Annotated in this window: 105 protein-coding genes and 1 tRNA gene (1 of these 106 only partly in view); 42 read left to right on the forward strand and 64 right to left on the reverse strand. The window is 61.2% G+C overall.

All coding sequences use genetic code 11. The annotated features are described in order from the left end of the window. The 4 genes from BJ928_RS11025 to rpsU form a co-directional block, all read right to left on the reverse strand. On the reverse strand, positions 1 to 819 hold the 5' portion of the coding sequence (locus BJ928_RS11025; protein WP_047628986.1) for a sensor histidine kinase. 837 nt of this gene lie to the left of the window's left edge; the window shows 819 of its 1,656 coding nt (coding positions 1–819); it begins with the start codon at positions 817 to 819; its stop codon lies beyond the left edge, outside the window. A 198-nt stretch (positions 820 to 1,017) separates the two neighbouring features. After that, positions 1,018 to 2,139 carry an FAD-binding oxidoreductase gene (locus tag BJ928_RS11030; RefSeq protein WP_052227503.1) on the reverse strand — a complete coding sequence of 374 codons (1,122 nt, stop codon included), beginning with the start codon at positions 2,137 to 2,139 and terminating at the stop codon, positions 1,018 to 1,020. 112 nt (positions 2,140 to 2,251) lie between these two features. After that, positions 2,252 to 3,127: a tetratricopeptide repeat protein gene (locus BJ928_RS11035; protein ID WP_047628987.1), complete on the reverse strand. Its 876-nt coding sequence runs from the start codon at positions 3,125 to 3,127 to the stop codon at positions 2,252 to 2,254. A gap of 138 nt (positions 3,128 to 3,265) precedes the next feature. Further along, complete coding sequence (gene rpsU / locus BJ928_RS11040) at positions 3,266 to 3,478, reverse strand: 30S ribosomal protein S21 (RefSeq protein WP_004117638.1); 213 nt, start codon at positions 3,476 to 3,478, stop codon at positions 3,266 to 3,268. Between the two features lie 336 nt (positions 3,479 to 3,814). Between rpsU and BJ928_RS11050 the strand changes: the two genes are divergently transcribed. From BJ928_RS11050 to BJ928_RS11080, 7 genes are all read left to right on the forward strand, one after another. Beyond that, a complete protein-coding gene (locus tag BJ928_RS11050; protein WP_047628990.1) occupies positions 3,815 to 4,093 on the forward strand; it encodes a hypothetical protein in 279 nt (92 codons plus the stop codon). Positions 4,094 to 4,104: 11 nt separating this feature from the next. Next, entirely contained in the window at positions 4,105 to 4,584 is a 480-nt protein-coding gene (locus tag BJ928_RS11055; protein WP_047628991.1) for a hypothetical protein, read from the forward strand. Positions 4,585 to 4,697: 113 nt separating this feature from the next. Next, the gene (locus BJ928_RS11060; protein ID WP_047628992.1) at positions 4,698 to 5,951 is read left to right on the forward strand and encodes a sarcosine oxidase subunit beta family protein; all 1,254 of its coding nucleotides are present in this window, start codon (positions 4,698 to 4,700) and stop codon (positions 5,949 to 5,951) included. Next, complete coding sequence (locus tag BJ928_RS11065; RefSeq protein ID WP_047628993.1) at positions 5,951 to 6,370, forward strand: hypothetical protein; 420 nt, start codon at positions 5,951 to 5,953, stop codon at positions 6,368 to 6,370. Before BJ928_RS11060 ends, BJ928_RS11065 begins: the two co-directional genes overlap by 1 nt. Positions 6,371 to 6,385: 15 nt before the next feature. Next, positions 6,386 to 6,751 carry a sarcosine oxidase subunit delta gene (locus tag BJ928_RS11070; RefSeq protein ID WP_047628994.1) on the forward strand — a complete coding sequence of 122 codons (366 nt, stop codon included), beginning with the start codon at positions 6,386 to 6,388 and terminating at the stop codon, positions 6,749 to 6,751. Further along, positions 6,748 to 9,744 carry a sarcosine oxidase subunit alpha gene (locus tag BJ928_RS11075; protein WP_047628995.1) on the forward strand — a complete coding sequence of 999 codons (2,997 nt, stop codon included), beginning with the start codon at positions 6,748 to 6,750 and terminating at the stop codon, positions 9,742 to 9,744. Before BJ928_RS11070 ends, BJ928_RS11075 begins: the two co-directional genes overlap by 4 nt. Beyond that, positions 9,737 to 10,285: a sarcosine oxidase subunit gamma gene (locus BJ928_RS11080; RefSeq protein WP_047628996.1), complete on the forward strand. Its 549-nt coding sequence runs from the start codon at positions 9,737 to 9,739 to the stop codon at positions 10,283 to 10,285. Before BJ928_RS11075 ends, BJ928_RS11080 begins: the two co-directional genes overlap by 8 nt. On the opposite strand, the gene BJ928_RS11085 is transcribed toward BJ928_RS11080, so the two are convergent. From BJ928_RS11085 to BJ928_RS11145, 13 genes are all read right to left on the reverse strand, one after another. Continuing rightward, a complete protein-coding gene (locus tag BJ928_RS11085) occupies positions 10,282 to 10,770 on the reverse strand; it encodes a MaoC family dehydratase (protein ID WP_047628997.1) in 489 nt (162 codons plus the stop codon). The two genes, BJ928_RS11080 and BJ928_RS11085, sit on opposite strands and share 4 nt — an antisense overlap. A gap of 67 nt (positions 10,771 to 10,837) precedes the next feature. Beyond that, entirely contained in the window at positions 10,838 to 12,805 is a 1,968-nt protein-coding gene (gene glgX, locus BJ928_RS11090) for a glycogen debranching protein GlgX (RefSeq protein ID WP_047628998.1), read from the reverse strand. A gap of 217 nt (positions 12,806 to 13,022) precedes the next feature. Then, entirely contained in the window at positions 13,023 to 14,651 is a 1,629-nt protein-coding gene (locus BJ928_RS11095) for an alpha-D-glucose phosphate-specific phosphoglucomutase (protein ID WP_047628999.1), read from the reverse strand. 4 nt (positions 14,652 to 14,655) lie between these two features. Continuing rightward, positions 14,656 to 16,098, reverse strand: a complete 1,443-nt coding sequence (gene glgA, locus BJ928_RS11100; RefSeq protein ID WP_047629000.1) for a glycogen synthase GlgA — start codon at positions 16,096 to 16,098, stop codon at positions 14,656 to 14,658. 3 nt (positions 16,099 to 16,101) lie between these two features. Then, the gene (glgC, locus tag BJ928_RS11105; RefSeq protein WP_047629001.1) at positions 16,102 to 17,364 is read right to left on the reverse strand and encodes a glucose-1-phosphate adenylyltransferase; all 1,263 of its coding nucleotides are present in this window, start codon (positions 17,362 to 17,364) and stop codon (positions 16,102 to 16,104) included. Between the two features lie 26 nt (positions 17,365 to 17,390). Further along, a complete protein-coding gene (glgB, locus tag BJ928_RS11110; RefSeq protein ID WP_047629002.1) occupies positions 17,391 to 19,598 on the reverse strand; it encodes a 1,4-alpha-glucan branching protein GlgB in 2,208 nt (735 codons plus the stop codon). Further along, a complete protein-coding gene (locus BJ928_RS11115; RefSeq protein WP_047629003.1) occupies positions 19,595 to 22,057 on the reverse strand; it encodes a glycogen/starch/alpha-glucan phosphorylase in 2,463 nt (820 codons plus the stop codon). Before BJ928_RS11115 ends, glgB begins: the two co-directional genes overlap by 4 nt. 297 nt (positions 22,058 to 22,354) lie before the next feature. Then, positions 22,355 to 23,557 (reverse strand): VWA domain-containing protein, encoded by a 1,203-nt coding sequence (locus BJ928_RS11120; RefSeq protein ID WP_245432283.1) that lies wholly within the window; start codon positions 23,555 to 23,557, stop codon positions 22,355 to 22,357. Positions 23,558 to 23,707: 150 nt separating this feature from the next. Beyond that, the gene (locus tag BJ928_RS11125; protein WP_047629004.1) at positions 23,708 to 24,586 is read right to left on the reverse strand and encodes a transglutaminase family protein; all 879 of its coding nucleotides are present in this window, start codon (positions 24,584 to 24,586) and stop codon (positions 23,708 to 23,710) included. A gap of 4 nt (positions 24,587 to 24,590) precedes the next feature. Next, entirely contained in the window at positions 24,591 to 27,008 is a 2,418-nt protein-coding gene (locus BJ928_RS11130; protein WP_047629005.1) for a circularly permuted type 2 ATP-grasp protein, read from the reverse strand. 13 nt (positions 27,009 to 27,021) lie between these two features. Beyond that, entirely contained in the window at positions 27,022 to 30,342 is a 3,321-nt protein-coding gene (locus BJ928_RS11135; RefSeq protein ID WP_047629006.1) for a transglutaminase family protein, read from the reverse strand. Between the two features lie 179 nt (positions 30,343 to 30,521). Beyond that, on the reverse strand, positions 30,522 to 31,949 hold the full coding sequence (locus tag BJ928_RS11140; RefSeq protein WP_047629007.1) for a mannose-1-phosphate guanylyltransferase/mannose-6-phosphate isomerase: 1,428 nt from the start codon (positions 31,947 to 31,949) through the stop codon (positions 30,522 to 30,524). Between the two features lie 288 nt (positions 31,950 to 32,237). Beyond that, complete coding sequence (locus BJ928_RS11145; RefSeq protein ID WP_047629009.1) at positions 32,238 to 33,338, reverse strand: DUF475 domain-containing protein; 1,101 nt, start codon at positions 33,336 to 33,338, stop codon at positions 32,238 to 32,240. Between the two features lie 421 nt (positions 33,339 to 33,759). Here BJ928_RS11145 and BJ928_RS11150 point away from each other — a divergent pair, with 421 nt between their 5' ends. After that, positions 33,760 to 34,011: a hypothetical protein gene (locus BJ928_RS11150; RefSeq protein WP_052227504.1), complete on the forward strand. Its 252-nt coding sequence runs from the start codon at positions 33,760 to 33,762 to the stop codon at positions 34,009 to 34,011. Positions 34,012 to 34,130: 119 nt separating this feature from the next. On the opposite strand, the gene BJ928_RS11155 is transcribed toward BJ928_RS11150, so the two are convergent. Both BJ928_RS11155 and BJ928_RS11160 read right to left on the reverse strand, forming a co-directional pair. Next, positions 34,131 to 34,607: a hypothetical protein gene (locus BJ928_RS11155; protein WP_047629010.1), complete on the reverse strand. Its 477-nt coding sequence runs from the start codon at positions 34,605 to 34,607 to the stop codon at positions 34,131 to 34,133. 172 nt (positions 34,608 to 34,779) lie between these two features. After that, complete coding sequence (locus BJ928_RS11160; RefSeq protein ID WP_047629011.1) at positions 34,780 to 35,022, reverse strand: hypothetical protein; 243 nt, start codon at positions 35,020 to 35,022, stop codon at positions 34,780 to 34,782. A 212-nt stretch (positions 35,023 to 35,234) separates the two neighbouring features. Here BJ928_RS11160 and BJ928_RS11165 point away from each other — a divergent pair, with 212 nt between their 5' ends. Further along, positions 35,235 to 35,546, forward strand: a complete 312-nt coding sequence (locus BJ928_RS11165) for a hypothetical protein (protein WP_047629012.1) — start codon at positions 35,235 to 35,237, stop codon at positions 35,544 to 35,546. Positions 35,547 to 35,686: 140 nt separating this feature from the next. Here the strand turns inward: BJ928_RS11165 and BJ928_RS11170 are convergent. Both BJ928_RS11170 and cpdR1 read right to left on the reverse strand, forming a co-directional pair. After that, positions 35,687 to 35,761 (reverse strand) — tRNA-Val (locus BJ928_RS11170). 84 nt (positions 35,762 to 35,845) lie between these two features. Next, positions 35,846 to 36,208, reverse strand: a complete 363-nt coding sequence (cpdR1, locus tag BJ928_RS11175) for a response regulator CpdR1 (protein ID WP_004117561.1) — start codon at positions 36,206 to 36,208, stop codon at positions 35,846 to 35,848. A 273-nt stretch (positions 36,209 to 36,481) separates the two neighbouring features. On the opposite strand from cpdR1, the gene BJ928_RS11180 reads away from it, so the two are divergent. The 3 genes from BJ928_RS11180 to hisN all read left to right on the forward strand — a co-directional run bounded on the left by BJ928_RS11180 (position 36,482) and on the right by hisN (position 39,023). Beyond that, positions 36,482 to 37,381, forward strand: coding sequence for an N-formylglutamate amidohydrolase (locus BJ928_RS11180; protein WP_245432284.1), 900 nt, complete (start codon positions 36,482 to 36,484; stop codon positions 37,379 to 37,381). Positions 37,382 to 37,461: 80 nt separating this feature from the next. After that, the gene (locus BJ928_RS11185; protein ID WP_047629013.1) at positions 37,462 to 37,956 is read left to right on the forward strand and encodes a YcxB family protein; all 495 of its coding nucleotides are present in this window, start codon (positions 37,462 to 37,464) and stop codon (positions 37,954 to 37,956) included. 293 nt (positions 37,957 to 38,249) lie between these two features. Continuing rightward, the gene (gene hisN, locus BJ928_RS11190) at positions 38,250 to 39,023 is read left to right on the forward strand and encodes a histidinol-phosphatase (protein WP_047629014.1); all 774 of its coding nucleotides are present in this window, start codon (positions 38,250 to 38,252) and stop codon (positions 39,021 to 39,023) included. Between the two features lie 105 nt (positions 39,024 to 39,128). Here the strand turns inward: hisN and BJ928_RS11195 are convergent, their stop codons facing one another. The 3 genes from BJ928_RS11195 to BJ928_RS11205 form a co-directional block, all read right to left on the reverse strand. After that, positions 39,129 to 40,103, reverse strand: a complete 975-nt coding sequence (locus BJ928_RS11195; RefSeq protein ID WP_047629015.1) for an alpha/beta hydrolase — start codon at positions 40,101 to 40,103, stop codon at positions 39,129 to 39,131. Between the two features lie 133 nt (positions 40,104 to 40,236). Beyond that, positions 40,237 to 41,304 (reverse strand): cyclic nucleotide-gated ion channel, encoded by a 1,068-nt coding sequence (locus tag BJ928_RS11200; protein ID WP_047629016.1) that lies wholly within the window; start codon positions 41,302 to 41,304, stop codon positions 40,237 to 40,239. A gap of 154 nt (positions 41,305 to 41,458) precedes the next feature. Continuing rightward, complete coding sequence (locus tag BJ928_RS11205) at positions 41,459 to 41,938, reverse strand: Lrp/AsnC family transcriptional regulator (protein ID WP_047629017.1); 480 nt, start codon at positions 41,936 to 41,938, stop codon at positions 41,459 to 41,461. Between the two features lie 133 nt (positions 41,939 to 42,071). On the opposite strand from BJ928_RS11205, the gene BJ928_RS11210 reads away from it, so the two are divergent. Both BJ928_RS11210 and BJ928_RS11215 read left to right on the forward strand, forming a co-directional pair. Continuing rightward, positions 42,072 to 42,488 (forward strand): DUF2000 domain-containing protein, encoded by a 417-nt coding sequence (locus tag BJ928_RS11210; protein ID WP_047629018.1) that lies wholly within the window; start codon positions 42,072 to 42,074, stop codon positions 42,486 to 42,488. Between the two features lie 353 nt (positions 42,489 to 42,841). Next, positions 42,842 to 43,306, forward strand: coding sequence for an Hsp20 family protein (locus BJ928_RS11215; RefSeq protein WP_047629019.1), 465 nt, complete (start codon positions 42,842 to 42,844; stop codon positions 43,304 to 43,306). 132 nt (positions 43,307 to 43,438) lie between these two features. On the opposite strand, the gene BJ928_RS11220 is transcribed toward BJ928_RS11215, so the two are convergent. Beyond that, on the reverse strand, positions 43,439 to 44,464 hold the full coding sequence (locus tag BJ928_RS11220) for a bile acid:sodium symporter family protein (protein ID WP_047629020.1): 1,026 nt from the start codon (positions 44,462 to 44,464) through the stop codon (positions 43,439 to 43,441). A gap of 108 nt (positions 44,465 to 44,572) precedes the next feature. Here BJ928_RS11220 and BJ928_RS11225 point away from each other — a divergent pair, with 108 nt between their 5' ends. Beyond that, positions 44,573 to 45,430, forward strand: a complete 858-nt coding sequence (locus tag BJ928_RS11225; RefSeq protein WP_047629021.1) for a LysR family transcriptional regulator — start codon at positions 44,573 to 44,575, stop codon at positions 45,428 to 45,430. Between the two features lie 65 nt (positions 45,431 to 45,495). Here BJ928_RS11225 and BJ928_RS11230 read toward each other — a convergent pair whose 3' ends face one another. Further along, positions 45,496 to 46,542 (reverse strand): low specificity L-threonine aldolase, encoded by a 1,047-nt coding sequence (locus BJ928_RS11230; protein WP_047629022.1) that lies wholly within the window; start codon positions 46,540 to 46,542, stop codon positions 45,496 to 45,498. Between the two features lie 564 nt (positions 46,543 to 47,106). Between BJ928_RS11230 and gltB the strand changes: the two genes are divergently transcribed. Beyond that, positions 47,107 to 51,846, forward strand: a complete 4,740-nt coding sequence (gltB, locus tag BJ928_RS11235) for a glutamate synthase large subunit (protein WP_047629023.1) — start codon at positions 47,107 to 47,109, stop codon at positions 51,844 to 51,846. 177 nt (positions 51,847 to 52,023) lie between these two features. Next, a complete protein-coding gene (locus tag BJ928_RS11240; RefSeq protein ID WP_047629024.1) occupies positions 52,024 to 53,478 on the forward strand; it encodes a glutamate synthase subunit beta in 1,455 nt (484 codons plus the stop codon). Between the two features lie 63 nt (positions 53,479 to 53,541). Here BJ928_RS11240 and BJ928_RS11245 read toward each other — a convergent pair whose 3' ends face one another. From BJ928_RS11245 to BJ928_RS11255, 3 genes are all read right to left on the reverse strand, one after another. Then, the gene (locus tag BJ928_RS11245) at positions 53,542 to 54,291 is read right to left on the reverse strand and encodes an aminoacyl--tRNA ligase-related protein (RefSeq protein WP_047629025.1); all 750 of its coding nucleotides are present in this window, start codon (positions 54,289 to 54,291) and stop codon (positions 53,542 to 53,544) included. A gap of 238 nt (positions 54,292 to 54,529) precedes the next feature. Beyond that, a complete protein-coding gene (locus tag BJ928_RS11250) occupies positions 54,530 to 55,720 on the reverse strand; it encodes a DUF459 domain-containing protein (RefSeq protein WP_047629027.1) in 1,191 nt (396 codons plus the stop codon). An 80-nt stretch (positions 55,721 to 55,800) separates the two neighbouring features. Next, a complete protein-coding gene (locus BJ928_RS11255) occupies positions 55,801 to 57,024 on the reverse strand; it encodes a lytic murein transglycosylase (RefSeq protein WP_047629028.1) in 1,224 nt (407 codons plus the stop codon). A gap of 203 nt (positions 57,025 to 57,227) precedes the next feature. Between BJ928_RS11255 and galU the strand changes: the two genes are divergently transcribed. After that, positions 57,228 to 58,115, forward strand: coding sequence for a UTP--glucose-1-phosphate uridylyltransferase GalU (gene galU, locus BJ928_RS11260; protein ID WP_047629029.1), 888 nt, complete (start codon positions 57,228 to 57,230; stop codon positions 58,113 to 58,115). 93 nt (positions 58,116 to 58,208) lie between these two features. Here galU and BJ928_RS11265 read toward each other — a convergent pair whose 3' ends face one another. Then, on the reverse strand, positions 58,209 to 59,726 hold the full coding sequence (locus BJ928_RS11265; protein WP_047629030.1) for an outer membrane beta-barrel protein: 1,518 nt from the start codon (positions 59,724 to 59,726) through the stop codon (positions 58,209 to 58,211). Between the two features lie 197 nt (positions 59,727 to 59,923). On the opposite strand from BJ928_RS11265, the gene BJ928_RS11270 reads away from it, so the two are divergent. Next, positions 59,924 to 60,919, forward strand: coding sequence for a KpsF/GutQ family sugar-phosphate isomerase (locus tag BJ928_RS11270; protein ID WP_047629033.1), 996 nt, complete (start codon positions 59,924 to 59,926; stop codon positions 60,917 to 60,919). On the opposite strand, the gene BJ928_RS11275 is transcribed toward BJ928_RS11270, so the two are convergent. Together BJ928_RS11275 and BJ928_RS11280 are read right to left on the reverse strand one after the other, a co-directional pair. Continuing rightward, the gene (locus BJ928_RS11275; RefSeq protein ID WP_047629034.1) at positions 60,920 to 61,378 is read right to left on the reverse strand and encodes an NfeD family protein; all 459 of its coding nucleotides are present in this window, start codon (positions 61,376 to 61,378) and stop codon (positions 60,920 to 60,922) included. Position 61,379: 1 nt separating this feature from the next. Next, a complete protein-coding gene (locus tag BJ928_RS11280; RefSeq protein ID WP_047629035.1) occupies positions 61,380 to 62,396 on the reverse strand; it encodes an SPFH domain-containing protein in 1,017 nt (338 codons plus the stop codon). Between the two features lie 300 nt (positions 62,397 to 62,696). Between BJ928_RS11280 and BJ928_RS11285 the strand changes: the two genes are divergently transcribed. Further along, complete coding sequence (locus tag BJ928_RS11285; protein ID WP_047629036.1) at positions 62,697 to 63,605, forward strand: S1C family serine protease; 909 nt, start codon at positions 62,697 to 62,699, stop codon at positions 63,603 to 63,605. A gap of 33 nt (positions 63,606 to 63,638) precedes the next feature. Here BJ928_RS11285 and hemH read toward each other — a convergent pair whose 3' ends face one another. The 9 genes from hemH to BJ928_RS11330 form a co-directional block, all read right to left on the reverse strand. Further along, on the reverse strand, positions 63,639 to 64,673 hold the full coding sequence (hemH, locus tag BJ928_RS11290; protein ID WP_047629037.1) for a ferrochelatase: 1,035 nt from the start codon (positions 64,671 to 64,673) through the stop codon (positions 63,639 to 63,641). A 97-nt stretch (positions 64,674 to 64,770) separates the two neighbouring features. Continuing rightward, entirely contained in the window at positions 64,771 to 66,873 is a 2,103-nt protein-coding gene (locus BJ928_RS11295) for a 5'-nucleotidase C-terminal domain-containing protein (RefSeq protein WP_047629038.1), read from the reverse strand. A gap of 147 nt (positions 66,874 to 67,020) precedes the next feature. Further along, positions 67,021 to 67,344, reverse strand: a complete 324-nt coding sequence (locus BJ928_RS11300) for a hypothetical protein (RefSeq protein WP_047629039.1) — start codon at positions 67,342 to 67,344, stop codon at positions 67,021 to 67,023. A 28-nt stretch (positions 67,345 to 67,372) separates the two neighbouring features. Further along, positions 67,373 to 67,762: a hypothetical protein gene (locus BJ928_RS11305; protein WP_047629040.1), complete on the reverse strand. Its 390-nt coding sequence runs from the start codon at positions 67,760 to 67,762 to the stop codon at positions 67,373 to 67,375. A 179-nt stretch (positions 67,763 to 67,941) separates the two neighbouring features. Beyond that, a complete protein-coding gene (locus tag BJ928_RS11310) occupies positions 67,942 to 69,393 on the reverse strand; it encodes a homospermidine synthase (RefSeq protein ID WP_047629041.1) in 1,452 nt (483 codons plus the stop codon). A gap of 265 nt (positions 69,394 to 69,658) precedes the next feature. Continuing rightward, positions 69,659 to 69,943, reverse strand: coding sequence for a YciI family protein (locus tag BJ928_RS11315; protein ID WP_047629042.1), 285 nt, complete (start codon positions 69,941 to 69,943; stop codon positions 69,659 to 69,661). Between the two features lie 4 nt (positions 69,944 to 69,947). After that, positions 69,948 to 70,589: an aminotransferase class IV family protein gene (locus tag BJ928_RS11320; RefSeq protein ID WP_047629043.1), complete on the reverse strand. Its 642-nt coding sequence runs from the start codon at positions 70,587 to 70,589 to the stop codon at positions 69,948 to 69,950. After that, the gene (locus tag BJ928_RS11325) at positions 70,574 to 71,734 is read right to left on the reverse strand and encodes an aminodeoxychorismate synthase component I (RefSeq protein WP_047629044.1); all 1,161 of its coding nucleotides are present in this window, start codon (positions 71,732 to 71,734) and stop codon (positions 70,574 to 70,576) included. The genes BJ928_RS11320 and BJ928_RS11325 overlap by 16 nt, the downstream gene beginning before the upstream one ends. 25 nt (positions 71,735 to 71,759) lie before the next feature. Beyond that, a complete protein-coding gene (locus tag BJ928_RS11330; protein ID WP_047629045.1) occupies positions 71,760 to 73,607 on the reverse strand; it encodes a M3 family oligoendopeptidase in 1,848 nt (615 codons plus the stop codon). A gap of 219 nt (positions 73,608 to 73,826) precedes the next feature. Here BJ928_RS11330 and BJ928_RS11335 point away from each other — a divergent pair, with 219 nt between their 5' ends. From BJ928_RS11335 to BJ928_RS11355, 5 genes are all read left to right on the forward strand, one after another. Next, positions 73,827 to 75,407 (forward strand): sigma-54 dependent transcriptional regulator, encoded by a 1,581-nt coding sequence (locus tag BJ928_RS11335; protein WP_047629046.1) that lies wholly within the window; start codon positions 73,827 to 73,829, stop codon positions 75,405 to 75,407. Positions 75,408 to 75,582: 175 nt separating this feature from the next. Next, entirely contained in the window at positions 75,583 to 77,535 is a 1,953-nt protein-coding gene (locus BJ928_RS11340; RefSeq protein WP_047629047.1) for a DUF882 domain-containing protein, read from the forward strand. A gap of 282 nt (positions 77,536 to 77,817) precedes the next feature. Further along, on the forward strand, positions 77,818 to 78,435 hold the full coding sequence (locus BJ928_RS11345; RefSeq protein WP_047629048.1) for a hypothetical protein: 618 nt from the start codon (positions 77,818 to 77,820) through the stop codon (positions 78,433 to 78,435). 125 nt (positions 78,436 to 78,560) lie between these two features. Continuing rightward, on the forward strand, positions 78,561 to 79,403 hold the full coding sequence (locus BJ928_RS11350) for a glycosyltransferase family 25 protein (RefSeq protein WP_047629049.1): 843 nt from the start codon (positions 78,561 to 78,563) through the stop codon (positions 79,401 to 79,403). Between the two features lie 11 nt (positions 79,404 to 79,414). Then, entirely contained in the window at positions 79,415 to 80,116 is a 702-nt protein-coding gene (locus BJ928_RS11355) for a polysaccharide deacetylase family protein (protein WP_047629050.1), read from the forward strand. A 13-nt stretch (positions 80,117 to 80,129) separates the two neighbouring features. Here the strand turns inward: BJ928_RS11355 and copC are convergent, their stop codons facing one another. The 3 genes from copC to BJ928_RS11370 all read right to left on the reverse strand — a co-directional run bounded on the left by copC (position 80,130) and on the right by BJ928_RS11370 (position 81,467). Next, positions 80,130 to 80,498, reverse strand: a complete 369-nt coding sequence (copC, locus tag BJ928_RS11360; RefSeq protein ID WP_047629051.1) for a copper homeostasis periplasmic binding protein CopC — start codon at positions 80,496 to 80,498, stop codon at positions 80,130 to 80,132. Between the two features lie 40 nt (positions 80,499 to 80,538). After that, positions 80,539 to 80,733, reverse strand: a complete 195-nt coding sequence (locus BJ928_RS11365) for a hypothetical protein (protein ID WP_052227505.1) — start codon at positions 80,731 to 80,733, stop codon at positions 80,539 to 80,541. Between the two features lie 329 nt (positions 80,734 to 81,062). Then, on the reverse strand, positions 81,063 to 81,467 hold the full coding sequence (locus tag BJ928_RS11370) for a hypothetical protein (RefSeq protein WP_052227506.1): 405 nt from the start codon (positions 81,465 to 81,467) through the stop codon (positions 81,063 to 81,065). A 219-nt stretch (positions 81,468 to 81,686) separates the two neighbouring features. On the opposite strand from BJ928_RS11370, the gene BJ928_RS11375 reads away from it, so the two are divergent. The 4 genes from BJ928_RS11375 to BJ928_RS11390 all read left to right on the forward strand — a co-directional run bounded on the left by BJ928_RS11375 (position 81,687) and on the right by BJ928_RS11390 (position 86,379). Continuing rightward, complete coding sequence (locus tag BJ928_RS11375) at positions 81,687 to 82,949, forward strand: NAD(P)/FAD-dependent oxidoreductase (protein ID WP_047629052.1); 1,263 nt, start codon at positions 81,687 to 81,689, stop codon at positions 82,947 to 82,949. 191 nt (positions 82,950 to 83,140) lie between these two features. Continuing rightward, positions 83,141 to 84,238, forward strand: a complete 1,098-nt coding sequence (locus BJ928_RS11380) for a branched-chain amino acid aminotransferase (protein ID WP_047629509.1) — start codon at positions 83,141 to 83,143, stop codon at positions 84,236 to 84,238. Positions 84,239 to 84,336: 98 nt separating this feature from the next. Continuing rightward, entirely contained in the window at positions 84,337 to 85,266 is a 930-nt protein-coding gene (locus BJ928_RS11385) for an NAD(P)-dependent oxidoreductase (RefSeq protein ID WP_082011778.1), read from the forward strand. A gap of 63 nt (positions 85,267 to 85,329) precedes the next feature. Then, positions 85,330 to 86,379, forward strand: coding sequence for a nitronate monooxygenase (locus BJ928_RS11390; protein ID WP_047629054.1), 1,050 nt, complete (start codon positions 85,330 to 85,332; stop codon positions 86,377 to 86,379). Positions 86,380 to 86,450: 71 nt separating this feature from the next. Here the strand turns inward: BJ928_RS11390 and BJ928_RS11395 are convergent, their stop codons facing one another. The 3 genes from BJ928_RS11395 to BJ928_RS11405 form a co-directional block, all read right to left on the reverse strand. Next, entirely contained in the window at positions 86,451 to 86,702 is a 252-nt protein-coding gene (locus BJ928_RS11395) for a DUF2312 domain-containing protein (RefSeq protein ID WP_015341059.1), read from the reverse strand. 172 nt (positions 86,703 to 86,874) lie between these two features. After that, positions 86,875 to 87,180 carry a DUF1244 domain-containing protein gene (locus BJ928_RS11400; RefSeq protein ID WP_047629055.1) on the reverse strand — a complete coding sequence of 102 codons (306 nt, stop codon included), beginning with the start codon at positions 87,178 to 87,180 and terminating at the stop codon, positions 86,875 to 86,877. Positions 87,181 to 87,208: 28 nt separating this feature from the next. After that, a complete protein-coding gene (locus BJ928_RS11405) occupies positions 87,209 to 88,003 on the reverse strand; it encodes an N-formylglutamate amidohydrolase (protein WP_047629056.1) in 795 nt (264 codons plus the stop codon). A gap of 204 nt (positions 88,004 to 88,207) precedes the next feature. On the opposite strand from BJ928_RS11405, the gene BJ928_RS11410 reads away from it, so the two are divergent. From BJ928_RS11410 to BJ928_RS11425, 4 genes are all read left to right on the forward strand, one after another. Then, positions 88,208 to 88,696: a DUF1036 domain-containing protein gene (locus BJ928_RS11410; protein ID WP_047629057.1), complete on the forward strand. Its 489-nt coding sequence runs from the start codon at positions 88,208 to 88,210 to the stop codon at positions 88,694 to 88,696. Beyond that, the gene (gene pyk / locus BJ928_RS11415; RefSeq protein WP_047629058.1) at positions 88,696 to 90,135 is read left to right on the forward strand and encodes a pyruvate kinase; all 1,440 of its coding nucleotides are present in this window, start codon (positions 88,696 to 88,698) and stop codon (positions 90,133 to 90,135) included. Before BJ928_RS11410 ends, pyk begins: the two co-directional genes overlap by 1 nt. Before the next feature lie 123 nt (positions 90,136 to 90,258). Then, a complete protein-coding gene (locus tag BJ928_RS11420) occupies positions 90,259 to 91,140 on the forward strand; it encodes an NAD(P)-dependent oxidoreductase (protein ID WP_047629059.1) in 882 nt (293 codons plus the stop codon). Positions 91,141 to 91,317: 177 nt separating this feature from the next. Next, positions 91,318 to 91,953, forward strand: a complete 636-nt coding sequence (locus BJ928_RS11425; protein ID WP_047629060.1) for a LysE family translocator — start codon at positions 91,318 to 91,320, stop codon at positions 91,951 to 91,953. A 43-nt stretch (positions 91,954 to 91,996) separates the two neighbouring features. On the opposite strand, the gene BJ928_RS11430 is transcribed toward BJ928_RS11425, so the two are convergent. The 4 genes from BJ928_RS11430 to BJ928_RS11445 form a co-directional block, all read right to left on the reverse strand. Continuing rightward, positions 91,997 to 92,968 carry a threonine/serine dehydratase gene (locus BJ928_RS11430; RefSeq protein WP_047629061.1) on the reverse strand — a complete coding sequence of 324 codons (972 nt, stop codon included), beginning with the start codon at positions 92,966 to 92,968 and terminating at the stop codon, positions 91,997 to 91,999. Between the two features lie 89 nt (positions 92,969 to 93,057). Further along, on the reverse strand, positions 93,058 to 93,630 hold the full coding sequence (locus BJ928_RS11435; RefSeq protein WP_047629063.1) for a DUF4865 family protein: 573 nt from the start codon (positions 93,628 to 93,630) through the stop codon (positions 93,058 to 93,060). 3 nt (positions 93,631 to 93,633) lie between these two features. Beyond that, positions 93,634 to 94,029 carry a cupin domain-containing protein gene (locus BJ928_RS11440; protein WP_047629064.1) on the reverse strand — a complete coding sequence of 132 codons (396 nt, stop codon included), beginning with the start codon at positions 94,027 to 94,029 and terminating at the stop codon, positions 93,634 to 93,636. Positions 94,030 to 94,034: 5 nt separating this feature from the next. Beyond that, positions 94,035 to 94,427 carry a tautomerase family protein gene (locus BJ928_RS11445; protein ID WP_047629065.1) on the reverse strand — a complete coding sequence of 131 codons (393 nt, stop codon included), beginning with the start codon at positions 94,425 to 94,427 and terminating at the stop codon, positions 94,035 to 94,037. 111 nt (positions 94,428 to 94,538) lie between these two features. Between BJ928_RS11445 and BJ928_RS11450 the strand changes: the two genes are divergently transcribed. Continuing rightward, entirely contained in the window at positions 94,539 to 95,480 is a 942-nt protein-coding gene (locus tag BJ928_RS11450) for a LysR substrate-binding domain-containing protein (protein WP_047629066.1), read from the forward strand. On the opposite strand, the gene BJ928_RS11455 is transcribed toward BJ928_RS11450, so the two are convergent. From BJ928_RS11455 to BJ928_RS11480, 6 genes are all read right to left on the reverse strand, one after another. After that, positions 95,456 to 96,508, reverse strand: a complete 1,053-nt coding sequence (locus tag BJ928_RS11455) for an alpha/beta hydrolase (RefSeq protein WP_047629511.1) — start codon at positions 96,506 to 96,508, stop codon at positions 95,456 to 95,458. The two genes, BJ928_RS11450 and BJ928_RS11455, sit on opposite strands and share 25 nt — an antisense overlap. 109 nt (positions 96,509 to 96,617) lie before the next feature. Further along, positions 96,618 to 97,247, reverse strand: coding sequence for a hypothetical protein (locus BJ928_RS11460; RefSeq protein ID WP_047629068.1), 630 nt, complete (start codon positions 97,245 to 97,247; stop codon positions 96,618 to 96,620). Between the two features lie 91 nt (positions 97,248 to 97,338). Continuing rightward, entirely contained in the window at positions 97,339 to 97,464 is a 126-nt protein-coding gene (gene ykgO, locus BJ928_RS11465; RefSeq protein ID WP_003582204.1) for a type B 50S ribosomal protein L36, read from the reverse strand. Positions 97,465 to 97,615: 151 nt separating this feature from the next. Beyond that, the gene (locus tag BJ928_RS11470; protein WP_047629070.1) at positions 97,616 to 98,674 is read right to left on the reverse strand and encodes a 5-(carboxyamino)imidazole ribonucleotide synthase; all 1,059 of its coding nucleotides are present in this window, start codon (positions 98,672 to 98,674) and stop codon (positions 97,616 to 97,618) included. Then, positions 98,671 to 99,165, reverse strand: coding sequence for a 5-(carboxyamino)imidazole ribonucleotide mutase (purE, locus tag BJ928_RS11475; protein WP_047629513.1), 495 nt, complete (start codon positions 99,163 to 99,165; stop codon positions 98,671 to 98,673). Before purE ends, BJ928_RS11470 begins: the two co-directional genes overlap by 4 nt. 19 nt (positions 99,166 to 99,184) lie before the next feature. Beyond that, on the reverse strand, positions 99,185 to 99,388 hold the full coding sequence (locus tag BJ928_RS11480; protein ID WP_047629071.1) for a DUF465 domain-containing protein: 204 nt from the start codon (positions 99,386 to 99,388) through the stop codon (positions 99,185 to 99,187). Positions 99,389 to 99,619: 231 nt separating this feature from the next. Here BJ928_RS11480 and BJ928_RS11485 point away from each other — a divergent pair, with 231 nt between their 5' ends. Further along, the gene (locus tag BJ928_RS11485) at positions 99,620 to 99,793 is read left to right on the forward strand and encodes a DUF465 domain-containing protein (protein ID WP_047629072.1); all 174 of its coding nucleotides are present in this window, start codon (positions 99,620 to 99,622) and stop codon (positions 99,791 to 99,793) included. Positions 99,794 to 100,052: 259 nt separating this feature from the next. Further along, positions 100,053 to 100,436 (forward strand): NUDIX domain-containing protein, encoded by a 384-nt coding sequence (locus BJ928_RS11490; RefSeq protein WP_052227507.1) that lies wholly within the window; start codon positions 100,053 to 100,055, stop codon positions 100,434 to 100,436. Between the two features lie 94 nt (positions 100,437 to 100,530). Here BJ928_RS11490 and BJ928_RS11495 read toward each other — a convergent pair whose 3' ends face one another. Beyond that, positions 100,531 to 100,791 carry a metalloregulator ArsR/SmtB family transcription factor gene (locus BJ928_RS11495; protein ID WP_015341040.1) on the reverse strand — a complete coding sequence of 87 codons (261 nt, stop codon included), beginning with the start codon at positions 100,789 to 100,791 and terminating at the stop codon, positions 100,531 to 100,533. A 222-nt stretch (positions 100,792 to 101,013) separates the two neighbouring features. Between BJ928_RS11495 and BJ928_RS11500 the strand changes: the two genes are divergently transcribed. The 5 genes from BJ928_RS11500 (at position 101,014) to BJ928_RS11520 (ending at position 106,101) form a co-directional block, all read left to right on the forward strand. Next, complete coding sequence (locus BJ928_RS11500; protein ID WP_047629074.1) at positions 101,014 to 101,667, forward strand: thiamine phosphate synthase; 654 nt, start codon at positions 101,014 to 101,016, stop codon at positions 101,665 to 101,667. A gap of 9 nt (positions 101,668 to 101,676) precedes the next feature. Then, positions 101,677 to 102,897 carry a tetratricopeptide repeat protein gene (locus tag BJ928_RS11505; protein WP_047629075.1) on the forward strand — a complete coding sequence of 407 codons (1,221 nt, stop codon included), beginning with the start codon at positions 101,677 to 101,679 and terminating at the stop codon, positions 102,895 to 102,897. 191 nt (positions 102,898 to 103,088) lie between these two features. Further along, positions 103,089 to 103,889 carry an inositol monophosphatase family protein gene (locus tag BJ928_RS11510; RefSeq protein WP_047629076.1) on the forward strand — a complete coding sequence of 267 codons (801 nt, stop codon included), beginning with the start codon at positions 103,089 to 103,091 and terminating at the stop codon, positions 103,887 to 103,889. A 133-nt stretch (positions 103,890 to 104,022) separates the two neighbouring features. Continuing rightward, positions 104,023 to 105,066, forward strand: a complete 1,044-nt coding sequence (locus BJ928_RS11515) for a hypothetical protein (protein WP_047629077.1) — start codon at positions 104,023 to 104,025, stop codon at positions 105,064 to 105,066. A 3-nt stretch (positions 105,067 to 105,069) separates the two neighbouring features. Then, a complete protein-coding gene (locus BJ928_RS11520) occupies positions 105,070 to 106,101 on the forward strand; it encodes a peptidoglycan -binding protein (RefSeq protein WP_047629078.1) in 1,032 nt (343 codons plus the stop codon). Between the two features lie 4 nt (positions 106,102 to 106,105). On the opposite strand, the gene BJ928_RS11525 is transcribed toward BJ928_RS11520, so the two are convergent. The 4 genes from BJ928_RS11525 to BJ928_RS11540 form a co-directional block, all read right to left on the reverse strand. Further along, positions 106,106 to 107,350 (reverse strand): DUF6596 domain-containing protein, encoded by a 1,245-nt coding sequence (locus BJ928_RS11525; protein WP_047629080.1) that lies wholly within the window; start codon positions 107,348 to 107,350, stop codon positions 106,106 to 106,108. 6 nt (positions 107,351 to 107,356) lie between these two features. Next, positions 107,357 to 107,695, reverse strand: a complete 339-nt coding sequence (locus tag BJ928_RS11530) for a YciI family protein (protein WP_047629081.1) — start codon at positions 107,693 to 107,695, stop codon at positions 107,357 to 107,359. A gap of 247 nt (positions 107,696 to 107,942) precedes the next feature. Beyond that, positions 107,943 to 108,131 (reverse strand): YegP family protein, encoded by a 189-nt coding sequence (locus tag BJ928_RS11535; RefSeq protein ID WP_047629082.1) that lies wholly within the window; start codon positions 108,129 to 108,131, stop codon positions 107,943 to 107,945. A gap of 109 nt (positions 108,132 to 108,240) precedes the next feature. After that, positions 108,241 to 110,043, reverse strand: a complete 1,803-nt coding sequence (locus tag BJ928_RS11540) for an ABC transporter transmembrane domain-containing protein (RefSeq protein ID WP_047629083.1) — start codon at positions 110,041 to 110,043, stop codon at positions 108,241 to 108,243. Positions 110,044 to 110,235: 192 nt separating this feature from the next. Here BJ928_RS11540 and rpmE point away from each other — a divergent pair, with 192 nt between their 5' ends. After that, positions 110,236 to 110,457: a 50S ribosomal protein L31 gene (rpmE, locus tag BJ928_RS11545; protein ID WP_015341030.1), complete on the forward strand. Its 222-nt coding sequence runs from the start codon at positions 110,236 to 110,238 to the stop codon at positions 110,455 to 110,457. 77 nt (positions 110,458 to 110,534) lie between these two features. On the opposite strand, the gene BJ928_RS11550 is transcribed toward rpmE, so the two are convergent. Together BJ928_RS11550 and BJ928_RS11555 are read right to left on the reverse strand one after the other, a co-directional pair. Then, entirely contained in the window at positions 110,535 to 112,472 is a 1,938-nt protein-coding gene (locus BJ928_RS11550; protein WP_047629084.1) for a TetM/TetW/TetO/TetS family tetracycline resistance ribosomal protection protein, read from the reverse strand. A 276-nt stretch (positions 112,473 to 112,748) separates the two neighbouring features. Continuing rightward, positions 112,749 to 113,264: a DUF1465 family protein gene (locus BJ928_RS11555; protein WP_047629085.1), complete on the reverse strand. Its 516-nt coding sequence runs from the start codon at positions 113,262 to 113,264 to the stop codon at positions 112,749 to 112,751. Between the last annotated feature and the right edge of the window lie 171 nt (positions 113,265 to 113,435).

The following is a 113,435-nucleotide window of genomic DNA, read 5'->3' on the forward strand; positions in this document are numbered from 1 at the left end:
CATCAGCGACGCCTGGGCGGATGCGATCGGACCCCAGACGACGGCCTTCCAAGACCAACCCGAGATCTGCGCATAGCCGAGCACTGCGTTCGGCAGCGTCTTTTCATTCTGATAGACGCCGCTGGATGCGATCAGCCCCGGCAGGATGTCCTTGTTGAACGCGTCGCCGGGCGCAAGGGTCGTCGGACCACCGGCGGCAACGACATGGCCGGATTTGTCCAGAACGGCGGCCGACCAGCCGGGCGGCAGGGCTTCGGTCGTAATGAGCTTGGCGAGTTCGTCCGCATCCTGGGTTACTACCAGAGCTGCGCCCGCCGGCGAGTGTTCGAGGGGCAGGGTGACGTTATAGACCCAGCGGCGCGCGGTGGAGCCAATGAAGACGTCGGATGCCTCGATGCGGCCGGAGTCCAGTGCCGATTGCAATGCGGCCATATTGCCCGTCTTGCCGAGCGGCTTGCCGAGCGGCCAGCGGGTGTTGAGCCGCAGCTGGCCATCCTTTTCCATGAGCAGCACGAAAAGAGAATCGGTGCGCAGCACCGTTTCAGTCCGGGCAAAGAAGGTGGCGATGTCGTTGCGTTCGAGTTCCGGCGAGGAGGACAGGAGCCGCAGCGTCGTTGCCATGTCCTGCAGTTGCCGGTCGATGACGCGCGAAAGCGCCTGTGCATCCTGTACCGTATCGCCCTTCAGCGCATCGCGTTCATTGTCCTCCAGCTGAACCAGGAGCAGCGCGACGAAGGCGAGAATCGGCAAGGCAATCGCCAGGGCAATGGCGATCAGATAGGCTCCAATCGACGCTTTCGGAAAATGCGGCTTCCTCATGAGGCGATCAACCGATCGTGCCTCCATGGCGATCCGAGGCGGCGGCAAACGCGCGAAGAATGGTTGTGATGGTCATGCCAAGCGCCCCCGTGCCCAGATCCAAGCTACATGCTCCAGAAGTCCCATGTTAGGGCTCGGTAATTTTCCTTGCAACATCTGAAAAGTCATTGCTTCGAAATCATAAGCGATCTCGGGTATTTACGACTGTGGCAATGCATCCCTTGGGTTGCGTTTTGCCTCGCTGCCGAGCTGGGTAAAGCGCGAGAGCCGGAACGCGGCAAGCGAGGGTTCTTCGTCGCCATCTACGATCTCCTGTGAAGCGAGCAGGCCGACGAGCGGTGCCAGCGTGACACCGGAATGCAGGACCGCAAGGTAGAGACCGTCTACTGTCTCGACGCCTCCAAGAATCGGCAGACCGTCCTTCGGCGTCGGGCGATAACCGACGGTATGGAAATCGAGTTCCAGCGCGTCGCCGCCCTTCAATCTCGCCTGGACCTTGGCAAAAAGCGCGTTGGCTGCAGCCTTTGGATCGTCGCCGGGATCGGTGCCGCCAAAGTCGCCGCCGGCGATGATCCGGCCCGCCATCGTCTGGCGCAGATGCAACTCCGGCGCCATCACAAGGCCATTCAGCATTTTCTCCACAGGACGGGAATGAACGATGAGCCCCGGAGGCGTTTCAAGGGGAACGAGGATATCGGCCGAGGCTGCAAGCGCTGCCGTGCCCGCGCCGGCCGCCAGAACGACATGATCGGCGCGCATCGGGCCTTGGCTCGTCTCGATACCGACGATTCGCTCTCCCTCTCTGAGCAGGCCCTTGACCTCGACGCCGGTCAGTAGGGCGGCACCGCGGCGGCGGGCATCCGCCAGCAGCAGTTCGGCGGCCGCGACGGGCTCGATGGCACCTTCCTCCGCGACATGCAGTGCGTAGTCGGGCGGGTTGGCGAGACCCGGCTCGATCATCGCGATTGTGGCGCGGTTGACCGGCTGTATGCCATAGCCCCAGCCATGGTGCTGCGCCGCATAGGCATCCAGCTCCGGTTCGGGCAGGTCCCAACTGAGGCCGCCGCACCAGGATAGCGGGAGATCCGGCAGTTCCTTCTGCAGTCTCGACCATTCGGCCATCGAGCGGTGACGGAGATGGAAATAGAAGTCGGGATTGCCCCAACTTGCATTGATCCAGGCGAAGGAATTCGGCGTAGCGACGCCGCCCGTCTGCTGCGCGACCAGTGTCACGGATGCGCCGCTGCGGCTCAGATACCAGGCGATGGAAGCGCCGATGATACCGGCACCGATGACGATGATTTTCTGAGGGGAGGGCATGTCATTGTCTCGCTCGAATGGGGTGGCCGAGACTAGGCGTTCGCCGAGGCAAAGAAAAGCCGCCGAGCAGGAATTGCCGGCGGCTGGATGCGTCCCTCGTTATGCCTCTATATCAGGCACCGGCGCCGACGCGGGCAAGACCGTCCTTGGCCGGCTGATAGCTGGGGTCGAGGTTGACTGCATGCTGATAGGAGCGGCGTGCTTTCGCCTTGTCGCCCTTGCGCTCGTAGACGAAGGCCTGGTTTGCCCAGGATTCGGCGACCTTGTTATTCAGCTCGATGGCGTGATTGAAATCGGCAAAGGCGTTGTCGTCGTCGTTCTGCGCGAGGTACGAAATGCCGCGGCTATTGTAGGGTTCCGGCGAGTTCGGCGACAGCGAGATCGCCTTGGAGAAATCGTCGATCGCCTTGTCCTGCTGATTGCGCTTCTGGAAGATCACGCCGCGGCCGTTATAGGCGCGTCCATCGGTCGTTCCGAGGCTGATGGCCTTGGAATAGTCGTTGAAGGCATCGTTGTCGCGGCCAGCCTGACGATAGAGATTACCGCGGCCGATATAGGCGACATCGTAACTACCGTTGATCTGCAGCGCCGCATTATAATCGGCGACCGCTTCAGGCAGCTTGCCCATGTTGCGGTAGATGAGCGCGCGATTGGCGTAGGCCTGATAGAACTTCGGATTGAGCTGGATCGCCTGATTGAAGTCGCCGAGGGCACGGTTGAAATCACCGCCGCGGCCATAGGCCGTGCCGCGAACGTTGTAGCCTTCCGGGTCCTGCGGATTGGCATTGATGACCGACGTCAGCGAGGCGATATTTTCCGAAGAGCCTTGCGCCTTGTCGATGCGGATTACGTTATCAGTCGAGGCGGTCTGGCAGCCAGAAAGGCTGATTGCGGCTAATACCGCCAAGGCAGGCAGAGCTGCAGCGCGCTTCGAAACGAATAAGGAGAGGTTCGAAGTACGGAACTTTACGGAAGTCGTCATTGCCATTATCGGGTTCGCTTTCCCCATGCGTCATATCAGGCTGTTCTGATTTAATCCGATTTGTCCGGAGAATAAATCAAAAAGGCGGCGGCGAACGACTCGCCCCCGCCACACATGCATCTGAAAACGTCGAAAAAACGGCGATTACTTGGCAACAAGGCCTTCGCGCTGTGCGCGCTTGCGAGCAAGCTTGCGAACGCGACGAACAGCTTCAGCCTTTTCGCGAGCACGCTTCTGCGACGGCTTTTCGTAGTAGTCGCGCATCTTCATTTCGCGGAAAATACCTTCGCGCTGCATCTTCTTCTTGAGAGCGCGGAGAGCCTGGTCGACATTGTTATCGCGGACAAGTACCTGCACGAGAATCACGTTCCTTTGGTTTGGTTGATGCCAGCGGCGACGGCAGCGCCAGGAGGCAAAAATATAACGTTCGCGCAGCCGTAGCCTTGCGATTGGTAGGCGGGATAGCAGATCGGTTTGTCAAAGTCTAGCCAGATCGTGACTTTGCAGAGGAAAAAGCGGTTTGTCGAGAGCCGAAATGAGCCTGCGGTGCCTGTGGCGCTGTTGAATAAGCGATTGGCGGACGCCGATCTTTGCAACATTGACATGCTTGTGTGAGTATTTCGGATCACAGTCATTCGCGCGATGCGGCGACTGCGTCATAAGCAATTGTCTGGGGCAAGGGGGAATCGTTTTATGAAATCGCTCGACCTTGTTGTCGTCGAAAGGCTGCTTGCGTTGCTTATGCTGGTGCTTGTTGTTCTTGCTGCAGCGCTTATGCCTGCCATGGCCGGCGAAGTCCGCCTCGGCAAGAACGTTCGGGTCGGCGGCCACGATTTCTCGAACCAGACCTTTGACAGCAAACACCGTGCAAGAATCTATCTTTACAATCAGAAGCCGCGCAAGGAAGGATGCGTCTGGCACGGGGATGGCCACGGTGGCCGGGTGAAGGTTTGTCACCTGCAGCGCAAATAGGGTGGAGATTTATGAGTGATCAGACTATGCCGGGCAGCGTTCGGTATTATGGCCGACTCACATATGCTGGGATGGCCGTCATTGTTGCCAATCAATTGGTGAACTGGGACAGGACAGTCGGTCGGTTTGCTGAAGCGCCGCACATTTTTAGCGTTGTAGAAATTTTGTTTTTTTGTGTCCAAATCTTCTGGGTTTGGCTGGTTGTTCGTAAACGGGCGAACTGGGCGCGCTGGATGACGCTTGGCACGCAATTCGCTATGATGTTCATCATTGGTTTCGGCTTTGGCATAGTCGCCGAGAAAGGTCATGCCGACGGGACCGCTACGGAACTCGTCTTCCTAATTCTGGCGACGGTGTCTTATCTGCTTGCGGCGTGTCTTCTTTTTACGCGTGGCGCAACACTGTGGTTTGTTCACCAGACAGCTGAATTTGCTCATGCGGGCGCTGACGCCGCAAATGGTTCAGCCTTGCGGTCCGATGGTTCTTTTTAACCGTGTCGAAAGCCGATCCCGAATGCGTCGCAAAAGAGCCGTTGTGTCGGTTTTTGATTTGCGATTTGTATGACCCACAAGAAGGGCGTCTTGCCTGAAGGAGTTGAGGGCGAATGCGTAAATACTCGGTTTTTGCCGTGGCACGGGAAGCGATGCGGGCTCACAAGGGCTGGGAGGCTCAATGGACCTCGCCGGAGCCGCGCAAGGAGTATGACGTCATCATCGTCGGCGCCGGCGGTCATGGTCTTGGTGCCGCCTACTACCTCGCCAAGGAGCACGGCATCACCAATGTCGCCGTGATCGAAAAGGGTTGGCTCGGCGGCGGCAACACCGGCCGCAACACGACCATCATCCGCTCGAACTATCTCTATGAAGAGAGCATGCACATCTACGAGCATTCGATGAAGCTCTGGGAGGGGCTGTCTCAGGATCTCAATTATAACGTCATGTATTCGCCACGCGGCGTGATGATGCTGTCGCACAATGTGCACGACCAGCAGTCCTTCAAGCGGCATATTCACGCCAACCGCCTCTACGGTATCGACAATGAATGGCTGACACCGGAACAGGCCAAAGCCTATTGTCCGCCGCTCGATATTTCGAAGATGGCGCGCTACCCGATCAACGGCGCTGCCCTGCAGCGTCGCGGCGGCACGGCGCGCCACGATGCGGTCGCCTGGGGCTTTGCCCGCGCGGCTTCCGATCGCGGCGTGCATATCATCCAGAACTGCGAAGTGACCGGCATTCGACGCGGACCGGATGGCCGCGTGATGGGCGTCGAAACCAGCAAGGGCTTTATCGGCGCCAAGAAGGTCGGCGTGTCCGCAGCCGGCCATACGACCGTCGTCATGCAGATGGCCGGCGTGCGCGTGCCGCTGCAATCGAGCCCGCTGCAGGCACTCGTCTCCGAGCCGCTGAAGCCGATCTTCCCTTGCGTCGTCATGTCGAACACGGTGCACGCCTATATCTCGCAGTCCGACAAGGGCGAGCTCGTCATCGGCGCCGGCACCGACCAGTACAATTCCTACAGCCAGACCGGCGGCCTGCAGATCATCACCCATACGCTGGATGCGATCTGCGAGCTCTTCCCGATGTTCCGCCGCGTGAAGATGATGCGCTCCTGGGGCGGCATCGTCGACAATACGCCGGACCGTTCGGCGATCCAGTCGAAGACGCCGGTTCCGGGCCTCTACGTTAATTGCGGCTGGGGCACGGGCGGCTTCAAGGCGACGCCGGGTTCGGCCAATCTCTTTGCCCATCTCATCGCTCGCGACGAGCCGCATCGCTTTAACGCCGGACTCACGTTGGATCGCTTCCGCACCGGCCGACTGATCGACGAGGCGGCGGCTGCTGCCGTGGCGCACTGATGCTGACGGCGGTCGGGATCGTTCTTGCGGCGGGGCTTTCAATGCCGGTCGGAGCGATCGTGGCCGAGGTCAGCGATCTCATTCCGGGGGTCAAGGATTTTCGTATGCAGCTTATCCACAAGGCGAAGGATGAGGCCGATTGGCCCTTCGTGGCTGAAAGCGGAACGCTGCTCTGTGCCAAGGTGTTCAACAAGCCGGCGGTCTATTTCGTGCCGAAGCAGGTGCCTGAGGCAACGAGGGCATTTCTGCTGGATACGGATCTGCTGGGCATGAGCCTGGTCAATATCGGCATGACCAATGTCCTTGAACCATACGGATCGCTGGAGGCGCTGCTGACGCGCATAACACCTTTCGTCACCATGGGACGGCGGCTCTGCGCGCAGCCTCCCGGCACAAGCCTTACGGGCTCCGAGCTTTAACACAGGTAAAAAACGATGCTGCTGATTTACTGCCCCTATTGCGAGGAAGAGCGTTCGGAACTCGAATTCCGCAACGCCGGCGATGCGCATATCGTGCGGCCGGCCAATATTGCCGGGATCTCGGATGAGGAATTCGAGGAATATTTCTTCCTGCGCGACAATCCGAAGGGCCTGATCTTCGAACGCTGGCGGCATATCCATGGCTGCGGCCGTTTCTTCAACGCGGCGCGCGACACGGTGAGCGATCACTTCTACCGCACCTATAAGGCCGGCGAGGCGAAGCCCGATCCGGCGACGCTGCGGACGGGTGCGTCCGAGCCGGCGGCGCAGCATCAGAACGAACAAGAACAAACGGCACAAAAAGAGGGATTTGCTGAATGAGCGGCGCCAATCGTATCGCGGGCAAGGGACGTCTGACGCCGGCCAGAACCGCTCGCTTCACTTTTGACGGCAAGAGCTATACCGCGCTGGAGGGGGATAGCGTCGCCTCGGCACTGCTTGCCAACGGCGTTCATCTCGTCGGCCGGTCCTTCAAGTATCACCGTCCGCGCGGCATCCTGTCCGCGGGTGCCGAAGAGCCGAATGCGCTGCTCGATATCTCCCGTGATGCCGCACGGCGGCAGCCGAACGTGCGTGCGAGCGTGCAGGAAGTCTTCGACGGCATGAAAGCGCAGTCGCAGAACCGCTGGCCGTCGCTCGCCTTCGATGTCGGCGGCGTCAACAATCTCATGTCGCCCTTCTTTGCCGCCGGCTTTTACTACAAGACCTTCATGTGGCCGAAGGCCGCGTGGAAACATATCTACGAACCCTTCATCCGTCGCGCCGCCGGTCTCGGTGTTGCACCGACGGAAGAAGATCCTGATCACTATGCCGGCCGTTATGCCCATTGCGACGTGCTCGTCGTCGGTGCCGGCATTGCCGGTCTGTCCGCGGCGCTGGCCGCTGCCGAGACCGGTGCGAAGGTCATCCTCTGCGACGAGCAGCCTGAAGTCGGCGGCGCGTTGCGCTTCGACACGGGCATCAAGATCGACGGCGTCGAGGGCTATGACTGGGCGCAGGGTGTTGTCGCCAAGCTCAAGGCGATGCCGAATGTCCAGGTGCTGACCCGCACGACGGCCTTTGGCTACTACAACCACAATTTCTTTGGTCTTGCCGAGCGGGTGACCGACCATCTGGCGAAGCCGGGCCGCGATCTGCCGCGCGAACGCCTGTGGCAAGTGAGGACCAAGCGGGCCATCCTGGCAACGGGCGCCATCGAACGGCACATGGTGTTTCCGAATAACGATCGGCCTGGCATCATGCTCGCCTCGGCCGCGCGCGCCTATCTCAACCACTATGGCGTCGCCGTCGGTGCCAAGATCGGTGTCTATACGGCGCATGACTCCGCCTATGAAGCTGCCTTCGATCTGAAGCGCGCCGGCGTTTCCGTTGTCGCCATCGTCGACAGCCGGGCGCGGCCGGGCGCGGCGGTTCTGGCCGAGGCAAAGCGGCTCGGCATCGAGGTGATGACCGACTATGCTGTCGTCGATACCTCAGGCAAACTTCGCGTCTCCTCCATGACCGTCTCGCGCAACGGCAGCTCCGCCAAGCGCAAGATCGCGATCGACGCCCTCTTGGTTTCGGCCGGCTGGACGCCTTCCGTCCATCTCTTTTCGCAGTCGCGCGGCAAGCTGAAATTCGATGCCGAGAAGCAGCGCTTCCTGCCGGGCACTTATGTTCAGGATTGCCTGTCGGTTGGCGCCTGCAACGGCACGGACGGGCTGCAGGCGGCGATCGAGGAATCGCTTGCCGCCGGCGAGCTGATGGCGCGCGCCACCGGCGCCACCAATGGCGGCGAGAAGATCCAGCTCCATGCCGAGCAGGCCTTCGAATGGACCGGCGGTATGATCGGTGCTGCCGAAGGCGCCGGCCCTGACACGAATGCCAAGGCTTTCGTCGATTTCCAGCACGATGTCTGCGCCAAGGATATTCGTCTCGCCGTGCGCGAGGGCATGCACTCCATCGAGCATATCAAGCGCTTCACCACCAACGGCATGGCGTCCGACCAGGGCAAGCTTTCCAACATGCACGGGCTGGCGATTGCCGCCGAAATGCTCGGCAAGGATATTCCGCAGGTCGGTCTTACCACCTTCCGTGCGCCCTATACGCCCGTCACCTACGGCACGCTGATCAGCCATTCGCGCGGTTCGCTTTTCGATCCCGCCCGCAAGACGCCGATGCATGCCTGGGAAGAGGCGCATGGCGCGATCTTCGAAGATGTCGGCAACTGGAAGCGCGCCTGGTTCTATCCACGCGCCGGCGAAACCATGCATCAGGCCGTCAACCGCGAATGCCGCACGGCCCGCGAAGTGGCCGGCGTGTTCGATGCTTCGACGCTCGGCAAGATCGAGGTGGTCGGGCCGGATGCGGCCGAGTTCCTGAACCTGATCTATACCAATGCCTGGGATACGCTGAAGCCCGGCCGCTGCCGCTACGGCATCATGACCCGCGAAGACGGCTTCGTTTACGACGACGGCGTCGTTGGGCGTCTGGCTGACGATCGCTTCCATGTGACGACGACGACCGGCGGTGCGCCGCGTGTGCTGCATCATATGGAAGATTATCTGCAGACCGAGTTCCCGTATCTGAAGGTATGGCTGACGTCGACCACAGAACAGTGGGCCGTCATCGCCGTGCAGGGGCCGAAGGCGCGCGAGATCATCGAGCCGCTCGTTGAGGGCCAGGATCTGTCCAACGAGGCCTTCCCGCATATGAGCGTGGCCGAGTGCAAGGTCTGCGGCGTGCCGGCCCGGCTGTTCCGCGTCTCCTTCACGGGGGAAATCGGCTATGAAATCAACGTGCCGGCCGATTACGGCCAGTCCGTTTTGGAAGCCGTCTGGGCCCGCGCCGAACCGCTGGGCGCCTGCGCCTATGGCACGGAGACGATGCACGTGCTGCGTGCCGAGAAGGGCTACATCATCGTCGGTCAGGATACCGATGGCACTGTCACCCCCGACGATGCCGGTCTTGCCTGGGCCGTTTCCAAGAAGAAGACCGATTTCGTCGGCATTCGCGGCCTGAAGCGACCGGACCTCGTCAAGGAAGGGCGCAAGCAGCTCGTCGGTCTCGTCACCCGCGATCCGAAGGTGGTGCTGGAGGAGGGCGCGCAGATCGTTGCCGATCCGAACGAACAGAAGCCGATGACCATGCTCGGCCATGTCACGTCGGCCTACTGGTCGGAAAATCTCGGCCGCTCCATCGCCTTCGCGCTGGTTGCCGGCGGACGCGAGCGCATGGGCAAGACGCTCTATGTGCCGATGCCCGACAAGACGATATCAGTCGAGGTGACGGATCTGGTGTTCTTTGACAAGGAAGGAGGCCGGATCAATGGCTGATCTCGCTACCCGTAAACTGCCGCTCGCCGGCCGCCATGGCGGTTCCTCGACCGTCCGGCTGACGCCGGCTGCTCCCGCAAGCCGCATTTCGCTGCGCGCGCCTGCCGATTCTGTCGGCGGTCTTTCGCAGGCGCTCGGCCTGCAGCTGCCGACCCGGCCAAAGACCTCAGCCAGCAACGGTGGTCGTCATGCTCTCTGGCTCGGGCCGGACGAATGGCTGGTCATCGACGAAGGTGGTGCCGATCTGGTGGGCACGGCTGGGTCGTCCGGCGTGCTGCATTCGGCGACCGATGTCTCGCATCGCAATACCGCCGTCATCGTCTCTGGCCCCGGCGCGGAAGCGACGCTTGCCGCCGGCTGCCCGCAGGATGTTTCATTGAGTGCATTTCCCGTCGGCGCCTGCTCGCGCACGCTGCTCGGCAAGGCGGAAGTTGTCATCTTGCGGCTTGATGAGGAGACATTCCGCGTCGAAGTCTGGCGCTCCTTCTCCGATTACGCTTTCGGCCTGTTGGCTGAAGGTGCGGAGGATGCGGGCCTTTAAGCCTCTTCCGGACGATCCTTCGGATCGAACTGCGATATGGTCGTCCATGTCGCAGTCAGTGCCGGCTTGCGCTCGTTTTCGATCTCCGCGGTCACGTCATAGGTCAGCATCAGCATGCTGGCACCGCGCAGGCGCGTTTCGGCTAGCTTGAAGCGGCCGCGCACGCGTGCGCCGCATTTAACCGGCGACATGAAGCGGATCTGTTCGAAGCCGTAGTTGATGCCCATGGTCTGTTCGCGGATCTTCGGCAGGGCGCTGTAGTTCATTGCCGAAAGCAATGAGAGCGTCAGGAAGCCATGAGCGATGGTGCCGCCATAGGGCGTTTCCGTCTTGGCGCGCTCGGGGTCGACGTGGATGAACTGATGATCGAGCGTTGCGTCGGCAAAGGTGTCGATCATCGTCTGGTCGACAACGATCCAGTCGGAAACGCCGATCTCCGTACCCGCAAGTTTCATGATCTCAACAAGCGAAATTTCGCTAGGCATCCCATCCTCGTCGGTCTGTGTCGTCAGAATCCTTTCTGGCGAATCGGGATCGAAAGAGCAACAGCGATCAGTATTCGAGAAGGAAGGCGACGAAGCGGGCGGGAATGGTGATCTGCTCTCCAGCTGGCGTTTCGCCTGCCGTCGTCAGCTGAGACCAGCCGCTTTCGGAGGCCGGCAAGGCGACGGAGCGTTCGTCCGCGGCGCGGTTGAACACCATCGCAAGCCGCGTCGATCGGCCGGTGGTGCGGTCCTCCGTCCGGATTGCCATGCCGAGCACAGACGCATTCGGTGCTTCCCAATCCGATACCGTCATCGACGTTCCGGCGGCGGAGAACCAAAGCACATCGCTATCGCCGCGAAAGAAGTCCATCTGGCCGAAGGCGGCAAAGCGGTGGCGCAGGCCGGCAAGCCAGGCGGCATGGCCGATCAGCTCCTCGTCCAGCGCCTTCCAATCCATCCAGGTGATGGCATTGTCCTGGCAATAGGCGTTGTTGTTGCCCTGCTGGCTGCGGCCGCCTTCGTCGCCTGCCGTCAGCATGATCGTGCCGCGCGTCGCAAAGAGCGTCGACAGCATGGCTTCGATATCGGTGCGGCGTTTGTGTTGGATCAACAGATCGTCCGTTCGTCCCTCGACGCCGTTGTTCCAGGAGAAGTTTTCGTTATGGCCGTCGCGATTGTTCTCGCCATTGGCCTCGTTGTGCTTGTTTTCGTAGGAGACGAGATCCATCAGCGTGAAGCCGTCATGGGCGGCAAGGAAGTTGACGCTGCGCGTCTGCGTGCGGCCATCGCGACCGAATATGGGGGAGGAGCCGGCAAGGATCGTCGCCAGATCGCCGATGCCGGCATTGCCGCGCCAGAAGCGGCGCAGGTCGTCGCGGGCGCGGTCGTTCCATTCGAGGAACGGCGCTGGAAAATTTCCAAGCTGATAGCCGCCGGGACCGATGTCCCAAGGCTCGGCGATCATGATCCGATCCCGCAGCACCTCGTCCGCCAGCATGGCGCGCAGCGTCAAGCTGTCAGGATCGAAGCCCTTGCCGTTACGACCAAGCACGGTGGCGAGATCGAAACGGAAGCCATCGATGCCGGCATTGCGGACGAAGTGGCTGAGGCTGTCGAGGATGAGCCTGCGGGTTGCCGGCTGATCGCAGGCGACGGTGTTGCCCGTGCCGGTATCGTTGACCAGTGTGCCGGGCTGGCCCGCCACACTGCGAAAATAGGTGGGATTGTCGAGGCCGCGCAGCGATAGCGTCGGCCCGTGGCGGTCGCTCTCGCCCGTATGATTGAAAACGAGGTCGAGGATGACGGCGATGCCCTCGGCGTGAAGGGTAGCGACCGTCTCGCGCAGCTCCTTCATGCCACCGGGCACAAGGCGCGGATCGAGCGCCATGAAGCCGACGGGATTGTAGCCCCAGCCATTGGTGAGGCCGAGGGGCGGCAAGTGCCGTTCGTCGATCCATGCGGTGATCGGCATCAGCTCGACGGCATCGACCTGCAGGCGCTTGAGATGGGCAATGACTGCCGGGTGGGCGAGGGCTGCGACCGTGCCGCGTTGCTGCGCCGGCACATCCGGATGCAGCATGGTGAAAGGCTTGACGGCGATCTCATAGATCAGGCAGCCGGCCTGAAACAACGGCTTGGCCGGCTTGACGGCGACATCGCGCGAGACGATCGCCTTCGGCATGATGTCTTGCGTGTCCTCGCCGACGATACCGAGGCGTGGATCATAGTGGAATGGTCGATCCAGTTCCTTGGCGTAGGGATCGATCAGCAGCTTGGATGGGTCGAACCATAGGCCTTGTTCGGGATCGTATGTGCCGTGAGCGCGCAGGCCGTAACGCGTGCCTTCCTTTGCGTCCTTTACAAAGAGGCGATGTTCGTCCCCGTCGCGGGCAAGTGGCAGACGCGCAATTTCCTTCTGGCCTTCAGTGTCGAACAGGCACAATTCGATCCGCTCGGCATTCCTCGACCAAACGGCAAATTCAACGCCATGGTCGGCGGGGGTCGCGCCAAGGGAGCGGATTGTCTGTTCGGACATGCTCGGGCTTTCCGGCTGGATATCTAAAGGTCCTTCCCGCTCCCCGCGTGCGGGGAGAAGGCTAAGGTGAGGGGCAGTGCGTCCGGCAAATTGTGCAGTCGCGGTGAATTTCGAGAAGGCCCCTCATCCGACCAGTCGCCGCTTTACTTCGTTCAGCCGCTCCTGGCCGCCTTCTCCCCGCATTTGCGGGGCGAAGGGGCTTAGGCTGAGACTAATATTAAGTAATAACTGTCGGTGCATCGCGGCCGGTGCGGCCCTTGATATCGGCGATTTCCTGGGCTGCGGCGATGAGATCGGCCAGCGCTTCCTGGGTATCGATATTGTGGCGGGTCGGATCGGGCTCGTAGCGCTCGATGTAAACACGCAGGGTTGCGCCTGTCGTGCCGGTGCCGGAGAGGCGGAAGACGACGCGGGAGCCGCCTTCGAAGAGGATGCGGATGCCCTGATGCTGGCTGACGGATTTGTCGACCGGATCGTGATAGGCAAAATCGTCGGCGGCGGAAACGGTGAGGTCGCCGATCTTCGTGCCCGGCAGTGTCGGCAGCTTTTCGCGCAGTGCCGTAATCAGGCCGTTGGCGGCATCGGTGTCGACGCCTTCATAATCGTGACGGGAATAATAGTTGCGGCCGTAGGTGGCCCAATGCTGCGTCACGATATCGATGACGCTCTCGCCGCGAACGGCCAAGATGTTCAGCCAGAGCAGCACGGCCCAAAGGCCGTCCTTCTCGCGAACATGGTTGGAGCCGGTGCCGGAGCTTTCCTCGCCGCAGATCGTCGCCATGCCCGCATCGAGCAGGTTGCCGAAGAATTTCCAGCCGGTCGGTGTCTCATAGATGCCGACGCCGCGCTTTTCGGCAACACGGTCGGCAGCGCCGCTCGTCGGCATGGAACGGGCGATGCCGGCGATGCCATGCGAATAGCCGGGGGCGAGGTTGGCGTTGGCCGCCAGGATCGCCAGGCTGTCGGACGGGGTGACGTAAATGCCCCGGCCGATGATGAGGTTGCGGTCGCCATCGCCATCCGATGCCGCGCCGAAATCGGGCGCATCTTCACCCATCATGTCGTCATAGAGCTCTTTGCAATAGACGAGGTTCGGGTCGGGGTGATGGCCGCCGAAATCCGGCAATGGCAGGAAGTTGCGCACCGAGCCGTCCGGCGCGCCGAGGCGGATTTCGAAGATTTCCTTGGCATAGGGGCCGGTGACCGCGCTCATCGCATCGAAGCTAAGGCGGAAGCCGAGGCTGATCAGATTGCGGATCGCGCCGAAATCGAACAGCTCTTCCATCAAGGTCGCGTAGTCTTCAACCGGATCGATGACCGAAACGATCATGCCGCCGACGTCTTCGCGGGCGATGCGATCGAGATTGATATCCGGGAAATCCGAGATCTTGTAGCTATCGATCACCTTCGAGCGCTCATAGATGGCGTCGGTGATCTTTTCCGGCGCGGGGCCGCCATTGCCGATATTGTACTTGATGCCGAAATCTTCGGTGGGGCCGCCGGGATTGTGGCTTGCCGACAGGATGATGCCGCCGAAGGCCTTGTACTTGCGGATGATGTTTGAGGCTGCAGGCGTCGAGAGGATGCCGCCCTTGCCGACCATCACCTTGCCGAAGCCGTTTGCCGCGGCCATCTTGATGGCCTTCTGGATGACTTCGCGATTGTAGTAACGGCCGTCGCCGCCGATGACCAGGATCTTGCCCTGATAGCCCTCGAGCGAATCAAAAATCGACTGGATGAAGTTTTCCGCATAATTCGGCTGCTGAAATACGGGAACCTTCTTTCGCAGGCCGGAGGTGCCGGGTTTCTGATCCGCGTAGGGGGTGGTGGGTACGGTTTTAATCATCGGGTTAAGCGCCTCTCGAGACTAGACTGGAGTAGAGAGCGGCGTAGCGTTCTGCGCTCCTGCCCCAGGATACGTCGGATTTCATGCCCTGCTTTTGCATCTGCGTCCAGACCTTTCGATCCTGGAAAAGGTGCATGGCACGGCGCACGGCCTGCAACAACCCCTCGGCGGTGACGGGCGAAAATTGGATGCCGGTTGCGACTTTCGCCTGCAGCCCGGCGTGGTTGGCGTCGATAATCGTATCGTTCAGCCCGCCCGTTCGCGCAACGACCGGCAGGCAGCCGTAGCGTAAGCCATAAAGCTGCGTGAGGCCACAGGGTTCGAAGCGCGAGGGAATGATAATCGCGTCGCAGCCGGCCTGCATCAGATGCGACATCGGCTCGTTATAGCCGGCGGAAACGCCGACGCGACCGCGATGGCGGCCGGCTGCGGCAAACAGCGCGCCTTCCAGCGCCGGATCGCCGGCACCCAGTATCGCGAGCTTGCCGCCCATGTGGACAATCTCGGTGGCAACCTCTGCCAGAAGATCCATGCCCTTCTGCCAGGTGAGGCGGCTGACGACGCAGAAGATCGGACCATCGTCGTTTTCCAGACCGAAATGCTCGATGACGCGCTGACGGTTCACGGCGCGATCCTTCAACGTCGTCACGTTGTAGGTCTGCGCGATCATCGGATCGGTTTCCGGATTCCATATATCGTCGTCGATCCCGTTGACGATGCCGTAGAGATTATAGGCCTTGCTGGCGATGACGCCCTCAAGGCCCATGCCGAATTCCGGCGTCAGGATTTCCTCCGCATAGGATGGGCTGACGGTGGTCAGCGCATGGGCCGTCTGCAGCCCGCCCTTGAGAAAGCCGACATCGCCGTAATATTCGATGCCTTCCATGGAGAAGGCGTGGGCGGGCAGGCGCAGGCCGGGGAAGATATCGGCGCCGAACTGGCCCTGGAATGCAATGTTGTGGATGGTCAGGACACTCGGCAGTTCCGGCGTCGGATAGTAACGCATGTAGACCGGCACCATAGCCGATTGCCAGTCATGCGCATGTACCAGATCCGGCCGCCAGCCGGGCATGAGGCCGGCGGCGATCTCGGCGCCGGCGAGCGACAGCGCCGCAAAGCGCCGCCAATTGTCGGGATAATCCTTGCCCGTCGCATCGACATAAGGACCGCCGGTGCGGCTGTAATAGGCCGGCGCGTCGAGCACGAGGAAGGAGATGCCGGCATGCTCAACTTCGAGCACCGTCGCCGGCTCGCCGAGGAGATCCGGAAGCTCCAGGCGAACAACCGGATCGCGGATGGCCTTCATGACGGCGGGATAGCCCGGAATGAGGGTCTTGGTTTCGACGCCATAGGGCTTCAGCGCGATAGGCAGGGCGCCGGCCACATCGGCCAGGCCCCCTGTCTTGATCAGGGGGAAGACTTCGGACGAAACCGAGAGAACCTTCATAGGTTACAGATCCAGCTTATCGATCATCGATTGGGTGATCAGGCAGATGCCGCTTTCCGTGCGGCGCCAACGTTTGGCATCCAGCTCCGGATCTTCGCCGACGATCAGCCCCTCCGGAATGGTGACGCCATGGTCGATGACGACATTCTTGAGCTGCGCGCGACGGCCAACCTTCACGCCCGGCAGTACCACCGCTCCCTCCAGCTTCGAGTATGAGTTGGCGCGTACGCCGGTGAAGAGGAGGCTGTTGTAGAGGCTGGCGCCGGAAATGATGCAGTCGCCGGCGACCACGGAGGATACAGCCGAACCGCGGCGATCCTCGTCGTCATGCACGAACTTCGCCGGGGGGCTGATTTCCGCATAGGTCCAGATCGGCCAGGACTTGTCGTAGATGTCGAGCTCCGGCACGACGGCGGTCAAATCGATGTTCGCCTGCCAGTAGGCATCGACCGTTCCGACGTCGCGCCAATAGGCCTCGCGCTCGAAGTCGGAGCGAACGCAGGATTGGGTGAAGCGATGGGCGACGGCTTTACCGTTCTTGACGATGTAGGGAATGATGTCCTTGCCGAAGTCGCGGCTGGAATTCGGGTCGGCCGCATCGCGCTTCAGGCAGTCGATCAGGAATTTCGTGTGGAAGACATAGATGCCCATCGAGGCGAGAGCGAAATCGGGATTGCCTGGGATACCAGGCGGATCGGCCGGCTTCTCGACGAAGTCGATGATCTGGTCCTTGTCGTCGACATGCATGACGCCGAAGCCGACGGCTTCCATGCGCGGCACTTCAAGGCAGCCGATCGTGACCTGGGCGCCCGAATCGACGTGCTGCTGCAGCATCCATTCATAGTCCATCTTGTAGATGTGGTCGCCGGCGAGGATGACCATGTATTCCGGGCCATAGGGCTCGATGATGTCGATGTTCTGGTAGACGGCATCGGCCGTACCTTCGTACCATTGCGTTTCGGAAACGCGCTGTGAAGCCGGCAGGATGTCGAAGCTTTCGTTTCGCTCGGGGCGGAAGAAGTTCCAGCCGCGCTGCATGTGGCGGATCAGCGAGTGCGCCTTGTACTGGGTGGCGACGCCGATGCGACGGATACCGGAATTGAGTGCGTTGGACAGCGCGAAATCGATAATTCGTGTCTTGCCGCCGAAGTAGACGGCTGGCTTGGCACGACGGTCGGTGAGTTCTTTCAGACGGCTGCCGCGCCCCCCGGCAAGAACGTAAGCCATGGCGTCGCGTGCCAGCGGCTGGAAACGTTTTTCTACCATTTTATTCCTCCCTGTCCGTAATGATCTCAAAATTCCGGTTCGAGCATGATCGTTGCCAATGGAGGCAGCGTTATTATCGCTTGTACGCCTCCGCCGGCATTGACCGCCTGTACGCGCCCGCCATTCCCCTTGCCGCTGCCGCCGTAAATGTCGGCATCGGTATTCAATATCTCGCGCCACCGCCCCTCAGCCGGCAAGTGCAAGTTATAGTTCTCACGATAGACCGGCGTGAAATTGGTGATGACGACAACCGGCTTTTCGCCTGGCGCCTTGCGCAGCCACGCAAAAACCGAGTTTTCGAAATCATCGACGACAAGCCATTCGAAGCCGTCACCCTCGCAATCACGGGCATGGAGCGCCGGTTTGCTGCGATAAGTGAAGTTGAGATCGCGGACGAGACGGCGCATGCCTTCGTGCATGCGGTATTGCAGCAGGTTCCAGTCCAGGGCGCGCTCTTCGCTCCACTCGCTCCATTGCGCGAATTCCTGGCCCATGAACAGCAGCTTCTTGCCGGGATAGCCCCACATGAAAGCATAATAGGCGCGCAGATTGGCGAATTTCTGCCAGTCGTCGCCGGCCATCTTGGCGATCAGCGATCCCTTGCCGTGAACGACCTCGTCATGCGAGAGCGGCAGGACGAAATTCTCCGAGAAGGCATAGATCAGGCCGAAGGTCAGCTCGTTGTGGTGGTATTTGCGATGCACGGCTTCGCGGCCGAGATAGCTCAGCGTGTCGTGCATGAAACCCATGTTCCACTTGAAGCCGAAGCCAAGGCCGCCTTCATGAACCGGCTGCGACACTTTCGGCCAAGAGGTCGATTCCTCGGCGATGGTCATGACGCCAGGATGCGCACCGTAGATCCGGGTGTTCATCGACTGCAGGAAGCGCACGGCCTCGAGATTTTCGTTGCCGCCGTACTCGTTCGGTATCCATTCGCCGTGCTTACGGGAATAATCGAGGTAGAGCATCGAGGCGACGGCATCGACGCGCAAACCGTCCAGATGGAATTTTTCCGCCCAGTAAAGCGCATTGTTCAGCAGGTAGGCGAGAACTTCCGTGCGGCCGAAATTGTAGATCGCCGTATTCCAGTCGGGATGAAAGCCCTTGCGCGGGTCCTCATGCTCGTAGAGCGCGGTGCCATCGAACCAGCGCAGGCCGTGTTCGTCGGTCGGGAAATGCGCCGGCACCCAGTCGAGGATGACGCCGATGCCGACCTTGTGGCAGCCGTTGACGAAGCGGGCAAAACCTTCCGGCTCGCCGAAGCGGGCGGTCGGCGCGTAGAGGCCGGTCGTCTGATAGCCCCAGGATGGGTCATAGGGGTGTTCGGTGATCGGCAGGAATTCGATATGGGTGAAGCCCATGTCGACGCAATAGGGGATGAGGCGCGAGGCGAGCTCGTCCCAGGACAGCATCGAGCCGTCTTCGCGGCGTTGCCAGGAACCGGCATGCACCTCGTAGATGCTGATGGGCTGGCGGCGCATGTCGACATTTGCCCAATGCTCGCGGTGCGCGGCATCGTCCCAAACCTGTTGCAGTTCGTTGGCGGTGACGGAAGCTGTCTTCGGCCGCAACTCACTGCGCCGGGCAAAGGGGTCGGCCTTCAGCGGCAGCAACACGCCGTCCTGGCCCCGGATCTCGAACTTGTAGGAGAGCCCGGCCGGTACATCGGGGGCGAAAATCTCCCAGATGCCGCTATCGGAACGGAAGCGCATGACGTGCCGGCGGCCATCCCAATTGTTGAAATCGCCGACGACCGAGACACGCTGCGCATTCGGCGCCCAGACGGCGAAATGGAAGCCCTGGACGCCCTCGTGCTTTATGGGATGGGCGCCCATTTTGTCGAACAGGCGCAGATGCGTGCCCTGGCGGGCGAAGTAATCGTCCATCGGTCCGAGGACCGGGCCGAAGCTGTAGGGATCGGTCACCGCCCATTCCGCATCGCCGCGCTTGGCGCGATAGCGAACCGGCTGCTGCTTGGCGAGCTTGACCTCACCGGAAAAGAAACCGGCCGGATCGAGGCATTCGAGCTCGCCGATGACGGAGCCGTCCAGCGCCGTCGCGGTGACAGCTTCGGCGCCAAGAATGAAGCAGCGGGCCACATAGCCTTCGTCCGTCTTGTGAACGCCGAGAACGGCGAACGGATCGGAATGCGTGCCTGCGAGAATTGCAGCAATGTCATCTGCCGAAATATCGCTCACGCTCGTGCTGTCAGCGGGTTTTTTCGGCTTTTTCATCCGGCTCTCCAGATTTCCTTGGCGTATTGACGGATCGTCCGGTCGGAGGAGAACCAGCCCATGCGAGCGGTGTTGTTGATCGTCTTTGTGTACCACTCCGACGGATTGGCCCAGAGAATATCGACTTCGCGCTGCGCCGAGGCATAGGCATCGAAATCGGCCGCGACCATGAACCAGTCATGGCTGTAGATGCCGTCGATCAGGCTGGCATATCGGTTGCGGTCGTCGGGGGAGAATACGCCGGAAGCAATCGCCGACAGTGCCTGGGCAAGCTCCCGCGAACGCTCGATAATGGCGCGGGGATCGTGACCATCGCTGCGCAGGCTGGCGACCTCATCGGCCCGGAGACCGAAGATGACGATATTGTCCTCGCCGACATTGTCGCGCATTTCGACATTGGCGCCATCGAGCGTGCCGATCGTCAGCGCGCCGTTGAGGCCGAACTTCATGTTGCCGGTGCCCGAGGCTTCCATGCCGGCCGTCGAGATCTGCTCGGAAAGGTCGGCGGCAGGAACCATGACTTCCGCCAGCGAAACGTTGTAGTTCGGCACGAAGACGACTTTCAACAGGCCGCGCACGGAGGGGTCGTTGTTGATGACGCGGGCGACGTCGTTGATCAGCTTGATGATGAGCTTCGCATTGTGGTAGCTCGGCGCCGCCTTGCCGGCGAAGAGCTTGACGCGCGGTTGCCAGTCGAGCTCGGGATGCGAGCGGATCTGGTCGTAGAGCGCCACCGCTTCAATGACATTCAGAAGCTGGCGCTTGTATTCGTGAATGCGCTTGATCTGGATGTCGAACATCGCATTCGGATCGAGCTTAATGCCCATGCGGCTGGCGACGAGATTGGAGAGCTGCACCTTGTTGGCGCGCTTGACGGCGGCGAACTTTTCCCGGAAGGCGCTGTCGCGGGCGAACTGATCCAACGGCTTCAGCTGCTCGGCATCGTCGAGGAAGGCATCGCCGATGGTTTCGCGCACGAGGTTCGTCAGGCCGGGATTGCACTGCATCAGCCAGCGGCGCGGCGTGATGCCGTTCGTCTTGTTGTTGATGCGGTCCGGGTAGAGCTTGTGCAGGTCGGCAAAGACCGTGACCTTCATCAGGTCGGTATGAAGGGCGGAAACGCCGTTGATCGAATGCGAGCCGACGAAGGCAAGATTGCCCATGCGCACGCGACGATCGCCATTCTCGTCGATCAGGGAGATCGAGCGGATTTCGGTGTCGCTGAAATTGCGCAGCTTGCGGGCTTCCACCAGAACCTTGGCGTTGATCGCATAGATGAGTTGCATGTGGCGGGGCAAAAGCCGCTCGAACAGCGGCACGGGCCAGCTTTCCAGCGCCTCCGGCAGCAGGGTGTGGTTGGTGTAGCCGAAGGTGTTCCTGGTAATATCCCAGGCCTTGTCGAATTCCAGGCCGTGGACATCGACCAACAGGCGCATCATTTCCGTGACGGAGACGGCCGGATGGGTGTCGTTCAGCTGGATCGCCACCTTGTCGGCGAGATTTGTCAGATCGTCATATTGCTGCAGGTGACGGCGCAAGATGTCCTGCAGCGAGGCCGATGAGAAAAAGAACTCCTGGCGCAGGCGCAGTTCCTGGCCGGCGGGTGTCGCGTCGGCTGGATAGAGGACGCGCGTCAGGCTTTCGGCCTTGTTGCTTTCGCGCAGCGCGCCGATATGGTCGCCGGCGTTGAAGGCATCGAGCAGGATCGGGTCGATCGGCTGTGCCGACCAGAGGCGCAGCGTGTTGACGCGCTGGCCGCGCCAGCCAACGACGGGCGTGTCGAATGCGGTGGCGATGACGCGCTCGGCCGGTTTCCAGATGTAGCGGGGCTGATCGTCATGGCTGCTGATGGTTTCGACGCCGCCGCCGAAGCCGATTTCATAGGAGCTTTCCTGGCGTTCGAATTCCCAGGGGTTACCGTGTGCCAGCCAGGTTTCGGGCAGTTCGACCTGCCAGCCGTCTGCCATCTGCTGGCGGAACAGGCCGTGGACGTAGCGAATGCCATAGCCATAGGCCGGCACATCAACTGTTGCCATGGATTCCATGAAACAGGCGGCAAGACGGCCGAGGCCACCGTTGCCCAGCGCTGCGTCGGGCTCCAGGCCTGCAATGACGCGGATGTCGACGCCGAGCGAGGCGAGGGCGTTGGTGATCTCCTCCATCAGACCGAGATTGGAGATCGCGTCGCGCATCAGACGACCAATCAGGAACTCCAGAGACAGATAGTAAACGCGCTTGGCGCCGGTCTGATAGACATTGCGGGTCGATTCAATCCATTTGTCGATGACGCGGTCGCGAATGACGAGGATCGTCGCCGTCAGCCAGTCGTGCGGTTTGGCAACCTTCGCGTCCTTGCCGATGCGGTATGTCAGGCGCTCGATAATTTCTTCGGCCAGGATTTCGGGGCGGGAACTGCGCGGCGCGGGAACGGGGAGATCGGCCTTCGTCAAGTTATTCATACTATCAACTCTCGCCATTTGTGATTTATATTCAGCGTGTTACGCGTGCTTAAATCAAATTGCCTTTCCGTTTCACTATCAGTTTACGCACTGATGTAAAGCAGTTGCAACAAGCGAGTTGGGCAGATGCGAAAAATGCCGCCAAAGGCTCTCCATTAGCCGGAAAAGACTTGATTCCGATGATGTTTCGGGCTTTTATTCGCGCATCGTTTAAACGAAAAGCCCCGCGATACTCGTATCGCGGGGCTTTTTCTTTGTGAGCCATCTATGGTTGCTGGGCGTGGGCGCCTGGCAGGATCACTTGGTTAGGAGTGTCATCTGCTTGGCTGCTTGAGCGCCGATGGCCTTGAACGCGGCGACCAGATCGGACATTTGTTGAGCGTCGAAATAATTGGACGGACTTGATGCGCAAGCGGCGAGCAAAGTCTGTCCGCGTGTAGGTGCCATAAAAGCCACCGTATAAATTTGCACGCCGGCATCTTTCGCGGCTTTACAAGTATTCAGCGTCTTTTGGTCGGAACTCGTGTCGTTATTTTCGCCATCTGTCATCAGAACTATATATTTCTGAAAGCTCTTATTGCCACCATTGGTTTGGGCAGTTACCTCAGCGCTGGACGTGACGGCGGCGTAAGCCTTTTTCATGGGAGCGTTAGACTCGGTGCCTCCCTCCGCATTCAGTCCGCTCACGACATTGGTGCGCGTTGATTTTGTCCCCCAATCCAGATTGCTGGAGCTGTCAACCTGACTGCTCCAGGCAATGGCCGCTGTACGTACATATTGCGACTTTGGGTCGGCGGCATCCAACTGGTCGAGAAGATTGCCAACTGCGGTCTTCAACGCATCTATTTTCTTAATATAGCAAGGGCTTACTTGGCCCTTGTATTGATAAAGGTATATACCGTCCGTATAATATTGCGTGCAGCTGGTCTGCGACTTGTCGATGACGCTGGTGTTCAGCAGCATAGATCCGGATTTATCAAGCGCAATCTCCATCGACAGGGCTGTCTTTTGAACAGCCGTACCGCTTGTCGACGTACTTGAGGCCGAAACAGACATTGTTTGTATGCCGAGCAGACGACTCATGCTGTTGACCGACATGCCATAGGATGCGTTGACGCTAACCGTATAGCTCGTACCGCCGGATGAATTGCTGCTTGATGTTACCGTAGTCGACGTACCTGTCTTCAATGCGTTCGTCGTCGTGGTATCCCCCGACAGGTAGTTTGACATCTGGCCGAGGACGAAATTATTGCCAAGGTCCTTGGCTGTGGTTGTGGTAGCACTGCCATCAGCAAGCGCTGTTGCGGCCGCAAGTGCTGCAGCGTCTGTCGCCTCCTGGAGCTGGCTGTGAGAGAGTGACATGTTGGTGACGTCTATTGCCATACCGCCTGCCGCTACCAGCACAGGTACCGAAATCGCCGTTAGGATGCCAAAGTTTCCAGCTCTATCACGTAGAAGTTGTTTTAGTGCTCGAAGTAAATCGGAGCCGGGAACCATCATGTCCGCCTGTAAAAAGGAGTTTTCAATCTAAAGAACGGCGGGACTATCGACTACAAACATTAGTTGATCGTTTATGCGGAAGATTGAAATTTAACAAATTGCCTAATCTGGCGCGATTTGCTTCAGGTTTTTTACTACCTTAAGTATATTCTATTTTAGAGGAATAACATCTACTGCCTGGACGGCTTTTTGATTGCCGTAGCTCTTCAGTACGCCGATAACGGGCGAAACATCCGAATAGTCGCGACCATAGGCGACGACGATATGATCCGTGCCGGCCGGGATATTGTTGGTCGGGTCAAGCTCGATCCAGCCTGTCGTCTCGCCGCACCAGATGCGCACCCAGGCATGCATGGCGTCTGCGCCTTCGAGTCTCTCCTTGCCTGGCGGCGGGATGGTGCGCAGAAAGCCGCTGACATAGCCGGCGGGGATGCCGAGGCTGCGCAGCGCGATGATCATCACATGCGAAAAATCCTGGCAGACGCCTCGCTTGAGACGGAAAGCCTCCCTGGGCGTGGTGTCGACCGTTGTCGCCTTGGGATCGTAGGTGAAATCCTTGTGGATCTGCGCGCAGACCGCATGGGCGATCTGCAAGGTCGTCAAATTGGTCGCCTTCCACTGCTTGGCATAATCGTTGATTTCGCTGGTTTCCGGCAGGCGCGGGCTACTGCCGAGAAAGTGATGCGGCGAAGATGGATCGATCGACCAGCAATCGTCGATCTCCTCGGGCAGCCTTGCAAGCAGCGGCGAGAAATCGGCCGTCACGGGCTGGCTTTCGACCTGAACGCGCGCCTGCATCCGGATGTCGAGCCTTTCATGCGGATCGCGCACCAGGATCGAGGTCGCTGGATGCTGGAAGAAATCCGTGAAGTTGGATTGCTCGTCCGGGCCTGGCGTTATTTTGACCGAGCCGGCGATCAGCCGCTGCCGATGGGGCAGGGAGAGTGGCATGACGCGCAGGATATGCCGCGCGCCGCTGGCCGGGACGTCGTAGATATAGCCCATGTGAAGCGAGAGGTCGTAGAGCATCACGTCATCCGAGATAGGTGCGTGCCAGCAGGTCGGAAAGCCGCTCCAGTTCGCGCGCCAGCTGCTGGTATACTTCGACGGTCATGGTTTCCGGCGTCATCACGGCAAGGCCCGAATGCAGTCGCATGGCCTCGCGGTAGAAGGGGGACATCTGGCCGTTGACGAAAGCGTTCGGCAATTGCTCGACCTCGCGGTGGATCTCGTTCATCTGGAAGAGGATCGAGCGCGGGTTGAGAGGGTCGAGCGCCAAAAGATCCGTCACCGTCAGCCGGGCCGTGTTGACGTTGTAGCGGCGGCGATGGGTCATGACGCTGTCGCCGATTTCAAGCAGCATGTCGAGCGCGCCATCCGGCGCATCGGGGCCGGACATGTGGCCGAGCAGCCGCGTCATGTGCAGGCCGCGTTCTATGTAGCGGCCGAGGGACAAGAAGCGCCAGCCGGTGAAGCGGTACATGTTTTCATGCACGAGACCGGCAAAGCCCGCGAGCTTGCGCAACAGGATCGTCATGGCATGGCTGGCATCGTCGCCGTGCTTCACACCTTCCCTGAAGCGGCGTGCCGTCTTGGCGAGATCATTCAGGGCGAGCCAGCCGTCGGGGGAGAAGCGGTCGCGGATGTTGCTGGCCGAATAGACGGCGCTTTCGATGTTGCGCAACAGGTTTTCGGGCACCGCCTGCTTGGTGTCGATGTCGATGGCGGCGAGATAGGCGCTGACATCGGCGAGCAGAGGCTGGTTCGGATCGGCCGCTTCCGCGAAACGACCGTGCCAGGCGCGCAGGATGCGCAAGGCGCCTTCGGCGCGTTCGATGTAGCGGCCAAGCCAGAAGAGATTGTCCGCCGCCCGGCTCGGCAGGCTGCCCGGCATGTTGCGGGTGAAGGTTTCTTCGGCCGGCAGCAGCGTGTGGGCTTCGACCGGCTTGTCGGAGACGATCCAGACGTCGGCGGCAGAGCCACCGGCCTGCATGGCGATAGCAGCGACATCGTCGCCGCTGCCGATACGGGCAAAGCCGCCGGGCATGATCCGCCAGCCGTTTTCCGTGCGGGCGGCGAAGACGCGCAGGCTCATCGGCCGCGGCGTCAGCTTGCCGTTGACCCAGGCCGGCGTGGTCGACAGCGTCACGACCTCCTGGCCGACCAGTTTCTGCCCTTCGGTCGCCAGCCAGTCCGCAATCGAATCGCGGGCGGTGCTGCGCAAGGTCGAACCGAGCACCGATTGGCCGCTGTCGTCGAAGAAGGGCATGCGGGAATAGGCCGGTCCGATAACCATCTTTTCAATGTTGGCGGCCACATGCTCGCGCTCGCTCTTCTGGCCACACCACCAGGTCGCGATCGATGGCAGCTTCAGTTCTTCGCCGCGTAAGTGCCGACAGATGGTCGGCATGAAGGCAAGCAGGGCGCGCGTTTCGAGAATGCCGGAGCCGAGCGCGTTGACGATCGTCACCGTCTGCGCCCGCAGCGCCTCGACCAAGCCAGGCGTGCCGATATGGGATTGCTGGTTGAGCTCCAGCGGATCGGCATAGGCCGCATCGAGGCGGCGCCAGAGCACGCTGATCGGCCGCAAGCCCGCAACGGTGCGCACCATCAGCTGGTCGTTGACGACTGTGATATCCTCGCCTTCGAGCAGCATGAAGCCGAGATAGCGGGCGATATAGGCGTGTTCGTAATAGGTTTCGTTAGCCGGTCCCGGCGTCAGGACGGCGACGCGTCCCTCACCGCCGCGCTTGCCACCGAGCAGGGCATCGCGGAATGCGCCGAAGAAGGACGCGAGGCGATGGACCTTCGTTTCTGCGTAGATATCGGAAAAGGCGCGGGTGGTGGCGACGCGGGTTTCGAGCGCAAAGCCGGCGCCCGATGGCGCCTGCGCGCGGTCGGCCAGCACCCACCAATTGCCATCGGGGCCGCGTCCGATCTCGAAGGCCAGGAAATGCAGATAATGGCCGTTCGCCGGTTTGACGCCGACGAGCGGTCGCAGGAATTCCGGATTGGCCGCGATCAAGGCAGGCGGCAGCAATCCTTCGCTGACCAGACGGCTGTCGCCATAGATGTCGGCGATGATCGATTCCAATAGATCGGCGCGCTGCTGCAAGCCTTCGGAAAGAGCCTGCCATTCGCGCTCGTCGATGAGCACCGGAATATGCGAGATCGGCCAGCCGCGTTCGCTGACCCCTGTCGTCCCATAGGCCCGATAGAAAACGCCGGCATCGCGCAGATAGCGGTCGGCGCGGGCAAAGCGCTCGGTCAGTTCCTCTTCCGACATGCGCGTCAGCGCCGACAGGAAGTTTTGCCAGACGGGCCGTACAGCGCCGGTATTGTCGACCATTTCATCGGCGACGCCGGGCAGGGGACGATAGGCAAAGGCCGGCTCCTTACCGGTGCCTGTCTTTACCTCGTCGCGCCGTTCCGTCGCCGGTTTTCTAGCCATTCACAGTTCCGTCTCAAATTCCTGCCGGCCGCCTGAGGTCGAGCGTCAGCGGGAATTCCGCCGACGCAGTCTCCGGTCTCAGAGCATAGCCACCTGCTGTATGCCCCCAAGGCTCGAAACGCGCAAGACGTCGCGCTTCCGCCTCGTTGCCATTGACGGGGAAGGTGTCGTAGTTGCGGCCGCCCGGATGGGCAACATGGTAGATGCAGCCGCCGATCGAGCGGCGAGACCAGGTATCGTAGATGTCGAAAGTCAACGGCGTGTCGATCGGCAGGACGGGATGCAGACCGGAGGCTGGATGCCACGCCTTGTAGCGCACGCCGGCGACCGAAACGCCCGCCATTCCCGTCGGCGTCAGCGGCACAGGACGGCCGTTGCACGTCACCGTGTAGCGCGAGGGATTGGCCGCTTCGAAGCGGATCTGCAGGCGCTCGACCGACGAATCGACATAGCGCACCGTGCCGCCGATCGCACCTTCCTCACCCATGACATGCCATGGCTCCAGCGCCTGGCGCAGTTCCAGTTTGCTGCCCTCGTATTCGACTTCGCCGCAGAAGGGGAACCGGAATTCTAGCTGTGCCTGGAACCATTCCGGCCGCAGGTCGAAGCCGTTTTCGCGGAGATCGGCGAGAACATCGAGGAAATCTTGCCAGATATAGTGCGGCAGCATGAAGCGATCATGCAGCGTCGTGCCCCAGCGGACGAACTTGCCATCGATGGGATTACGCCAGAAGCGGGCGATCAGCGCGCGCACCAGCAATTGCTGGGCAAGGCTCATGCGCGCGTTCGGCGGCATTTCGAAGCCGCGGAATTCGACGAGACCGAGCCTCCCGGTCGGCCCATCCGGCGAAAACAGCTTGTCGATGCAGATTTCCGAGCGGTGGGTGTTGCCGGTGACGTCAGTCAGGAGATTGCGGAAGAGGCGATCGACCAGCCAGGGCAGCGGTGGAATACCGGCTCCCGGCGCCGGCACCTGGGCAATCGCGATCTCCAGCTCATAGAGGCTGTCGTGACGGGCTTCGTCGATGCGCGGCGCCTGGCTGGTCGGGCCGATGAACATGCCGGAGAAGAGGTAGGAGAGCGAGGGATGGCGCTGCCAGTGCAGCACCAGGCTCTTCAGCAGGTCGGGACGGCGAAGAAAGGGGCTATCCATGGTATTGCGGCCGCCGACGACGACATGGTTGCCGCCGCCGGTGCCGGTGTGGCGGCCGTCGATCATGAATTTGTCGGTGCCGAGGCGACTTTCTCGCGCCTCGTCATAAACCGCCGTGGTGATATCGACGGCTTCCTTCCAACTCGATGCCGGATGGATGTTCACTTCGATCACACCCGGGTCGGGAGCGACGCGGATGACATTGATGCGCTCGTCCTGCGGCGGCGGATAGCCCTCGATATGCACCGGCAGATTGAGAGCCGCCGCGGCGCGTTCGGTTGAGGCGACGAGGTCCAGGTAGTCTTCGACGCTGACCGTCGGCGGCATGAAGATGCAAAGGCGCCCGTCGCGCGGCTCGACGCTGATGGCGGTCCGCACATAGCCGCCGATCTCGCCCGCCGATTGCGGCATGATCGGCTGCTGGCCGGCGAAGGGCTGGAAACGGGCGGCTTGCAGCGGCCGGCCCCTGTCCTCGTTGTAATCCGGCAACGCTTCGCGCGGGATCGTCGGGTCCATCGGGTTGATATACGGATATTGCGACGCCGGTATCCAGCCGAGCGAGTTCAGCGGCAGGCGGTAGCCGACCGGGCTGTCGCCAGGCGTCAGGAAGATGCGGCCACGGCGCGTATTCCATTTCTCGCTCGTCCAGCGGCGGCCGCTGGCGCGCGCATTCCATGTCTGCACCGGCAGGATATAGCCCGTCGGGCGGGTCAGGCCGCGCTCGAAGACGCGGGCCATGCGCGAGCGTTCCTCGGGGTCCTTCAGCTTCGAGTTGGATGGGTCGACATTGTCGGGCAGGTTCGCTTCCTTGACCAGCCATTCGGCCGGATCTTCGAAGGCGGGCGTCACATAGTCTGGCTCGATATCGAGCTCGCCGGCAATCGCCGTCAGCAGGCGGCCGGCATCGTCCTCCGTGACGCTGTAGTCGCGACCTTCATTGGCGATCAGATTGGGGTTCGACCAGATCGGCAGGCCGTCGCGGCGCCAATAGAGCGAGAAGGTCCAGCGCGGCAGGCTTTCACCGGGATACCATTTGCCCTGACCGTAATGCAGGAAGCCGTTCGGCGCGAAGCGCTCGCGCAGACGGCGGATCAGCATATCGGCCTTTTCGCGCTTGGTCGGGCCAACGGCGGCGGTGTTCCATTCTTCGGACTGGAAGTCGTCGATCGAGACGAAGGTCGGTTCGCCACCCATGGTCAGGCGCACGTCGTCTTCCTTAAGGATCGTGTCGACCTTTTCGCCGAGTTCGTTCAGGGCCTCCCAGCTTTCGTCGGAAAACGGCTTGGTGATGCGCGGGTGCTCGGCGACGCGAGCGACCTTCATGTCGAAATCGAATTCGGTCTTGGCTTCGCCGAAGTAACCGCCCGAGATGGGTGCGGCATTGCGGTAATGCGGCGTGGCTGCAAGCGGAATGTGGCTTTCACCGGTGAGCAGCCCGGAAGTCGGATCGAGGCCGACCCAGCCGGCGCCGGGAAGATAGACTTCCGCCCAGGCATGCAGGTCGGTGAAATCGACCTCGGTGCCGGAGGGGCCGTCGAGTGCCTTCAGGTCGGGCGTGAGCTGGATCAGATAGCCGGAGACGAAGCGGGCGGCGAGGCCGAGATGGCGCAGCACCTGCACCAGCAGCCAGCTCGTGTCGCGGCAGGAGCCCTTCGCCGTCTCCAGCGTCTCCTCCGGCGTCTGCACGCCGGCTTCCATGCGGATGACGTAGCCGATTTCCTGCTGCAGACGCGCATTGAGGCCGACGATCATGTCGACGGTCTTTTGTTCCGAGCGGTCGAGCGTGGCGAGAAAGGCCTTCAGCCTGGGGCCGGGCTCCTCCGGCTTCATATAGATGGACAGATCCTCACGGATCGTCTCGGGGTAATCGAACGGCCATCGGGTCGCTTCCTCCTCGACGAAGAAATCGAAGGGGTTGTAGACCGTCATGTCGGCGACGAGATCGACCTCGATCTTCAGCTCGGTAACCGGATCGGGAAAGACGAAGCGGGCGAGATAGTTGCCGTAGGGGTCCTGCTGCAGGTTCACGAAGTGATTTGAGGGCGTGACCTTCAGCGCATGGCTGAGCACGCGGGTCTTGGAATGCGAGGCGGGTTTTAGGCGGATGATCTGGGGGCCGAGGCGGACCGGATTGTCGTAGATGTAATGGGTGAGATGATAGATGCTCGCCTTGATCGCCATATGTCTCTTCGCCTAGCCCGCATCGTTGTGCGGTGATTGCCGTTCCCTTGGGGCAGTGTGTGCAATGCAGCGAAAGAAAGCAAGACATCTGCGCGCGATGCGTAATCGCGTCATACCTGCCAAAGTAAAACGGCGAGCTTTCGCCCGCCGTTCTCGAATCTCTATTGCGCTACCCGCAATCACGTTCTGCCGAATTCATCAACGATACGGATGATGTCGTCTTCGCCGAGATAGGAGCCGGTCTGTACTTCGATGAGCTCCAGCAGGATCTTGCCCGGATTGGCCAGACGGTGCACTTCGCCGAGAGGGATATAGACCGACTCGTTTTCGCGCAGCATCTGCACGTTCTCGCCGACCGTCACTTCGGCCGTGCCCTTGACGACGATCCAGTGCTCGGAGCGATGGTGATGCTTCTGCAGCGACAGCTTCTTGCCGGGCAGGACGAAGATGCGCTTGACCTGGAAGCGCTCGCCGTTCAGCACCGAGGTATAGCCGCCCCAGGGGCGGTATGAGGTCGGATGCGTCTCGGTGAGTTTGGCGGTCTTTTTCTCGCTCGCCAGCAGCTTGACGAGCTTGCCGACTTCCTGGCTGTCTCTGAGGTGGCCGACATAGACGGCGTCTTCGCTGGCGATGACGGCGACATCTTCGAGCCCTTGCACGGCGACGTGCAGGCTGTGCGACATAACAAGCGAGTTCTTCGTGTTGACCAGCGTCGTGGCGCCGGCGGAGACATTGCCGCTTTCGTCGCGGCTGCCGACCTTCCAGACCGCATCCCAGCTGCCGAGATCCGACCAGGTGAAGGGCGAGGGAACGACGGCGGCGTTGGCCGTCTTTTCCATCAGCGCGTAGTCGATGGAAATGTCCGGGCTCTTGGAGAAGGTGTCGGCGTCCAGACGGGTGAAATCGAGGTCGCGCGTCGACTTGGAAACGGCCTTGCCGGCCGCCTTTTCGACCTCGGGTGCAAATTCCTTCATCTCATCCAGAAGCTGGGCGGCCGAGAACATGAACATGCCGGAATTCCAGTAGAAATGGCCGCTCGCAACCATCTCCTCGGCCCTTTCCAGGGCGGGCTTTTCGACGAAACGCTTGACGGCATGAGCGCCCGTCGCAAGCGCCTTGCCGCTTTCGATATAGCCGTAGCCGGTCGCCGGTTCCGTCGGCTTGATACCGAAGGTGACGAGCTTGCCCTGCAGCGTCGTGTCGCGCGCGAGGCGCACGCAATCGTAATAGGTCGTGTTGGCGTCGATCTCGTAGTCGGAGCCGAGGACGTGCATAATCGCGTCCTTGCCGAACAGCTCGGTAACGAGCGTGGCAGCGGCGGCGACTGCTGCGGCAGTGTTGCGGGCCATGGGCTCCAGCAATATGGCCGTCAGCTTCTGGTCAAGCTCGCGGGCCTGCTCCGCAACGAGGAAGCGGAACTCCTCGTTGGTCAAAACGATCGGGGCTTCGTAGAGCTCCGAATCGGCTACGCGCGCCAACGTGTTCTGAAACAACGTCCTGTCGCCGATGAATTGGATGAACTGCTTCGGTGCGGAGGCGCGCGATAGCGGCCACAGCCGCGTACCCTTGCCGCCCGCCATGATCACCGGAACGATCTTTGCCGTCATGCTCTGCCTCTCCTGGACATCTCATTCGGAGCTGTTTTGACGATGCACAACCATTGTGCGCCCGCCCATGCTCTTTCGACAATTTCCATCGCCATTGCGATATTTTTTCTTAAAGCGCCAGCTTTAATACGTCGAGATCGTAAACATTCGGCGACTTTAGTCCAAAAGATGCAGTGAAAGTCTATCGCGTACACTATTTTGTATGAAAGGCGGAAGCTGTCGTAAGACGGCTTCCGCCATGGATAAGCCCAACGCTTACCCTGAGTGGTAACGCCAACGCCTCAAGGCTTAAGCTTCTGCCCGGTCATGCTGTTCTTCATGCGCCGGCACATGGTTCAGGCCGTTGCGCCTGTTGTAGCGGATCGACGACCAGAGCGAGATGCCGATGAGCGCCGCGCCGCCAAGGCCGGTGATGACCTCTGGGATGTGCGTCAGCGTTTGCACATACATGATCACGGAAAGGATCAGGATGGCATAGAAGGCGCCATGTTCGAGGTAGCGATAGTGCGCGAGCGTGCCCTTCTCCACGAGCATGATCGTCATGGAGCGAACATACATGGCGCCGATGCCGAGGCCGATGGCGATGATGAAGAGGTTCTGGGTGAGGGCGAAGGCGCCGATGACGCCATCAAAGGAGAAGCTGGCATCGAGGATTTCGAGATAGAGAAAGGCGCCGAAGCCGCCTCTTGCCGCAGCACTCATCGTCTGCTGCGAGGCATCCAGGAACCCCGCGAGAACCTCGACGAGCAGGAAGGTCAAAAGGCCGTAGATCGCGGCATGCAGGAAGGTCGTGGCATCGTCACCATCGAGTACGGAGGTGAAGATGAGAACCAGAACCAGCACGAAGGCGATTTCGACGCCCTTGACGGTGGCAAAATGCGCCATCCGCTTTTCGATGAAGCCGATCCAGTGCACGTCCTTTTCGTGATTGAAGAAATAGGTCAGCCCGACCATCATCAGAAAGGTGCCCCCGAAGGCCGCGATCGGCAGATGTGCCGCCCGCATGATCTCGCCATATTGCTCCGGCCGGGTGGCGGCGAGCTGCAGCGCTTCCCATGGGTTGATCCAGGCGGCGATTGCGACGATCGCGAGCGGAAAGACGATGCGCATGCCGAAGACGGCAATGATGATGCCCCATGTCAGAAAGCGATGCTGCCAGACGGGCGTCATCTCTTTCAGCTTGTTGGCGTTGACGATGGCGTTGTCGAACGAAAGCGAGATTTCGAGTACGGCGAGGACCGCGCAGATGAAGAAGGCTGTGGCAAGGCCGCCGAACGTGCCCGTCGTATTCCAGCCGAGCAGGGCGCCGAGGGCAAGACCGCCGGCGGTGACGGCAAAAGCCCAGCCGAAATAGCCGAGCACGGATTTTGAAGCGGTGCGAGAGCTCATGAGCGCCTCCCGCTGCAAAAGAAATGAACATTTCCGGATTGCGCGCATAGCCGCATACCGAAGACGGCATGCGGGTGAGGCATGGTCAAGCTGATCATGGGAACGAAGTCCGCCGGCTCATCTGCAGGCGGTACCGACATCGCGAGAGCGCCGTGAAAACTCTCGCCAGAGGGGCCCGGCACCAAAGTTCAATCCGTCGCCGATGTCAGAGAGGCGCGGAGATGCATCATAGTTAGTGAAGTTGCGACACAGGTCAAGAGTTGAAATCGTAGCGGCAACAACCGCATTCGATAATTGAGAAATCGAGGAACCAAAGGGAAAGGGCTTGCGTTTGACCTTCAGGCGCTCTTGCGCCGCCCGCCGTTCGAATACTCGGGCGGATCATCAATCCCGACAACAGCGACCGACAGGAGAAGCTCCGATGAGCCCGACACCCATTCATCGCAAGTCGCAGACGCAAAAGCCGGAACTGACGGAACGACAGAAGAAAGCGCGCTCGAATAGGCTTCGCCAGGCCCAGGTCCTGCCGCCGCATCAGGTGGACCTGACGCTGCATCCCGTGACGCATGAGGACGTGCATGTCCCTGCTCATGTCAACGGGGCGGACCTGTCGCGCGAAGCGCCAGCCGATGCCAATCACGGCCGGAAGCAGAAGAACGGGCCTCGGCACTAAATATGGCGACTTCTCAGATTTGTTTCCGAGCGCGGCGTCATTGATCTCGGGATCGTTACCACAAAGCCGTGCCACGCTTTAGCGCGGCGTGCGTGAGCTAGGGGTCGGTTATCCGACGGCTATTTGTGCCGGGGCGCCTTGCCGTCGGATGTAAAGCTGCCATTGAAGCTCATCTCGGGCGATTTCGCCGTGCATTGAATGGCGATCGGCTTGCCTGCGTAGGGATTGGCGAAGGTGCAGCTGCCCTTTGCTGCGACCTGATTAGAGATATTGTTGCCGGCTCCGGTCGCGATAGCGTCGATCGGCAGTTGCGCCGTGCCTTTCTGGCTGCCGGGCTTGATGCCCTTGCCATTGCCACGGAAGCCAAGCATTTTGCCGCCGGACGTGAAAATGAAGGTCACGGAACCGTCAGGTGCGGTCACGCTGGCCAGTTCCGGTTTACATCCCTTCGAGGCATCGAGTTTGCCGACCACGAGCTTGGAGCATTTCCCGCTGACCACGGTGGCACCCTGTGTGGGAAAATTCTCCACGGCCGCAGCTGCGGCCTGTGTGGCGACCAGCGTCGCCAATCCAAAAGCAATGCCTGCGAATCGCATAAGAGAGGCTCCTTTCAAGCCCGCGCAGATTCGCCGATCCAAATGTGGCAGTCAACCCGAAGCAGAACACAAGCCGAAAGCGCCTGACGACCGTTTCGATATTCATTGCGCTTCAGGCTCGTGGATTGCACAGGCCGCGGCCATAAAACGACCGCTCAGGGTTGTGCCAATCTCAATGTGGGGCTGATTCCGGGACAAGCGAGCCGATGAGTTGCAGCAGGGCATTCTGGCGATTGCCGCCACCGGCCAGGAATTCATAGAGGGTCATGCTCTTCTCGCTGCCACCATCGACGACAAAATCCGCCTGGCGGATGACGTAGACCTCGCCGCTTTCGGTGTCGCGGGCGAGGTGGAACATATATTCGTCGCCATTGGGCTTGTGGTTCTTGTAGAACTGCCGCTTCATCACCGTCATCTCGTCCTCCCGTATGATCGATGCGCTGGTATGACAGTAGGATGACGGCGCGACCGGAAGTCAAGCGGCTTGTCGCAGGAACTTGTGTCGCAGGCTTCGTTCAATTCGCAATCGCAGCGAACATCAGCATGTGATTGGATATCTTTCAAAAGGCGATTATTCTCGACTTGCGCTCGAATTTTCGAGACGCGGCAAGTTGGAGATCGAAGCACATGAGAATGATGTTAGCGCTGGGAGCCATTTTGAGCCTGGCATGCGTCTCTGCCGGTGAGGCGCCTTCGAATTATCAGACATATCACGGCGCCGTTCGCGCCGACAGCGACCCGGTGGTGCTGGCAAGATACGACAGGGCCCTCAATCGCTGCGAGCCCGAAGCCTATTCCTGGCGGCGCGGGTCGCCGGACGCAAACAGTACGCTTTATTGGCTGGCCTTGCGGAATTGCCTCTACCGCCAGGGCTTCCTCGATCGCGGTGCCTACGCCTATCCGACGACGGCCGTGTTCCAGCATTTTCTGGAGCAGTGATGTGCTGCGGCCGACTGTGGCGTGCGGACCGGCCTGCTGATGCAAAAAGGTTTACGACATAGCCAGGCACGGCCAGATGCCAAGAAATGAAAAAAGGCCTTTCGATTTCTCGAAAGGCCTTGCTTTTCAGCTAATTAGGATGGTGGGCGTGACAGGGATTGAACCTGTGACCCCTACGATGTCAACGTAGTGCTCTCCCGCTGAGCTACACGCCCATCCGATGGCGGCGCATAGATCACAAAACCTTGGGTGTCGTCAATAGGCTTTTTTTCGGTTTTGTGACGAGGCCGCCGGAAGCCTTACGCGGCAAGGAGTTTGTTGACTTCGTCGACCAGCTCGCGGAGGTGGAAAGGCTTGGAAAGGACCTTTGCATCCTTCGGCGCCTTCGAATCAGGGTTCAAAGCGACGGCGGCAAAGCCGGTGATGAACATCACTTTCAGGTCCGGATCGAGTTCGGTGGCGCGGCGCGCCAGCTCGATGCCATCCATCTCCGGCATGACGATGTCAGTCAACAGCAGCGAGAACGGCTCTTCGCGCAGCCGATCGTAAGCGCTTGCTCCATTGTCAAAGGACAAGACCTTGTAGCCGGCTTTTTCGAGCGCCTTCACGAGAAAGCGACGCATGTCGTTGTCGTCTTCGGCAAGAAGTATCTTCTGGGTCATCATCTCTATCGCTAATCAACTTTGTCTTGTTGGACTCGTCCAGCGTTTAGGGTAGCGCCACGCCGTAAACAAGCCGTGAATGGTCAGTCAAAACGCCCTGTTCCGGCATTTGTTCGAAACATGGATACATCGCACGGAAACGCTCTGCGTTTCCGAAGACCGGTCGTCCAGAGATTTCGATTACGGCGCTTTGGATTAAGGCCATTTCGGTCAAGTTACTATGGACTTGCGGTCATGCAACTGGCAACATGATTAGTGCGACAAGTTGTTGACATGGTAAAGACGTTTATGTCCGCGGAAATGCGCAGTTTCGAGATTTTTGAGGTATTGGAGCCCGCCTCCCAGACGATACCGTTCGTCTACAGCTCGCCTCATAGTGGTCGAATCTATCCGCCTGACTTCATCGCCCAATCCCGCCTGCAAGGCATCGCTATTCGCCGGTCGGAAGATCACTATGTCGACGAGCTTTTTTCGGCGGCGAGTTCGCTTGGTGCGCCGCTGCTGCTTGCCAATTTCCCGCGCGCCTATATCGATGTGAACCGCGAGCCCTATGAGCTCGATCCGCGCATGTTCGACGGGGCGTTGCCATCCTACGCCAATATCAATTCCCTGAGGGTTGCCGGCGGACTCGGCACGATCCCGCGAATCGTTGCCGAAAACATGGAGATCTACGCGCGCCGCGTGCCGGTGGAAGATGCGCTGAAGCGAATCGATACCATCTACAAGCCCTATCATGCCACGCTGCGGCGGCTGATCGCGCGCACCCATGTCAAATTCGGTTTTGGCGTGCTGGTCGATTGTCATTCGATGCCGGGCAATATCCGGATCGCCGGCAGCAACATGCGGCCCGATTTCATTCTCGGGGATCGCTACGGCACCAGCGCCTCGGCCGAGCTGTCACGCGCCGCGATGCAGATCCTCGAGGAGATGGGCTTCAACGCCGTGCGCAACAAGCCTTATGCCGGCGGCTTCATCACCGAGCATTACGGCCGTCCCTCTCGCGGGCTGCATGCCCTGCAGATCGAGGTCAACCGTTCGCTTTATGTCGACGAGACGACGCTGGAGAAGCGCCCGGATTTCGACAAGGTCGCGGCCGCGATCACACTCTTCATGAAGCGGATGGCCGAGCATGTGGAATCCTACACAGGCGATCCGGCGCTGGCGGCCGAGTGACCGTTTCGTTCCGTTGAGCTTGCCGAAGGGGTGGGCGGGCATTCGAAGCTTGGCGATCGGCTGAACGCAGTGGATGGGCAATGCATCGGACTATCACCGTCACCTATACGGAAGAAATGGTGCGCGATGCCGTGAAGACTTTTGTCTTGCGGCGGCTGATCGTCAATCAGAAGCGTCTCTGGGTCGCGGAAATCGCAATAATCTCGCTGTTTCTTTGGCAGCTTTGGAGCGATGGCGCCGGCTGGCCGGTTGGCGTCCTTGGCGCTATCGCCTTTCTCTATCCGGCCATGATTGTTCTCGCGTGGGTCGCGCATTACCGCAACACGGTCGGAAAATTCCGCAAAATGGCGACGCGCCAGGCGACGTTTACTCTTCGTGACGAGGGATTTGATGTCGCGTCCGAATTGGGATCGGCCCAAATTCCCTGGTCCACCGTTACCGAAATCTGGCAGCGGCCGACCTACTGGATGATATTTACAGCCATCAACCAGTTCATGACTCTGCCCATCCAGGCAGCAAGCGTTGATGATCTCGATTTTTTGAAATCGAAGCTGCGCTCCCCAATATCGCGATAAGCGCGGGTACCCTTGCAAAATCGCCCGGTCAGGCAAAAAAGAACCGCGCTTGTGGCGCGGCTAAGTCTAGGGAGGAAACACCCAAGGAGGGTATTTACAGTCGAAAGACTGCAGGAGGATATTGCTACCGCACTGCACAAATGTCAAGCACTTTGTTGCAGTGCAAAATTTTTAGGCAATTTTGGAAATTCTGCCCGATCCGCAGGCACTGCGCCCACGCCGTCATCATCCGGTTTGCTTCGCGGCCTATATGCGATATGACATCGCCATCCCGCCACTTACCCGGATTGACCATGCTTCCCGATCGCTCGTTCTTCCATCGTCTGGCCGAAGCGGCCAAGGCCGAAACCCTGCCGCGCTTCCGGGCCGGCATCGACGTGGTCAACAAGGAAGCCAAGGGCTTCGATCCGGTGACGGAAGGGGACCGCGCCGCAGAAGAGGCGATTCGCGCGCTGATCGAGTCCGAATTTCCCGATCACGGCGTCCTCGGCGAAGAGCATGGCAGCGTCGGGCTCGATCGTGAGTATGTCTGGGTGATCGACCCGATCGACGGCACGCGCGCCTTCATCTCGGGCGTCCCGGTCTGGGGAACGCTGATTGGCCTGCAGAAGAACGGTCGTGCCACGATGGGCCTGATCGACCAGCCCTTCACAGGCGAGCGCTATTTTGCCGATGGCAATGGCGCCACCTATTCCGGCCCGGACGGCGAAAGGCGGCTTCAGGTCCGCGATTGCGGCAGCCTCTCGAACGCCATCCTCTTCACCACCTCGCCGCATCTCTTCGTCGGTGACGAGCTTACCAAGTATCGCGAGATCGAGAGCCAGGTCCGGCTCTTCCGCTATGGCTGCGATTGCTATGCCTATGCGCTGCTTGCTGCGGGCCATGTCGATCTCGTCATCGAGAATTCGCTGAAGCCCTATGATGTCGGCGGCATCATTCCGGTCGTTGAGCAGGCCGGCGGCATCATGACCACCTGGGATGGCGGTCGTCCCGAAATGGGCGGAACGATCATCGCAGCCGGCAGCCGTGCGGTTTACGAGCAGGCGCTGGCCGTACTGTCTCGCTAGAGCAATTTCAGGAAAAGTGCGCAGCGGTTTTCCGTCTGGAATTGCGGAAAGACAAACGGGTAGGGCGATATGGCGATTCCATGAAGCGCCATATCGCTAAGCCGCTCAGGCCTCGGCTTCAATCTCATAGGCATTGGCCTCGGCGTCGCTGCCGGGGATGAAGGCGTGGATGGCGGCAAGCGCCTGATTGCGGTAGATATCGCGCTCTTGCAGGATTTCGTGCTTGGCGCCGTGGACCGGCACCAGCTGCGCGGCGCGGAAATAGCGCGAAAGCCGCTCCTGATCGGCATAGGGCACGACGCCGTCCCGCGTCGGGGCGATCAGAACGGTCGGGATCTGGATCGAAAACAGATGCTCAGGCCTGTTGACCTGCTCGATCGCGCGCAGGGCCTGCGATAACCATCGCGCCGTCGGCGGCCCGAGAGAGAGCTGCGGATAGGTGATGCCGATGCCGATGTTGCGTCGATAGCGCTGCTCGTCCGTCGTCAACGGATTGTCGGGGAAGGATTTCTCCTTGAACTTCCTGCTGAACTGCAAGCGGCCGAGGCCGATCCCGCTCACCGTGCCGGAAACGAAGCGGATGAGGCCGGGGGAGGCGCCATGACCCGTCAGGCCGATGAAGGGCGCCGACAGCACCATCCGGTCGATACGGGTTGCAAGCCGCGGAGCGGCCGACAGGGCAATCAGCCCGCCCGTTGAATGGGCGAGGAGAAAGAACGGCAGGCGCGTATCCGGCAGCACAATCTTGTCGAGGAAGGCGGTCAGATCCCGCTCATAGTCGGAAAATCGGCCGATATGGCCGCGCAAGGGGTCTTTCAACAGCCGTTCCGATCCGCCCTGGCCACGAAGATCGAAGGTCGCGACCCACAGGCCCTTGGCTGTGAGGTCGCGGACCGTCTCGAAATATTTCTCCATGAATTCGTTACGGCCCTGCAGCAGAACCACGGTTCCCTTGGCAACCGGCTGTTCGCAACGGAAGACGGCGTAGCGGAGCTTCCGCCCGTCGAAACTCTCGAAGAACCCTTCGGTGCGGTTTTCCGGCACCGGATTGTCCGCTGTGGAATAGAGGACCGAATCCATGACGATGTCGCGCCTCGCTGACCAATGGCTGTTCTCAAGGGGATAGCGCAGCCGCGTGGAATTGCAACAGGTTTATGGCTTTTCTCCGAATGGGGTGTGCGGCGCCGACTGGAGGGTCGAAGCTGCTTCCGCATCAGGTTTTCGGCGCCGTACCGCGTCGTTCTAGTGCGGTTCTGCGGATGATGTCGGCAATCTCCGGGCTGCTGCTCGACAGCATCTGGAAATCGGAGGAGTAGAGCGACAGCAGCGAGACTTCGGTGGTGGCGCTGACGGTCGCCGAGCGGGGCTCGCCGGTGATGAGCGCCATTTCGCCGAAGAAGCTGCCGGAGCCGAGTTCCACCGGGTTGGGCGTGGCGACGCTGACGCGGCCCTCGACGATGAAGAACATCTGATCGCCGGCCTCGCCCTTGCGGCAGATGATGCCGCCGGCCGGCACGATGCGAGGTCTGAGTGCCCGGACGATCTCGATGAGGGCGCCCGAACCGAGCTTCTGGAACAGCGGCACTGCCGCGACCAGCTGCCAGTTGCGCACGAAATCCTGGCGGCGTACCTCTTCGTAGAAGCCGGTGGCGAGAATGCCGGCCCACAGCGCGAAGATGCCGATCCCGCTCATCATGACCAGCCCGGCAAGGATGCGGCCGGCGAGGCTTTGCGGAATCTCGTCGCCATAGCCCGTGGTCGACAGCGTGGCCACCGCCCACCACATCGCAAGCGGGATGCTGCCGAACTTGTCGGGCTGGATGTCACGCTCGATGATATAGGCTGCGAGCGCTGCGGCGAACAGCACGATTCCGAAGATCGAGGTGACGCCGATCAGGTTGCGGGCTTCCTTGCTCAGAACCCGGCCCAGCAGGCGGAAGAAGGTCGAGCCGCGCAGCGGCTTCAGCAGCCAGATCGAACAATAGAGGCTCTGGTCGCGGCCGCGGATGAAGAGGAATGCGGCCAGAGGGATCAGCACGGCCAGCGCGTCGACCGCAATTTCCGGCACCCTGCCGCGAACATCAGTTGCCCGATGGATGATCAATGTCTCGATCAATTGCAGGACATATGCCGCCCATATGCCGGCAAGCACGACTTCCAGGATGAGCCTGATCTGATCGGTCAGATCGGGCATCGTCAGTGCCGCGACCGTCAGCAGACCGATGGCAGCCAGCACCGCATTCAGCGATGCGGAAATTTTCGAGAAAGAGAGCGCCGACATTGATTACCCCGGGTGGCCGCCACGCTCGCACAATAGGATGGCTTCGATCCAAACGTAAAGGGCCGGCATTGCACGGCGATAACCGGGCTCGGGCAGCGGCGAGGGAGCAATCGCGACCGCCTTGCTACCTTGGGGCATTTCACGCTCCCTACCGCTATCGCTGGCCCGTATCGAGCGGGAAGCCCTTGAAAGGCTTGATTTCCTTCAGCACGAACGTGGTCTGCATCTCCTTGATGCGCGGCAGGCGGCGCACGACGGCCATGGCGAAATCGGCATAGCTGTCGAGGTCGGCGGCCACGACCTGCAGCAGAAAATCCGCGTCTCCGGCGATGCTGTAGCAGGCGACGACCTCGTTGAGCTTCAGGACGTCGTGAGAGAATTCCTCGGCCTCCGTCTCGCTGTGGCTGTCAATCTTGACCCGGATGAAGGCAAGGACGCCGAGACCGATTTGCCGCCTGTCGAGGGTGGCCGCATAGCCCTGGATCACTCCCGTTTCTTCCAGCTGGCGCACGCGCCGCCAGCATGGCGATGTGGAAAGCCCGACCTCGGACGAGAGCGCCTGGTTCGTCAGACGTCCGTCCTTCTGGAGCGCGCCAAGAATGCGTAAATCGATGGGTTCAAGGATTTCGGGCATATGCTACCTAAATTCTGATAGATTTGGGTAGATGCTATCATAATTTCGCTCACAGCCGCAATAAAAGGCAGGATTGCTCCCGATCGAGACGATATCCTCTGCGAGCACATTGTTTCAACAGCAGCAGGTCTCCATGCTTCCCGATATTCGTCTTGCCATCGTCATCAATCCGGCATTGCCGGTCGGCCTCATCGCCAACACCGCAGGCGCCATCGCGATCGGGCTGGGCGCGAAATTTCCAGCCCTTGCGGCTCACCAGTTGACCGACAGGCAAGGCAGGACCATCGACATCAGCTCGAACCTGCCCGTTCCGATCCTGCAGGCGGATGCGGAGGTTCTGCGATCGCTGTTGCTGAAAACCTTGCCGGTGGGCGGCGACCGCGCGATCGTTCTGTTTCCGGCCTTTGCCCGTTTGCTGCATGACTATCGGGAATATGAGGCGACGTTTCCCGGGCGCGATCTCGCCGAGGAGGCGATCGATGGTCTGGGAATAGCCGGCCCGTCGAAGTGGGTGAAGTCGCTCACCGGGTCGCTGAAGCTGCTGCGCTGATCGGGGAAAGAAAAAAGGCCGGCTTACGGAGATAGAGAGATCCGCTTCGCCGGCCGAGCAAGGACTGAAGAAGAAGGGACGATACACTTCAGTCATCGGATGATGGTCTTCCGATGGTTTGGAGATTAGGCCCGCCAGCCTGAACGGGTTCCGAACCAGTCGTTCATCTGCGGTTCACGGAGCAATTCTGTGCAAAATGGCGGCGGCGGCGCAGGGGGCTTGAACTCCGGAAAATCGATCCCCATCTCTTTTTCGCGGGTGCCAAACGGGCCTGCGGAACCGTCCCGAGGCTGCCAGAAGTGGGGTCATGGGACAAAAATTGAAATCGCAATTGTCGCTCACAGGAGGACTCCATGCGTCACGTAGACTTCTCTCCCCTTTACCGTTCCACCGTCGGTTTCGACCGTCTTTTCACTATGCTCGACAGCCTTGGTCAGCCGGATCAGGCTCAGACCTATCCGCCCTACAATATCGAGCGCACGGGTGAAAACACCTATCGCATCACCATGGCCGTTGCCGGTTTCGATGAAAAGGAACTGAGCATCGAGGCTCACGCCCATGTCCTTCAGGTCAAGGGTGAAAAGAGCGAAGAGCCGGCGGAAACCAGCGAATATCTCTATCGCGGTATCGCCAAGCGCGCCTTCGAGCGTCGTTTCCAGCTCGCCGATCATGTCGAGGTCCAGGCCGCATCGCTGAAGAATGGTTTGCTGCACATCGATCTGTTGCGCAACATTCCGGAAGCCATGAAGCCCCGTCGTATCTCCATTGCGGCCGAGCAGGTGGATACCCCGAAGGCCATCGAGGCTCATATCAACTAATGCGGGCTGACGGTAAGCCGTCATGCCCGGGCTGGCGGTCTTCGACCGCCCGGCCTTTGATCCTCCCAAGATCAAAAAGGAAGCGGCGCTCCATCGGGGCGCCGCTTCTGCTTTGACTTGACGTCGAAAGTCTCAGGCCGCGTTCGTCGCTTCGCTCGGCTTTGAGCCTGCCTGGATCTTTGCTGCCTCGCGCCGCTTGGCGGCATCGGCGTATTTCTGGGCAAGCACGGCGCAGGTCATCAGCTGGATCTGGTGGAACAGCATCAGCGGCAGCACGATGGCGCCGATGCTCTGGCCGGCGAAGATGACGTTTGCCATGGGTACGCCGCTTGCGAGCGACTTCTTCGAGCCGCAGAAGGTGATGGTGATCTCGTCGGCCTTTTCGAAACCGAGGGCGCGGCTGCCGAACATGGTGATGCAGATCACCATCGCCAGAAGCACCATGTTGGCGACGATCACGGTTGCGATATCGAGCACGGAGAAGGTGTGCCACAAGCCTTCGACCACGGCTTCGCTGAAGGCAGAATAGACGACCATGAGAATCGAGCCGCGATCGACCGGCATCAGGATCTTCTTCTTCGAGCGTATCCAGTTGCCGATCCACGGCTGCAGCAGCTGGCCCAGAATGAAGGGGGCAAGCAACTGCATCATGATCTGCCACAGGACATCCCAGGAGAAGCCGCCTCCGTGGCCGCCGACCGAAAACAGCACGCCGACGAGCAGCGGTGTCAGGAACATGCCGAAGATGTTCGAGGCCGATGCCGAGCAGATCGCAGCCGGAACGTTGCCGCCGGCGATGGAGGTGAAGGCGATCGATGATTGTACGGTCGAGGGCAGGACGCTCAAAAACAACAGCCCGGTGTAAAGCGATACAGGCAGAATGCTCTCCGGAACGACATGACCTATGGCCAGGACCAGCAGCGGGAAAATGCCGAAGGTCGTCAGCAGGATGACGAGATGCAGCCGCCAATGCAGCATGCCGGCGATGACGACATCGCGCGACAGGCGCGCGCCGTGCAGGAAGAACAAGAGGCCGATGGCGAAGTTGGTGGCGATGCCGAAATAGTGGGCGCTTGCCCCCTGAACGGGAAGGAAGGAGGCCGTCAGTACGGTCAGCACCAACAGCATGGTAAAGGTATCCGGAAGAAAGCGGCGCATCGTGCCTACCCCAATCGCATTTGCACGTCTTAAAAAATAGCTGTTGTAGATAGACCTATCGTGATCCACGATGCAAGGAATAACAGTTATCGTGATTTAGGATAGTCCATGCTGGATCTCACACAATTGCGCAGTTTCGTTGCCGTCGAGCAGATGGGCGGTTTCACGCTGGCGGCGGAGCGTCTCGGGCTTGGGCAGTCGACCGTTAGCCAGCACATACAGCGGCTGGAAGCGGAACTCGGGCGCAAGCTGCTTGCGCGCGACACGCATCGGGTTGTCCTGACTGGCGACGGCGAGGCATTGCTCGGCCATGCGCGGCAGATGCTGTCGATCGAAGGCGAGGTGCGGCAGCTCTTCGCCGGCAATAGCCTCCGCGGTAATCTCCGGCTCGGCGTTTCCGAGGATTTCGTCACCAGCCAGCTCCCCGACGTGCTGGAGGAATTCGTCCGCTCGCACCCGTCTGTCGATTTGGAATTGACGGTGGCGCTAAGCGGCACGCTCTATGAGATGCAGGACAATGGCGATCTCGATCTGGTGCTGGCCAAGCGCCGACTCGGCGATATCAGAGGCAAGCTGGTCTATCGCGAGCCGCTGGTCTGGCTGGCGCGCGATCCCGATCGCATCCGCAGGCTTGCGGGACCGCTGCCGCTGATCGCCTTTCCCACCCCCAGCGTCACGCGCGCCGTTGCGCTTGAGGCGCTCCGCCGGCAGCAGATGCCGTGGCGGATCGTCTGCACCTGCGGCAGCCTCAGCGGCCTGACGGCGGCGGCGCGCGCCGGCATGGGCGTTCTCGTCCAGCCCAAGAGCATGGCGCCGGCCGGTTTGACGGAGATCGCCTCGGGTTGGCTGCCCGTCCTGGAGGATGTGGAATTCGTGCTCGTACCGCGCAAGGGCGCGGACCAACTATTAGTCAATGCGCTTTCGGACGATATTCTGGCTAAGGTCAGAGGGCCGCGATCAAGCTGACGATTGGGACGCCGATATGAAGCGCCGCCCGGCCCAGAGCCGGGATCGGCGCTCCTTTTACGCAATCAGCCGAGGCAGGCGAGGAAGTTCGCCACGTCGGCCTCTGTCGTTGCAAAGCTGGTGACGAGGCGGATCAGCGTTTCATTCTCGCCGACCAGATCCGGCTGTGCTTCCGGGATCGGCCATTCGTAGAACTTTGCTCCCTTGTCTTCCGCAGTTTTGGCGGAGGATTTCGGTACGATCGCGAAAACCTCGTTCGAGATCGTCGGCCATGCCAAGCGGGCACCCGGAACTTTCTCAAGGCCGGCGCGAAGGCGATCGGCCATGCCATTTGAATGGCGGGCGAGATCGAGCCAGAGACCATCCTGGAAATAACCGTCGAACTGGGCGGCAATGAAGCGCGACTTGGAAAAGAGCTGGGCGGCGCGCTTGCGGATGAAGTGCATTTCCTTCGCCTTCTCAGGATCGAAGAAGACGATTGCTTCTGCGCACCAGCAGCCGTTCTTGGTGCCGCCGAAGGAGAGAATGTCGACGCCGCGCTTCCACGTCATCTCGGCTGGGCTCGCGCCGAGCGCGACCAGGGCGTTGGCGAAGCGTGCGCCATCCATATGCAGCGGCAGGCCGTTGGCCTTGGTGATGGCGGCAATGGCGTCGATTTCAGCGAGCGAATAGACCGTGCCGATCTCCGTCGCCTGCGTGATCGTGACGGCAGCTGCACGGCCATGATGCACGGCATCCTGCGGGAAGCGGCCGATCTTGGTGGCAAGCGCCTTGGGATCGATCTTGCCAAGAGCGCCCTCGACGGTTGCGAGACGCGCGCCGCTGAAGAAATCGGGCGCGCCGCATTCGTCTTCGGCGACATGCGCCTCGGTATGGCAGAAGCTGATGCCGCCCGGCTTCTGAACGCTGGCGAGCGACAGCGAATTGGCGGCCGTGCCCGTTGCGACGAAAAAGACGGCGACCTCGCGCTCGAACACCTCGGCGAATTTGGCTTCGACACGCTGGTCGAGCTCACTCGTACCATACGCGGAGGCAAAGCCGCTGGATTCGGCGAGCAGACGTTCGGCGATTTTGGAATGGGCGCCAGCCCAATTATCGGAAGCAAAAAACATGGAAATGCACCAGATGAAGGATTGAATTGCGACTAGATTAAATAGGGTCGGCGGGACATTACGCCAATGCAAAAACCTATCAAGTGCATGCGTTTGAAGAACTCATCACAGAAATTGATCTACGCAATCAACAAATAAAATGATGCTCTGCGGCGAAACTTTATTGCTCTATTTGTGCAACAAAGGCAATCTTCCGTCTTTCGTTGACGAATTTTTGCCGTTTTGCTCTTGCGAAGGCCTGAGCTTTCTGGCATAGAGCTGATGAATTAGGACAGGGTTGCTGTCCTATTTTGGCCGCCGAGGCCGAAGATGCGCTAGAGGGCCCTGACGATGTCGGGATTTCGAGCTATAGTTACCGCGAGCATGCCCCTTCAAGCCCTTTGGGCGGCGGGCAATGCGGCGGTGGAATAGCAAGGCGCGAACGCTGACGACTGGCTCCACATCGGGGCCATGGTTCGCGGCCGGATCTTCACAATGCAACAGAGCTGTCGCGCGTCGGCGCCGGAAACGGACCGCGCGGGACGAAGGAGCGCCCGCGAGGCGGGCCTTATCGGAGGGAAGACGATGACGAACAGGAAGACGTTCACGAGTTTTGACCAGACCGCTGCAGCCAATGCTGCCGCGACGGCCAAAACGACGAAACGCGCCAATCGTTCGAAATCGGTGGGCATCCCGCCGAAACAGGGCCTTTACGATCCGCGCAACGAACATGACGCCTGCGGCGTCGGCTTCGTCGCACATATGAAGGGCCAGAAGTCGCACCAGATCGTGCGCGACGGCCTGTTCATTCTCGAGAACCTGACGCATCGCGGTGCCGTCGGTGCCGATCCGCTGATGGGCGACGGCGCGGGCATTCTCGTGCAGATTCCCGACCGCTTTTTCCGCGAGGAGATGGCCAAGCAGGGCATCATCCTGCCGAAGGCAGGCGAATATGGCGTCGGCCATTTCTTCCTGCCGCGCGACGAGGCGCTGATCGAGCATTTCAAGACTGCCATCAAGCAGGTCGTCGTTGAGGAAGGCCAGGTTCTGCTCGGCTTCCGCGACGTGCCGGTCGACAACTCCTCGCTGTCGAAGGCGCCCGACATTGCCGCCACCGAGCCGCATCATGTTCAGGTCTTCATCGGCGCCGGCCGCGATGCCGGCACCAACGAGGAGTTCGAGCGCCGCCTCTTCACCCTGCGCAAGGTGATCTCCAACCGCATCTATGCGGAATATGAGGGCGAGGAGAGCAGCTTCTATCCCGTCTCGCTGTCGAGCTCGACCATCGTCTACAAGGGCATGTTCCTCGCCTACCAGGTGGGCGCCTATTATAAGGACCTGTCCGACCCGCGCTTCGAGACGGCGGTTGCGCTCGTGCACCAGCGCTTCTCGACCAATACCTTCCCGTCGTGGAAGCTCGCGCACCCCTACCGCATGGTCGCGCATAACGGCGAAATCAACACGCTGCGCGGCAACGTCAACTGGATGGCCGCACGTCAGGCGTCGGTATCCTCACCGCTGTTCGGCGAGGATATCTCGAAGCTCTGGCCGATCTCCTATGAGGGGCAGTCGGACACGGCCTGTTTCGACAACGCGCTCGAATTCCTCGTGCGCGGCGGCTATTCCATGGCGCATGCCATGATGATGCTCATCCCGGAAGCATGGGCCGGCAATCAGCTGATGGCGGCCGAGCGCAAGGCATTCTACGAGTATCACGCAGCGCTGATGGAGCCGTGGGACGGCCCGGCCGCCGTTGCCTTCACCGACGGCAAGCAGATCGGCGCGACGCTCGACCGTAACGGTCTGCGTCCGGCCCGCTATCTCGTCACCAACGACGACCGCATCATCATGGCGTCCGAAGCCGGCGTTCTGCCTGTCGAGGAAGAGAAGATCATCCAGAAATGGCGCCTGCAGCCGGGCAAGATGCTGCTGATCGACATGGAAAAGGGCCGCATCATCTCCGACGACGAGGTGAAGTCGGAACTGTCAACCAAACATCCCTATCGCAGCTGGCTGAACCGCACGCAGCTGATCCTCGAAGACCTGAAGCCCGTAGAGCCGCGGGCGCTGCGTCGCGACGTGTCGCTGCTCGACCGTCAGCAGGCCTTTGGCTACACGACCGAAGACACCAAGCTGCTGATGTCGCCAATGGCGACGACGGGGCAGGAAGCCGTCGGTTCGATGGGTACGGATACGCCGATCTCGGCCATGTCCGACAAGCCGAAGCTGCTCTACACCTACTTCAAGCAGAACTTCGCGCAGGTAACGAACCCGCCGATCGATCCGATCCGCGAAGAGCTGGTCATGAGCCTCGTCTCGTTCATCGGCCCGCGCCCGAACCTGCTCGACCATACCGGCATGGCCAACGCCAAGCGCCTGGAAGTGCGCCAGCCGATCCTGACCAACGGCGATCTCGAAAAGATCCGCTCGATCGGCCACACCGAGGATCGCTTCGACACCAAGACGCTCGACTTCACCTATGATGTCGAACGCGGCGCCGAAGGCATGCCGGAGATGCTCGATCGTCTCTGCGAGCGGGCGGAAGCGGCAGTTCGTGGCGGCTACAACATCATCGTACTCTCCGACCGTCAGATCGGGCCGGACCGCATCGCGATCCCGGCGCTGCTGGCGACGGCCGCCGTGCACCATCACCTGATCCGCAAGGGCCTGCGCACCTCGGTCGGCATCGTCGTCGAAACCGGCGAGCCGCGCGAAGTGCATCACTTTTGCCTGTTGGCCGGTTACGGCGCTGAAGCAATCAACCCCTACCTCGCCTTCGACACGCTGCTCGACATGCATCAGCGCGGCGAATTCCCGAAGGAAGTGGACGCGACCGAAGTCGTCTACCGCTACATCAAGGCTGTTGGTAAAGGCATCCTCAAGGTGATGTCGAAGATGGGCATCTCCACCTATCAGTCCTATTGCGGCGCGCAGATCTTCGATGCTGTGGGCTTGCAGCAGGAGCTGGTCGACAAGTATTTCTTCGGCACGGCAACCATGATCGAGGGCATCGGCCTCGACACGATCGCCGAGGAAACCGTCGCTCGTCACGCATCCGCTTTCGGCCGCGATCCGCTGCTGGCAAGCACGCTCGATATCGGCGGCGAATATGCCTACCGCATGCGCGGCGAAAGCCATGCGTGGACACCGGATGCGGTGGCGGCGCTCCAGCATGCCGTGCGTGGGAATGCCGAGGATCGCTATCGCGAATTCTCCGAAATGGTCAACGACTCGGCGCTCCGGATGAACACCATCCGTGGTCTCTTCAAGATTAGGGGTGCGGATGCGCTCGGCCGCAAGCCGATCTCGGTCGACGAGGTCGAGCCGGCTGCCGATATCGTCAAGCGCTTCTCGACGGGCGCCATGTCCTTCGGCTCGATCAGCCGCGAGGCGCATACGACGCTGGCGATCGCCATGAACCGGATCGGCGGCAAGTCGAACACCGGCGAGGGCGGCGAGGAAGCCGACCGCTATATGCCGCTCTTCGACGGTTCGCCGAACCCGGAACGCTCCGCCATCAAGCAGATCGCCTCCGGCCGCTTCGGCGTGACGACCGAATATCTTGTTAATGCCGACGTGCTGCAGATCAAGGTCGCGCAGGGCGCCAAGCCCGGCGAAGGCGGCCAGTTGCCCGGCCACAAGGTCGATGCGACGGTTGCCAAGACCCGGCATTCGACGCCGGGCGTCGGCCTCATCTCGCCGCCGCCGCACCATGATATCTATTCGATCGAAGATCTGGCACAGCTGATCTACGACCTGAAGAACGTCAACCCGACGTCGGATGTCTCGGTCAAGCTCGTCTCGGAAGTCGGCGTCGGCACGGTTGCCGCCGGCGTCGCCAAGGCGCGCGCCGACCATATCACCGTGTCAGGCTATGATGGCGGCACCGGCGCTTCGCCGCTGACCTCGCTGAAACATGCGGGTTCGCCTTGGGAAATCGGCCTTGCCGAGACCCAGCAGACCCTGGTGCTGAACGGGCTGCGTTCGCGCATCGCCCTGCAGGTCGACGGCGGTCTGAAGACCGGCCGCGACGTCATTATTGGCGCGCTGCTCGGTGCCGATGAATTCGGCTTTGCGACCGCGCCGCTGATCGCGGCCGGCTGCATCATGATGCGCAAATGCCACCTCAACACCTGTCCGGTTGGCGTCGCCACCCAGGACCCGGTCCTGCGCAAGCGCTTCAAGGGCGCGCCGGAGCATGTCATCAACTACTTCTTCTTCGTGGCTGAAGAGGTGCGTGAGATCCTTGCCTCGCTTGGCGTCGCCAAGCTGGACGACATCATCGGCGCCTCCGAACTTCTGGAGAAGGACGACATGCTCGCCCACTGGAAGGCGAGGGGCCTCGATTTCAGCCGCATCTTCCACAAGGTCGATGCGCCGAAGGAAGAGACCTACTGGACCACGCTGCAGAAGCACCCGATCGACGACATTCTCGACCGCAAGCTGATCGAGAAGGCCGAGCCGGCGCTTTCTTCCAAGACACCGGTCGCCTTCGAAGTCGACATCAAGAACGTCGACCGTTCGGCTGGTGCCATGCTGTCGGGCGCAGTCGCCAAACGCTACGGCCATCGCGGCCTGAAGGATGACACGATCAATGTCACCCTGAAGGGGACGGCCGGTCAGTCCTTCGCGGCGTTCCTGGCGCGGGGCATCACCTTCAACCTCGTTGGCGACGGCAACGATTATGTCGGCAAGGGCCTTTCCGGCGGCCGCATCATCATCCGCCCGCCGGAAAATTCGAAGATCGTTGCCGAGAACTCGATCATCGTCGGCAACACCGTGCTCTACGGCGCGACTGAAGGCGAGTGCTACTTCCGCGGTGTCGCGGGCGAGCGCTTCGCGGTCAGAAATTCCGGCGCGATCGCCGTCGTCGAAGGCGTGGGCGATCACGGCTGCGAATACATGACCGGCGGCGTCGTCGTCGTGCTCGGCGAAACCGGACGCAATTTCGCGGCCGGCATGTCGGGCGGCGTGGCCTATGTGTTCGACGAGGCGGGTGATTTCGCCCGGCGCTGCAACATGGCCATGGTCGAGCTGGAGCCGGTTCCCGAAGAGGACGAACTGCTGGAGAAGCTGCATCATCACGGCGGCGACATCATGCACAAGGGACGTGTCGACGTCTCCGATGACATGACGCGCCACGATGAGGAGCGTCTCTTCCAGCTGATTTCGAACCACTTCCACTATACGGGCTCGACGCGAGCCAAGGAGATCCTCGATCACTGGGCCGACTACCGCCCGAAATTCCGCAAGGTCATGCCGGTCGAATACCGGCGCGCCCTTGAGGAAATGGAGCGCAGCCGGATGAGCGTGGCGGCGGAGTAATCCGCCCCGGTTCTGAAACCAGTCGAGGGTTTCGCCTCGCATTGCGATCGCCGTCATAGCGGTCGCGACTGTCGAATAGCGGAATCGGATTTGAATTACAGTGCCGCGCAGGGACCCCGAGATGACCCGCAGGCACGGGAGCCATGAGCTCCTCTTTTAGAGTGAGGAAACGAAAGCATGGGCAAGGTAACAGGCTTCTTGGAAATCGACCGGCAGGTGGCGAAGTATCAGCCGGCGTCGGACCGCATCCGGCATTTCCGCGAATTCACGATCCCCATGTCGGACCAGGAAGTGCAGAAACAGGCGGCGCGCTGCATGGACTGTGGCATTCCCTATTGCCACGGCCCGACCGGCTGCCCGGTGCACAACCAGATCCCCGATTGGAACGATCTCGTTTATAACAACAACTGGGAACAGGCGATCCGCAACCTGCATTCGACCAACAACTTCCCGGAATTCACCGGCCGTGTCTGCCCCGCGCCTTGCGAGGAGGCCTGCACGCTGAATCTGGAAGATGCGCCGGTCGCCATCAAGACGGTGGAGCAGGCGATTGCCGACAAGGCCTATGAGCTCGGCTTCATCCGCCCGCAGCCGGCAACGGTGCATACGGGCAAGAAGGTGGCGATCATCGGCTCCGGCCCCGCCGGCATGGCTGCGGCCCAGCAGCTCGGTCGCGCCGGTCACGACGTCCATCTCTACGAGCGTGAAAGCAAGGCCGGCGGCCTGCTGCGCTACGGCATCCCGGACTTCAAGATGGAGAAGAACTTCATCGACCGTCGCGTCGAGCAGATGAAGGGCGAGGGTGTCACCTTCCATTGCGGCGTCAATGTCGGCGTCGACGTGAAGATGGAGCAGCTTCTGGCCGATTACGATGCTGTGCTCTATTGCGGCGGCTCGGAAACCCCGCGCGAAGCCGGCATCCCCGGCACGACGCTCGCCGGCGTTCATGATGCCATGCCCTATCTCGTGCAGCAGAACCGCCGCGTCGGCCGCGAAAACATCGACAGCGTCGGCTGGCCGGCCGACCCAATTCTTGCCGGCGGCAAGCACATCGTCGTCGTCGGTGGCGGCGATACGGCATCGGATTGCGTCGGCACGGCGTTCCGTCAGGGTGCGGTGAAGGTAACCCAGCTCGACATTCGTCCGCAGCCGCCGGAAAAGGAAGACAAGCTCGCCGTATGGCCCTTCTGGGCAACGAAGATGCGCACCTCTTCCTCGCAGGCCGAAGGTGCTGTCCGCGAATTCCAGGTCGCAACGCTTGAATTCATCGGCGAAGACGGCGTGCTGACGGGCGTGAAGTGCTGCGAGGTGGATGAGCGCCGCAAGCCGATTGCCGGCACGGAATTCGTCATCCGCGCCGATCTCGCCTTCATCGCCATCGGCTTCCGCGGCCCGTTCACCGACGGCGTGCTCAAGGAACTCGACGGCAAGCTGACTGTGAATACCGACCGCCGCGGCTCGACCAACGTCGTTGCCAACGACAAGGACTACAAGACTTCGGTCGACAAGCTCTGGACAGCCGGCGACATTCGCCGCGGCCAGTCGCTGGTCGTCTGGGCGATCCGCGAGGGCCGTCAGGCCGCGCGCGCGATCGACGAGGCGCTGATGGGTTCGACGGTTCTGCCGAACTAAAATTCGCCGCTGTTTTCGCACAGTGACCAAAGGCCGGGTTCGAAATAAACCCGGCCTTTGTCGTTATCGGCTTGCGGCGATGTTCCAGTTGTAGATGCAGCGGTCGAGGCCGATGGCGATTTCGAGCACGGCGACTTCGTGGTTTAGCGCCGGCCCCTTCTTCGGTTGGCTGCGATATCGCTGCGGAAAGTCGGTGCGTCTCGAGATCGAGCAGACCTCCATCCATTTGTCGCCGTTGTCGACCTCGATATCCATGGTGATCTCGGAGTAAGCCGGAAGACGATCGGACGGCACGATCCTCGTCGGCAGGTGAATGACCGAGGCGATCATCCGGCGAACCGGTTCCAGCGACGTGGCATGGTAGTCATTGCCGCTGTCTGCGGTAAAGGCGCATTGGAACTCGAGCTGCCAGAATTCCTTGAGCCTGACATGCTTGCTCGGCTGGTCCTGTTCCCGCCGGTAGGACTTTCCCGCCTGCCAGACGCATAGCGGCAGCCGCGTTCTGGAATGATTGCCGAGAAGATGCTGCATATAGATGTAGGTGGACGGCGTCGTTTCCGGCCGAAGCACGAGTTCGGCCTCGGTCTTCGAGACCTGCTCCTGCACCCATATGTCGGCGTTGGAATAAGCGTCCGAGACGAGGCTGCGGGGCATCAGGGTCGGCGCTTCGACCCTGCGAATATCCCAGGCCGGGTTTGCTGATCGCAGAAAGCGGGCGACTTCATCGGAAAAGAAGCGGACGAAATCGTCGCGCAGGCGGATATCACGCTCTTCCCAATGAACGAGCGAATTGACGTTATAGATACTGAGCACGTGCCATTCTCCATGGGCAACGTTGATGTCTGGAGGTGAGGGCTTTACGTCCAGCAGCCGCCGGACGCATCAACGCCTCCGGCTGTCACGACTGGACGCGGAGACCTCGGCCGGAGAAAGCGCGCAAAACCACAGCCTGCGGGCAGGTGCGATTACGATCGATCTGATCTGCGCTCTTGGTGCTCATGCAGCTCTTCTATGGGCGACTTGCGGCCTTGTCAAATCGCGCCTGCGCCGCTTACCGCTCGACCGATCCCGGCAACCTGTAGTCATCGACGCGGCCGACCGGCGCGGGGCCCATCAGACCCTTCTCGACCAGAAGATCGCGCGGCGACGATGTCGTCACGGTCGGGGAGGGCGTATTGCCCAGAAGTTGTGCGCCGCCGTCGAGATCGGGATCGGAGAGGCTCATCGGCTGCGTGCGGATGATCTTTTCCGATTCCGCGCCGGGAAGGCTGGCCTGCTGCGCCGGCAGCGGATTGCCGGTATCCAGGCGCGTGATGTCGGGGCTTGCCTGATCGCCCAAGATCCGGCGTGCCGACTTTTCCAGATAGAAGGCGAGCTTGCGCTTGCCTGCGGCCGTCAGATTGACTCCATCCGCCGTTCTTAGGCGCACTTGCTGGCCGTTGATGTCGGAGCCGGTGACAATGAACTCGCCGTTCTGGTCGGTAAATCCGTCCCATATGTCGATGAATTCGCCACCGACGCTGGTCATCTGGCTTTGGTAGACCTGATTGAGCTTGACGGCGCTCGCGGTCAGCTGATCGGAGCCGAAGGAGGGCAGTCCGACCCAGAGCAGCGGAATATGGCGGCTCGTCACCAGCTTGGCGAATTGCTGCACTCGCTCCTCATAGGCGAGAAACCACGGGTCCGTGCCGTATTTTTCATTGAGCCCGTCGCCGATCATCTGCTGGCGGTCGTTGGCGCCGATCATGACGACGACCATAGACGGTTTCAGCTGGTCGATCATCCCGGGCAATTGCTGCGGCCAGTTGTAATAGTCCTGACGCACGAGACCGGAGGCGACATTGCCGCGCGACTGAATGACGACGCCGGGGGAAGTGGAGAAGGCGTCCTCCAGCCCGGTTGCCAAGCCGCTTGCCAGGAAATCGCCGACGACAAGAATGGTCTTGGCATCGGGCAGCTTCTCTGCCGGCGGCGGCGTTGCCGGCTGCACGACTGGCTGGCGTGGCGGCGGGGTCGGCCGTTTCTTCGGCTGCACCTTGCGCCGTGGCGGCGGTTGTTCGACCGGCTGATCGGAGTAATCGGGCTCGCGGGTGCCGAACAGCATGTCGAACAGGTTTCGGCGGGGCCGCTCCTGGGCAGCGGCGGGGTTCGGCAGGCAGCCAAGCGCGATGACGGTCGTGAGGAACGCCGTCAGAACAACCTTCAAGATCACCATGGTCGCGCGGGCAGGTCGTTTCTTCATAGCTTCTTTTCCGCTCACGACCCCGTGGCCGCGTGAGGACGGCATGGCCGTCCGGCGATCCCGGAGCCGCTTGAGGCAGCCTACTTGCGCAGGGCTTTCAGCAGGTTCATCGACGGCTCGCCATCCGCATCCATGCCCATGCGCTCCTGAACGGCTGCAATCGCTGCCTTCGAGCCTGAGCCGAAATTGCCGTCGACGACGCCGTCATAATAGCCGAGTTCCTTCAGGCGCGTCTGCAGCTCGAATTTCTGCTTGACGTCGAGCGTGCCGCTCGGGCGCGGCCAGGATTGCTGCATGCCGCCATAGCCGGCGATCTGATCCGCAAGCAGGCCGACGGCGAGCGCGTAGCTGTCGGAGGCGTTGTAGCGCTTGATGGTGAAGAAGTTGCCGGTCATCAGGAAGCCGGGACCATCCGGACCGCCGGGCATCTTCAGCTGGGCGCGGTCGGAGGTCTGGCGGAAGCCCTTGCCGTTCGGACGCACGAAACCGAGGGCGGCCCATTGTGCGATCGTATGGGTCTTGCCGGCCTGGGCGCTGCCGCCCTTTGGTACGACGACTTCATAGCCCCAGGTGCGGCCGGTATCCCAGCCGTTCTTGGCGAGAAGATTGGCTGTCGTTGCCAATGCGTCCGGAATGGAATTCCAGATGTCGGCATGGCCGCTGCCATCGGCATCGACGGCGTAGAGCAGGTAGCTGGTCGGGATGAACTGCGTATGGCCCATGGCGCCGGCCCAGGAACCGTTCAGATCCTTGCGCGAGATATCGCCCTTCTGCAGGATCTTCAGCGCGGCGATGAGCTGCTTCTTGGCATAATTTGCCCGCTTCGGGTCGGCGTAGGCAAGCGTCGCCAGCGCGCGCGGCACATAATGCAGCCGGTCGTTCTTGGCGAGGACGGCGCCATAATTCGACTCCATCGACCAGATGGCCAGCATGATATTGCGGTCGACGCCGAAGTGCTGTTCGAGCGTGCGCAGTGTGGACCCGTATTTGACTGCCATCTTGCGGCCAATATCGACCGTATAGGGATTGACACGGGAGTCGAGGTAATCCCAGACTTGGGACTTGAATTCCGGTTGGTACTGCGCCTTTTCGAGGACCGTGGGGTCTGGGTCCGTCACGCCGGCGAATGCATTGCGGTAAGTCGATTGCGTAATGCCGCTCTTTGCAGCGGTAGCGTAAAAGCCCGCGATCCATTTCTGGAACCCAGGGTCGGCATTGGCGTTAACGGGAAGGAATCCCGCGAAGGCGCCGAGCGCGAGCGCCAGAGCGAGACCAAGAAGGGAGTGTTTGCGGTTTACGGTCATCTACAGCCTTGTCCATCAATCGTTGGATTTCGGTGCGGCGATGCACGTAGCATCGGCCCAAGCGTGACGCTAAACGAACGAAGTCAACAAATTCTTTACCATGGAAGTCCGGGCCAGTCATTATTTGCAAAACAGTAGCAAATTTAATCTACTGACCGTTAGAATGGCTTGGCGCCAACTGATTTAATGCCCAGGAGGTATGAGTGGGACAGCATAAGAAGGTTCGTAAGGCAGTATTTCCGGTTGCCGGGCTAGGGACGCGGTTCTTGCCGGCGACCAAGGCGGTGCCGAAGGAAATGCTGACCGTCGTGGACAAGCCGGTGATTCAGTACGTCGTCGACGAGGCGATGGAAGCGGGCATCGAGCATTTCGTGTTCGTCACGGGCCGCAGCAAGCACGTCATCGAAGACTATTTCGATATTCAGTTCGAGCTCGAGCAGACGCTGCGCCAGCGCAACAAGAACGCCGAGCTGTCGCTGCTGAACGGCCTGCTGCCGAAGGCCGGCACGGCGAGCTTCACGCGTCAGCAGGAGCCGCTCGGCCTTGGCCACGCCGTCTGGTGCGCCCGCGAGATCGTTGGCGACGAGCCCTTCGCGCTGCTGCTGCCCGACATGGTCATGCGCGCGGAAAAGGGCTGCATGAAGGGCATGATCGAACTCTATGAGCACAGCGGCGGCAACGTCATCGCCGTTGAAGAATGTGCCCCGGACCAAACCCATAAATACGGCATCGTCGGCGTCGGCGAGACGGTCGGCAACGGTTTCCGCATCACCGAGATGGTCGAGAAGCCGGCCAAGGGCACGGCTCCGTCCAACTTCTTCATCAATGGCCGCTATATCCTGCAGCCGGAAATCTTCCGTATTCTGGAAAGCCAGGAGCGCGGCGCCGGCAACGAGATCCAGCTGACGGACGGCATGCTGAAGCTTGCCAAGACTCAGGATTTCGCCGGCTACCACTTCCAGGGCCAGACTTTCGACTGTGGCGCCAAGGATGGCTTCATCCTCGCCAACGTTGCCTTCGCGCTGGCGCGCGCCGATATCCGCCCGACCATCGAGGACGAATTCAAGGCGTTGATCGCCGCCCTGAAGTAAGCCCTCGGACTTTCGGGGAAAATGTTGAGGCCCGGCACCTGCCGGGCCTCAATTCGTTTGAGCGGAAGGGTCGGGTTTAGGCGAAGGCGGTGCTCAACGCTTGACTGTCAGGCCCAGGCCGGCCTGGAACTGGCGCGTGCTGTCGCCGACATCGCGGGTCGTCAGCTGGTAGCCGACATTGCTGGTGAGATCGAGATAGCGGTTGATCCCCCAGGTCAGGCCGAAAGCGGCATCGTATTCGACCTCGTCGGCGGCGCTGCCATTGGAAGGATAATTGCGCCAGATCGGTCCACCCGTCAGCTTGGCCGTGAGATCGTCGCGCAGCTGATGGCTGATCGTGCTCGTAAGCTGGTAGGCGGTGTAGCCGCTAAGGCCGGCCGTTGTCGAGGGCTGGACCGTGGTCGAAAGGCCGACACTGATATCCGTACCGCGCTGCGGCGACCAGGCGAGACTGCCATCGATCGTCGGCGAATCGACCGATGCGAGGCGCGAATCGTCGAATTGCGTATGCTGGTAGCCGAAGCCGAGCTCGCCCTTGAATTTTTCTCCGAGATCGAATTCGACGCCGGCCTTGCCGCCATAGCTCTGGTTCGAGCGGGCGTAGCCATTGCTGTCACGGGTCTGGTCGTAAACGGCGCGGCCAAGGTCGACTTCGACGAAGGGGATGATCGCCGGCGACAGTTCGTAGCCGATGCGTCCGCGCCAGGCGCCGGCCGTCTGGTTACGGTCGCTGAGAGTGACCGTCGTCCCATCGGAGAGCACGGCATCGGAATAGACGCTGCGTGTCAGCGCTATGGCCGTCGTGCCGCGCAGCAGGCCGAAATCGCGCTCCAGTGAGAGCCCGGCCGTGTACTGATTGACGGCGGACTGCTTCGCGGCGCCGGCGATCGCATTCGGGTCGCTCGTATCCTCGCGGTAGAATTGATAGCCTGCGGTGATATGCGCCGTCGTGTCGGCGGGAAGATCGAGACGCAAGTCGGCATTGAGGTTGACGGTCGGCTTTTCCTCGCCGGTGCCGCTGATGTTCTTCTGCCAGACGCCCTCGCCGGTGATGGTCAGGGCATGCCGGTCCCAGTCCGAAGTCAGGGTGCTGCGCAGATCGGTCTGCAGGAAGCCGCGATTGTCCTTGGTGTCGCCGGTGCGATCCCGTTCGATATTGATCGATTGGTTGATTGAAGGCTTCAGGGTGAACGTGCCGAGCGGTATGCCCTGGACGTCGGCGCGATCCGGATGCTGGCGGGTCCTCAGGCCATCGACGGTCGGCTCCTGCACGTTGACGCGGCGCAGATCGTTATCCAGCGTCGAGCCCGTCGTCGTAGGGTCGATGCCGGTAAGGCGCAGTGGTGCGTTCAACGGTGCGTCGCTGGAGGCCGATGTCTGGTTTACCGGTGTGGTCGTCTGGCTATTGGCTGTGGACGCGGCATTCGGATCGGTCGGGGATGCCGATATCGGGGCCGGCAAGGTGTCGTCGGTGGTCTGATCCGCCGGCAGCGATTGCGCATTTGCCGGCGGCGGCGCGGCGAATGCGATACCCCAGCCGAGCAGGGCGGTGGTCGCCCATGCCGACAGCCGGAGGGTACCATGACCCGCCTTGTCCTTGCCGATGCCCATGTCGCTTATATCTGACCCTGCTGGAAATGACCTAAATTCTTACCCAAGTGTAAAGCCGCGTGGTTAACGCTTGGTTGCCAAGCGATGGCGACAAGAAAGGATTTGATAATATTATCGGGAAGGCGTTGCCGGCGGTCGCCGGCGCCATAAGTCGATCTTTGGTGGACAGATTTGCAGAAAAGCGTTAGGCCTCGCTCATGAATAAGAGAGCTGTAAGACTGATCGAGAACGGTGCGATCGAATCCGCGATTCGAACGATCGAGACCGAAAGACGGGGTATGGAAGCGCTGGAACGCGCTTTGGCCAATGGTCTGGCCGAGCCCTTCAGCCGTGCCGTCGAGATCATCGGCGATATCAGCGGCCGCGTCGTCATCACCGGCGTTGGCAAAAGCGGCCATATCGGCAACAAGCTCGCCGCAAGCCTGGCTTCCACCGGGACGCCGGCTTTCTTCGTCCATCCAGTCGAAGCCAATCATGGCGATCTGGGCATGATCACACAGGACGATGTCATCGTCGCGATCTCCTGGGGCGGCGAAAGCGCCGAGCTGCGCGGCATCATCAGCTATTCCCGCCGCTTCTCGATCCCGATGATCGCCATCACGGCCGGCGAGACTTCGACATTGGCGCGCGAATCGGATGTGGTGCTGCTGCTGCCGAAAGAGCAGGAAGCCTGCCCGCACGGGCTGGCGCCGACCACATCGACGCTGCTGCAGCTTGCCATCGGCGATGCGCTGACCGTGGCGCTGCTGGAAGCGCGCGGCTTCACCGCCGAGGATTTCCGTACGTTCCATCCAGGCGGCAAGCTGGGCGCCAGCCTCTCGCATGTCGCGGATATCATGCACAAGGGCGATCGCGTGCCGCTGGTCAAACTCGGAACCGGCATGCCCGAAGCGGCGATGACGTTGTCGCAAATGCGTTTCGGCTGCGTCGGCGTGATTGACGATGAAGGTTGCCTTTGCGGCATCGTTACCGATGGCGACATTGCCCGCAATCTCGGGACGAGCCTTGCCGAGATGCGTGTGGACGAGGTGATGACCCGCAATCCGAAGACGGTGAAGGAAACGACGCTGGCGACAAGCGCCATGGCCGTGCTCAACCGTCACAATATCTCGGCTCTCATGGTCATCGATGAAGCGCGCCGGCCGATCGGCGTCGTGCATTTCCACGATCTGCTGCGGATCGGCGTCGCCTGATCAGACCGGTTCGACCGTAAGGTCGCGGCCGTTGCTGGCGACGACCTTGACGCGGGTGCCGATGGGCAGGTCCGGTCCGTTGACCGTCCAATAGGTATCGTTCAAGCGAATGCGCCCCCGGCCTTCGGCGATCGGCTGGTCAAGGGTTGCCGTGCGCCCGACGAGGCTGGCGCTGCGCTGGTTCAGGAAGGGTTCGTCGGTCACCTGGTTGTTGTTATAGAGATAACGACGGCCGATGAGGGTGACGATCACAGCCGTGGCCGCAAAGACCAATCCCTGAACCTGCCAGATCCAGAAGCTGTTCTCCCAGAAAAGAAGCGACAAGGCGCCGACGATGATGCCGGCAAGCCCGATCCACACCAGGAAAAAGCCTGGCAGGATCAGCTCGGCGGCCAGCAGCACCAGACCCACGAGCCACCAGCTCCAGGGGCCGAGTTCGACGATGAGATTGTCGAACATCTCAAGTCTCCTTCGAGGTCAACGGATTGACCGACGGCGTGGTGCGCGCGGCGGAGGGGCGCGGGCGATTGGGTTGTGGCGCGCCGTTGCCGTCGCCATTGTCGCCGAAGACTTCGCGGGCGATGGCGCCGATGCCGCCGAGCGAACCGATGATGGAGCTTGCCTCCATGGGCATGAGCACGATCTTGGAATTGTTGGCCGAGCCGATCGCGGTCAGGGCTTCGGTGTATTTCTGTGCGACGAAGTAGTTGATGGCCTGCACGTTGCCTTCGGCAATCGCCTCGGACACCACGCGGGTCGCCTTGGCTTCTGCTTCCGCGAGGCGTTCGCGGGCTTCGGCATTGCGAAATGCCGCTTCGCGCTGGCCCTCGGCCTGCAGCACGGCTGCCTGTTTGGCGCCTTCGGCGCGCAGGATCTGGGCGTTGCGCAGGCCTTCTGCCTCAAGAACCTGGGCGCGCTTTTCGCGCTCGGCCTTCATCTGCCGGCCCATGGCATCAACGAGATCCTTCGGCGGCTGGATGTCCTTGATCTCCACGCGCGTTACCTTGATGCCCCAGGGTTCGACCGCCTCATCGACGACGCGCAGCAGCCGCTCGTTGATGGCATCGCGATTGGACAGGAGTTCGTCCAGGTCCATCGAGCCCATGACCGAACGGATGTTGGTCTTGGTGAGGTTGAGGATCGCGCTTTCGAGATTGGTGATCTGATAGGCGGCCTGCGCCGCGTTCAGGACCTGGAAGAAGGCCACCGCATCGGCGGAGATGCTGGCGTTGTCCTTGGTGATGACCTCTTGCGTCGGCACGGCCAACACCTGTTCCATCACATTCATCCGCATGCCGATCGTTTCAATGAAAGGCACGATCAGATTGAGACCTGGTTCCAGCGTGCGGATGTAGCGGCCGAAGCGCTGGACCGTGTACCGATAGCCCTGCGGCACGGTCTTGATGCCGGCAAACAGCACCAGGATGACCAAAACCACCAGGGCAATCACGACGATACTGAAACCACCGACCACCATCGAACTCCTCCATGAACGCGCCCGCCCGTGGCAGGCTTGCGTCGCGTAAAACGCTGCCGTTCGGCCTCCTGTACCCGGTCGAGTCCATGAGGAGGCAGCTCAATCAAATGTGGTGAGTTAGCATGTTCTCGGCAAGTGAGGAATGGGCTGCGGAGGGTGCTTTGCTGCGGGAGTGATCACCCAATCGCTGTCCGGGTCTTGCGCCCGGCGATTGATGTTCATACCTTATGATAGAAATCTCCGGCTCCGCTGCCACGCAGCCTTTCGGGCCAAGCCATCGCGCATCATCAGGGTGAAGCTATGAACTTAGATAGGACCTTGCGGTCGGTTGTGGCCGTGCACGCCTCAATTCCGGAAGACGCCTTTACGGCCCCAACGCTCGGTACCCGCAGGGAAGGCAGTGGCGTCGTCATCCGTGGAAACGGTCTGGTACTGACGATCGGTTATCTGATTACCGAAGCCGACGAGGTCTGGCTCACGACCAATAGCGGCCGCGTCGTGCCTGGCCACGCGCTGGCTTACGATCAGGAAACGGGGTTCGGCCTGGTGCAGGCGCTCGGGCCGCTCGACGTGCCCGCCCTGGAATTCGGCGACACCAACAAGGCCGATATCGGCGATGAAGTCGTCGTCGCCGACGGGATCGGCCAGTTCGTCGAGGCGAAGATCGTCGCGAAGCAGGAGTTTGCCGGCTATTGGGAGTATCTGCTCGATGAGGCGATCTTCACGGCGCCGGCGCATCCCTCCTGGGGCGGGGCAGCTCTTGTCGACGAGGACGGCAAGCTGCTCGGCATCGGCTCGCTGCACCTGCAGATGGCGACCCAAGACGGCGACAGCGCCGATATCAACATGATTGTGCCGATCAATCTCTTGACGCCGATTCTCGACGATCTGATCAAGCGCGGCCGCGTCAACAAGCCGCCGCGGCCCTGGCTCGGAGCCTTTTCCGCCGAGAGCAATGGCGAGGTCGTCGTCATGAGCGTCACCGAAGGCGGTCCGGCCGCGAAGGCTGGCTTGCGCCGTGGCGACGTCATTTCCGAAATCCGCGATGGTGAAGTCGACGGTCTCGCTGATTTCTACCGCAAGATCTGGCAGAGCGGTCCAGCCGGCTCCGAGATCCCCATGCGGGTGTTGCGCGATGGCCGCGAGGCCTGGCTGCGCGTTAAATCAGCCGATCGCGGCAGCTTCCTCAAGAAGCCGCAGCTTCAATAGAACTGTGTCGCCGGCATTGCTGCCGGCGGTCCCTCACGCCCAGCCGAGCAGCTCCCGCCGCACGACCTTTTCCAGCACATTCATGCCGTCTTCGCTGTCGTTGAGACAGGGGATATGGGTGAACTTGTCGCCGCCATTGTGATGGAAGGATTCCGCCGCCTGTTCGGCGATCTCCTCCAGCGTCTCCAGGCAGTCGGAGACGAAACCCGGATTGAGTACGGCGATCCGTTTGGTGCCATCCCTGGCAAGCTGTTCCACCGTCTTGTCGGTGTAGGGCTGCAGCCATTCCTCCGGGCCGAAGCGGGACTGGAACGTGACCATGAACTGATCTTCGGTCAGACCGAGCTTTTCCCGCAGCAGGCGGCCGGTCTTCTGACAGAAACAGTAATAGGGGTCGCCCAGCTTGAAATAGGACATGGGGATGCCGTGGAAGGACGCGATGATCTTTTCCGGCTGCCAATCCAGCGTCGAGAGGTGCCGGGTCACGGAATTGGCGAGCGCCTCGATATAGGCCTCGTCGTCATGATATTGCGGCACGGTGCGGATGGCCGGCTGCCAACGCATCTTCTGGAGCTTCTCGAAGGCCTTGTCGTTGACGGTCGCCGTCGTTGCTGCTGCATATTGCGGATAGAGCGGAAAGAGCACGATGCGCTCGCAGCCTTCGTCCTTCAGCGCCTGGATTCGGTCGGCGATCGAAGGCTGGCCGTAGCGCATGGCCCAGTCGACCTTGACATTGGGCAGGTCGCGCAGGCGCTCGGCCATCAGGTCCGACTGGTTGCGCGTATAGGTGCGCAGGAAGCTTTCGTTCTTCTCCTTGTTCCAGATCATCTCGTAGGCCTTGCCGACCTTTTGCGGGCGGGTGTTGAGCACGATGCCGAACAGGATCGGGTACCATTTCCAGCGCGACCACTCGATGACGCGGCGATCGGTCAGGAACTCGCGCAGGTAGCGGCGCATGGAGGAATAGTCGGTGCCATCAGGCGTCCCAAGATTGATGAGCAGCACGCCGACCTTGCCGTATTTCACGCTTGGGTGATCGGGCGGAAGTGCCGTCAGGTCTGCTGTCATCGATTGGATTCCTCTCAAGATACGAAGCACTTCACATAAGAACAAAAGCCGGTCCGGGGAAGCCCGGACCGGCTGGGGCAGGCGAGACAAATCGTCCTTACTTGGCCGGAATCCTCAACTTTTCGCCGACGGTCAGGTGATGCGGCTTGATATTGTGGTTTGCCGCCAGAAGTTTGCGCCATTGCCTGGCGTTGCCGTAGTAGGTCTTGGCGAGATCCCAGAGCGTGTCGCCGGCGACGACCACATGCGTCGTCGGAGTCTTCGGCGGTTCGCTGGCCTTGGTTTCCGGCGCTGTGGCTGCCGGAGCCGTGGTAGCCGGTGCGGCGGCGGCCGGGGTTTCCGTCGCTGGAGCCGAGGTCGCGGGCGTCGACTGTACCGGGTCGGACTTTGTCGGGGCGGACGGCGTTGCGGCGGGGTTGGCCGGCATGGTCGTGCTCGGTGTCGTCACCGCCGGGGCGGAAGAGGCCGGAGGGGTCGTCGTGGGCGATGCTGCGCCCTTATCGTCGGCTGCCGGCGCCGGTTGCTGTGCAGGTACAGCCTGCTGTGTTGCGTCTGCGGGCTTTGCCGGCTCCGGCTGCGCTGCTGCCGCGGCGGCGGCAACCTGGGTTATGCGGCCATCCGTATAGGGCTTGTAGGGATTATGTGCGCCGAGATAATCGGCAACCACCGATTCCAGGTTGGGGCCGAAGTCATAGGCATTCTTGCCGTCCTTTGCGAAGACCGTGTAACCGTCGCCGCCGGCGCGCATATAGTTGTTGCTGACGACGCCATAGGTCTTTTCGGGGTCGATCGGCTTGAATTCGGTGCTTTCCTGCACTTCGACCGAGACCAGACGGCTTCCTGGCGGCTTCGATTTGTCGAAGCTGTATTTGAGGCCGGCGACCTGCGGGAAGCGACCGGCACCGTCGTCGATCTGGCTGAGGCCGTTTTCGAGCGCGGCCTTCACATCAGCGCCCGTCAGCTGGAAGGTCGCAACCGTGTTCTGGAAGGGCAGCACGGTCAAGACGTCGCCCATGCTGACATCGCCGGCGGCGATGGAGGCTCGCAGGCCGCCACCGTTCTGGATGGCGATCGAGATGCCCTGTGCCTTGGTGCGATCGAGGATCGCATCGGCCACCAGATTGCCCATCGAGCATTCCTGGACGCGGCAGATTTCGCGCGCGCCTTCGATCGGACCTTGCGAATTGCCGATGACCTTCTTGCGCAGCTCCTCGATTGGCTTGGCCATTTCCTGCACGCGGGCGAGGATCGTCGGATCGGGCTTGATGGAGGAATCGAGCAGGATCGGGTCGCCCTTGGCATCCTTGACGGCGCCGTTGTCGTCGAAGGTGACGACGAGATCGCCGAGATACTTGCCATAGGAGGCGGCCTGGACAACAGGGACCTTATAGCCCGCCGGATTGTCGACCATGGTCGGATAGGGGCCGGCGGCCTTCGGGTCGGTATTCGACAAGAGCGTGTGCGAGTGGCCGCCGACAACGACGCTGACGCCGGCGATCTTGGCGATCTTCTCGACATCGCGGGGATAGCCGACATGGGTGAGCGCGATGATCTTGTTGACGCCCTGCGATTTCAGTGCGTCGACTTCGGCGCTGATGGCGGCGGCATCGTCGGTGATCTTCACATGCGGGCCGGGAGAGGCGAGCTCCGGCGTCTCTGTCGTCACCGCACCGACGATGCCGATCTTCTGGCCGCCGATGTCGAGTACGATCGACTTCTTGATGCGGTTGCCGAGCTTCGACTGGTCGTCGACCACCAGATTGGCGGTTACGACCGGGAACTGCGCCTTGTCGAGGAAGGCGGCCAGCGGGCCTTCGCCATCGTCGAATTCGTGATTGCCGACCGTCATGGCGTCGATCTTCATGTCGTTCAGGAATTCGACTTCGGCCGCCCCCTTATAGGTCGTGTAGAACAGGGAGCCCTGGAAATTATCGCCGGCATCGAGAACAAGCACGTTCTGGCCGGCAAGGGCTGCGCGTCTCTGGTCGATGGCAGCTTTCAGCCGCGCGGCACCGCCGAAGCACTCGTTCTTGGCTTCCTCGGCTGCCGAGCAGGTGGCGTCGAACTTGTTGATCGACTCCACGCGCGAATGGAAATCGTTGAAGTGCAGGATGTTGAGCTGATAGTCCGCGAAGGCGGCGCTGGTGCTCAGCGCCAGCAGCGTTGCGGCCAAAAGACCCACTCCGAAGGGCTGCTTCATCTGTCTCTCCTGTTGGTCATTGCAATCCGGCCCGCCAATGCCCCAAGGCGGTCCCCCAGGCCGATGTTTTCATCACGGCGGAGCGAGCGCAAGCAAAAGCTGTTGGCTTCATTAGGATTTTACAAAGCGAGGGAATCGGCCATCAGGTCAGGCGCAGGCCTCGATGGAGGCGCCACCATGGGATTCCCGCAGGGCAGCAACGGCGTTCCAGCCGACGAAACAGAAGACAAGCAGGCAGCAGAGAGAGGCGACGAGATGAAGGCGTCGATTCCGCTTCCGATAAAGGAGGATAGCGCCGACGCCGTAGACGAGCAAAGCGGGCAGGGCGAAGAAGAGAACGCCTATCGGCCCGTCGCAATCGAGCGCTTCGATACCCTGGGCGCGGTAGACGTTGACCGGAAGGACCGTCGCCAGGATGGCGACGGGGAGGGCGGCAACGAGGGTCAGATAGAGGATCAGCAGACCGCGCATGATGCCTTATCCGTCCACTAGGCCTCTATCAGCCCTGGCGATTGAGCGAGAAGTGCCCGCCAGTTTCGGAGGTGCAGTTGAGCTGGCTGGGATTGGCCAGGAAGCAATTCACCTTCGACGAGGTGCGCTTGATGTTCGAATAAAGATTGATCTGGATCACGCCGGAGGGGTCGGTCGTGTAGGTTCCCGAAGCCATCTGCTGGTTCGTGCCGTCAGTGGTGTGCGTTTCGAAGCGACCGCCGTTGAACGTCGAGTTCAGGCCGTTCGAATCGGCCCAGCTGCCTTCCACCGAATTCATCCGCGGCTGAGGCCCGCCGGGGTTCATCGTCATCGGCGGCGGTCTAGAGCCACCGAAATCGACGCAGGCAGATAAAGCTGCTGCGGCGGCGAGGAGGGCAAGAGCGGTTCTCATCTTCATAAATATCTCCCGCGAATAAGGGCGGACTAAAGGCGTATCGGTTGCAAGGAAGATGGCGCGACCATCGGGCTAAAGCAAGGCTTCACAGGCGATCTGATTGATTTATCTGGCTTGCGTAACAAAAATGCCCGCACGACCTGTGCGGGCATTCGAGCTTGCATTGGGCTGACGCTATACGCTTAGCGAACCAGGATGTTCCGGAACTGCCAGGGGTCCTTGGTGTCGATGTCTTCCGGGAACAGGCCCGGGCGGCCATCGAGCGGGGTCCAGTCGGTGTAGTGGCCTTCGACCGGGCCGAGATAGGGCAGCTGGACTTCGAGGCAGCGCTTGTAGTCGACTTCGTCGGCTTCGACGATGCCGGCCTTCGGATTTTCCAGCGCCCAGACCATGCCGGCGAGCACGGCGGAGGTCACCTGCAGACCGGTGGCGTTCTGGTAGGGAGCGATGCGGCGGGTCTCTTCGAGAGACAGGCGCGAACCGTACCAATAGGCGTTCTTGTCGTGGCCGTAGAGCAGCACGCCGAGCTCGTCGATGCCGTCCTCAAGCTCGTGTTCGTCGAGAACGTGGTGGACCGGCTGCGGTGTGCCGCCATTGCCGAACATTTCGTGCAGCGACAGCACGGCGTCGTTCGCGGGATGGTAGGCGTAGTGGCAGGTCGGGCGGAAGGTGACTTCGCCGTCCTTGTCGCGCACGGTGAAATAATCGGCGATCGAGATCGACTCGTTGTGCGTCACCAGGAAACCGTATTGCGGGCCCGGGGTCGGGCACCAGGTACGGACGCGGGTGTTGGCGCCCGGCTGTTCCAGATAGATGGCGGCCTGGCAGCCCTTCTTGTGCTTCTTGGCGTTCTTCGGCATCCAGTTTTCATGGGTGCCCCAGCCGAGTTCGGCCGGCTGCAGACCTTCGGAGATGAAGCCTTCGACAGACCAGGTGTTCCAGAAGACGTTGAGCGGCTTCGGGTGCTTGGTGCGCTGCGTGTCGCGCTCGGCAATGTGAACGCCCTTGACGCCCACCTTCTTCATCAGCTTGGCCCAGCCTTCGCGGTCATGCTGATCCGGCTCTTCGAACTTCAGGCCGATATCCTTGGCGAGGTTGACGAGCGCCTGCTTGACGAACCAGGAGACCATGCCCGGATTGGCGCCGCAGGTGGAAACCGCAGTCGTGCCGCCCGGGTTCTTTTCCTTTTCCTTGCGCATGGTTTCGCGCAGCGCGTAGTTGGTGCGGTCGGCGTTCTTCATGCTCTTGTCGAAGTAGAAGCCGAGCCAAGGCTCGACGACGGTGTCGATGTAGAGCACGTCGAGCTTGCGGCACAGCTTGACCAGATCGAGCGAACCGGTGTCGACCGAGAGGTTGACGCAGAAGCCCTGGCCGCCGCCTTCGGTGAGAAGCGGCTTCAGGAGATCCTTGTAGTTGTCCTTGGTGACATGCGCCTGGATATGGCGGACGCCATGCTTTTCCAGGATCGCCAGGTGCTCGGCATCCAACTGCGGGTCGATGACGACCATCCGGCTCTTGTCGAATTTGAAATGGCGCTCGATCAGGGGCAGGGTGCCACGGCCGATGGAGCCAAAGCCGATCATCACGATCGGACCGGTAATTTCGGCATATACCGGATAGTTGTGTTTCGTCATTCTTTTCTCCTTCGAAAGGCAGGACGCCGTTCGGTTCACGAAATCTAGTTAGAGTTTGCGCGAAAGCGCTGGCAGAGTTTGCGCGAAAACGCGGGTTGAGCGGCTCTAATCATAATTTGATGTCACAATAAAGAGCTGTTCAGGGTTAGCCGGACAAAGTCAAGTGGAGGCCAACATACACGCCTTATGCGACGAGTTTGTTGCCTTCAAGGTCGGTTTTCACTGACATAACCGAAATCGGATGACGGTCGCCGTCATCCGTCGATCAGGCCTTCAGGCTCTCCAATCCGTCCGTGACAGTGGTCAGAGCGATTTCCTGAACCTCATAGGCTGCGACGCCGTGGATGGTGAAAGGGTCGGCTGCGACATAGGCTTCCAGCTCGGCTTTTTCGCCGTGGGCGAAGATGACGCCCCCGGTGCGCGGCACCTTGCGGCCCGAGGCGAGGAACCAGCCCCTGGCATAGCCCTCCTTCACCCAGGCCATGTGAGGTTCCATGTGCTTGTCGGCTTCGTCATTGCCCTTGAGGTAGGTGAGCGAGAGGATGAACATTCAATCAATTCCATATGAGTTGCGCGCGGATCAGGCCGCGCAGGGAGTTTCCGACATAAAGGGGGCGATCTTTCAGGTCGTCGAGCCGGATGCGGCCGACGCGGGCCTTGCGCTGGCAGATGAGTTCGGTACGCAGGACGCCGGCAAGCAGACCGGCCGATATCGGCGGGGTGCGGAGCGTGTCCGGATCATCCTCGAGGAAGATCGAGGTGATCGTTCCCTCGCACACATCATCCTTCTCATTAAGCAGCAGCACTTCATCCGCTTCATCGGGCCCATACTCCGCGCGGGCCGCTTCATAGACCGCGCGACGCGTGGTCTTGACGCGCAGTAGCTTGTCGGCGGAATCGAGCCGGGTTGTGGCAATGCGCACGCGCCAGACGGTGTCGGGCAGCAGCGGGACAAACGGGGCCGTCGTCAACGCCGTCTGCCCCTCGCGGTCCGCCGTGAGCCGAACTCGCAAGGGCGCGGCGGCATCGGTGACCGCCTGTTCTAGCTTTCCGAGCACGTCCTTCGGGGCTGCAAAGTCCAAACGGCGGGCAGAGCGCTGCAGTCGTGCCAGATGCAGCCGCAGACGCACGAAGCCGGCTTCCGGCTCGTAGCGCAGCGTCTCGATCAGGGAAAAATCCTCTAACGGTCGATCCATCGGTCCCCCACGGCGAAACGCGCCTTGAGGAGGCATTCTTCATATTCCGCTTCCGCCGTCGAATCGAAGACGATGCCTCCGCCGACATTGAATACCGCGCGACCGTCTTCGAAAAGTGTGATCGTGCGGATCGCCACCGAAAAACGCATGGCTCCATCAGGCGAGATCATGCCGATCGCGCCACAATAGGCGTCGCGCGGGCCATCTTCGAGATTGTGCAGGATCTCCATCGCCCGCATTTTCGGCGCGCCTGTTATCGAACCGCAGGGGAAGAGCGCAGCAAGGATATCGCGGATCGATATGCCCGGAAGCAGCCTCGCCTGCACATGGCTCACCATCTGGTGCAGGGTCGGGTAGGTCTCGATTTCGAAGAGTTTGGGCACGTCCAGCGTACCGACCTCGGTGATGCGCGAGATGTCGTTGCGAAGCAAGTCGACGATCATGCGGTTTTCGGCCTGCGTCTTCTCGTCGGCAAGCATTTCGGCGATGATTTTTTCATCCTCGACGGCATTCGCGCCGCGTTTGGCCGTGCCCTTCATCGGATGCGTCTCGATCCAGCCGTCTTCGTCCGTGCGGAAGAACAGCTCCGGCGAGCGCGACAGGATGATCGGGCCGCCGAGGTCGACGAGCGCGCCATATTTCACCGGCTGCCGGTCGATCAGCGACCAGAAGGCAGCGCGGGGATCGCCGTTCCAGCGGGCATGGATCGGCATGGTGAGGTTCGCCTGATAACAGTCACCCACGCGCAGATGCTGGTGCAGCCTGTCGAACCTCTCCCGATAGGTCTCAAAATTCCAGGCAGCCTTCGGCTCCGTCAGGAACTCCTGGTTTTCCTGCCGTTGTGCGGGTTGAGCAAGTGGATGGCCGTCGCCGGCGGGCGCATCGAAAACGCCGAAGCAGAGAAGTGGCGTCTCCCTGTTGTCCTCGGCGAAGGAAGCGAGTTTTTCCTCGAAGAGGTGGCCCGCCTCATAGGCCATATAGCCGGCAAGCCACTTTCCCCGTTGCCTGGCGTCTTCCATTCGATCGAGGGCATCAAAGAATTGCTCGCGCGTATGGGCGATGATGATCTCGGCCGGTTCGGCAAAGATCATCACCTGTCCGGTGCTGTCGTCCCTGAAAAGGACGTAGGGTATGGCGTCGGCCATTGAGCACTTCTTCGGCGGTGGTGTGTCAGGCAGCCTTATCTAGCGCTTCCAGTTCGTCGATCAGCCCTTCGATCATCGACAGGCCCTTGCTCCAGAACGACGGATCGGTCGCGTCGAGGCCGAAAGGCTTCAGGAGTTCGGAGTGATGCTTGGTGCCGCCGGCCTTCAGGAGCTCGAAATACTTCTCCTGGAAGCCCTTCTCGGCGTTGCGGTAGACGGCATAGAGCGAGTTCACCAGGCAATCGCCGAAGGCATAGGCATAGACGTAGAAGGGCGAGTGGATGAAATGCGGGATATAGGCCCAGTAGGTCTCGTAGCCCTCGGAGATCTTGATCGCAGGCCCGAGGCTTTCCTCCTGCACGGAGAGCCACAACTCGCCGATATTGTCCGACGTCAGCTCGCCATTCTTGCGGGCGGTGTGCACCTTGCGCTCGAATTCATAGAAGGCGATCTGTCGCACGACCGTGTTGATCATGTCCTCGACCTTCTGGGCGAGCATCGCCTTGCGCTCGCGCTTGTCGGTGGTCTTGTCGAGGAGGGCGCGGAAGGTCAGCATCTCTCCGAAGACGGAGGCGGTTTCGGCCAGCGTCAGCGGCGTCTGGCACATCAGCGCGCCCTGGCCGCCGGCCAGCACCTGATGAACGCCATGGCCGAGCTCATGCGCCAGCGTCATGACATCGCGCGGCTTGCCCATGTAGTTGACCAGCACGTAAGGATGAGCCGACGGCACGGTTGGATGCGCGAAGGCGCCGGGCGCCTTGCCGGGCCGCACGGGCGCGTCGATCCATTCCTCATCGAAAAAGCGCTTGGCGATCGCAGCCATTTCCGGGGCGAAATTGCCGTAGGCCGACAGCACCGTATCCTTCGCGTCGGTCCAGGGGATCAGCGCATTGGGCGTTTCCGGCAGCGGCGCATTGCGGTCCCAGAAATTCATCTGGTCCATGCCGAGCCACTTGGCCTTCATCTTGTAATAGCGGTGAGAGAGGCGCGGATAGGCGTCGCGCACGGCGGCCGCCAGCGCATCCACCACCTCGCGCTCGACGCGGTTCGCCAGGTGCCTTGAGTCGGCGATGTCTTCGAAACCGCGCCAGCGATCGGCGATTTCCTTGTCCTTGGCGAGCGTATTGGTGATGAGCGTGAAGGTGCGCAAATTGGCCTTGAAGGTTTCAGCAAGCGCCATCGCGGCTTTACGGCGCGCTTCCGGGTCCTGCTCCTGCAGCATGTTGAGCGCGACTTCCAGTGGATGCTTCTCGCCGTCGATCTCGAAGCGCAGTTCGGCCATCGTCTCGTCGAACAGCCGGTTGAAGGCGGCCGCGCTGGTCATGGATTTTTCCAGGAACAGCTGCTCGATCTTGTCGTCGAGCTGATGCGGCTTGTCCTTGCGCAGGTCGACGATCCAGGGACGATAGTGGCCGGCGATGGCGTCGTTCGCCATGCAGGCGTCCATCACGGCATCGTCGATGCGGTTCAGTTCCAGCGGAAAGAACAGCAGGTGTGCGGCGTAGTCCGTCAGCTTTGCCTGCACGTCGCCGTAAAGCTTGCCGTTGGCGGGATCGATGGTGTTGGAGAAATAGGTGAGACCGGCATAGGAGCCGAGGCGGCCCATGATGTCGTCAAGCGCCTCATATTCCCTGATGGCGGCGCCGATGCCTGCATCGCCCGATCTGGCGGCTGCATCGGTAAGCTTGCCCTTCCATTTTTCCTCGAAGGCGACGGACATCGTGCCGGCCTTCTCCATGTCGCCGAGGAAGGCCGGCGACGTTGCCGACGGATAGAGATCGCTGAGCTTCCAGGCGGGCAGGTTGCCAAGCGCCTGACCCGTGGCCTGGCTTGCGGAAAAATTAAGCGATTGATGGAGCGAGGTCGGGCTCATGGGCGATATTTCCTCTGCTTTTATTGTTCGGATCGTCCGATCCGTTTTTGTCTATTCGGCTGGAAAGCCCGCCGCAAGGCCTGATTTTGCTGCACCGGCGGTTGAATCCCGGGCGGCGTTACATTCGTCATAATGATTAAAATGCGATGATTTGGCAAAACTTCATGTTCAAGCCTTTCTGCGACTGTCGTGTCAGGTTTCGCATGAAGTGAGGCACCAATGACCGTTTATAATAGCGCCAAAGGGGGCGCGCAGATTCTCGTTGTTGAGGATGATCCGATTCAACGTCGTCTGCTCAAGAATGCCATCGAGCGGCACGGACACGTTGCCCATCTGGCAGAAAATGGCCGTCTCGGCCTTGAGTTTCTAAAGCGTGGCAACGATCATATCAACGTGATCGTGCTCGATCTGATGATGCCGGAAATGAACGGCATCGAGTTCCTGGGCGCGCTGAACGATATGGGCATCGACCTGCCCGTCATCGTGCAGACGGGGCAGGGCGGCATCGATACCGTCGTGCAGGCCATGCGTGCCGGCGCCTTCGATTTCGTCGTCAAGCCCGTGTCGCCGGAGCGTATCGCGGCATCGATCGCCAACGCCCTGAAGCTCGACCAGCGCGAGGCGAAAGCCCGTGCCGGACGCAAGTCACGCTCGAGCAGCATCTCCTTCGACGACATCGTCTCGGCAAGCCCTGCGATGATGCGCGTCATCGATCTCGCCCATCGCGCGGCGCAGTCGAATATCCCTGTCGTGCTGGAAGGCGAATCCGGCGTCGGCAAGGAACTGGTGGCTCGCGCCATCCAGGCCGCAAGCGACCGTGCCGGCAAGCCGTTCGTGACCGTCAACTGTGGCGCCATCCCGCACAATCTCGTGGAAAGCATTCTCTTCGGACATGAGAAGGGCGCGTTCACGGGCGCAGCCGAGCGCCATGTCGGCAAGTTCATGGAGGCCGATGGAGGGACTTTGTTCCTCGATGAGATCGGCGATCTGCCGCTGGAAGTCCAGGTCAAGCTGCTGCGCGCCGTGCAGCAGGGCGAAATCGAGACTGTCGGCGCGCGCGTCGCGCAGAAGGTCAATGTCCGGCTGATTTCCGCCACGAACAAGGATCTGATCGAAGAGGTCAAGGCAGGACGGTTCCGCGAGGATCTCTACTATCGTCTCAACGTCTTCCCGATCACCATGCCGGCGCTGCGCCGCCGCAAGGAGGATATCCCGCATCTGGCGCGCGCTTTTGCCGATCGGTTCGCCCACGAGCAGAAGCTCGATCATCCGCTCGGGATCAGCAACGACGCGCTGGCGCTGCTGACGGCCTATGACTGGCCGGGCAATATCCGCCAGCTCGAAAACGCGGTTTTCCGCGCGGTCGTGCTGTCCGAGGGGCCGGAGCTGCTCGACACGGATTTCCCGCAGATCGCCGCGCAGCTGCCCGGCTACTTCGCAGCCGAGCATCCGACCTTAGTTGTGGATAATTCGCATGTCTCTTCGACAGAGGCTCTTGCTGCTGAAAGAAGCGAACGGGGCGTCTACGGCATTTCGCATGGAGCGGCTGCAACCACTCCGCTTGCCGTAGCTGATGCGTCGGCCAGCGCTTCCGACAATATCATTGTCAGCACGAACACATCGGGTGACGTGCGGAAACTCGCGGATGTGGAGGAAGAATTGATCCGATTCGCCCTCAAATTCTATCGCGGGCAGATGAGTCAAGTGGCGAGAAAGCTCGGTATCGGGCGCTCAACTCTCTACCGGAAGTTGAAAGACTACGGAATAGACCCGGATGACCCGCAAAAAAACGCCGCGTGAAGGAAAGCTTAACGTTTAGGCAAGCATATTTTGTTACCCGTCGTAAAGCACTTGTTAGTGCATCGTTCACCATGTATGAAGAGGTCGACGATGTGTGGCATTTTTGCCATCGTGTCACCGCAATTGACAGCCATTTGGAACACGATGCGACATTGTCTGTCGGACGGGGATCGAATTGCCGAATTTGAGTAGAGATACCAAGCCTAATAGCTTGAGCTGGCATTCTGCGTGCTCGAACCTATTTAGCAAGGTGGCCAAGGTTGCAGCCGTTGGCCTCCTTGCTTTGGCTGTTTCTACCCCTGTTTTCGTCGGCAGCCCCTCTCAGGCGGGTGGCGAAACCCGCAGCCTGAAGATCTATTACGTCCATACCGGCGAAAAGGCCGTCATCACCTACAAGCGCAATGGCAAGTTCGATCCGGACGGCTTGGAGAAGCTGAACCGCATCTTGCGCGACTGGCGCAAGAATCAGCCGACCAAGATGAACCCGCGCCTGTTCGACCTCATATGGGAAGTCTATCGCGAAAGCGGCTCGCACGAATTCATCTACGTGATCTGCGGTTTCCGTTCGCCAGGCACCAACGAGATGCTGCGCACGCGTAACGCTCACACCGGCGTTGCCAAGAAGAGCCAGCACATGCTCGGCAACGCGATGGACTTCTACATTCCCGACGTCAAGCTCACCAAGCTGCGCGAAATCGGCATGAAGCTGCAGGTGGGCGGCGTCGGCTATTATCCGACCTCGGGCTCGCCTTTCGTGCATATGGACGTTGGCGGCGTGCGCGCATGGCCGCGCATGGATCGCCAGGATCTCGTCCGCCTCTTCCCGGACGGCAAGACGATGCATATTCCGGCCGATGGCCGGCCGCTGCCGGGCTATCAACAGGCGGTTGCCGATTACAAACGCCGCATGTCGTCCGACGATATTCAGATCGCAAGCTCGTCTTCTCCGCGCCGTGGCTTCTTTGCCCGCCTCTTTGGCGGCGGCGGTGGCGCGGATGAGGAAGAGGACAATGCGGATAGCGGAACGCCGGTGGCTGTCGCGTCGGCTGCTCGTAAGGGGCAGCCAGCTCCGGCCGCAAGCGATGATGGCGACGATAGCCCGGTTCAAGCTCAGACCCCGGCCCAGGTTCAGGTCGCCAGCGTAAATGCGCCCGTTCCGCAGGTTCGTCCGGCATTCGGCAATCAACCTTCTGGCAGCGACGTCGTCGCCGCGCTCGTCTCGCAGCCTCGTAACCCGGCTCAGGATGCGCTTGCCGCTGCGATGCCGGAGACCGACGATCAGCCGCAATATGCCGATCTCCGCTCCTATCATGTGCCTGTGCCGTCCCTGCTCGATCGCCGGGCGCCCGGCGACGCCGAAATGGCATCGGCCGAGGCTGACATGAAGGGTCAATTGGCCGCCGTTCCGGTGCCGGCGCAGCGTCCGGAAGTGGCGGAAAGCCTTCTGGCATCGGCCGATGCCGATCAGGAAGCGGCCGATGACCAGGCAGACGCAGGCGTGCTTTCGCCTTCGGTCATTGCCGCCCTCGAGCAAAGCCGTCCCGATCGGTCGGATACAAGCAATGCGGTTGCTGTGAACCAGCCGTTGAACAATGTTGCATCGAAGGATCAACTGGCGCCGGCAAGCAATGGTATGGCCACCGGCGATAGCGCAGCGCAGGCAATTGCCGCGGTCTTGCCACAGCAACGGCCGGTTCAGCAGATGCCGATGCAAGTGGCCGCGCTCGCGCCGATCCGCAACGAGGTAAAGGCGAGCAGCCGCCGTTTCAACGACGGTTTCGAGCCGGCCATACAGCAGGAACGTCCGATTGCCGCCGGTATCGCGACCAAGGGTGGCCGACCGAACAAGCAGGATGCCGTCGACGCCGATTCGGGCCGCGCGACGGTGACGACTTCGCCGAGGCTGACCGAGAAGATGATCTCGCAATGGGCGATCGCAAAGGCTCGGGTCGAGATCGTGAACCGGCCTGTCAAGGCGCCCCGCTTCGTGAGCCCGACGCTCCGTGCGCAGCCAACCGCCGTCTATACCGATGGCTTCAAGGTGCAGACGGCATCGATCGATCCCGAGCGCTTCAGCGGGACGGCGGTGAATTTCCTGCAGGTGAAGAAGTTCAATTCGGTCGAATAGGCCCATCAACGTCAGCATCGTTTTCAGGAGCCCGTTCGGGCTCCTTTTTGATTCGGTCGATCGGCTGCTCAGTTGTGATTGCAATCCGCATCAGCCAACGAGAACGCCTTTGCAAATGCGAGGTGGAAGTGGGTCCTCGTGCGCAGCTGTTGCTTGCAGGTGACACCGCCTCGGCTTTCAGGTTCGTGTCAGGATTTATGCGCGCCTCCAGCCTCCGTCATTCAGTTTCGCTTCATTTGGCTCCCTTAGGCCGGCGACTTGGGACTTGGCGGATACTCGTATTTGACTCGTAAGACGGCAATCATCATCGGCAATGGCAAGTTGCAGCGCGATCTGTCGGAGATCGTGGACCAGGCGGAGTTCGCGATGCGCTTCAACGAGCCGAAAGCCTCGATCGGCATGAGCGGTTCACGCACCGACATTCTCATGCTTGCCGCGTCCAGCAAGCCGATGCAGCGCCGATTGTCGGACCCGAGCTTCCTGACCAGCGCGACTTTCACTGCCGCCAAGGAGATCGTGCTCGCCTATCATCCCGATATCATCAGCAAATATCATCCCAAGCCCAATTTTCTTTCGCGTCTGAAAGGCAGAAAGAGCGATTGGACGATGCGGACGATCGAATTGGTCGGTGCCGCGGGCAAGGAAATCCGCATCATGCCGCCGCAGTTCTACATCGAGGGCTGCAAGGAACTCGGCGTGACGCAATGCCGGATGCACCTGCTCTTCCCGAGTACCGGCTTCTTCGGTATCCGCTATGCGTTGTCGCGATTGCCGGCCGAGGAATGGGACGTGAAGCTCTGCGGCTTCAGCTGGGAAGGATGGAAGCGCCATGCCTGGCTGGATGAACGCCGCTGGGTTGAGGACAAAATGGCGAACGGTCGCATCGGCATGCTCGCCTAGCCTTCTTTCAGTTGTTCGGATCGGCCCGAAAACAACCATTTTCAGTTTCGCCTCAGGTTTGCCTAAGCTCGCTTTCATTCAGGGTTGCTAGAGCCTCGCGAACTATGACCTCGAGGTGTCCTTTCATGCAAGCTCACGAATTCGGCCCGTCTTCGGCGATGCCGCTCGAAAGATCTCCCACGGGATTCGAGTTCGATCAGCCGTCCGCCTCGGTTGGGACCGTTCTGGCCGGGGTAAGCCAACCCGTCATTCGTGGCTTCATCATCCATCTGGATCGCGCTCGCGATCGCATGCCGCAGGTCGAAAGACTGGCCGCGAAGCTTTCGGTGCAAAGCGAGGTTATCGAGGCGGTCGATGGCCGCACGTTGACAGCGGCCGAGATCGAGAGCGTCTATCGACCCCGGCTGCAGAAGCCATACTATCCGTTTGCCATGAGCACCGGCGAGATTGCCTGTTTTCTGTCGCACCGCAAGGCCTGGGCTGCCATCGTCGAGCAGGGTATCGACGCGGGCCTCGTCTTCGAAGACGACGTCGAGATCGATGATGCGTTCCACGCGGCCTTCGCAGCCGCCAAGGCATGCCTGAAGCCGGGATCGTTCATTCGGTTCCCGTTCCGCATGGGCAAGGAACACGGCAGATGCGTTCTCTCCCAGGGAGAAACCAATGTCATCCAGCCAGTGCGGATCGGTCTCGGCATGGTGGCTCAGCTCGTCAGTCGCGATGCCGCCATCCGTCTGCTGGAGGCGACGTCCGTTTTCGATCGGCCGGTCGATACGACCATACAGATGAGCTGGTTTACCCACGTGTCGCCATTGGCGGTCCTGCCGGGCGGCGTGCGCGAAATTTCTCCCCAGCTCGGCGGCAGCACGATCAAGAGCCACAAGACCTTGGCCGAGAGGCTTTTCAGAGAGGTGTTGAGACCGCTCTATCGCGCCAAGATCGCGCTTCGCGCCCGTCGCATGATCTGAGACGATCCATCGTGGCTGTTCCGATCCTCGCATATCATCAGATTGCGGTGCCGCCGTCGCGCAAGGCGCCGTTCAGAAGCATGGTCGTCCATCCCGACGCCTTCCGTCATCAGATGGAATGGCTGAAAAGGCTCGGTATTCAGGGCATGTCGCTGCGCGAGGCAATGCCTTACGTCAGAGGCGAAAAGCGAGGCAGGGTCGCCGCCATCACCTTCGACGACAGCTATGCCAATGTCTACGAGAATGCTCTGCCCGTGCTCCAGGACTTCGGCTTCACTGCCACGAATTTCGTGGTGGCGAATCAGATCGGCGGCAGCAATGTCTGGGACATTCCCCTCGGCGTGGCGCAGGCGCCATGCATGTCCGTGGAGCAGTTGCGCCACTGGCACAGCCTGGGGCACGAGATAGGGTCGCATACGCTCGATCACGTTCGCCTGCCGCGATTGCCGATGGAAGAGGCGCGTCGCCAGATCACGCATTCGCGCGAGGTGCTCGAAGATCTGCTGGATGAGGGTATCTCGTCCTTTTGTTTCCCCTATGGCGACGAAACGCCGCTCGACCGCGTGCTGGCCTATGAGGCCGGTTACAGTGCGGCGACGACGACGCGCCGCGGCCGGGCGCGTCCGGGTGACGATGCGTTCGGTCTGCCGCGCGCGACCGTCCGGCGTAACGACAGCTGGCTGCATTTCGTCAAGAAGTGCGTCATCGGTTAGCCGACCGGCGTGGTCAGGGCGCGACGGTGAAGCTGTAGCTGCCGTTGGTCTTGTGGCCATCGGTCGAAAGTACATGCCATTTGACGGTATACTTGCCGGGCGCGAGCGTATCGCTCACGGGTATTGTCAGCGTCTTATCGCCTTCCGCCAACGCAGCCGTGCCAATCTTGATTGCCTTCCTGCCCGGCCCGGTTACCGTCGCGGCGCTGAATTTCAGGTTGAGGCTCTCGGTGAAGCCAAGATCAAGCACCGAAGGCGATTGCTTGATGGTACTATCGGCAGCCGGTGTCGCGGTTTTGAGGTGAGCGTGTGCGAGCGCTTGCTCTGTAAGGGCGAGGATCGTCACGGCTGTGGCGAGAAACAATGTCTTCATCGGAGGCATCTCGGTCTTTCCTTCGGTTTGTCGGTTGCAGCGACGGCGGCTATGGCTGCTTCTTCGACGCGGGCTCCGCAATCGCATGGCCATTGCTATCGCTGAGCGTAAAGCGAGCGTTGCCATGGTCCTTCGGCGGCGTCGCGGGCGGCATCAGGGTCCAGGTGAAATAGGCGATCAGGCCGCAGACTCCGAGCAGAAAGACGGTCAGGATCGCGGGAATAGACCATTCCTTCGTAAACATCGGTGTTTCCGGGCGAGATCTAACAGAGGCGTGGCGGCCGGACGCGGTCTTATTGAGCTGTGTCGGCATGGTCGCCTCCAAGGCTGTGCGGCGCGGTCGCAAAGAGGGTGTGGATGTCGGTTGCCTCGGTAGAGTGGGGGCCGAAGGTAGCCCAACGGCATATCGTTCGGATCATGGTCGGTTTCCTTGGGAGGGTTGTCCGGCCTCGTGGCAGAAGCTGCCCGCAAGGCATTTCATGGCAAGGGCGCCTGCGTGTGCGGCACGGGCGGTGATCCACCGGCGGCATGCAGGCTGCTGACCTGACGAGCGGCATCCGCCGCAAAGCCGGCTCAGGCGGGTGTCTGGAAGACCGGCGGTGCGCGTGGGCCGCAATTGGGGGGATAGAGCTGGCGGCGGAATTCCGTATTCTCGGGAGCGGCCATATCCTGCCGTACGAACGCGAGATGGTCGCACATTTCGGTCGGCGGGTGGGGGAGGAGCGCTGCAGCGGAAATCCGGCAGGCTTCGCAGCCGAGTACATGTGCCTTGCCGTGTTGCTTGCCGTCAGGCGTCTTCTCGGAGGTGCAGATGACGGGCAGGCTTCCATCCGGCAGGCTGTACTGAGCAAGCTCGAATGGAGGCAGTTCGGCGGCGCTGGAAATGGCCGGATGATGGGCGAAGCCGAGCGAAAACAACGCGATGGCGCATAGAATGCGCGTCAGCCCCTGCGTTGTTGCCAAGATCCGCCTTTGCACGATCTTTCCTCATCATCTGTCTAGATGAAGCAGGTACGACATTCGCCGTTTCAGCTCAATGCGGCAATTTGGTATCGCAGTCGCCGCGCCCGTTTACATGCCGCGCCGAGGTCGGTTACAGATGATCGCGAGGGCTTGCGCTGGCGGATCGGCGAGCCTCATATCAGCCAAAGTCGCGCGGCCGGATCATTTTCGGCGCCTGCGCGAAAAGGAATTGGAATGCCCATCGAATCCTGGAAGGGCGGCGAAGTCGACGTCGCGGTGATCGGTGCCGGGGCGGCCGGCGTGGGTGCCGCTCGGCAATTGCAATTGCTTCGGCCGGATCTTTCGATCGTCTTGCTCGAAGCCTCCGATCGCGTCGGCGGGCGTGCACGCTCGATCCATCCGTTCGGGGCCGATGCGGCCGCGCTCGATCTCGGTTGCGGCTGGCTACATGGCGCGCGCACCAACGCCTGGACCGGGATTGCCGAAGAGGTCGGCCTCACCGTCGATCGCACGCCTGCCCCCTGGAGCGACGGCGGCCACCGGCTGGAGCAGAATGATGCGGACGCAAAGGCTGCGGCTGCCGCCGTCAACGATTTCTTCGAACGCGTCGACGACTACAGGGGCAATGATGACGCGGATCTTTCGACCATGCTGTCTCCCGACGATCCGTGGAGTGAGAGGATCTATGCCGTTGGTGCCTTCATGACCGGGGGAGAGCTCGACAAGTCCTCGGTGATCGATCTCGGCCGCTACGATCCCGGCCCCGGACCTGACTGGCGCGTGCGGCAGGGCTACGGCACTCTGGTTGAGACCTTTGGCTTGCCGGTGCCGACCGTTCTGAGCGTCGAGGTGAGCCGCATCGACCATAGCGGCGCAGACCATATCGTGCTTTCGACGAGCAAGGGGGAGCTGCGGGCAAGGGCCGTCGTCGTCACAGTGTCCACTAACGTGCTGGCCGCCGAACGCATCACCTTCTGGCCGCCCCTGCCGGAGAAGATCGAGGCGGCGGCGCGCCTGCCGCTCGGGCTCGCAAACAAGCTCTTCATCCGCATTGCCGACCCCGAGATATTTACCGACGATACGCATGTGATGGGATCGAAGCACAGCCGTCGGACCGGAGCCTATCAGTTGAAGCCGTTTGGCGCCTCGGTCATCGAAGCTTATTTTGCCGCCGATCTCGCGCTCGATCTGGAGCGGCAGGGCATTGATGCGATGTTTGCATTTTCGGTCGAGCAGCTGAAACGTGTCTTCGGCGCGGATATCGGCAAGACACTGTCGCCGCTTGTTGCCTCGGCCTGGGCGGGAGAGCCCTTCTTCGGCGGCTCTTATTCCTACGCGACGCCCGGCGCTTCCGATCTTCGTAGCGTATTGGCGGCGCCCCGTGACGGGCGCTTGTTCTTCGCGGGAGAGGCCTGTTCGAAGGCGCGCTACTCTACCGCGCACGGCGCCTATGAGACCGGCGTTGCCGCCGCTGAAGCCGTTGCGAAAGCGCTCTGATGGAAGCTGCATAGGAGGTATAGCCGGCTTCCAGGCAAGAAATAGCGATTCGCCTCATAATTTTACGCAGATCGCTCTTAAACTTGCGTGAGAACAGGCGTAAACGCAATCAAATACCACCCGATTTGATTTACACCATCCTTCGGGAGATGGGCGGCGAAAGCCGCGACAAGAGAAGCATTGGAGGAGCCATGAGCAACGGCGAAACTTTAACGTTCGACATCCAGAAAAACCCCAATTCCGCTACGGCGAGCGAACGCGAAGCGCTGCTGCAGAACCCAGGCTTTGGCCGCGTCTTCACCGATCACATGGTCACGATCCGCTATTCGCAGGATCGCGGCTGGCACAGCGCCAAGATCGAGCCGCGCAAGGCGCTGGCGCTCGATCCGGCGACCGTGGTGCTTCATTATGCGCAGGAAATCTTCGAAGGCATGAAGGCCTATCATCTGCCTGATGGCGGTGCGGCGCTCTTCCGCCCGAGCGCCAACGCGCAGCGCTTCCACAATTCGGCCGAACGGCTGGCCATGCCGCCGTTGCCGGAAAAGCTCTTCGTCGAGTCCGTTCGCGAGCTGGTCAAGATCGATCGCGAGTGGATTCCGACCGCCGAGGGTTCGTCGCTCTATCTCCGGCCATTCATGATCGGTTCGGAAGCGGCGCTCGGCACTAGGCCGGCGACCGACTACCTCTATTGCGTCGTTGCCTCGCCGGTTGCCTCCTATTTCAAGGGCGGCGCGTCGGCTGTTACGCTTTGGCTCTCCGAGAACTACACGCGTGCGGCTCCCGGCGGCACCGGTGCGGCCAAGTGCGGCGGCAACTACGCTGCAAGCCTTTCCGCGCTCGCCGAAGGTCAACGCGAGGGCTGCGAGCAGGTCGTCTTCCTCGATGCCGTCGAAAAGCGCTGGATCGAAGAGCTTGGCGGCATGAACATCTTCTTCGTCTTCAAGGACGGGTCGCTGCAGACGCCGCCGCTGACGGGAACGATCCTGCCTGGAATCACCCGCGACTCCCTCATCAAGCTTGGGCGCGACATGGGTCTCACTGTTCGCGAGGAGCCCTATTCGATCGAGCAGTGGCAGGCCGATGCCGAGAGCGGGCGCCTGAGCGAAGCCTTTGCGTGCGGCACGGCAGCCGTCGTGACGCCAATCGGCAAGCTGAAGGGCCGCAAGCACGGCTTCACCATCGGCGACGGCAATGCCGGCCCGACCACCCTGCGCCTGAAGGCTGCGCTGACCGACATCCAGTTCGGCCGCGCGCCGGACAAGCATGAGTGGCTGGACCGCCTGTTTTAAGCGGACCACGAGCCGATATCCGGCGGGAAAGGCATATGAACTCTCCCGCCGGCTCTGACTAAAAAGTTCGCATAGTCACCCGAACAATCGGAGTTGTTATGATGACCAATGTCAGCGACCGTCCCGGCGCCGCGCCGGGCGAGGAGATCGGCTTTGTCGGTCTCGGCGTCATGGGCCAGCCAATGGCTCTCAATCTTGCAAAGGCCGGCGCGAGGCTTGTCGTGTGGAACAGATCGCCGGCAGCCGCCGATCCGCTGCGCGAGGCTGGCGCCGCGGTCGCGGCAGGTGTCGATGAGGTGTTCGAATGCGCACGCATCGTCATTCTCATGCTGGTCAATGAAGCAGTCCTGGACGAGGTGCTGCTGCGCGGGACGCCGGACTTCGCCAAGCTGGTCTCCGGCCATATCGTGGTGTCGATGGGCTCCAATCCGCCCGACTATTCGCGCGGGCTCGCCGCCGATATCATCGCTGCTGGTGGACGCTATGTCGAAGCCCCGGTTTCGGGCTCGCGGAAGCCCGCCGAGATGGGACAGCTCGTGGCCTTGCTTGGCGGCGATGCGGAGGCAATTTCCGAGGTGCGGCCGCTGCTCGCGCCCATGTGCCGCGAAACGATCCTGTGCGGCCCGGTCGGCAATGCGCTCTTGATGAAGCTCACCGTCAATCTCTATCTCTGCACGATGCTGGCGGGGCTTGCCGAAGCGGCGCATTTTGCCGAGAGCAACGGGCTCGATCTCAAGACGTTCCAGGCGGCGATCGATTCCGGTCCGATGGCCAGCGATCTGACGCGCGTGAAAATTCCAAAACTTGTCGCACAGGATTTTTCAGTGCAGGCGGCAACGGCCGATGCCTTCAACAGCACGAAGCTGATTGCCGAGGCGGCCCGCGCCGTCGGCATGGCCTCGCCGGTTCTCGATCTTTGCCGGACCCTTTATGGCGAGAGCGTCGAACTCGGTAATGGCCGGCTCGACATGGTGTCGGTGGTCAAGGCGATCGAGGCCCGCACCGCGGCGCTTGGTCGCCCCTCGTAAACCACGGTGCGATGCCTATGTTGAGTCGAGGTTTCAACAGACATTCCTGAAAGGAACACGGATATGTCTGCCCTTAAGGACAGCAATCTTTTTCAACAGCTCGGTTTGAAGCATCCCTTGATCGTCGCGCCGATGGCCGGTGGCCCTTCGTCGGTGGATCTCACGGCGGCCGCTTCGGCTGCGGGCGCTCTTGGCGCCATGGGCGGCGCCTATTCCAATGCTGCGGCCATCGAAGCCTTTGCAGCTCAGGTGCGCCAGCAGACCGACAAGCCGTTTTCGATCAATCTCTTCATCCCGCATTCGATCCCGGAAGTCGCGGCTGATCGTATCGAGCGCGCCGTGGAGGCGACCGCGCGATATCGTCAGGAGTTGGAGCTATCTTCTCCCCAGCTTGGCCTTCCCTATGAAGAGGATTTCGACGCACAGTTCGAAGCCGTGTTGCGCATCAAGCCGGCGTGCCTGAGCTTCGTCTTCGGCCTGCTGCCCGCCGATCATGTCCGCGAGGCAAAGAGGGCCGGCATTCCGCTGATCGGCACGGCGACGACGCTTGAGGAGGCAAGGGCGCTGGAAGAGAGCGGCGTAGATGCGATCACGCTGCAAGGCTACGAGGCCGGTGGCCATCGCGGGATTTTCGATGCCAGGGCAGCCGATCCGGAAATCGGCATTCATGATCTCCTGACCCAATCCGTCGGCACCATTCGCCTGCCGCTGATCGCCGCCGGCGGCATCATGACGGCGGGCGATATTCGCACGGCGCTGCAGGCGGGCGCGCAGGCCGTCCAGATGGGGACAGCCTTCCTTGCCTGCTCCGAAGCCGGGACATCGGCGCCCTATCGCAAGAGGCTTCTCGAAACGCCGGACCGCAAGACGCGGACGACGCGCGCCTTTTCGGGCCGTTTTGCCCGCGGCATCGAGAATCGCTTCATGGATGAGATGGATGGGAAGCCTGACGCCATTCTGCCCTTTCCGGCGCAGAACAAGTTCACCCGGGACATTCGCGGCGCATCGACGGCGAAGGGATCGCCGGATTTCCTGTCTCTCTGGTCGGGAACTGGCAAGGGCGAGCTTTGGCAGGGCAGCGCCGCCGAATTGATCGGTCGCCTTTTCGCCTGATAATCCGCCCAAAAAGAAAGGAGCCGGCAAGCCGGCTCCTGATCATCTTGCAAGGCTGATACGAGCCTTGATTATTCCATGCCGAGTGCGGCCATGTAGGTCTGCAGGATGGATTCTTCTTCCAGGCGCTCGTTCGCGTCCTTCTTGCGAAGGCGGATGATGGTGCGGATCGCCTTGGTGTCGTAGCCACGGCCCTTGGCCTCGCCCATGACGTCCTTGATATCGGAGCCAATCGCGGCCTTTTCTTCTTCGAGGCGCTCGATGCGCTCGATGAATTGACGGAGTTCCGCCGCGGCCACGTTCTCGACGCTGTTCTCTTCCATGCACTTCTCCTAAAGGGTCTCAAAGGGGTCGCTTGCAGCCCGTCGCGGATGAGATCGGCCAGTCGCCGACACGGCACATCGCTTCATGGCTTGCGCGGTATTTCGAATTCGATCGGGCAGTTGACGTGCCGCGAATGGCGCGCAAGGTCAAGCCGAATTGGTGAAGGGAGCGTTAATCTTTCGGCTTGTTCTGCTCGAAAGCGGCTTTTTGCACAGGCGAGGCTTCCTTCTGGTGCAGGTTTTTCCAATCCTCGTAGGGCATGCCGTAGATCGCTTCGCGGGACTCGTCCTTGCTGACGGGTAGTCCTGCCTCTTCGGCGGCTTCGCGATACCAGTTGGAGAGGCAGTTGCGGCAGAAACCGGCAAGGTTCATCAGGTCGATGTTCTGAACGTCGCTGCGCTCGCGCAAATGTGCCACGAGGCGGCGGAATGCGGCGGCTTCAAGCTCGGTCTCCTGTTGCCTGGTGAGTGTGGTCATTTCGGATCTCCTTGGTTCGCTCGCCGCTTCATGCCTCATAAGGGCCGGTGCGCGAAGGATAGCGTTTGTATTCGTGCAGGGCCGGATCGGCATTGATCTCGGCGAAGATCGGCGCGAGGCGGTCGGCCCATTCGACAGTGCCGGCCTCATCGCCGATCAGGTCCTGACGGACCTCCAGCAACGCATGCGGAATGCCCTTCATCATGCAATGCCGGAACATCGTGTCGTTGCGCAGGGCGCCGTCGTAAGGCTCGTTGTCTCCAATCACCAGATCGGTATCGGCGCCAAGCTTTGCAAGAAGCGGCAAGACGGCGCGTTCGTCGCTGTCCCAGAGTACGCTTGCATGCCAGGGGCGCGGCACACCCTTCCAGGCAGGCGTGAAGGAGTGCATCGAGAAGACCAGAGGCGCCTTGCCCGTCGCTTCGGCTACGGCTGATATCGTCTCGTCGACCGCCTTGTGATAGGGCCGGTGGAAGGCCTCGATGCGATAGTTCCACTCCTCATCCGTGATCGGATGATTGCCCGGTATGATCGCGCCGTCCGAGATCTTCATGATGAGCGTCGGGTCGTCCTCGCCGCGGTTCGGATCGATCAGCAGGCGGGAAAAGCCGCCGAGCACGCCCGGCACCCCAAGCTTTTCGCACAAATGGCGGCACAGGCTTTCGATGCCGATGTCATAGGCGATGTGGCGGGAAAAGGCGGCTTCCGGCAGGCCAAGGCTGCCATAGCGCGCGGGCAAATGTCGCATGGCGTGGTCGCCGAGAATGACCATGCCTTTGTCACGATTGCCGGGTATGCATTCAAACGGTGTGAAATCGGTCATGCGGATTGTCGGTTATTGAAATTTTCAACTCTTTGTTTGATTGCATGTGTGGATGGAAGGTGCAAGGTTCGCAACTTCGATCGGATCAAGAGCGGCGCATGGTGCCGTTACCGTCTCGTGATGAAAATATAATCGATTAGAGTTGCGTTGACATTCACCGGATGGCGGCGCAAGAAGCAACAACAACGAATAACCGGGAGCCAATTGGAAGCCGTGTCCAGCCAAGTCGCGCCACGTTTCGTTAAGCGGTCAGGTCCGCTCGCCCGAATCGCCTTCCTCATTCTCGCTGTCGCAGCGCCGTTCTTCTTCATGCCGAATGCGGCTCGTGCCGATTTCCGAACGTGCAACGGCACGCAGAACCTTGTTGGTGTGGCGATCGGCTATCGTGCGAAGGACGGCTGGGTGACGGAAGGCTGGTGGCAGATTCCGGCCAACACCTGCGCGACATTGATCGAAGGCCCGCTTCAATCCCGCTATTATTACCTCTACGCAGAAGATGCGGCCCGCGGCGGCCGCTGGACGGGCGACGTCGAAATGTGCGTGGCGGAAAATGAATTCAAAATCCCAGGCGTGAAGGACTGCTACGCTCGTGGCTACCAGAAGATGGGGTTCAAGGAATACGACACCGGGCGCCAGGCGAGCTGGATGGTTCAGCTTTCCGAGCCCTCGGGCAGCCAAGAAAGCCAGAATTGATGAGACGCAACAGAAAAGTCAAAATCCTCGCAACGCTCGGTCCGGCTTCCTCTTCGGAGGAAATGATTCAGAAGCTTCATGAGGCCGGGGCGGACCTGTTCCGCATCAACATGAGCCATGCCAGCCATGATGTCATGCGCACGCTGATCCAGCGTATTCGCGCCGTTGAAGCTCGCTGTGGCCGTCCGATCGGTATTCTCGCTGACTTGCAGGGTCCCAAGCTGCGCGTCGGCAAGTTTGCCGAGACCAAGGTCGATCTGAAGCCCGGCCAGACTTTCACGCTCGACAATCAGGATATCCCCGGCGACAACACACGTGTTTACCTGCCGCATCCGGAAATCCTGGAATCGGTTCAGCCCGGCCATCGCCTGCTGATCGATGACGGCAAGCTGGCGCTGCGCGCCGAAAAGTGTGACGGCAAGAGCATCGTCACCACGGTCATTTCCGGCACGAAGATTTCAGATCGCAAGGGTGTGAGCCTGCCCGATACGCTGCTCGGCGTCGGTGCTCTCACAGAGAAGGACCGCGTCGACCTCGATGCCGTTCTCGCCACCAACGAAGTCGACTGGGTGGCGCTCTCCTTCATCCAGCGTCCGGAAGATTTGACGGAAGTCCGCAAGATCTCGCACGGCCGCGTCGGTCTGATGTCGAAGATCGAAAAGCCGCAGGCCGTCGAGCGCATCGAGGAAATCATCGAGCTTTCCGACGCACTGATGGTTGCCCGTGGCGACCTCGGCGTCGAAATGCCGTTGGAATCCGTTCCTGGCATTCAGAAGCAGCTCATCCGTGCCTGCCGCCGTTCCGGCAAGCCTGTCGTCGTCGCCACGCAGATGCTGGAATCGATGATCTCAGCGCCGGTTCCGACCCGCGCCGAAGTGTCCGACGTTGCGACCGCCGTGTTCGAAGGCGCCGATGCCGTCATGCTCTCGGCAGAATCCGCATCCGGCGACTATCCGGTCGAAGCCGTTTCGATGATGGCTTCCATTGCCGGCACCATCGAGCGCGAGCCGCATTATCCGGGCATCATCTACGCCCAGCGCGCCTTGCCTGAAGCAACCGGCGCCGATGCCATCTCGCTCGCCGCCCGGCAGATAGCCGAGACGCTGAAGCTTGCCGCCATCGTCTGCTACACCTCTTCCGGCACGACCGGTCTGCGCGCCTCGCGCGAGCGCCCGCAGGTTCCGATCCTTGCGCTGTCGCCGATCATCCAGACCGCGCGCCGCCTGTCCGTTGTGTGGGGCATGCACTGCGTAGTCACCCATGACGCGACTGACCTCGACGACATGGTCAACAATGCCTGCCGCATCGTTGCCGAGGAAGGCTTCGGCAAGCCAGGCGACCGCATCATCATTTCGGCCGGCGTTCCGCTCGGCACGCCGGGTGCTACCAACATGCTGCGTATTGCCTATATCGGTTCGGACGGTCAGTCCGGCGTGTGATTGCCGCCATCTGACTGCGGCAGCACCCTGAAACAACCGAAACCCGCTGTCGAAAGACGGCGGGTTTTTTCTTGAAGCGAAGCGCCTACGTTCCCCCAGGCAGAGTGAGAAGGAGATATGCCAATGAAAGTCGGATTTATCGGATTGGGTCAGATGGGCAGCGCCATGGCCGTTAATCTCATCAAGGCAGGGCATGAGGTGACGGTCTACAATCGCTCGCGCGACAAGGCGGAGGCTCTGGTCGGCGAGGGTGCGAAAGTCGCAGGAACTGTGGCGGAAGCCTGCACTGGCGATGCCGTCTTCACCATGCTCGCCCACGATGATGCACTTTCGGCGGTCGTGCACGGTGATGGCGGCGTCCTTGCGAGCCTCGGCAAGGGTGCGGTTCATATCTCCGCGAGCACGATCAGCGTTGCCACCTCCGAGCGGCTGACCAGGGAACATGCGGCCGCAGGCCAGCGCTTCGTCGCGGCGCCCGTCTTCGGTCGGCCGGAAGCCGCGGCTGCGGCAAAACTATTCGTCGTCGCGGCCGGAGTGCCCAATGCCGTCCAGTCGGTCACACCGCTCTTCGATGCGATCGGCCAGCGCACTTTCGTCGTCGGCGAGGAGCCGAAGGCTGCCAACCTCGTCAAGCTCAGCGGCAATTTCCTCATCGCCGCAGTCATCGAGTCGCTTGGCGAGGCCATGGCGTTGGTCGAAAAGGGCGGTGTCGACCGGCATGCCTATCTCGAACTCCTGACCTCGACGCTCTTCAGCGCGCCCGTCTACAAGACCTATGGCGGGCTGATTGCTGATCGCAAGTTCCAGCCGGCTGGCTTTACCGCGCCGCTCGGCCAGAAGGACATCCGCCTCGCGCTTGCCGCCGGCGAGGCGCTGAACGTGCCGCTGCCGCTGGCGAGCCTGCTGCGTGATCGGTTCCTCAACCTGTTGGCGCATGGCGGCGAGGAGCTGGATTGGTCGGCGATCGGCGCCTTGGCTGCCAAGGATGCGGGATTGGTGGGGTAGATCAGGGCTGGGTGGTGTAGTTATCGCCGATCGAGCGGGTGGAGACTGCGCACCCCCTCTGTCGCTGTCGCGACAGAGGGGGACACCATAGGCGCCGTATATTGCAGGCTTCTTTCAAGCCCCTTGCTAACCACCGCCCCACATGCAACCTTCCTATCTTCCAGAGGAGGGACCCCTATGCATTTCACCACGCTGCTCGCCTTTGCCGCCGTTTCCTTCATCGGTATCGCAACGCCGGGGCCGACCGTGCTGCTGGCGCTCACCAACGGCTCGCGCTTCGGCGTCCGGCGCGCCTTGCCGGGCATGATCGGTGCGGTCCTGTCCGATGCCGTTTTGATCAGCGCGGTTGCCATCGGCCTTGGCGCGCTGCTGGCTGCCTCCGAATTCTGGTTCTCGGCCCTTAAATGGGTGGGCGCGGCCTATCTCGCCTTCCTCGGTATCATGATGCTGCGGTCGAAGGGGGCCATCGACAGCGCCCTGCAGGCGAGCGCGAGCCAGCCGAAGGGAACAGCCTTTGCCATCGGCCTGAAGAGCTTCATGGTGGCTGTCACCAATCCCAAGGGCTATCTCTTCTTCTCAGCTTTCCTGCCACAGTTCATCGAACCATCCGCACCGCAGCTACAGCAATATGTCGTTCTGGGCGCGATCTTCGCCGCACTCGATTTCATCATCATGTTCGGATACGCGGTCTTCGGCTCGCAGGCCGTGCGCGTCCTGAAGTCGGAAGGCGCGAAATGGCTTGAGCGCGCCTGTGGCGGCGCGCTGCTCGCGCTTGCTGGGTCGCTGGCGCTCTATCGTCGCGCAGTGAACTAGCGGCGAAGCGGACGATCCGCTCCGCATTTGTCCTGAAATTGCTCTAGTGGCGGCTTAGCGCCGCCTCGAAAACATCCTGGTCGACATTGCCGCCTGACGTGACGGCGATGACCGTGTCGCCGTCGAGGTCCTTGCCGTGGAAGAGCGCAGCAGCGAGCGCGACGGCGCCGCCCGGCTCGACCACGATCTTCAGCCGAGTGAAAGCGAACGCCATGGCCTTTTGCGCCTCTTCATCCGAGACGACCAGGCCGGGGCCGCAAAGACGCTTCAGGATCGGAAAGGTGATGTTGCCGGGCTGCGGCGTGATGATGGCGTCGCAGATCGAGCCTTGCAGTACAGAGTTGCGCTCGATCTGGCCCGAGGCCAGCGAGCGGGCGGTATCATCGAAATTTTCCGGCTCGCACGGACGCGCCTTCAGGCCCGGCGCGCGGGATTCGAGCGCGAGCGCGATACCCGAGGTCAGGCCGCCGCCACCGCAGGGGACGAGCACGCTTGCAGCCTCGATGCCTTCCTCGGCCGCCTGTTCGGCGATTTCCAGCCCGGTCGTTCCCTGGCCGGCAATCACCTGCGGCTCGTCGAACGGCTTGATGAGCGTCAGCCCGCGCTCTCTGGAAATACGTGCGCCGATTTCGTCGCGATCTTCCCTGATCCGATCATAGAGCACGACTTCGGCGCCGAAGGCCCGGGTGTTGGCGATCTTCAGCTTCGGCGCGTCCGTCGGCATGATGATGACCGAGGGGATGCCGTGCAACTTTGCAGCCAGCGCCACACCCTGCGCATGATTGCCGGACGAGAAGGCGATGACGCCTCTGGCACGCACGGTCGGCTCCAGCGCGGAGACAGCGGACCAGCCGCCGCGAAACTTGAAGGAGCCGGAGTGCTGCAGGCACTCGGCCTTCACGAACAGGCGGCGGCCGGCAATCTCATCAAGAAAGGGCGAGGAGAGAAGCGGCGTGCGGCGCGCCCGGCCGCCGAGGCGAGTGCGGGCGGCTTCGATCATTGCGATATCGACCATGGAAGGATCACTCTTCTGATTCAGAAAGACTTTCCATCCATAAAGCGCCCGCCCTCCGCTTAAAACAAGGAGATTGTCTCCGTGACACTTCAGGCGAGGCCGGGCAGCGAGAGATGCCCGACATTGTAGGTCTGCAGACCGGCGCGGCCTGGAACTTTCGGCGCCTCGGCGAGCAGGCGGAAGCGCACTAACGTCCAGTGAGTCGGCTCGAAGGCGGCGACCGAGGCGAGCGCTTCGCCGTTCGATATGGCCCGCGCTGCCGTCTCCGTCTCCTTCGCACGGAGTTCGGCAAGCGATGTTTCAGCGTCGATGGCGACTACTTCGCGCGTGGCGAATTGGGCGCTGCGAATATCCTCGGACGTCTCGGCGTGCCAGGTGATCCATGTGTTGACCCGGGGGCGGACGAAGCTCTCAGTGAGAGCCGCGAAGCCGGGGCCGCAAATGAAGTCGCTCAGGCCCTCCTCCTGCTGCCAGACGTAGAAGGGGGAATAGAAATTCTGCCGGCTGCCCGTGATGGCATCGCCCTTTCTTGCCGTCAGGTAGGCTTTGAACTTCAGGCCCGGGAGATTGTCGAGCAGCGGGCCTTTTTCGCGGATACGGCGATCGATGATCGTCATGTCGTAATCCGCGGGGAGGGGGAAATTATATTGCATGGCGATCATCAGTCATTCCTCCAGCCAGGTGACGGCGCTTCCATCCTGCGCCGCCTGGATGCTGATATAGGAAAAGGCATGTTCCGACGTCGCACCGTGGCGATGGCGCTCGTTCGGTGCGAAGCTGATGCAGTCGCCGGCACGCAGCTCCTCGGCCGGGCCGCCGAAGCGCTCGGCAAGTCCGACGCCGGACAGAACATAGAGGATCTGTCCATGCGGATGCGTATGCCAGCGAGTCATCACGCCGGGCTCGAGCGCGCAGCGCATGGCCGTGAGGCCGCCGTTTTCAGAGCTTTCCACGAGCGACTCCACCAGAAAGGAAGCCGTCGCGATACCCTCGGGCGAGGGCCGCATATTCGTGCCGGCGCGGTGGATGGCGGGTGCTTGGGTCGATGTGGTTTGAGGCATCGCTCTCAGGCCTGTTCGATCATCTGCGCGCGGCCATCGGCGAAGGACCAGTCCTCGCGTGTCGCCGTCGTGATGGTGATCATGATGTCCTCGGGACGGACGCCGGGGGCGTCTGCAAGAAGCTCGGCGACACGGCGATAGAAAGCCTTCTTGACCTCAATGCTGCGCGGCTTGCCAGTCGTGACATCGAAGAAGACGTAATCGTCCGAACGCGGCTTGCTGGCGAAATAGGTTCGATCGAAGATGAGCTCATGCGGCTCCAGCTGATGAATGGACTGGAAGCGATCTGTCGGCGGCACCTCGAAGGCCTCGACCAGGGCGCGGTGAAAGTTATCAGACAGCGCCTTCAGATATTCCGGCGACTTGCCGCGCAGAAGGGTGATGCGGGTGAATGGCATGGGATTGCTCCTGTTTCCGTGTCTCTTGACGATCATAGAATGCCAGCGGATAATCATCCTGAAAATCAGATAATTCAGGATTTATAGTCCTAAAAATATGGATGGTTATCCGTGCGAAAGGTCATCTTCGATCTCGATGTGCTGCGCAGCTTCGTCACCGGCATGGATCTCGGCAGCTATGCCAAGGCGGCGGACAAGCTGGGGCGTTCGACTTCTGCCATCAGCGCCCAGCTGAAGAAGCTTGAGGACCAGGCGGGCATGCCGATCTTCCGCAAGGCTGGCCGGGGGCTGGCGCTGACGGAGGCCGGCGAGACGATGCTTGGTTACGCGCGGCGGCTGCTGGACCTGAATGACGAGGCGGCTACGGCGCTGCACGGGACGGAGCTGGAAGGTTGGGTGCGGCTCGGCTTGCAGGAGGATTTCGGGGAGACGCTGCTGCCGGAAGTATTGGGCCGCTTTGCCCGCGCGCATCCCAAGGTGCGCATCGAGGCGCGCGTGGTGCGCAATGTCGAGCTTGTGGAGCGGGTGACGTCGGGCAAGCTCGATCTGGCGCTTGCCTGGAGTGATGGCTTTCGCACGGAGCATACGGATCGTATCGCCGAAGTGCCGCTCTGCTGGGTCGGCCCGGCGAATGGCGCGGTGCAGTGGCACGCCGATGGCGGTGAGGTCATGCCGCTTGCCTCACTCGAAGCTCCATGTCTGCTGCGGAACATCGCCACGAAGACGCTCGATCGGGCCGGAATCGGCTGGCGGATATCTTTTGTCAGCCCGAGCCTTGGAGGGCTCTGGGCGGCGACGGCGGCCGGGCTCGGCCTGGCGCTGCGCACGCCGCTCGGCCTGCCGCCGAAGGTGCGGCAGATGACGCCGGGCGAGGCCGGTCTGCCGGTCCTGCCCACGCTTGATCTGGTGCTGCATCGTGCCGAGGCGGAGGCGAGCCCGGCGACGGAGCGGCTGGCGTCGATCATGCTGCAGGCGGTGCGGCAGACGATCGAGACCGTGCCGCACAGCCGGATATTTCAGGATGCGCCTTACGATGATGTCGTGACGGCCTGAGACACGGCGCTCGATCCGGAAACTTCCCCGGCGAGGTTGGCGATGCGGATTTCCGCTTGTGCCGCCAGTCTCTGCAGATCGCGTGGCTGGCCCGCCAATCGCTCCATGGCGGCGATCGCGACATCCGTCGTCACGTAATCCGGCTTGTGGCCGAGATTGCGGATGGTGATGAGTTCGGCGCCCGTAATATCCCGCGCAAGCCCGCGTGAATGCAATTCCTCCAGCACGACATCGTCGCTGTCGCCGGTGATGATGACCGTGGGTGCCTTGATCTCGCTGTAGCGCGGCGCATGGGCGGAGACATAGGCAAGCAGATTGACCACGTCGATGGCGTTGTTGCGGAAGGTCTGCGGCCGAAGCACCAGTTCTGGCGCCGTCTTCATGATGTAGTCCGCCGGCCTCGTGTTCGGACGGAAGATGCTGAGCGTGCCGGTCTCGACCCGGCGCAAGCCGAGCGGGATGACGAATGTCTGGGTAAAGAGCCAGCCGAAGACCGGCGTGGCGGCAAGCGTATAGTACCAGTCGACGCCGCCGGGCCAGGGATGCGTTGCCGGCGCAAGAAACAGCAGCCCTTGGGTCTTGTCGGGATGGCGCATGCCGAAGGCGGCGGCAATCGCACCGCCGAAGGAATGGCCTATGATGATGGCGCTCTTGATGCCGCGTTTGTCCATCAATCCGGCGATGGCATCGGCCTGACCGGAAGGAAGGGCGTTTTCGGCTGCCCCGCGCTCGGAATAGCCATGGCCGGGACGGTCGACGAACAGCATTTCGGCGCGGCCGTTCAAGGGGCCGGCGAAGGCTTCAAACTGGTCGCGCAGGTTGCCGCTGGCGCCGTGTATGAAGATGAGGGCTGGCAGGTCTGCTGTCTTCGGTCGTGGCAGATGCACGGCGTTGAGGCGGTAGCCGCCAATATCGGTCAGCTCGCCGATATTGGGATAGGCCTGCTCGATCGCACGGGTCTTATAGGCGGAAAAGCCTGCGGCGAAGACGAGGAGCAGAACGATGACGGCGAATAGAGAATCGATCATTTCGGCACGGATCAAATATCGTCAGTCACTCATTTAGTGCATTGCCGCAGCTTTTCACCCCACCGGGCGCGATTTCGATGCCGGCATGAGCAAGGCTGCCGTCGAAAACTCAGGTTCGGCTGCCGGCAATCTTCTCCGACAGCTTGTCCGCCTCTTGCTGGGCCGATCGATTCGCCGGATAGACATCGAGGAAACGCTCCCAGACCCTCAGAGCCTGGGCGTCGTTGCCGGTTTCGGTCAGGATCGCCGCCATGCCGGCCAGCGCGCCGAAATGGCGTGGCTCTATTCGCAGGACCTGATTGATGTCTTCCATCGACTTGCGGTAGTCGCCGATCGCGAAGTTGAGCGTGGCTCGTCGGTTCCACCCTTCGACATAGTCGGGCTTCAGGGAGATCACCTGATCGAGATAATCCATGGCCGCGCCATTGCGCTTGTCCTGAATGGCCTTGTCGGCCCACTGCATCAGAAGATTGATGGTGGCGCTGCCGGAGTCGCTGAACTCGGCATTTATCTGGTCGGCAATCAGGCTTGCCTGATCGGGGTCGCGCTGCCGCTTCAGCGCCGTGAACAGATTGTCGAGCTGCTGCTTGGGCGACAAAGTGCCGGAGGAATCGCCAGGATTCTGCTTTTCCACAGGCACAGGCTCATCCGCCAGCGCCGCATGGGGCGCGGAGGCAGTCAGAGCGAGGAGAATCGGCAGGGCTAGATATGGCAAAGCAAAAACGCGCATGGCGGGCATAGTAGCCCGCCAATGTCGAAGATCAAACCGAATTTGATGCGATCAACTAAAACTGAGCGTCCGATCCATGGGATCGGAGCCGCGCGCTATATCAGCCCTGACGAGCCTTGTAGCGCGGGTTCAGCTTGTTGATGATGTAAATGCGGCCCTTGCGGCGGACGAGACGGTTGTCACGATGGCGCGCCTTGAGCGACTTGAGCGAATTCTTGATCTTCATTTTTCTGATCCGCGATGTTCGAGGGGGAATGTCACATTCGCCCGGGTCTTTAACAATCAAAAGCGCGCTCAGGGCGCGCTCTTTAGGGTGGGGAGCAAATACCCTGTCGACCGTTCGCTGTCAACCATGTCAGGGCTTTTTCCCGCTACTCTTAGCGGAGAAGCTGCGTGACATGGCCCATCTTGCGGCCCGGCCGGGCTTCGGTCTTGCCATAGAGATGCACCAGCGTGTCGTCAAGGCACAGCCATTCCGGCAGTGCCAGGATGTCGTCGCCGATCAGATTGGTCATGACACAATCCGAATGACGATCGGGATTTCCGAGCGGCAGGCCGGCGACGGCGCGGATATGCTGCTCGAACTGCGAGATGACGCAGGCGGCTTCCGTCCAGTGGCCGGAATTGTGGACGCGCGGCGCCATTTCGTTGGCGATCAGGCTGCCATCGGCAAGCACGAAGAACTCGATGCCGATGACGCCGACATAGCCGAGCGCCGTCAATATCCTTTCCGCAGCTTGCCGGGCAGCCACGCCTGTTTCTTGCGAAATCCTGGCAGGCAGCGTCGAGGTGTGGAGGATGCCGTTGCGATGGACGTTCTCGGCCGGATCGTAACAGGCAACCGTTCCGTCGATGCCGCGCGCCGCAATGATGGAGATCTCGCGCTCGAAGGATACGAAGCTTTCGAGAATCAGCGGCACATTGCCCAAGGAGGCATAGCCACCCTCGGCGCTTTCGGCGGCAGAGCGATAGACACGCTGCCCCTTGCCGTCATAACCGAGGCGTCGGGTCTTCAACACGCCCTGGCCACCGAAATCGGCCAGTGCCCTTTCGAGATCGGCCTGGCTGTCGACGGCATGGAAGCGGGCCGTCGGAATGCCGCAGCCGTTGATGAAGCTCTTTTCCGTCAGCCGGTCCTGCGCCATTTCCAGCGCTTTCGGCGGCGGATAGACCGTGACCTGCCGGGCGAGCTCTTCGGCGGCGGAAATGGGAACGTTCTCGAACTCGTAGGTCACGACATCGCAGCGCTTGGCCAGCTCGGCAAGGGCGGCCGCATCGTCATAGGCTGCGACGATCTGTTCGTTGGCGACATGGGCCGCCGGACAATCCGTCTGCGGCTCGAGGACGACGGTGCGGAAATTCAGCCGCGCAGCCGCCATGGCCAGCATGCGGCCGAGCTGGCCGCCGCCGATGATGCCGATCGTTTTTGCGTTCATAGGTCGTCCATCGGATATTCGGCAACGGCGGCGCTCTGGCGCGCGCGCCATTCGTCGAGGCGCTCGGCAATCTCCTCATCGCCAAGCGCGAGGACGGCTGCGGCGAGCAGGGCGGCGTTGACCGCACCGGCCTTGCCGATCGCAAGCGTGCCGACAGGAATGCCCGCCGGCATCTGCACGATGGAGAGGAGACTGTCCTGCCCGGAGAGCGCGCGGGACTGCACCGGCACGCCGAAGACGGGCAGGGGCGTCATGGATGCCGCCATACCAGGCAGATGGGCTGCGCCACCGGCGCCGGCAATGATGACCTTGAAGCCCTCGTCCCTGGCGCCCTTGGCGAAACTCACCAGCCTGTCCGGCGTGCGATGAGCGGAAATGATGCGCGCATCATAGGTGATTTCAAGCACTTCCAAGGTGTCTGCGGCATTCTTCATGGTCTCCCAGTCGGACTGGCTTCCCATGATGATGGCGACAGGCGGTCTTTCGGTCATCATCGTTCCGTTGTGCTCCTCAGGCTATAATGTCGGGAATGATCTGGTCTTCCAGCTTGGTCAGCTTGTCTTTGATGACAAGCTTCTTCTTCTTCATGCGCTGGACGCGGAGGGCATCGCAGCCCGTCTGGATCATGGCATTGATTGCGGCATCATAATCCTCGTGTTCCTGGCGCAGCCGCGCCACGATCAGCCTGATTTCCGCCTGTTCCTGATCGGCCATGTTCATTTCCCCAGCATATCGCGGAATCGCATTCGTTCCGCCTCCTGAATTCCGCAAGCTCCTATCACCAAATGGCGATAACGGGAAGTTATCCTTCATCACGAATTTGCCGCCTATAGGCCACGTTTTCGCCTTCGACAAAGGCTGCATATTATGGCACAGTGAGAAGGTTGACACCTAGAGCCTTGGCGAATGGATGGTCAGGGCTCTGAAAGAGGAAGGAAGGGTCATATGACTGTTCAAGCTCATCTTGAATCGCTCGAAAAGAAACATGTCGCGCTCGAGGAGGCGCTGCATCTGGCAATGTCATCTCCCTCTAGCAATGATACTGAAATAGCAGACATCAAACGCAGGAAACTGCGCGTCAAGGACGAAATCCAGCGTCTGCGTTCCTCGGTCCACTGAGGCAACGCTTCCACAGTTCAAAAAGCCATCGATCTTGGGGGCAAGACAGGCTGATCGAAAGGTCTTAAGGCAATTTCCCAACCAGGATCGATGTGCATTTCCGTCAAAGCGGATGCGCCAGCGTCACATCGTCAGGGGTAGGGGTTGGCGCAATTTTCTCATTTTAGGCAGCGAATGCTGCCAATGATTATTTTTGAGCCCGTTGCGGTCATCCGGCACATTTTGCGACGTGTCGGACGCAAGATTCCGAGATGATGGTGTGACGACGATCGTACTGGCGGCATTTATCAAGGGCGGCCGGGTATTGATGGTGCGTCGTGCCGCAAGCAAGCGGCATTATCCGGAGCACTGGGATCTGGTTGGCGGCCACGCCGAGACGGATGAACCCCTCGATGTCACGCTTGTACGAGAGGCTCGCGAAGAAGTCGGCGTTACACCTGTTGTCTTCCGCTATTTGGGTTGCTTCGAAGACAGCCAATGCGAAACGATCTACCACTTGTACGAGGTGACCGGCTGGTTGGAAGGGGAGCCCAGATTGATCGGGGATGAACATATCGATTTGGCATGGGTAGCATTGGACAGTGCGAACTTCCCAACGCCGCTAGCCCATCCGGAAGTTATGAAGTTCCTCTCCGTGGCTTAGTCCGGACGGGGGCGGGCCGCGGTAGTTCTGGCGTCGCCGTTGGCGCCAGCGAATTCCGCAATTTTCCGGAATGCCGCAGACGCGAACAGTCCCTTCAGGACCAGAACTGATCCAGCCATAAATTGAGCTTGTCGAAACCGCGGCTGTTGACCGCATAGATGCGTTTCGTGCCTTCATTGGTGACGGAAACGAGATTGCTGTCGAGCAGGGCTTTCAGATGCTGGGAGACTGCCGGGCGGCTGATCGGCAGGCCCTGCGCCAGTTCGTTGACCGTCTTGGGTGCGCGGCGCAATTCCTCCAGCAGATGACGCCGGTTCGGGTCCGCGATGGCTGCGAAAGGGTCCATGGTCGACATGCGCGAAAGCTACGTCAAACACCAAGGGGCGGCAAGTTAATTGTGCGCTGCATGATATATTGTGAGAGCGGCCGCGCACGGGGTATGCGCTGCCGGCGCCGCTCGTGGCGAGTTAGCGGTTTCGGCCGCTGCCTCTTGTCAGAGAGAGCTAACGGATTTACTCACGACTATCGAACCGGTGCGCCATCGCTGACGATGGGGACCGAAACCATGGAAGCCCTTATGACCGTGCCCGAAGATCGTTGCCGCCTCGTTCTCATCGTTCCCGACATCGCCGATATCGAGCAGCGGGCGAAGGTGGTGGCCGATGCGCTGAGGGGCGGAGACGTGGCCTCGGTCATTCTTCCGCAATATGGCCTCGATGACGGCACCTTCCAGAAACATGCCGAAAAGCTGGTGCCGATCATTCAGGCTGCAGGGGCAGCGGCGCTGATTTCCGGCGACAGTCGCGTGGCGGGCCGGGCCAAGGCGGATGGGCTGCATATTGCCGGCAATCTCGCCGAACTCACCGAAGCAGTGGAAAAATTCGTGCCGAAGCTGATCGTCGGCGGCGGCAGCGCTGCCGAAAGGCACAGTGCTCTGGAGATCGGCGAACTTAGGCCGGACTACATATTCTTCGGCAAGCTCGATGGCGACATCAAGCCCGAGGCGCATCCGAAGAACCTGGCGCTCGGCGAATGGTGGGCCTCGATGATCGAAATTCCCTGCATCGTCATGGGCGGTACCGACCCGAAGTCGGCGCTCGAGGTGGCTTTGACGGGCGCAGAGTTCGTCGCCCTGCATCAGGCTGTTTTTGCCGATCCAGCGGCAGCCCCGTCCATCGTTGCCGAAGTGAATGCGCTTCTGGACGAAAAAGCGCCACGGTTTGAGGATTGATAGCGATTCATGTCGTCCATGCCTCGATTCCGCCATCGATCCTTCCTTGCCGTACTCGCCGCCGGGCTTTGGGCATTCCCATTGCTGGCGGTCGCGCAATCGGGCAATGGTGATCCGTCGCTGCCGGGCGTCTCGGAGCCTTCGGACAAGGGGGCGCAGTCGGATAGCAACGCGCAGTCCGATGACGATACGACGGTGCCGGATGCGCCGCAGCCCAACGACAACCTCGTGACGCGTCCGCTCGGTGCCGATGCCGGCACCTTCAAGACGGAAAAGATCCAGCCCGGCGCCGAGCCCAAGGCCGATAGCGACATCAAGCCATCCCAGGGGGTCGGTGTTTTCGAGCGCATGGGGGCGAAATTGCCCGATCTGCCGCCGGAAAAGCCGTTCAAGGGCAAGGTGGACGATGCTTATGGCGCCTTTCAACGTGGCTATTACCTGACCGCCTTTCAGAGGGCGCTGCCGAGGGCGCAGCTTGGCGATCCGGCCGCGCAGACCCTGATCGCCGAGTTGATGACGCAGGGCCTGGGGGTCAAGCGCGACACGAAGGACGCGGCCTTCTGGTACAGCAAGGCGGCCGAGGGCGGTGACCCGACGTCGATGTTCAAATATGCGCTGATTCTGATGGAAGGGCGCGACGTACCGCGTGATCAGAAAAAGGCCGACGAGTGGATGAGGAAGGCTGCCGAAGCCGGCCAGGCTTCGGCGGAATTCAACGTCGCGCAGATGCTGACGGCTGAAAATCCCGGTGTGAAGGGCCTGCAGATGGCGCTTCCCTACTACGAGAAGTCCGCAGAGCAGGGCATTGCCGATGCGCAGTACGCCGTGTCGCAGCTTTATCTGAACCTTCCCGATCTGCCGCCGGAGAAGAAGGCGCGTGCGCGCGAATGGCTGTCGCGCGCTGCCAATGCCGGCTTCGATACCGCGCAGCTCGATATGGGCCTCTGGCTCATCAACGGCATTGGCGGCAAGCAGGATCTCGAAAACGGCTTCAACTGGATGCGCGTCGCCGCCTATCGCGGCAACGTCGTCGCGCAAAACAAGCTGGCGCATCTTTATATCAACGCCATCGGCACCAAGCAGGACCGGGTGGCGGGGGCAACCTGGTATGTCATTTCCCGTCGCGCCGGCCTGAAGGACTCCGAGCTCGAGGATTTCTACCAGGGCATCGAGGATTATCAGCAGAAGGCAGCTATCGACGCCGCCAACAAGTTTCGGCGGGCGCGATAATAGCGGACTAAATCGGGTCCTATCGGGCCTGATGTGACACCAGTTTGAACGTGCCATAGCCTCACCACTTGAAATTCCCCCGATTTTATGGTCTTGAGGCCGCCAATCTTTTATTTCCGCTGACGCTCCCGCCCCGTCGGGGCCTGATTTCGGGCCCGGTCAGCGCTATCTGCTTTATCCAAGGAAACCCGATGGCCCGTTCTGCTCTTCTCAATGTCATGGTTCAGGCTGCCCTCAAGGCAGGAAAGTCGCTCAGCCGCGATTTCGGCGAAGTGCAGAACCTGCAGGTTTCCGTGAAGGGACCGGGCGATTTCGTCAGCCAGGCGGATCTGAAGGCGCAGAAGATCATCCGCGACGAGCTGATGAAGGCACGCCCCACCTACGGCTTCCTCGGCGAGGAAGGTGAAGAGGTCAAGGGCACCGACGGCGCGCATCGCTGGATCGTCGATCCGCTCGACGGCACCACCAATTTCCTGCACGGCATTCCGCTGTTTGCCGTCTCGATCGCGCTCGAGCGCAATGACGAGATCGTCGCCGGCGTGATTTTCAATCCGGCGACCGACGAGCTCTACACGACCGAGCGTGGTGGCGGCGCATTTCTCAACGATCGCCGCCTGCGCGTCGCTTCGCGCCGCGTGTTGTCGGACAGCGTCATCGGCTGCGGCGTTCCGAATCTCGGCCGCGGCAATCACGGCAAGTTCCTTGTCGAGCTGCGCCATGTCATGGGCGAGGTCGCCGGCGTCCGCCGTCTCGGCTCCGCATCGCTCGATCTTGCCTATGTGGCGGCAGGCCGTTTCGACGGTTTCTGGGAGACCGGCCTGTCTCCCTGGGATATCGCAGCCGGCATTCTCCTGATCCGCGAAGCCGGTGGTTTCGTTTCCGATTTCAACGGCGGCACCGACATGCTCGGAACCAATTCGATCATCTGCGGCAACGAGCACATCCAGAAGGCGCTCGCCGAAGTGGTCAAGCGGCCGATCCCGACGAAATAAGTTTAGCTTCCGCTGCTTTTCGAGCGATAAAACAGTCTGTTGCCAACGGGCTGTTTTGTGCTTTCCGTCTCTTCAATTCGGCACAATGTTGCTCTAGTCTCCGCCTGCGGAAAATGCGGTGGCGGAGCGTGTGATGGAAAATGTGAAACTGGCGGATCTGGGCTCGACCGACAATGTGTCGGGCAGCTACGCCTACAAGCTCTCAAGCCCGATGGCCTTCTTCTGGACGATGGTTCTTTTCCTCGTCATCGTCGGCTTCATCGTCGCCATCCTGTTCCGTCAGGCCCAGGTCGCCTTCCTGCACAATCCGGGCCTAAACGGCCTGATCGTCGGCGTTCTGGTCGTCGGCATCCTGCTCGTCTTCAACCATGTGCTGATGCTGAGGCCGGAGGTTCGCTGGTTCAATCATTTCCGTGCCGTGGGCAATGCGGACAAGGTCGGTCGTAATCCGCGGCTGCTGGCGCCGATGCGGGCGCTGCTCGGCAACCGTCGCGCCATGCAGCTTTCCACGGCGACGCTGCGCTCCATTCTCGATTCGATCGCCACGCGTCTCGACGAATCGCGCGACACCTCGCGCTATCTGATCGGCCTCCTCGTCTTTCTCGGCCTGCTTGGCACTTTCTGGGGCCTGATCGGCACCATCGGCTCGATCAATGACGTCATCCAGGGTCTCGACGCCGGCACCGGCGACAGCGGCGATATTCTGAGCGCGCTGAAGTCAGGCCTTTCCGGCCCGCTGGTCGGCATGGGCACGGCATTCTCGTCCTCGCTGCTCGGTCTTTCCGGCTCGCTGATTCTCGGCTTTCTCGATCTGCAGGCCGGCCGCGCGCAGAATCGATTCTATACCGAGCTCGAAAACTGGCTTTCCTCCGTCACCGATGTCGGGTCCGATATCGCGCCGGTCATTGAAAATGCCGCCGGCGCTTCCTCGGAGGATGTGCGTGCGCTTTCGGACTATCTGCGCAAGATTGCCGATGAGGGCGGCGGCCAGCGCTCGGTGACGGCCATGGCGAACCTTGCCGAAGGCATTCAGGGCCTGGTCAAAAACATGCGCAACGAGCAGCAGATGCTGCGCGACTGGATCGAGGCGCAGCAGGAAGAGGCCAAATCGATGCGCCGCACGCTCGACCGCCTCGCCGACCGGATCAGTCACACCGAGAAGACCGGGAGCAAGTAAGCCATGGCGCTCGCCCGCAACCGACGCCACCAGAGAAGCGTCGACTACTGGCCCGGCTTCGTCGATGCGCTGTCCACGCTTCTGATGGCCATCATGTTCCTGCTGACGGTGTTCGTCGTCGGCCAATTCATCCTCAGCCGTGAAATTTCCGGACGAGACGAGGTCCTCAACCGGCTCAACAGCCGCATTAACGACCTGGTGCAGCAGCTGGCGCTGGAAAAGGGCGGCAAGCAAGATCTGGAAGATGCCGTCGCCAATCTGCAGGCATCGCTGTCCTCGGCTGAGAGTGAGCGATCGAGGCTGCAGGCGCTGCTTGCCGCCGGTTCCGGCAATAGTCAGGCGGCCGAGCAGCGTGCCGGTTCACTCTCGCAGGAGCTGGACGAGCAGAAGCAGGTCAGCGCGCGAGCGCTGAGCCAGGTCGATCTCCTCAATCAGCAGATTGCCGCCTTGCGCAGCCAGATTGCCGCCGTCGAAGCCGCCCTTCAGGCATCCGAATCCAAGGATCAGTCGTCTCAGGTGAAGATTGCCGATCTCGGCCGGCGGTTGAACGTGGCGTTGGCGCAGCGCGTGCAGGAGCTGAACCGCTACCGCTCCGACTTCTTCGGCCGCCTGCGCGAAATCCTGTCCGACCGCGACAATATCCGCATCGTCGGCGACCGCTTCGTGTTCCAGTCCGAAGTGCTGTTCCCGTCCGGTGCGGCCGATCTCAATCCGGCCGGGCAGGCGGAGATGACGAAGCTTGCGGCCGCCCTCATCGATCTCGCCAAGGAAATTCCGCCTGAGATCAATTGGGTGCTGCGCGTCGACGGCCACACGGACAATGTGCCGCTTTCGGGCAATGGCCGTTATCCGGACAACTGGGCGCTGTCGTCGGCGCGCGCCATCGCCGTCGTCAAGTTCCTGATCGCGCAGGGCGTTCCCGCCGACAGGCTGGTTGCGGCCGGCTTCGGCGAATTCCAGCCGATTGCACCCGGCGACACGCCGGATGCCCGCGCCACCAACCGCCGCATCGAGCTGAAGCTGACGGAAAAATAATCGGTCAGTTGTTGTTCGGAGAGATGGAGGCGAGGCGTCGCAGCAGAAATTGCCGCACTGCCTCGCTGCTGCTTAGCCCGATTGCCGAGCGATAGGCGGTCCTTGCATTTTTCGTATCGCCGGCCTCCGTGAGCAGATGCGCGCGAACGGCCCAATAGGGTTGATAGGTGCGGATATCGCGCTCAGCCATGCGGTCGAGGAGATCCAGTCCGGCACCGCTGCCTCGTATCTCGGCGACCACAGCGGCCTGGCCGATGCGAGCCCCGATCGTTGGCTTCAGCATCAGGAGCGCCTCGTAAAGTTTGGCGAGCGCCGGCCAGTCGGTGGTGCCGGATCGTCGCCGTTCGGCATGCACGGATTGAATTGCTGCCTGACACTGGAACGGACCGAAGCGGCTGAAGGAACCGGCCTTTCGCAGCAGCCCGTCGGCCTCGCCGATTATGTCGGCATTCCAGAGAACCGTCTCCTGCTCGCCGAGCGGGACATATTGCCCGCTGGCATCGCGCCGGGCGCTTTCGCGGGAGTGGCTGTAGAGCATGAGCGACAGCAGGCCCATCGCCTCCGGCTCTTCAGGCAGGGTTGCATGCAGCGCACGGCCGAGCCAGATGGCTTCGTCGGCCAGAGAGCCTTGCCTTTCGCTTTCTCCGAGGCCCTCCCAGCCGAGGCCATAGGCGGCATAGATGGCGGCGAGCACGCCCGACAGCCGCTCCGGCAGCACGGGTGGTTCCGGAACGCTGAAGGGGATGCGGGCTTCGCGAATCTTGATCTTTGCCCGCACCAGCCTCTGGCTCATGGCTTCTGGCGACAGGACAAAAGCTTTCGCTATGGTGGCGGCATCGATGGCGAGCACGGTTTGCAGCATCAATGCCGCGTGAATGGAGGTGTCGATCGCCGGATGGGTGCAGGCAAAGAGCAGCTTCAGCCGTTCGTCCGGAAAGGTCGGATGATCCGCGTTCATGCGCTCCTCCGCTTCTTCCATCGCCATTGTTATCCGGTCGCGACCCGCGGCCTTGACGGATTCATGCCGAATGCCGCGAAGCAGGTTGCGGCGGGCGGCGACCAGCAGCCAGGCTTCCGGGCTGTCGGGAATGCCGCGTTCCGGCCAGTTGCGCAGCGCTGCTGCGATGGCTTCCGACAAGGCGTCCTCCGCCGCCGGTACGTCGTGCGAACGCGCCGCGAGAAAGGCGATCAGCTTGCCGTAGGATTGACGCGCCACCCGTTCGGTGGCGCACTGGGCATCGGATAGCATCGCGGACTACATCTGGAGGCGCGGCCGGACCTCGACCGAGCCATCGTGCGAGATCGGAACCCGAACGGCCCATTCCAGCGCCGCGTCGAGGTCAGGCACGTCGATCAGATAGAAGCCGCCGAGCTGCTCCTTGCCTTCGGGGAAGGGGCCGTCCTGCACGTCATGATCTTCGCCGCGGCGACGGATGACGGTTGCCGTCTCGGGCGGAGTCAGCCCGGCGCCGCCAGTCATGATGCCGGCCTGGACAAGGGCCTGCGTGTAGGCGACCCAGCCATTCTTGTAGGCGGGATCGTCGCGACGTTTGAAATCGTCAGGGGATTCTCGAATGATCAAGGCATATTGCATGGAACTGCTCCCACTCGCTGTTCTGGCTGGAGACCGGTCGACGCATCATTTTGGACCTCATTCCAGAATGAGCAACGCCGTCCGCGAAACGACGTTCTGCCGCTTCGATACAATGAGCCGCTGGCAAGGATGATTTCGACAGGGCTGCCGGATTTTCTGAAATTTATTCTTGTGAAGACAGAACGGCCGGCATGCCCAAGGGCAGCCGGCCGTGAATGGCTTTGCAGCGAAAGCGCGACGCGAGGAATTATGCGGTGGCGGTGGTCTGGTCGTCGATGGCAGCGCCGCCGACGTGAGCCTTGATCGATTCGATGGCATGCAGGGCCGAAGCTTTTGCCTTGTAGCCTTCGGACCCGAACATGATTTCGCCGTTCGAGGCTTTGAAGCGGAAGCGAAACTCGCCGGCCTTGTCCTTGTAGACTTCAAATTTATACATGGTTCTCGTCTCCTAGAATCGCGTCAGCGTGGGATAACGCGAAAAATCTAGCTCAACTTCGAGACTATTTCCATATGGTTGTATTTGCGGCGCCGGGACACTGCTGGCGCTATTTCGCGATCAGCATGTGTTCCTCGATGCCGGCATCGAATTGCAGGCGTGCGAGCTTGGCGTAGATGCCGCCATGGCGGATCAGGCTCTGATGCGTGCCTTCCTCGACGATGCGGCCCTGATCCAGCACCAGAATGCGGTCGGCCTTCAATACGGTTGCGAGGCGATGGGCGATGACGAGGGTCGTGCGCGCCTCCATCAAACCCTCCAGCGCCTTCTGAACGAGCGTTTCGCTCTCGGCATCGAGCGCCGATGTCGCCTCGTCGAGCAGCAGGATCGGTGCGTTCTTCAGGATCGCGCGGGCAATGGCGATGCGCTGACGCTGGCCGCCGGAAAGGGTGACGCCGCGCTCACCCACTCCGGTATCGTATCCTTCTTCCAGGCGGGAAATGAACTCGTGCGCCTGCGCGGCGATCGCAGCGGCGCGCACGTCGTCGCGGGAGGCGCCGGGGCGGCCGAAGGCGATGTTGTCATGGATCGAGGCGGCAAAGATCGTCGTGTCCTGCGGCACGATGGCGATGCGCTCGCGAAGCGCATCCGGCATCACGTCGCGGGCATCGACGCCATCCAGGGCGACGCGGCCTTTCTGCGGATCGTAGAAGCGCAGCAGCAGCGAAAAGATGGTGCTCTTGCCCGCACCCGACGCGCCGACAATCGCGACGGTTTCGCCAGGCTTCACCGAGAAGGTGAGCCCGTGCAGCGCCGATCTGTTTGGCCGCGACGGGTAGAAGAAGTGGACATCGGAGAATTCCACGCGGCCCTGCGGCGGCTGCGGCAAGGGCAGGGGATTGGCCGGAGGCGCGATCGGCGAGACTTCGGCAAGCAGCTCACTCAGGCGATCGGCAGCACCTGCGGCCTGCGACAGCTCGCCCCAGACTTCCGACAGCGAGCCGAGCGAAGAGCCGGCGATGACGGAATAGAGCAGGAACTGGCCGAGCGTGCCGGCCGACATGGTGCCGGCAAGCACATTCTGCGCGCCGACCCAGAGAACCGCGACGATGCTGCCGAAGACCATGGCGATGGCAAAGCCCGTCAGCAGCGAGCGGGACCTGATTGCGGCGCGGGCGGCCCGATAGGCGTCCTCGACGGCGCTGCCGTAACGCTGCGCGGCGGCATCCTCGCCATTATAGGCCTGAATGGTGCGGTTGGCCGCGATGGTCTCGTTGGCATAGGCCGATGCCTGCGCCAATGTCTCCTGCGCGGCCCGCGAACGCTTGCGCACGGAGCGGCCGAAGCTGACGAGCGGCAGGACGATAATCGGGATGGCGATCAGCACGATGCTCGACAGTTTCGGGCTGGTGACGATCATCATGATGACCGCGCCCAAACAGAGGATGAGGTTGCGCAGCGCCACCGAGGCCGTGGCGCCGACCGCGGACTTGATCTGTGTCGTATCGGCCGTCAACCGCGAGACGATCTCGCCGGATTGATTGACGTCGAAGAAGGAGGGCGAGAGGCGCGTGACGTGATCGAACACTTCGCGGCGCATGTCGGAGACAATGCGCTCGCCGATGGAGATGACGAAGTAATAGCGCAGCGCGCTCGCAGCGGCGAGCAGCAGGGCCATGATCATGATGGCGACGAAATAGCTGTCGACCAGACCACGATCGGCCTGGTCGAAGCCGTGATCGATCATGCGGCGGACGGCGACCGGCAGCGCAAGCGAAGTAACGGCGGCGATGACGAGGGATATGATCGCGCCTGTCACCATGCCTCGATATCGTCTGAGGTAGGGCGCCAGTCGTCCGAGAGGACGGATTGATCGGTTTTTCTTTTCCTCAGCCTGGCCAGTCTCTGACAAGTCGTCTCCAATCCCCATATCAGCAAGGGACTTGACGTTTCGCCCCTTGTTATCGCCGCTGCCTTCATGTATAGGCACGCCATCTTAATTGGAAGCCGTGGCCTTTAACGGACTGCGGCTTCATTTATTCAATCGGTTCGGTTGCCGCAATGGCTTGCGACAAATGGACCCTGGCATGACAGGAAGATTGTTATGAAGGCCAACATTCATCCCGACTACCACACGATCAAGGTAGTCATGACCGACGGCACCGAATATGAAACCCGCTCGACCTGGGGTTCTGAAGGCGCTGTCATGAACCTCGAAATCGACAGCAAGTCTCATCCGGCTTGGACCGGCGGCAACCAGCAGCTGATGGACCGTGCCGGCCGCGTTTCGAAGTTCAACAAGCGCTTCGGCGGTCTCGGCATCTAATCGCATCGCGATTTGCTGTTTGAAAAAAGAGCCCGGCTTGGCCGGGCTTTTTTGCGTCGGAAATATAGCGTATCGCTTCACCTCATACGCCTGAGGTAATCGGCACGGTCGAACGGATTTGCACTCGCGCGTGCTCGCCGGTGCGGCTGGCCGTTCAGCGGCGCATAGTGATCGAAGACGTGATCCAAGACGCCCGCTCCGCCTGACAATCCCGGCAATTGCCTTTGGATGACCTGGATCATCGAGGATGCCATCATTCCTTCCAGCCGCGCCAGCCCTTCGTCGATCAGCGATTTTCTCATCGAGGCACCGGATTTCGCCAGCAGACTGTGCATGCCGGCCAAAGCCGTTGCCGGTATCTCGATATGAAAGTGCTCGATGGGCTCGCAGAGGATCGTTTCCGCCGATGATAGCGCTGTTGCCAGCACAAGCGGCGTCAGCTTGCGGAAATCCACCGCTGTGCTCGCGGGAGAGGTCTGCCGCGCCGCTGTCATGGCGACGTGGCAATCGATGATCTGCCATCCGAGGACACCTTCCTTCAGCGTTTCGAACGCCGTCTCCTCGACTGCCCGATAGAAGCTTGCGGGCATCTGACCGATATCGACCTCCAGGGCAAAACTGTTGCCGGCGCCTTCCGGCCGCGGCTCGACGCGCAAGCCGACGGTTGCGAGAAATGGATTGGGCTCCTTGAATATCAATTCGACCGCGCTTCCCGTTCCCGCCAGCCTCTCGACATAGATGACGGTGCTTTCCTCGAAGGCGATGTCGAGGCCGAACTCGGCCGACAGCGTTGCCTGGATGACCTCCTTCTGTACCTCGCCGTAGAGCGAGACATATATGTCACCCGTTTCCTCATTGGCACGCAGGTTGATGAGCGGGTCCTGCTCTGCGAGCTGACCGAGAGCCAGCCAGAGTGCGGCATTTTCTGATGGGCGCATGGCGCGGATACAGGTTTCCAGGGTGGGCGGCGCGAAGTGGCGAAGCGTGCCGGGCGGCCTCTCGATGCCGATCCAATCGCCGATCCGGGCATTCGCAAGGCCGCCGACCTTGGCGATTTGTCCCGCGCTCATCTGCGCGACCTTGTCTGCCCGGCCGTCCCGGAAAAGCTGAAGGCTGCTGATCTTTGCCGGGCCGTTCGCCGCTTCGATATCGTCGCGAAGACCGATCGTGCCCGACGCCAGGTAGAGATAGGCGAGCTTCTCGCCGCCCCAGCCGCGCTCGATCTTGAAGATTGTCCCGGAAACCGGGCGGTCAGGGTCCGGATGCCGGCTGGGCAACAGGGTCTCGATCGCCGAGATCAAGGCTGAGATGCCAAGGCCCCGCGTCGCCGCGCCGGCAAATGCCGGATGGATCTGGGACTTCGCCACCTGATCGGCAAGGGACTGGTCCAGCCTCTGCCGCGTCAGGCGCTTGGGAGCCAGAACGTAGTCCTCCAGCAAGTCCTCGTCGTTGACTGAAAGTGTTTCGCATAGGCGCGAGAAGTGGGGATCGCTTCCAATATCGGCAGCTTCCACAGTCGCGAGCCTGCTGCCGGCATCATGGGTGATCGACATTGCCACGGGGCGAACGGCCAACTGGGTCGCAATATCCTCAAGCAGGTCGTCATAGCGCGCGCCGAGGCGATCGACCTTGTTGATGAAGAACAGGAAGGGGATGCCGAGGCGCCGCAGCGCCCGTACGAGCACGCGGGTCTGCGGCTGCACGCCCTCGACCGCCGACACGACGACCACGGCTGCGTCGAGCAGCTGCAGAATGCGTTCGATCTCGGCAATGAAGTCGGGATGGCCCGGCGTGTCGATGAGGTTCACCATCACGTCGCCGATGGTGAAGGAAACCACCGCCGCAGCGATGGTGATGCCACGTTGTCGCTCAAGCTCGAGGCTATCGGTCTGTGTGCTGCCGGCGTCGACGCTGCCGAGCTTGTCGATTATGCCGGTGTCGAAAAGGAGTCGTTCAGTAAGGCTAGTCTTGCCCGCGTCTACATGGGCGAGGATGCCCAGATTCAATGTGCGCATGGTCCATCATCTTCTCAGAATTTCGGATGTGATTTTCGTGAGAAGTGAGTCGGCGCATTGGGTCCTCCACGTAGCTTCCATATCGGCTTGCCCGTCCTTGAGAGACGGGCGGGCCTTTTTTACAGATGTTTCGCGGAATCCGTCAAGCTTTGCCCGGTTTCTACTTACAGCTTAACTTTGCGCATGGTCTTTCGGAGAGTTGGGTGACTGTCCAAAACAAAACCGGCCGCGACAAGCACGACCGGTTCAAATTTGTCAGCGATGCTTCCGGGGGGCTTAGTTGCCGCCGAAGGCCGTCTGCAGCAGGGTCAGCTGTGCCTTGACGCTGTTCTGGTTGTCCGGAACGATTGCGGGCTCCGTCGGGCGGTAGATTTCGCGGTCGAGAATGGCAACGCGGTTCTGCAGCCGCAGCGAGCGCTCCACGAGATCGCGGAAGGATTCCGGCAGGTCATTCCAGCCCGGAGCGTTGCGGTCGACGTTGAAGCCGTCGAGGCGTACCTTGTTCTTTTCGGCCAATACTTGATCGCGCGACATTTCGCCGTTGTTGACGGCGCGCTGCAGAAGCAGCCAGGAGGCCATCTGCATGAGGCGGGTGGTCAGCCGCATGGATTCCGCTGCGTAGAGCACGGAGGCCATGCGGGGCAGCACCTTGGAAGCGGCGCGACCCTGGCCATCGAGATAGCCGGCGGTTTCCTCGACCAGCGACATGCCTTCAGAATAGAGCGCCCTGAACTGTGCCGACGATGCGGCGTGGCCAGCAAAGCTGATCGTGTTCAACCCAAGTTCCGACATCGAATAAATCCCTGCTTCACGCAACACTTTTGTTCAGGAAAAGCCGGTCAAGTCCCTAAGAGCTTTCGGCATCCGCTTTTATGACTTTAAGATGGTTGTTTTAACTGAAATTCGCAAGGCGATTCTTAAGAAAGGGTTAATCTCCACAGTTTCGGCGAGGTCCGTGATACA

It is taken from the genome of Rhizobium sp. WW_1, assembly GCF_003610155.1.
Lineage (GTDB): Bacteria > Pseudomonadota > Alphaproteobacteria > Rhizobiales > Rhizobiaceae > Rhizobium > Rhizobium tropici_A.

Coding starts and splice junctions, on each gene's coding strand:
- BJ928_RS11030 (WP_052227503.1), bottom strand. CDS start 2,139: ATGCCCTCCCCTCAGAAAATCATCGTCATCGGTGCCGGTATCATCGGC.
- BJ928_RS11035 (WP_047628987.1), bottom strand. CDS start 3,127: ATGGCAATGACGACTTCCGTAAAGTTCCGTACTTCGAACCTCTCCTTA.
- BJ928_RS11050 (WP_047628990.1), top strand. CDS start 3,815: ATGAAATCGCTCGACCTTGTTGTCGTCGAAAGGCTGCTTGCGTTGCTT.
- BJ928_RS11055 (WP_047628991.1), top strand. CDS start 4,105: ATGAGTGATCAGACTATGCCGGGCAGCGTTCGGTATTATGGCCGACTC.
- BJ928_RS11060 (WP_047628992.1), top strand. CDS start 4,698: ATGCGTAAATACTCGGTTTTTGCCGTGGCACGGGAAGCGATGCGGGCT.
- BJ928_RS11065 (WP_047628993.1), top strand. CDS start 5,951: ATGCTGACGGCGGTCGGGATCGTTCTTGCGGCGGGGCTTTCAATGCCG.
- BJ928_RS11070 (WP_047628994.1), top strand. CDS start 6,386: ATGCTGCTGATTTACTGCCCCTATTGCGAGGAAGAGCGTTCGGAACTC.
- BJ928_RS11075 (WP_047628995.1), top strand. CDS start 6,748: ATGAGCGGCGCCAATCGTATCGCGGGCAAGGGACGTCTGACGCCGGCC.
- BJ928_RS11080 (WP_047628996.1), top strand. CDS start 9,737: ATGGCTGATCTCGCTACCCGTAAACTGCCGCTCGCCGGCCGCCATGGC.
- BJ928_RS11085 (WP_047628997.1), bottom strand. CDS start 10,770: ATGCCTAGCGAAATTTCGCTTGTTGAGATCATGAAACTTGCGGGTACG.
- glgX (WP_047628998.1), bottom strand. CDS start 12,805: ATGTCCGAACAGACAATCCGCTCCCTTGGCGCGACCCCCGCCGACCAT.
- BJ928_RS11095 (WP_047628999.1), bottom strand. CDS start 14,651: ATGATTAAAACCGTACCCACCACCCCCTACGCGGATCAGAAACCCGGC.
- glgA (WP_047629000.1), bottom strand. CDS start 16,098: ATGAAGGTTCTCTCGGTTTCGTCCGAAGTCTTCCCCCTGATCAAGACA.
- glgC (WP_047629001.1), bottom strand. CDS start 17,364: ATGGTAGAAAAACGTTTCCAGCCGCTGGCACGCGACGCCATGGCTTAC.
- glgB (WP_047629002.1), bottom strand. CDS start 19,598: ATGAAAAAGCCGAAAAAACCCGCTGACAGCACGAGCGTGAGCGATATT.
- BJ928_RS11115 (WP_047629003.1), bottom strand. CDS start 22,057: ATGAATAACTTGACGAAGGCCGATCTCCCCGTTCCCGCGCCGCGCAGT.
- BJ928_RS11120 (WP_245432283.1), bottom strand. CDS start 23,557: ATGATGGTTCCCGGCTCCGATTTACTTCGAGCACTAAAACAACTTCTA.
- BJ928_RS11125 (WP_047629004.1), bottom strand. CDS start 24,586: ATGCTCTACGACCTCTCGCTTCACATGGGCTATATCTACGACGTCCCG.
- BJ928_RS11130 (WP_047629005.1), bottom strand. CDS start 27,008: ATGGCTAGAAAACCGGCGACGGAACGGCGCGACGAGGTAAAGACAGGC.
- BJ928_RS11135 (WP_047629006.1), bottom strand. CDS start 30,342: ATGGCGATCAAGGCGAGCATCTATCATCTCACCCATTACATCTACGAC.
- BJ928_RS11140 (WP_047629007.1), bottom strand. CDS start 31,949: ATGACGGCAAAGATCGTTCCGGTGATCATGGCGGGCGGCAAGGGTACG.
- BJ928_RS11145 (WP_047629009.1), bottom strand. CDS start 33,338: ATGAGCTCTCGCACCGCTTCAAAATCCGTGCTCGGCTATTTCGGCTGG.
- BJ928_RS11150 (WP_052227504.1), top strand. CDS start 33,760: ATGAGCCCGACACCCATTCATCGCAAGTCGCAGACGCAAAAGCCGGAA.
- BJ928_RS11155 (WP_047629010.1), bottom strand. CDS start 34,607: ATGCGATTCGCAGGCATTGCTTTTGGATTGGCGACGCTGGTCGCCACA.
- BJ928_RS11160 (WP_047629011.1), bottom strand. CDS start 35,022: ATGACGGTGATGAAGCGGCAGTTCTACAAGAACCACAAGCCCAATGGC.
- BJ928_RS11165 (WP_047629012.1), top strand. CDS start 35,235: ATGAGAATGATGTTAGCGCTGGGAGCCATTTTGAGCCTGGCATGCGTC.
- cpdR1 (WP_004117561.1), bottom strand. CDS start 36,208: ATGACCCAGAAGATACTTCTTGCCGAAGACGACAACGACATGCGTCGC.
- BJ928_RS11180 (WP_245432284.1), top strand. CDS start 36,482: ATGGTAAAGACGTTTATGTCCGCGGAAATGCGCAGTTTCGAGATTTTT.
- BJ928_RS11185 (WP_047629013.1), top strand. CDS start 37,462: ATGCATCGGACTATCACCGTCACCTATACGGAAGAAATGGTGCGCGAT.
- hisN (WP_047629014.1), top strand. CDS start 38,250: ATGCTTCCCGATCGCTCGTTCTTCCATCGTCTGGCCGAAGCGGCCAAG.
- BJ928_RS11195 (WP_047629015.1), bottom strand. CDS start 40,103: ATGGATTCGGTCCTCTATTCCACAGCGGACAATCCGGTGCCGGAAAAC.
- BJ928_RS11200 (WP_047629016.1), bottom strand. CDS start 41,304: ATGTCGGCGCTCTCTTTCTCGAAAATTTCCGCATCGCTGAATGCGGTG.
- BJ928_RS11205 (WP_047629017.1), bottom strand. CDS start 41,938: ATGCCCGAAATCCTTGAACCCATCGATTTACGCATTCTTGGCGCGCTC.
- BJ928_RS11210 (WP_047629018.1), top strand. CDS start 42,072: ATGCTTCCCGATATTCGTCTTGCCATCGTCATCAATCCGGCATTGCCG.
- BJ928_RS11215 (WP_047629019.1), top strand. CDS start 42,842: ATGCGTCACGTAGACTTCTCTCCCCTTTACCGTTCCACCGTCGGTTTC.
- BJ928_RS11220 (WP_047629020.1), bottom strand. CDS start 44,464: ATGCGCCGCTTTCTTCCGGATACCTTTACCATGCTGTTGGTGCTGACC.
- BJ928_RS11225 (WP_047629021.1), top strand. CDS start 44,573: ATGCTGGATCTCACACAATTGCGCAGTTTCGTTGCCGTCGAGCAGATG.
- BJ928_RS11230 (WP_047629022.1), bottom strand. CDS start 46,542: ATGTTTTTTGCTTCCGATAATTGGGCTGGCGCCCATTCCAAAATCGCC.
- gltB (WP_047629023.1), top strand. CDS start 47,107: ATGACGAACAGGAAGACGTTCACGAGTTTTGACCAGACCGCTGCAGCC.
- BJ928_RS11240 (WP_047629024.1), top strand. CDS start 52,024: ATGGGCAAGGTAACAGGCTTCTTGGAAATCGACCGGCAGGTGGCGAAG.
- BJ928_RS11250 (WP_047629027.1), bottom strand. CDS start 55,720: ATGAAGAAACGACCTGCCCGCGCGACCATGGTGATCTTGAAGGTTGTT.
- BJ928_RS11255 (WP_047629028.1), bottom strand. CDS start 57,024: ATGACCGTAAACCGCAAACACTCCCTTCTTGGTCTCGCTCTGGCGCTC.
- BJ928_RS11265 (WP_047629030.1), bottom strand. CDS start 59,726: ATGGGCATCGGCAAGGACAAGGCGGGTCATGGTACCCTCCGGCTGTCG.
- BJ928_RS11270 (WP_047629033.1), top strand. CDS start 59,924: ATGAATAAGAGAGCTGTAAGACTGATCGAGAACGGTGCGATCGAATCC.
- BJ928_RS11275 (WP_047629034.1), bottom strand. CDS start 61,378: ATGTTCGACAATCTCATCGTCGAACTCGGCCCCTGGAGCTGGTGGCTC.
- BJ928_RS11280 (WP_047629035.1), bottom strand. CDS start 62,396: ATGGTGGTCGGTGGTTTCAGTATCGTCGTGATTGCCCTGGTGGTTTTG.
- BJ928_RS11285 (WP_047629036.1), top strand. CDS start 62,697: ATGAACTTAGATAGGACCTTGCGGTCGGTTGTGGCCGTGCACGCCTCA.
- hemH (WP_047629037.1), bottom strand. CDS start 64,673: ATGACAGCAGACCTGACGGCACTTCCGCCCGATCACCCAAGCGTGAAA.
- BJ928_RS11295 (WP_047629038.1), bottom strand. CDS start 66,873: ATGAAGCAGCCCTTCGGAGTGGGTCTTTTGGCCGCAACGCTGCTGGCG.
- BJ928_RS11300 (WP_047629039.1), bottom strand. CDS start 67,344: ATGCGCGGTCTGCTGATCCTCTATCTGACCCTCGTTGCCGCCCTCCCC.
- BJ928_RS11305 (WP_047629040.1), bottom strand. CDS start 67,762: ATGAAGATGAGAACCGCTCTTGCCCTCCTCGCCGCCGCAGCAGCTTTA.
- BJ928_RS11310 (WP_047629041.1), bottom strand. CDS start 69,393: ATGACGAAACACAACTATCCGGTATATGCCGAAATTACCGGTCCGATC.
- BJ928_RS11315 (WP_047629042.1), bottom strand. CDS start 69,943: ATGTTCATCCTCTCGCTCACCTACCTCAAGGGCAATGACGAAGCCGAC.
- BJ928_RS11320 (WP_047629043.1), bottom strand. CDS start 70,589: ATGGATCGACCGTTAGAGGATTTTTCCCTGATCGAGACGCTGCGCTAC.
- BJ928_RS11325 (WP_047629044.1), bottom strand. CDS start 71,734: ATGGCCGACGCCATACCCTACGTCCTTTTCAGGGACGACAGCACCGGA.
- BJ928_RS11330 (WP_047629045.1), bottom strand. CDS start 73,607: ATGAGCCCGACCTCGCTCCATCAATCGCTTAATTTTTCCGCAAGCCAG.
- BJ928_RS11335 (WP_047629046.1), top strand. CDS start 73,827: ATGACCGTTTATAATAGCGCCAAAGGGGGCGCGCAGATTCTCGTTGTT.
- BJ928_RS11350 (WP_047629049.1), top strand. CDS start 78,561: ATGCAAGCTCACGAATTCGGCCCGTCTTCGGCGATGCCGCTCGAAAGA.
- copC (WP_047629051.1), bottom strand. CDS start 80,498: ATGCCTCCGATGAAGACATTGTTTCTCGCCACAGCCGTGACGATCCTC.
- BJ928_RS11365 (WP_052227505.1), bottom strand. CDS start 80,733: ATGTTTACGAAGGAATGGTCTATTCCCGCGATCCTGACCGTCTTTCTG.
- BJ928_RS11375 (WP_047629052.1), top strand. CDS start 81,687: ATGCCCATCGAATCCTGGAAGGGCGGCGAAGTCGACGTCGCGGTGATC.
- BJ928_RS11380 (WP_047629509.1), top strand. CDS start 83,141: ATGAGCAACGGCGAAACTTTAACGTTCGACATCCAGAAAAACCCCAAT.
- BJ928_RS11385 (WP_082011778.1), top strand. CDS start 84,337: ATGATGACCAATGTCAGCGACCGTCCCGGCGCCGCGCCGGGCGAGGAG.
- BJ928_RS11390 (WP_047629054.1), top strand. CDS start 85,330: ATGTCTGCCCTTAAGGACAGCAATCTTTTTCAACAGCTCGGTTTGAAG.
- BJ928_RS11395 (WP_015341059.1), bottom strand. CDS start 86,702: ATGGAAGAGAACAGCGTCGAGAACGTGGCCGCGGCGGAACTCCGTCAA.
- BJ928_RS11400 (WP_047629055.1), bottom strand. CDS start 87,180: ATGACCACACTCACCAGGCAACAGGAGACCGAGCTTGAAGCCGCCGCA.
- BJ928_RS11405 (WP_047629056.1), bottom strand. CDS start 88,003: ATGACCGATTTCACACCGTTTGAATGCATACCCGGCAATCGTGACAAA.
- pyk (WP_047629058.1), top strand. CDS start 88,696: ATGAGACGCAACAGAAAAGTCAAAATCCTCGCAACGCTCGGTCCGGCT.
- BJ928_RS11420 (WP_047629059.1), top strand. CDS start 90,259: ATGAAAGTCGGATTTATCGGATTGGGTCAGATGGGCAGCGCCATGGCC.
- BJ928_RS11425 (WP_047629060.1), top strand. CDS start 91,318: ATGCATTTCACCACGCTGCTCGCCTTTGCCGCCGTTTCCTTCATCGGT.
- BJ928_RS11430 (WP_047629061.1), bottom strand. CDS start 92,968: ATGGTCGATATCGCAATGATCGAAGCCGCCCGCACTCGCCTCGGCGGC.
- BJ928_RS11435 (WP_047629063.1), bottom strand. CDS start 93,630: ATGATCGCCATGCAATATAATTTCCCCCTCCCCGCGGATTACGACATG.
- BJ928_RS11440 (WP_047629064.1), bottom strand. CDS start 94,029: ATGCCTCAAACCACATCGACCCAAGCACCCGCCATCCACCGCGCCGGC.
- BJ928_RS11445 (WP_047629065.1), bottom strand. CDS start 94,427: ATGCCATTCACCCGCATCACCCTTCTGCGCGGCAAGTCGCCGGAATAT.
- BJ928_RS11455 (WP_047629511.1), bottom strand. CDS start 96,508: ATGATCGATTCTCTATTCGCCGTCATCGTTCTGCTCCTCGTCTTCGCC.
- BJ928_RS11460 (WP_047629068.1), bottom strand. CDS start 97,247: ATGCCCGCCATGCGCGTTTTTGCTTTGCCATATCTAGCCCTGCCGATT.
- ykgO (WP_003582204.1), bottom strand. CDS start 97,464: ATGAAGATCAAGAATTCGCTCAAGTCGCTCAAGGCGCGCCATCGTGAC.
- BJ928_RS11470 (WP_047629070.1), bottom strand. CDS start 98,674: ATGAACGCAAAAACGATCGGCATCATCGGCGGCGGCCAGCTCGGCCGC.
- purE (WP_047629513.1), bottom strand. CDS start 99,165: ATGACCGAAAGACCGCCTGTCGCCATCATCATGGGAAGCCAGTCCGAC.
- BJ928_RS11480 (WP_047629071.1), bottom strand. CDS start 99,388: ATGGCCGATCAGGAACAGGCGGAAATCAGGCTGATCGTGGCGCGGCTG.
- BJ928_RS11485 (WP_047629072.1), top strand. CDS start 99,620: ATGACTGTTCAAGCTCATCTTGAATCGCTCGAAAAGAAACATGTCGCG.
- BJ928_RS11495 (WP_015341040.1), bottom strand. CDS start 100,791: ATGTCGACCATGGACCCTTTCGCAGCCATCGCGGACCCGAACCGGCGT.
- BJ928_RS11500 (WP_047629074.1), top strand. CDS start 101,014: ATGACCGTGCCCGAAGATCGTTGCCGCCTCGTTCTCATCGTTCCCGAC.
- BJ928_RS11505 (WP_047629075.1), top strand. CDS start 101,677: ATGTCGTCCATGCCTCGATTCCGCCATCGATCCTTCCTTGCCGTACTC.
- BJ928_RS11510 (WP_047629076.1), top strand. CDS start 103,089: ATGGCCCGTTCTGCTCTTCTCAATGTCATGGTTCAGGCTGCCCTCAAG.
- BJ928_RS11515 (WP_047629077.1), top strand. CDS start 104,023: ATGGAAAATGTGAAACTGGCGGATCTGGGCTCGACCGACAATGTGTCG.
- BJ928_RS11520 (WP_047629078.1), top strand. CDS start 105,070: ATGGCGCTCGCCCGCAACCGACGCCACCAGAGAAGCGTCGACTACTGG.
- BJ928_RS11525 (WP_047629080.1), bottom strand. CDS start 107,350: ATGCTATCCGATGCCCAGTGCGCCACCGAACGGGTGGCGCGTCAATCC.
- BJ928_RS11530 (WP_047629081.1), bottom strand. CDS start 107,695: ATGCAATATGCCTTGATCATTCGAGAATCCCCTGACGATTTCAAACGT.
- BJ928_RS11535 (WP_047629082.1), bottom strand. CDS start 108,131: ATGTATAAATTTGAAGTCTACAAGGACAAGGCCGGCGAGTTTCGCTTC.
- rpmE (WP_015341030.1), top strand. CDS start 110,236: ATGAAGGCCAACATTCATCCCGACTACCACACGATCAAGGTAGTCATG.
- BJ928_RS11550 (WP_047629084.1), bottom strand. CDS start 112,472: ATGCGCACATTGAATCTGGGCATCCTCGCCCATGTAGACGCGGGCAAG.
- BJ928_RS11555 (WP_047629085.1), bottom strand. CDS start 113,264: ATGTCGGAACTTGGGTTGAACACGATCAGCTTTGCTGGCCACGCCGCA.